Origin of the sequence: Arthrobacter sp. UNC362MFTsu5.1 (assembly GCF_000685965.1) — a bacterium.
Classification (GTDB): domain Bacteria; phylum Actinomycetota; class Actinomycetes; order Actinomycetales; family Micrococcaceae; genus Arthrobacter.
Window position 1 is genome coordinate 227,410 of sequence record NZ_JMLE01000001.1, and the last position, 114,706, is coordinate 342,115.

The following is a 114,706-nucleotide window of genomic DNA, read 5'->3' on the forward strand; positions in this document are numbered from 1 at the left end:
AAAGATCGCCGACGAAATCGGCTACCCGGTCCTGGTCCGCCCGTCCTACGTGCTGGGCGGACGCGGCATGGAGATCGTCTACGACGAGCCCAACCTCTCCCGCTACATCGCCAACGCCACCGAGATCACCACCGAACACCCGGTGCTGATCGACCGGTTCCTGGAAGACGCCGTCGAAATCGACGTCGACGCCCTCTACGACGGAACCGAAATGTACCTCGGCGGCATCATGGAGCACATCGAAGAGGCCGGCATCCACTCCGGCGACTCCGCCTGTGTGCTGCCTCCGATCACGCTCGGCAACAACGTGATCGAGCGCGTACGCACCGCCACCCTGGCCATCGCCGAGGGCGTGGGCGTCCGCGGCCTCATCAACATCCAGTTCGCCCTGGCCTCCGACGTCCTGTACGTCCTCGAAGCCAACCCGCGGGCCTCCCGCACGGTGCCCTTCGTCTCCAAGGCCACGGGCGTGCAGATGGCCAAGGCTGCCGCGCTGATCGGCACCGGCGTGACCATCAACCAGCTCCGCAGTGCCTACAAGATGCTGCCGGAAACCGGTGACGGCTCCACCCTGCCGTTCGACGCACCCGTCTCGGTCAAGGAAGCCGTGCTGCCCTTCAGCCGCTTCCGTACCCCGGAGGGCAAGGTTGTGGACTCCCTCCTCGGCCCGGAAATGCGCTCCACCGGCGAAGTCATGGGCATCGACAAGCACTTCGACACGGCTTTCGCCAAGAGCCAGGCAGCCGCCAACAACGCGCTGCCCACCGAAGGAAAGATCTTCGTCTCCGTGGCCAACCGGGACAAGCGCTCGGTGATCATGGGCGTCAAGCGCCTCTCCGACCTCGGCTTCGAGATCGTCTCCACCGGCGGCACCGCCGACGTCCTGCGCCGCAACGGCATCCAGGCCACCCCGGTCCGCAAGGTCGCCGAAGGAAGCAGCGCCGAAGGGGAAGGCACCATCGCCGACCTCATCATCGCCGGCGAGATCGACATGGTCTTCAACACGCCGTCCGGCGGAGAAGCCCGCATCGACGGCTACGAACTGCGCGCGGCGGCAACGTCCATCGGCATTCCGTGCATCACCACGGTGGCCGAGTTCAACGCGGCCGTCCAGGCGATCGAAGCATTGCGCACCTACGAATGGTCGGTGACCAGCCTGCAGGAGCACGCTGAGAACCTGAAGGCCCTGCAGAATGGCTGAGCAAGCGGCAGCAATGACGGCCGGCCGGGAGTCCTTCGGCTCCCGGCTCGGCCGGGCCATGGCGGACCGCGGTCCGCTGTGCGTGGGGATCGATCCGCACCCGGCGCTGCTGAAGGCCTGGGGACTGAACGACGACGCCGCCGGCCTGGAGCGCTTCTCGCTCACGGTCGTGGAGGCAGTGGGTTCGCTCGCTGCCGCCGTGAAGCCGCAGGTGGCCCTCTACGAACGCCACGGCTCGGCCGGCATGGCCGTGCTGGAACGCACCCTCGCAGCGTCTGCCGATGCGGGCGTGCTGACCATCGCCGACGCCAAGCGCGGGGACATCGGCTCCACCATGGCAGCCTACGCCGACGCCTGGCTCCGGGACGGCTCTTCGCTGGCCGCGGATTCGGTGACCCTGAGCCCCTACCTGGGCTTCGAGTCGCTGCGCCCGGCCCTGGACCTTGCGGCCGAATACGGCCGCGGCGTCTTTGTCCTGGCCCTGACGTCCAACCCGGAAGGCGCCTCCGTCCAGCACGTCGGCGGCGCGGATTCCGTGGCCCGCCGGATCACCGAGGCGGCGGCTGCTGAAAATCTCCGCTACACGGGCGCGCTGGGCTCTGTGGGCCTGGTGGTTGGCGCCACCGTGGGTGGAGCGCTGGCGGACCTGCAACTGGACCTGGCGGCGGTACGCGGAATCATCCTCGCGCCGGGGCTCGGAGCCCAAGGCGCCACGGCCGCGGATCTGCGGGCAACGTTCGGTGCCGCCTATTCGCAGGTCCTGGGCACCTCAAGCCGGGACATCCTCTCCGGAGGGCCCTCCGTTGGCGGACTCCGGGAGACCGCCCTGCGCACCTTGGAGCCCCTGCTGACCAGCTGATCCATCGATTTTCGCGTCCATTGATTTCTGCGCCAGGCAAAGGGTAGGTTCAGAGGACTCCCGGGACCTTTGCCTTGGATCCGACCGACGATATCGGGGTGACTTGAGTGAGCCTGCGGCCCCTGACAGACCAGGAACGCGCGGAAGCGCTGGGTAAGGCGGCGGCCGCCCGTGCGGCCCGGGCGGACGCCAAGGAACAGCTAAAGCTTGGAACGCTCACGGTGGCTGAACTCCTCGCCTCCGGGGACGGTGATTCCGCCATCGCGCGGATGAAGGTTTCCGAGATGCTGGAGGCGTTCCCCGGTGTGGGCCGTGTCACGGCCGCTGCCATCATGGACGAGCTGGGCATTGCCGTATCCCGCAGGCTGCGGGGGCTCGGCGTTCACCAGCGCCGGGCGCTGGTAGATTTTATGAACGAGAATCACGTCCATCCGAACAACGCCCAAAGGAATATGTGAGCAAGAAACCGGGACTGACAGTCCTCGCCGGCCCGACGGCTGTTGGTAAAGGCACCGTGTCCACCTACATCCGGGACAACTATCCCGAAGTCTGGCTTTCCGTCTCGGCCACCACCCGGGCTCCGCGCCCGGGGGAGCAGGACGGCGTTCACTACTTCTTCAAGTCGGCCGAGGAATTCGACGCCCTGGTGGCCGACGGCGAACTGCTCGAATGGGCCGTGGTCCACGGCCGCAACCGGTACGGCACGCTGCGCAGCACCGTGGACGCGGCCATCGCCGATGGCCGTTCGGTGCTGCTGGAGATTGACCTGCAGGGCGCGCGCCAGGTCAAGCAGGCCGTCCCGGAAGCCCAATTCGTGTTCCTCGCCCCGCCTACCTGGGAGGAAATGGTCCGCCGCCTGGTGGGCCGCGGCACGGAATCAGCCGAGGAACAGCAGCAGAGACTGGAAACCGCTAAACTAGAACTTGCCGCTGAGCCGGAGTTCGATCACACCGTCATCAATGATGACGTTCGACGCGCAGCGGACGAGCTTGTTTCACTCATGGGGCTGACCCCGCACCCGCACTAGCCGCAGGGTCGGATCGGCCCGTTAGAATTTGGAGAATTCGTGTCCACGAACCTTGAAGGCATCATCAACCCGCCGATCGACGAGCTGCTGAAGGCAGCTGATTCCAAGTACGGCCTGGTGATCTTCGGTGCCAAGCGTGCACGTCAGATCAACGCATACTACGCCCAGCTGCACGAGGGCCTGTTCGAATACGTTGGCCCGCTGGTCGACACCAAGCTGAACGAGAAGTCGCTGTCCATCGCCCTGCGCGAAATCAACGAAGGCAAGCTCGTTTCCACGCCGATCGAACCCGCAGAGTAGATCTCCTTACACAAAAAGACTGCCTGTTGACGGAGGTCACGTGCGCATAGTCCTCGGAGTCGGGGGAGGGATTGCCGCCTACAAGGTGGCATCGCTCCTCCGGCTTTTTACTGAAGCCGGACACAACGTCACGGTGATCCCCACGGAGGCGGCCAACCGCTTTGTTGGCGTGGCCACCTGGGAAGCCCTGTCCGGGAACCCGGTCAGCAACAGCGTCTTCGACGACGTTCCGTCGGTCAACCATGTACGCCTGGGTCATGAGGCGGACCTCATCGTGGTGGCCCCGGCCACGGCGGACCTCCTGGCGCGTGCCGCCGGCGGCCATGCCAACGACCTCCTCACCAACACTCTCCTGATGGCCAGCGGCCCGGTGCTGATGGCCCCTGCCATGCACACCGAAATGTGGCTGCACGCTGCCACCCAGGCCAATGTGGAAACGCTGCGCAGCCGGGGCGTAACGGTCCTTGAACCCGCCAGCGGCCGGCTCACCGGCTCCGACTCAGGCCCCGGCCGGCTGCCGGAGCCCGAGGCCATCTTTGCCGCCGCGCTGGCCCTGATGCAGGGCAACGCCGTTCCCGGGCAGCTGCCGCTTGCCGGGCGCACCGTCACCATCAGCGCGGGCGGCACACGGGAACCGCTGGACCCGGTACGGTTCCTCGGCAACCGCTCGTCCGGAAAACAGGGAGTGGCACTTGCCGTGGCAGCCCGCGACGCGGGCGCGAGCGTCCGGCTGCTGGCCGCCCACATGGACGTACCGGCTCCTGCCGGCGTCGAAGTGGTCCGGGTCGAAACTGCGCTGCAGCTCCGGGAAGCGGCGCTGCGCGCGGCAGCCGATTCCGACGTCGTCATCATGGCTGCCGCCGTGGCGGACTTCCGGCCCGCCGAGGTGTCGGACACCAAGATCAAGAAGCGGGATGACACCGCCGATCCAGTGATCAACCTGCTCCGCAACCCGGACATCCTGCACGAACTCGTGGAGGTCCGCGCGGCGGGCAGGCCCGGTCAGCTGATTGTGGGTTTTGCCGCGGAAACCGGCGACGCCGAGGGGGACGTGCTGGACCACGCCGAGGCCAAACTCCGAAAGAAGGGTTGCGACCTGCTGGTGGTCAACCACGTGGGCGAGGGCCTGGTGTTCGGCCAGGACAACAACTCCGTGGTCATCCTTTCCCGCACCGGCTCCGAACCACAATCGGCATCCGGCTCGAAGGACGAAGTTGCGGCGGCCGTCATTGACCGCATCAGCTCCGAGTTGAGCCGCGTATTCCCACGAGCTTGAAAGGCCGGCGTGTGCAAGGCCTCCTTAGCAGGGGGACACATGCCGAGGCCTGACCGATTCCCAACCAGTAAGGTAGTTGAGTGACTTTACCGCTGCACATTCCCGCATCCCATGGCGCGACGCCGCCATCCCTTCGTCTCTTCACGTCGGAGTCCGTGACTGAAGGCCATCCGGACAAGATTTGCGACCAGATCAGCGATGCGATCCTGGATGCCCTGCTGGCGAAGGACCCCGAGTCCCGCGTGGCAGTGGAGACGCTGGCCACCACCGGACTGGTGCACGTAGCGGGCGAAGTCACCACAGACGCCTACGTGGAGATCCCGCAGATCGTGCGGGAGACCATCCTGGGGATCGGCTACGACTCCTCGGCCAACGGGTTTGACGGTGCACGCTGCGGCGTCTCCGTCTCCATCGGCCAGCAGTCCAACGACATTGCCGGCGGCGTGTTCAACTCCCTGGAAGCCCGCGAAGGCCGCCAGGAAGACGACTACGACCTCCAAGGCGCCGGCGACCAGGGCCTCATGTTCGGCTACGCCAGCGACGAGACGCCGTCCTACATGCCCGTGCCGATCTGGATTGCGCACCGCCTCTCAGAGCGCCTCACCGAAGTGCGCAAGAACGGCGAGCTTCCCTACCTCCGCCCGGACGGCAAGACCCAGGCCACGATCGGCTACGACCGCGACCGGCCGGTCTCCGTCGAAACCATCGTGATCTCCAGCCAGCACGCGGAGGGCGCCAGCCTCGAGCAGCTGCGCGCCGACCTTGCCACGCATGTGATTGACCCGGTGCTGGCGGCAGCCAACCTGGACATCTCGCGTACCCGCAACATCCTCAACCCCGCCGGAGCGTTCGTGATCGGCGGCCCCGTGGGCGACGCCGGCCTGACCGGCCGCAAGATCATCGTGGACACCTACGGCGGCATGGCGCGCCACGGCGGCGGTGCCTTCTCCGGCAAGGATCCGTCCAAGGTTGACCGCTCCGCGGCCTACGCGATGCGCTGGGTGGCCAAGAACGTGGTCGCTGCCGGACTTGCCAAGCGGGCCGAGATCCAGATTGCCTACGCCATCGGCCAGGCACGGCCCGTGGGCACGTATGTCGAGACCTTCGGCACGGAAACGGTGGATCCCGAGCGCATCAGCGCGGCTATTTCGGAAATCTTCGACCTCCGTCCGCGTGCGATCATCGATGCGCTGGACCTCAAGCGGCCCATCTACGCAAAGACTGCTGCGCACGGACACTTCGGCCGCGACGATCCCGACTTCACCTGGGAACGCCTTGACCGCGTGGATGACCTCAAGGCTTTCTTCAACGCCTGAGGGCCGCCACCGGAGTCAATGTCGGTGCCGTGTGTTTGGCTGTAGCAGGGCCCCCGTTCGGGCGGCCCTGCTACTGTGCTTTCCGGCTGGTGGAGCATTGCTCCACCGCGCCGGACCCATGACCACCACAACTGGCAGATGCTGAACGGAGACTGGTCCCATCGCTTCCTTTCCCGGTGAGGCAGCCGCCGCCGAAGAACCCCTCCAGCTGTCGCTCCTCCAGGGGTTCCCGGCCGCCCGGACGCAGTCTTCCGGCGGTCCTCCGCTCGCGGCGTCGCTGCCCGTAGCCAGAGTGCTCATCGAATCCTCACTGCCGCATCTGGACCGGCCCTTCGACTACAGCGTGCCGGCCTCGGTCGACGACGCCGCGCAGCCGGGTGTGCGGGTCAAGGTCAAATTCAACGGCCAGGAGCTCAGCGGCTACATCCTTGACAGGGTGGCTGATTCCGACGCCGGGCACGTGCTCGTACCGCTCCATAAAGTCGTGTCTGCCGTGCAGGTCCTCACGCCGGAAATGGCCGCGCTGGCCGGCACTGTGGCAGCCCGCTACGCCGGAACCGTCAGCGACGTCCTGCGCGTGGCCATCCCGCCGCGGGTTGCCAAGCTTGAGAAGGAGCTGGCCACCGAGGGAAAGCTCTCCGCAAGCCCTCAAATGACGGAAGCCGCTGCGGACGCGGAGCCGGAGGCGTCCCGCATTCCACACCCACCCGGGAACTGGTCCCGCTACGTCAACGGGACGGCCTTCCTCCGGCACCTCGCTGCGGGCGAGTCGCCGCGCGCGGTGCTAAGCGCGCTCCAGGGTTTCGGCCCTGCCGGCTGGCCCGAGCTCATTGCCGAAGCCGTGGCGGCCGTCCGTGCCGCGGGCCGTGGCGCGGTGGTGGTGGTTCCGGACCAACGCGACCTGGACCGCGTCGAGGCCGCCCTGGCGCGGCTGCTTCCCCGGGAAGACATCGCCCGGCTCACTGCCGACGACGGGCCGACGCCCCGCTACCGCAGCTACCTGCGGGTGTTGACCGGGAACGCGGGCGTCGCGGTCGGCACCCGCTCTGCGGCCTATGCCCCCGTGCACAACCTTGGCCTGGTGGTGTGCTGGGACGACGGCGACGACCTCCACATCGAGCAGCGGTCGCCCTACGCCCACACCAGGGAGGTCCTGCTCCTGCGCGCGGAGCAGGAGGGCGCAGCGTGCCTGCTGGCGGCGCACACCCGCAGCACCGAACTGCAGCGCCTGGTGGACGCAGGCTGGGCCCGGACCGTGGAAGCCGCCCGCCCGGAGGTCCGGAGGACTGTACCGCGTGTCCTGAACACCGCGGACAGCTTTGAACAGGAACGCGACCCCCTCGCCCGGATCGCCAGGCTGCCGGGGGCGGCCTGGCGCGCCGCCAAGGAAGGCCTGGAACGCGGCCCCGTCCTGGTGCAGGTGGCCCGCGCCGGCTATGCGCCCTCGCTGGTCTGCGACTCCTGCCGGGAACCTGCCCGGTGCACGGCCTGCAGCGGGCCCCTGGCTATTGCCGGCGCCGCCGGATCGTCCGCCGTACCGCAGTGCCGCTGGTGTTCCGCGCCGGCGCCGGCCTGGCGCTGCAGCCACTGCACCAGCCCCAGGCTCCGCCGCTCCGCCACCGGTGTGCTGCGGACCGCGGAGGAGCTGGGCCGGGCGTTCCCGGGCAAACCCGTCATCACGTCGTCGGGCGACCACGTCAAAGCCACCGTCCCGGACACAAGAGCCCTCGTAGTGGCCACCGTGGGAGCGGAACCTGTGGCGGCTGGCGGCTATGCCGCCGCACTGCTGCTGGATGGGGACTCCTTGCTGCGCCGGGAAAACCTCCGCGCAGGGGAGGACGCCGTACGGCGCTGGTTCAACGCCGCGGCCCTCGTCAAGCCTGCCGCTGAGGGGGGCCTCGTGGTGATCACCGCGGACGACGCCGCCGGGGTGGGCGCGCTGCTTCGCTGGGACGCCAGCGGGTATGCGCAGCGCGAATTGTCATTGCGGCAGGAGCTCCAGCTGCCCCCGGCGGTGCGGGTTGCCTCGGTGACCGGCGGCCGGACCGCCGTCGGGCACTTCACCGAGGCCATTGAGCAGAGCCTGGCCCGGCAGGGCATTACCCTGCGCATGGCTGGTCCGGCGCCCGTGGTGCTGTCGAATGCACGGGCAGCCAGGCAGGAGGCCGGCGAGGACGTCCGGACGCTGCTGTTCATTCCCTATGCACAGGCGGCGGAAGCAACGCGTGCGATGCGGGCCGTCAAGGCCGCGGCGGCGGCACGACGCAGCGACGATCCCGTCCAGCTCCGGCTTGACGGCGTGGACGTGCTCTAGCTGATGTGCTCCAGCCGACGTGCCCTGGTTGTGTCCCGGCTGACGGCGAACTGCGGCTAAGGAGCTTCCGCCGGGGCCGGCCTCAGCGCCTGCTGATCCGGGCGGCCTCTTCGGCCAGGTCCACGAGTTGCCGGGCGGAGTGGTCCCAGCTGAATTCCGCAGCCCGTTCCACGGAACGGCGTGACAGCGCCTTCCACACCTCCGCCTGTTCCAGCCGCCGCACCGCTTCGGCGAACTCGGACGGGGAATCCGGGTGGACGTACGTCACGGCGTCCTGCCCCACTTCGCGGAAGATCGGGATGTCACTGGCGATGACGGGCGTGCCGTGGGACATGGCCTCCACGAGCGGCAGTCCGTAGCCTTCCGCGCGTGAGAGGCTGATCAGGGCAGTGGTCCGGGCCAGCAGGGCCTCGTACTCGGCATCCGTCACGCCGTTATGGAAGACGACTTCCGCTCCCGGCGGCACCAGGGCCTCGAGTTCCGCCCGGCGCTGCGGCGTGATGCGGCTGAGGAGATGGAGCGTCATGCCGGGCAGGTCGGCCATTCCCCGCACCATGGTGTCCACGTTTTTGTACGGCATGAACGAACCCATGTAGAGCAGGGTGGGGTCCGCGCCGGCACCGGGGTCGCGGGGCGTGTGGCCGTGCTGCGGAGCGTTGCCCACAATCCGGACCGGCCGCTTCGTCAGGCGGTATTTGGCAATCAGGGCTTCGGTGGTGCGGCTGATGGTGGCCACCACATCCGCCCGGTTCAGGAGCAGCCGCTGCGGCCAGAACGCCTTGTGGTAAAGGCGCCACAGCACTCGGACCGGGGCAGGCAGGAAGCCTGGCGGAGCGGGGTGCTCGTAGTAGATGAGGTCGTGAAGGGTCAGGACCAGGCCGTACTTCCGGCCCAACGTCCCCATCGTCTGCATCGGGCACACCACCACGTCGGCGCCAAGCTTGTTGACCTTGGCGGCCACGAAGAGCTCCGCGGGGGAGAGCGGGCTGTTGATCATCGTGTAGGGCACGTCCGGGAGCAGGGCCAGCTGCCGGGGATCGCTGACGAGCATCGAGACGTCGGCGATCTTGGCCGTGGCGGCGATCAGGCTGGCCCCGTACCTGCTGATTCCGTCGTGGTGGTCCAGGCGGGTGAAGCGGGCATCGATAATGATTTTCACGCGGGATGGTCCTTCAGGAAGCGTCTGATGTAGCCGGCGGCCGGTTCGGGTGTCTCATAGTGGATAAGGTGCCCCACACCCGGAATGACCTCGAGGGTGCCGTCCGGCAGGAGGGCCTTCAGCTTGTGCTGGTCCGGGAGCATCGCAATCTCGTCCTTTTCCCCGGCAACCAGCAGCACCGGAAGGGCCAGGTCCGCAGCAACTTCGGAGACGTTGCTGCCCACGGACGCCTTGAAGGACTCAAGCAGGCTGTCCCGGTTGGCAAAGGCCGAGAAGTACGCGCTGTGCTGGCCGTGGATAAAGCGACGGAGCTGCTTGTCCCTGGTCTTTGCCATGGCCACGCTCATGACCCTGACAATGAGCCTGCTGCGGAGCAGGTACAGGCCCAGGGCGCGGGGGAGCCTGGCAGAGGCCTCGTAGTAGAAGACTGCCAGTTTGGTCATGACGCCCTTGGGCCCCTCCAGTGCCGGCGCGGCAATGGGATTGATGAGGATGAGCGGGAACACGGCGCCGGGGTTGGCCGCCACGAAATGGCTGGCAATGATGGATCCGAAGGAGTGTCCCAGCAGCACCGTTTCCGGACCCAGGCCCATGGCGGTCATGAAGTCGCGGATGAACTGCCCGTACCGCGCGACGCTGTGCTCACCATCGGTGAACGCACCGGAGCTGCCGAAACCGGGCAGGTCGGGCATGATCAACCGCATGTCGGGGAGCTGGTCCGCAACCCGCAGCAGGCCGTGGTGGTCCCCGCGGAATCCGTGGATCACCAGGATCGTCCTGGTCTCAGCTGTGACGGTAACCGGCTCGTACACCCAGTAGTCCACAGTGCAGCCATCCAGGTCCACGCTGGCGGCCCGCGTCCTGTCGTCCAGTGCGCTGCTGAAAAGGTGCAGGGCCTGTGCCGGTCCTGTGTCCACTTGTTCCATGGTGTCGAATCCTAGTTGACGTTGTCCGGGTGGGAGCCTGTGCGCTGGTTGCGTTCCAGGGCGGCAAGGGCGGCCATGTCCGAGGCGTCCAGGGTAAAGCCGAAGACATCAAGGTTTTCCCGGATCCGGGTGTAGGAGCTGGCTTTAGGAATGACCACGTTGCCCAGCTGCACGTGCCACCGCAGGACGATCTGGGCCGCGGTCCGGCGGTGCGCCGCTGCCAGCTCCACAACCACTGGATCCTCGAGCACCTGCCCCCGGCCCAGCGGGCTCCAGGCCTCCGTGCGGATGCCAAGCCGGTCATGCAGGCCCCGGAGTTCGTCCTGCTGCAGCCAGGGATGAAGTTCCACCTGGTTCACGGCGGGGACCACTTCGGCCGTCTCGAGCAGGCGCTCCAGGTGGGCAGGCTGGAAGTTGGAAACTCCGATGGCCCGGATCCGCCCCTCGCGGTACAGGGTTTCCATGGCCCGGTAACTTTCGGTGAAGAGTCCGCGGCGGGCGCAAGGCCAATGGATGAGGTAGAGGTCGATGTATTCCAGGCCGAGGTTGGACATCGAGGTCTGGAAGGCCCGCATCGTTGCGTCGTAGCCGTGGTCGTCATTCCACACCTTCGTGGTGACGAAGAGGTCCTCCCGGGAGAGCGACGGCGCCGCCTCGCCGGAGCCGCCGCCGGCTCCGCTGCCGCCGAAGCCGGAGAGGGCGCCGATGGCCTTGCCCACCCCGGTTTCATTTCCGTACATGGACGCAGTGTCGAAGTGCCGGTAGCCGGCTTCGAGGGCCATGGTCACCAGGCCGGCAGCGTCCGCCGGGGGAACCTTGTAGAGCCCGAAGCCCAGCTGGTCGATCAGCACACCGTTGTTGAGGCTTAGCCGGGGCGAGGTTTTCATACCACTGACTCTACCGACTCCCCGCGGCAGGCTCCCCGGGACAGGCCGTGAAGCCTGCCGCTGCCGGCGTCACGACAACCCGTCGAAACTCACCAGGCGCCGCGCCATGGCTTCATCGAGGATCAGGTCGGTGGCGAGCCCGGCAGCGAGCGCGCCGCGCAGTCCGTTGATCTTCGAGGCTCCTGATACGACGCAGATCCGCCGCCGGACCTGCCGCAGCTGTGCCAGCGCCGGGCCGGTGGACCGTTCGTTGAGCGTGATGCCGTCGGAGGAACCGTCGCCGCGGAAGAACACGGTGGCAACGTCACCCACCACGTCCGAGCTGGCCAGAATGTTCAGGTCGTTCTCGTCGAGGTAGCCGCCGGCATAGACGTGGCTCGGGTAGTCGGCGTCCACTGATCCCACACCGAAAATGGCAATGCTCATGCGTGACTGCAAATCCAGGATGCGCTGGACGCTGCGCTCATTCCACATGGCGGTCTTCGTGGCGGCGTGGTCAAAAAACGCCGGAACGGGAAACTGTTCAACACGCGCCCCGTAGGCGCTGCCGAACCTGCGCATGATGTCGCTGGCGTAGGTAATGCCGGTGGTCTGCATGTTGCCCGCGCCGTTGAGCTGGACGATCACGCTGTCGTGGGTGATCTTGCGGGTCAGGTGGCGGCTGACCGCGCTGAGGGTGGATCCCCACGCGACGCCGATGATCGCGTTTGAGTCGACCAGCGGACCGATGGTCCGTGCAGCCTGCATGGCCACCCTGTCAAGTGTCTCCGCCTCATTCAGGGTGTCCACCACCGGAACGACGTGCACATCGACGCGGTATTGGGCGCGGATCATGTTCTCCAGTTCGGGTCCCGTGTCGAGCGGATTGCGGATCTGGATCTGCACCAGGCCGGTTTCCCGGGCAGTCGATAAAAGCCGGGAAACCGTGGATCTCGAGGTCCGGAGCTCCCTGGCTATGGCGTCCATCGTGAGGTCCTGGAGGTAATACAGTTGTGCAGCCCTGAGGGCTTCTGAGTGGCGTGAACGCGGCATTGGGCTTCCGTTCTGCACGTTTGTGCATAGTGCTTGACTCCATTTTCCATTAGTCCAAACAATAGTGGTGAACGGCGCCGCGCTGAGGCGTGCCGCACAGAACCAAACCCAAAGGAGCAGATTTGGGAACCAACGATTCATCCGGCCATCCGTCTTCCAGCCGCCAGCGGTCCTCAGTGCAGAGCCTGCGAAAGCGGCCCCGCGCGCAGGTCCTGATCATCGGCGGCGGAATCAACGGAGTGGGCACGTTCCGCGATCTGGCACTACAGGGCGTCGATGTTGCGCTCGTCGAACGCGGAGACTACTGCCAGGGGGCCAGCGGTGCATCGTCGCACATGATCCACGGCGGAATCCGGTACCTCGAAAACGGTGAGTTCCGCCTGGTCCAGGAGTCCGTCGTCGAACGCAACAGGCTGCTGCGCATTGCCCCCCACTACGTCAAGCCGCTCCAGACCACCATTCCTATCTTCAGCACCTTCTCCGGCGTGCTGTCCGCGCCGCTGCGGTTCCTGACCCACAAGCAGCAGGGCAAGCCGAAAGAACGCGGCGCCTTCCTGATCAAGCTCGGCCTGAGCATGTACGACTTCTTCTCACGCGACGGCGGCACAGTTCCGCGCCACCAGTTCCGCGGCCGGAAGCGCGCCCTGGCGGAACTGCCGCGGCTGCACCCCGGAATCAAGTACGCGGCCACCTATTTCGATGCCTCGGTCCACAACCCCGAGCGGCTCACCCTGGACGTGCTCCAGGACGGCGAAAAGGCCGGCGCCGCGGGTCCGAGTGACGCCCGGGCCAGCAACTACCTCTCGCTCGTGTCCATGGGCGGGGCGGCCGGAAATTCGTCCGGTTCCACGGGCGGCAGCACTGTCCAGCTCCGCGATGAGCTCACCGGCGAAGTCTTCGACTTCACGGCGGACGTGATCGTCAACACCACGGGGGCCTGGGTCGACCTGACCAACCAGGCCATGGGTGCTGCCTCCTCCTTCATGGGCGGAACAAAGGGTTCGCACATCGTGCTGGACCACCCCGGGCTGCTCGAGGCCTGCAACGGCCGCGAAATCTTCTTTGAACACACGGACGGCCGGATCGTGCTGATTTACCCGATGGGCGACCGCGTGCTGGTGGGCACCACCGACGTCGATGCGGACATGGCAGAGGACGCCGTCTGCACCGACGCCGAGATCGACTACTTCTTCGACCTGATCGGCCATGTCTTCCCGGACGTCCCGGTGAGCCGGGACCAGATCGTGTACACCTTCGCCGGTGTCCGCCCGCTGCCCCGGCACGACGCCACCCAGCCCGGCTTCGTCAGCCGGGACTACCGGATCGAGCGCGGCGGACAGCATACGTCGGCCGGCGGCGCCGTCGTGCTCAGCCTGGTGGGCGGCAAATGGACCACGTTCAGGGCCCTGGCAGAACACCTGACAAATGACGTGCTCAAGGAACTGGGACTGGAACGGAAAGTCTCGACGGCGAAACTCGCCATCGGCGGCGGCGCCGGCTTCCCGGACACTCCGGCCGGCATCGAACAGTGGATCAAGTCACACATGTCCGCCGGCCGCGACGCTGACCGGATCTCCGGATTGCTGACCCGCTACGGCACCCGCGCCGAAGAAGTCCTGCGATACCTCGACGCCGGCCCGGACCGGCTCCTGCACTCCACCCGCGAACTCAGTGTCCGCGAACTGGAGTTCATGGCCCGCAACGAACAGGTGGGGCACCTCATCGACGTGCTGATCCGGCGCACGTCGCTGGCCTTCCGCGGGCTGGTGACCGGCGAACTCCTCAACGAGGTCGCAGAGGTCCTTGCCGTTCCGCTGGGCTGGGACGCCGCCGCCCGGGCAGCCGAAATCCACTACGCCCAGGAGGTGCTTGAACGCTTCCACGGCGTCCAGGTCCACAGCCTGGTCGCCTAGATAGCTTGCGTGCCCGGGGAGGGAGTGCCCGGGCGCAAGGGCTGCGCGGTTCCGCTGGAGGAACAGCCGGCGCAGCAGCCGGCCGGCAACGCAACAACGTTGCCGGCCCAACAGCCCTTCAAACTCGCGAAGGGCTGACAACAGAAAATAGAGGAGTCAAAGATGTCTCTTGGAATTGTTTTCCTTTCCGAAGTATTCGGAACCGCAATGCTGACCCTGCTGGGTTGCGGCGTTGTGGCAAACGTCGCGCTCAAAGGCACCAAGGGCAACAACGGCGGATTCCTGATGGTCACATGGGGCTGGGGCATTGCAGTCTTCTGCGGTGTTTTCGTGGCTGCCAAGTCCGGCGCACACCTGAATCCCGCCGTCACTTTCGGCCTGCTGCTCAACGGCAAGGCGGAGTATGCTCCCGGCGTCAGCGTCGACTTCGCATCCACACTGACCTACTTCGGCGGTGAATTCCTGGGCGCGTTCCTGGGTGCAGTGGTCATGTGGCTGGCCCACAAGCAGCACTTCGACGCCGAACCGGAACCCGCCAGCAAGCTCGCCGTGTTCTCCACGGGCCCTGCCATCCGCTCCACCCCGTGGAACCTGATCACCGAGATCATCGGCACCTTTGTCCTCGTCTTCGTCATCCTGACCCTCGGCGGGACCCCTTCCGGCCTTGGCCCGCTGGCCGTGGCCCTGCTGGTTGTCGGTATCGGTGTGTCCCTCGGCGGTCCCACCGGCTACGCCATCAACCCCGCCCGCGACCTCGGTCCCCGCATCGCCCACGCACTGCTGCCCATCAAGGGCAAGGGCTCCAGCGACTGGAGCTACTCCTGGATCCCGGTAGTGGGCCCGCTGGTAGGCGGCGGACTCGCCGGCGCCGTCGCAGCAGTAGTGCCGATCATCGCCTCGGCAGCTTCCTGATCCCCGTCCCGCGTTCCAACACCCCCACCAAGCCCTTCAGACAACAGACAAGGACGTCAACATGAACCAGTACGTAATCGCCATCGACCAGGGCACCACCAGCACCCGCGCCATCGTCTTCGACCACAGCGGCAGCATCGTCTCCTCGGGCCAGATGGAACACGAGCAGATCTTCCCGCAGGCAGGCTGGGTGGAACACGACCCCGCCGAAATCTGGAACAACACCCGCGAGGTCATCGCCTCCGCCCTGTCCAAGGCGAACCTGACCCGGCACGATATCGCCGCCGTCGGCATTACCAACCAGCGCGAAACGGCCGTTGTCTGGGACAAGACGACGGGCGAGGCCGTATACAACGCGATCGTCTGGCAGGACACCCGGACCCAGGACATCGTGGACGAGCTGGCCAAGGATGGCGGCCCGGAGCGTTTCAAGCAGAAGGTGGGCCTGCCGCTGGCAACGTACTTCTCCGGCACCAAGATCAAGTGGATCCTGGACAACGTGGAGGGCGCCCGCGCCAAGGCCGAAGCCGGCGACCTGGTCTTCGGCAACACGGACTGCTGGGTCCTGTGGAACCTCACGGGCGGAGTGGACGGCGGCGTGCACGTCACCGACGTCACCAACGCCTCCCGGACCATGTTCATGGACCTTGACACGCTGTCCTGGGACCAGGAGATCCTGGATGCCTTCGGCGTTCCGGCCTCCATGATGCCTGCCATCAAGTCATCCTCCGAGGTCTACGGCACAGTCCACACTTCACAGCTCCTCCGTGAAACGCCGGTTGCCGGCATCCTTGGCGACCAGCAGGCGGCCACCTTCGGCCAGGCGGCGTTTGAGGCCGGCGAGGCCAAGAACACGTACGGCACCGGCTGCTTCCTGATCTTCAACACCGGGGAGGAAATCGTCCACTCCAAGAACGGCCTGCTGACCACTGTGGGCTACAAGCTGGGGGACGCTGCTCCGCACTATGCGCTGGAAGGCTCCATCGCCGTCACCGGATCCCTCATCCAGTGGCTGCGGGACAACCTCGGGTTGATCAGCAGTGCCCCGGAAGTGGAAACGCTCGCCGCCTCGGTCAAGGACAACGGCGGCGTGTACATCGTCCCGGCGTTCTCGGGACTGTTCGCACCGTACTGGCGGTCCGATGCCCGCGGCGCCATCGTGGGCCTGACCCGATTCGTCAACAGGAACCACATCGCCCGTGCGGCACTGGAGGCCACCGCCTTCCAGACCCGTGAGGTGCTCGACGCCGTCAACGCGGACTCCGGTGTTCCGCTGACGGAGTTGAAGGTCGACGGCGGCATGGTCGCCAATGACGCCCTGATGCAGTTCCAGGCGGACATCCTGGGTGTTCCGGTGATCCGGCCGAAGGTCGTGGAGACCACCGCCCTCGGCGCTGCCTATGCTGCCGGCCTGGCCGTCGGCTTCTGGAAGGACCTGGGGGAGTGCTCGGCCAACTGGTCCGAGGACAAGCGCTGGGAACCGCAGATGGACGCAGGGGAGCGGGACCGCCAGATGCGCCTCTGGAAGAAGGCCGTGACGAAGTCCATGGACTGGGTCGACGAGGACGTGAAGTAGACCCGGCAAGCCTATGCCTTCGCTGTTAAGGGGGCCCCGTCGGCTTCGCGGACGCCCGAAGCCGCTCCCGGGCCCCCTTAACAGCTCGGCATGTCCGAGCCGGTCGATTCAGCCGCTCTTGGCGACTTACGTTTAGGTGATGGTGGAGGTGCGCTAAAGTAGTTCTATGCGTGCGATCCTTCTGCTTAGCTAGCCGCGCGGTATCCCGACCAAGTACGGATTGCCGAGCGGCCGCCCCTCCATGTCGAGGGGCTTTTGTGTGTCTGGGGCTATCTCCCGGCCGCAAGCAGGGGATCAGGGGCCGGGGCGGACAGGACGCCAGGGCCGTACGAAAAGCGGTACAGAACAGAAGAGGGCAGCAGTGAGCGTTCAGCCGGAGACAGAGACCGGAACAGCAGCAGTCGCGACCGAAGGTCCCGAGGAGGGCACCTACAGCTTTGCCGCGATGGAGGCCAAATGGCCGCAGGTGTGGGAAGACCTCAAGGTGTTCACCCCCGTCGATGACGGTTCCCGGGAGCGCCGCTATGTCCTCGACATGTTCCCTTACCCGTCGGGTGACCTGCACATGGGCCACGCTGAAGCGTTTGCCATGGGCGACGTCGTGGCGCGGTACCTGCGCCAGAAGGGCTTTGACGTCCTGCACCCGATCGGCTGGGACTCCTTCGGCCTGCCCGCGGAAAACGCAGCCATCAAGCGCAACGCGCACCCCAGCGAGTGGACCTACGCCAACATCGACACCCAGGCGGCGTCTTTCAAGCGCTACGCGATCTCCGCTGACTGGTCGCGCCGCCTGCACACCTCGGACCCGGGGTACTACCGCTGGACCCAGTGGCTGTTCAAGCGCTTCTATGAGCGCGGCCTGGCCTACCGGAAGGACTCCCCGGTCAACTGGTGCCCCAAGGACCAGACCGTGCTGGCAAACGAACAGGTGGTCAACGGCGCCTGCGAACGCTGCGGCACTGCCGTGACCAAGAAGTCCCTGAACCAGTGGTACTTCAAGATCACCGACTATGCCGACCGCCTGCTGGACGACATGGACGAGCTGCGCGGCCACTGGCCCGAGCGCGTCCTGGCCATGCAGAAGAACTGGATCGGCCGCTCCGAAGGTGCACACGTCAACTTCGTGATCGAAGCCGACGGCGGCAAGCCGGCCAAGGACGTCACCGTCTTCACCACCCGCCCGGACACCCTGTACGGAGCCACGTTCTTCGTGGTCGCGGCAGATGCGCCGCTGGCAGTGGAACTGGTCACGGACGAGCACGCCGCAGCCCTGGACGCCTACCGCGAACAGGTCAAGGCACTGTCCGAAATCGAGCGGCAGTCCACCGAACGGGAAAAGACGGGCGTCTTCACCGGCCGTTACGCCGTCAACCCCCTGAACGGCGAAAAACTGCCGGTGTGGGCAGCGGACTATGTCCTGGCTGACTACGGCACCGGCGCCATCATGGCTGTCCCCGCCCATGACCAGCGCGACCTGGACTTCGCCAAGACCTTCGACCTGCCCGTCCGCGCCGTGCTGGACACGGGAGAAGACGACCCCGCAGTCACCGGGACGGCGACAGCGGGGGAGGGAACCCTGATCAACTCGGGTGTTCTCGACGGCCTGCCCAAGGCGGAGGCCATCCCCGCCGCGATCGACATCCTGGAGAAGCAGGGCACCGGCGAAAAGTTCGTCAACTTCCGGCTGCGCGACTGGCTGCTCAGCCGCCAGCGCTTCTGGGGCACGCCCATCCCGATCATCCACTGCCCGGCCTGCGGCGAGGTTCCTGTTCCCGACGAACAGCTGCCCGTCACCCTGCCGGCCGACCTGCGCGGCGAAGACCTGTCCCCGAAGGGCACGTCCCCGCTGGCGGCCGCCGAAGCCTGGGTCAACGTTGAGTGCCCCAACTGCCACGGCCCTGCCAAGCGCGACACCGACACCATGGACACGTTCGTCGACTCGTCCTGGTACTTCCTGCGGTTCGTTTCCCCGCAGTACACCGAGGGTCCCTTCGACCCGGAGAAGATCAACGACTGGATGCCGGTGGGGCAGTACGTGGGCGGCGTGGAGCACGCCATCCTGCACCTGCTGTACGCACGGTTCTTCACCAAGGTCATCCACGACCTCGGGATGATCGACGCCGACGAGCCGTTCAGCGCACTGCTCAACCAGGGCCAGGTCCTCAACGGGGGCAAGGCCATGAGCAAGTCCCTGGGCAACGGTGTTGACCTCGGTGAGCAGCTGGACAAGTACGGCGTGGACGCCGTGCGTCTCACCATGATCTTCGCCTCCCCGCCGGAGGACGACGTCGACTGGGCGGACGTGTCGCCGTCGGGCTCCGCGAAGTTCCTGGCCCGGGCCTGGCGCCTGGCGCAGGACGTCACCAGCGCGCCCGGAACGGATGCCGCCCAGGGAGACCGTGCGCTGCGCTCCGTCACGCACCGCACCATCGCCGACGCCGCCGCACTGCTGGACAGCAACAAGTTCAACGTTGTGGTGGCCAAGCTGATGGAGCTGGTCAACGCGACCCGCAAGACGATAGATGCAGCTGCCGGCGCGGGCGGCGCGGATCCTGCGGTCCGCGAAGCGGCGGAAGCCGTGGCGGTCATCCTGAGCCTCTTTGCGCCCTACACGGCCGAGGACATGTGGAACGTGCTGGGGCATCCCGCCTCGGTGGCGAACGCCGGCTGGCCATCGCACGACGAAGCCCTCCTGGTGCAGGACACTGTCACCGCGGTGGTCCAGGTCCAGGGCAAGGTCCGCGACCGCCTGGAGGTCTCCCCGGAGATCGGCGAGGACGAGCTGCGTGAACTGGCCCTCGCATCGGAAAATGTCCAGCGCGCCCTCGACGGGCGGGGTATCCGCACGGTCATCGTGCGAGCCCCTAAACTGGTCAACATCGTCCCGGCTTAGCCGGGGCACCGGCCGCCGGCAATGCCGGCGGCCGGTCATCCCGTTTGGCCGGAATAGCAGGGGGACACCGTGAACGACCGGGAACCGGCCGGCTGGCCGTGGCTGAAGGAACGGCTGGTCCGCCTGCGGCCGGCCCCCCGACCGGGAGCTACCCCGGACGTGGTGGCGGCCGCCGTCGTGCGCACTGCGGTGGTGACCGATTCCGCAGCGGCGCTTCCGGCCGACTGGGTCGGCGACTTCGCCGCCGACGGCCGGCTGACTGTGGTTCCCATGCCCGTCATGGTGGGGCCGGAGATTTACGGCGAAGGCGAAGACGACATCACCGAGACCATTGCGGTGGCGCTGGCCACGGGCACTCCGGTCAAGACGTCACGGCCGTCGCCCGGCCAGTTTGAGCAGGCCTATCTTGCGGCGCAGCGCCGCGGCTTCGAAGCGGTGGTCTCCGTTCATATCTCGGGAGCACTTTCCGGCACGGCGGACTCTGCCAGGCTCGCGGCATCGCGCGTGGGCATCCCCGTGGAAGTGCTCGACTCGAAGACGGTGGGCATGGCGCTGGGCATGGGTGTGCAGAGCGCGGTGGTCGCGGCGGCAGACGGCCGGGGGGCCGCTGACGTGCGTGCCTTTGCGGAAGAACGGCTGGCGCGTACCAGGGTGTATTTCTATGTACCCAGCCTGGAGCAGCTCCGCCGCGGCGGCCGGATCGGAGCGGCGGCATCCCTGTGGGGGACAATGCTTGCCATCAAACCGATCCTCGCCGTGGACGACGGGAAGATCGTTCCGCTGGAAAAGGTCAGGTCCGCCGCGCGGGCCGTGGCGCGCCTCGAGGAAATTGTGGTGGCGGATGCCGCCGCGCGTCCTGACGGCCAGGCGCGCCTGGCCGTCCACCACTTCGGCAATCCCGGGGAAGCCGCTGAGCTTGCGGAACGGCTGGCGGCCTCGCTCCCGGGCATACCCCCGGCGCAGATCAGTTCGCTGCCCGCCGTCCTCGCCGCCCACGCGGGGCTGGGTGTCCTCGCCGTGATCGTGGGGGAGAGCAGTACACCGCACAAGGAACCCGCTCTGGCCCAATAGCGGCGCCGGTAGTACAGTCTCCCCACCAAGCAGGCTCCCTACCGAGCAAGGAGGCTTCGATGACAATGCAGGTGCACCACGTGGCGCAGTTCGACAAGGACGTGTCCGAAGAAGTGACGAACTGGCTGAAGTACCTCAAGGGCCAGGTGACGAGCGTCCAGTTCCTCACCACGACGGTGCCTGATCCGAAGGCGCCTGACGCATGGCGGGTCCAGTACGAGGCCTACATCACGTACCAGAAATAGCCAGCCGGAGGGTCCGGGTCAGGGGCTGCAGGTCACCGTGTCACGGTTGTAGCGGCTTTTCTCGAGCACGCTGATGCTGTCCGACACCACGGTGCAGGAGGCGCCGTCGGGGAACGTGTAGACACTCGTCGCGCCGGTTTTGATGACGTTCGCGTCGAAAGACCACGGGCTTTCATAGTAGGCAAACACGCTGACGAACTTGTGGGTATTGTCCACTGTGATGGTTTCGCCGTCGGGGGAGATCTGGGTGGCACTCACCTCACCGCTTCCCTGGAAGACGGCGACTCCGCTCGGCGTATGAACCTCGATGTGCCGTTCAGTGCCCGTCTGGCAAAACGTCCAGCCGGAAAGTTCATCCGTGACACACGACGAGTATTCGGTGAACTGGGTCCCTTCACTCCCTGCCGCGCCGGCCGGTGCCGCGCCGCACGCCAGCAGTAACCCCAGGCCCACCCCGCATCCGGAAAAGAGCACAGACTTTTTTGACATCGTGACCGCCCCCAAAGTTCAGACCATTCCCCGGATTCGGGGCAGGGCAAAATCGTAAGGCTGCGGTGCCTCCCGGTCAATATGTAAATTCAATGGTGAAAAGACCGGGCGTTGTCCCGGTGACCTGCTGTGCGTCCGCTTTCCACATACCGCCCTTCCGCAGTGTCCGTTCCCGCCGTGTTCTCCTAGCGTGGCGGGTATGTCACGCCGGAACGCGGAAGCGGGAGCACCTGCCGCGGCCACCCGTGCGCGGCGGAGACTGACGGCCTCCCTTGGACCGGCCGCCGGCGATGCCAGGGGCGGGCCAGGAACAGCCGGGGGTATTGGACAAGGGCTGCTGGAGCACGGAGCTCCCGGCCAAGGAACTTTCACGTACGACGGCGGTGCGCGGCCGGATCCGGATGCTGCTGACGCTGCCGCCGGTGGCGGGGGCGCCGGACCCGCGAATTTCAGGTGGCGCACGGGCATCCGCGTTGCCGTGCTGCTGGGAATCGTGAGCCTCCTGCTGGGCGGCTGGTTCTGGTGGGACGTCGCCGGCAGCCGTGCACAGGTGGTCCCGCTGAGCGACATCAGCACCACGGACGCCGGCGGGCAGCCGGAAGGAGGGCCAAGGGCAGAGGACCCGGGAGCGACCGGCGGGACGTCAGAAGGAGGGCGGGCTACCCATCCTTCCTCTGGAAGGAAAATCGTGGTCCATATCGCGGGGGCTGTGAACAAGGCCGGCGTTGTGGAACTGCCGGACGGTAGCCGGATCCACGAAGCAATCGCTGCGGCGGGTGGGAGCACGGACACCGCTGACCTGGAACGGCTGAACCTGGCCGCCGTGCTGACCGATGGCCAGAAGATCCATGTTCCCCGGTTGGGGGATCCCGCGGACGTCACCGGAACGGCGGGCAGCGAACCGGGGTCCGATGGAACAGGCTCCGGTGGACAGGGAGCAGGCACTGCCAAAGTCGACCTGAATACGGCCTCCGTGGAGGAGCTGGGGGCACTGCCCCGGGTAGGGCCAGTCCTGGCCCAGCGCATCTTTGATTGGCGGAAGGAGCACGGTCGGTTCAGTGCCGTGGAGGAACTCGACGCCGTGGACGGCGTCGGCCCCAAGATGCTGGAAACGCTATTGCCTCTCGTGCGGGTGTCCTGAGATGGGCAGCCCCAGTCCATGGCAGCGCTTCGTCGACGCAGCCGTCCGGGGCCGGCAGGACGAGGCCTTCCGGCCGCGGCCGGACCCTCCCCGTGACCCGACCTCGGGGTTTCCACGTACGCCGGGCGTACGCTCCGCCGGCATCATCGGCATCGTGCCCCGGACGTCGGCCGGACTGCGGGACATGGTTGCCGCCCGCCTTCTTCCCCGGCCGGAGGACAGGGCGCGGGGAGCCGGGAAACCTGCTGCGTCCGGAACCGGCAGCAAACCACGGCGCAGGACTGACCTGCGCCTGGCACCTCCGGCCCTCCTCACCTGGGCGGCCGCCGTCGGGGGTGTCTGGTTGCCGTTGCCCGGACTCTGCGCGGTGATCGGGGGACTGCTCCTGGCTGCAATGGTGCTGCTGGTGGTGATCCGCCGGCGCCGGGGGATGACCCACGGGTCCGGGCTGGTGCCGCGCAGCTTCCTGACCACCCTTGCCGTTGCCCTGGTGCTGTCGGCAGCCGTCGCGTCCCACTCGGCGGTAGCAGCGTCGCAGAAGCATGACGGACCCGTCGCCGACGCGGTGACGGCCCGTTCCGCAGTAGTGGTTGAGGCGGAGATAGAAGGCTCGCCGCGCGAACTCAAGGTTCCCGGCCGCGCCGGGTCCGGCCGGTGGGCTGTGCAGGCGACAGTTTTCATGATCATCGCCAACGGCCGCCTCATCAGGGGTTATGCGCACGTGCTGATCGTCGGCGGTGACGATTGGCAGCACGTGGTCCCCGGGCAGCGGGTCCGGACCACAGGAAAACTGCAGCCGGCCGACGCCGGCCAGGCGCAGGCGGGCACGCTGTCCGCCACTACCGGCCCGGCCACCACTACCGGCCCGGCCACCACTGCTGCCCCCTCGGCATGGCGGGAAGAACCTGTCGCGCTCCGCAGCGGGTTTGCCGCCGCCGCGGAATGGATCGGCGGAGATGCCCGCGGCTTACTGCCCGGAATGGTCACGGGTGATACGGGCTTCCTCGATGAACAGCTGGAGAGTGCCATGAAGACTGTCGGCATGACGCACCTGACCGCCGTGAGCGGGGCCAACTGCAGCCTCATCCTGGGGGCGCTGTTGCTGGCCGCGCGGAGTGTTCGGCTGCCCCGGGCTCCCGCTGCGGGGGCAGCGCTCACCGGACTGGCTTTGTTCGTCCTGATGGTGGGTCCGGATGCCAGTGTCCTCCGGGCCGCACTGATGGGGGCGATCGGGATCGTCTCCCTGTCCGGAGGCCGGGCCGGCCGCGGGCTCAGTTTCCTTTGCCTGGCCGTGATCGGACTCCTCATGGCAGACCCGGCACTCGGGACCAGTTTCAGCTTCCTGCTATCGGTGCTGGCCACGCTCGGCATCGTGCTTGCCGGGCCGCGGATCATGGAATGGCTGCCGCCGGCTGTCCCGCGCTGGCTCGCCGCCGGCCTGGCGGTACCGCTTTCCGCCCAGCTCTTCTGCGGGCCGGTCATCGTCCTGCTGCAGCCCCAGTTTTCCTCCTACGCCCTAGTGGCAAACATGGTGGCCGCGCCGCTCGTGGCTCCGGTCACCATCCTCGGTACCGCGGCCGTCCCGCTGGTGCCCCTCGCGCCATGGGCGGCCAATGTTCCCATGGGGGTTGCGGGCGGCTGTGCGGCCGGAGTCGCCGCCGTCGCCCGGTTCTTCGCTGCCCTGCCCGGCGCTGCCCTGCCATGGCCGGAGGGGCCGTTCGGCGCGGCCACCATGGTGTCCCTGTCCGCCTGCACCGTGCTGTTCCTCTGGCTCATTCTGCACCCGCAGGCCGTGGGCACACTGGTCCTGGCGGCGCACCGAAGGACCATCGACCTGCTGGAGCTGGTGCCGGCGTTCACCGGCTTGGATGAGCGACGCAGCCGTGGGAGCCTTAGAGGTATTAATCGGAATTCCGGGAGGAACCAAGAGTGGCCGCTGCGCAAAAAGCACGATCCAAACCGGCGACGTCAGCGACGGCCACCTGGCGCGATGTAACTCCGGCAAGTGTCGTCCTGATCGGCGGACCCGAGGAATACCTCGGCATCCGTGCCATGGACCGGGTCAGGTCGCAGGTCCGCGCAGCCCAGCCGGATGTCGAAATCACCAGGCTCAACGCAGGCAGCTACGAACCCGGGGCCCTCGCCATGAACGTCAGCCCTTCGCTGTTCGGGGAATCCAAGCTCATTGAGGTGGAGTCCGCTGAAGCCATGAATGACGCCTTCCTCGCGGATGCCCTCAAGTACCTGGCGGACCCGGAACCTGACGCCGTACTGGTCGTCCGCCACGGCGGTGGAGTCAGGGGCAAGAAGCTCCTGGACGCCATCAAGTCTGCCGGCTGGCCCGTGGTCGATTGCCAGCCCCTGAAAAAGGACGCGGACAAGTCGGCGTTCGTGCAGTCCGAATTCAAGGCGGCCGGGCGCCGCATTGAGCCGGAAGCCGTTCACGCCCTCGTCAACGCGGTGGGCGCCAACCTGTCGGAACTCGCCGCCGCCTGCAGCCAGCTCATCGCGGACGCGGCCACGGCTGTTGATACAGACATGGTGGACCGTTACTACGGCGGCCGGATCGAGGCGACGGCCTTCAAAGTTGCTGACGCCGCGCTGGCCGGCAACGCTCCGCTGGCCCTCTCCACGCTTCGCCACGCCCTGGCAACAGGTGCGGACCCTGTTCCACTGGTGGCTGCGCTGGCGGCCAAACTCCGCACGGTAGCCAAGGTTGCGGGCGCACACGGTTCCTCGGCCCAGATTGCGCGGCAGCTCGGCATGCAGCCGTGGCTGGTGGAGCAGGCGCAGCGGGACGTCCGGCGCTGGACGCCGGAGGGCCTGGTCCGCTCCATCCAGGTGACAGCCGAAGCGGATGCGCAGGTCAAAGGCCTTTCCCGGGACCCGGTGTACGCAGTGGAACACGCGGTCACCGTCATTGCGACGTCGGTGCGCCGCTAGGCCTGGGGGACCCCTCGCCGCCGAGGTGCATGGGCGTGAGCTGGAGCGGGTTCGCGAGCTACGGAAGGTTAAATGGATGTGGCCGGCACCCGCGAGGGGTGCCGGCCACGATCATCAGTTCAGTTGAACTGGAAAACCTTAGAGTGCGTTGACCTTCTTGGAGATCGCCGACTTGCGGTTTGCAGCGTTGTTCTTGTGAAGAACGCCCTTGCTGACAGCCTTATCCAGCTTTCGGCTTGCAGCAACCAGCGCAGCAGCAGCGGCATCCTTGTCGGTGGACTCAACGGCGGTGTTGACGGCGCGGATGGCCGTCTTCAGCTCGGACTTGACTGCGTTGTTGCGCAGGCGAGCCTTCTCGTTGGTGAGGATGCGCTTCTTCTGGGACTTGATATTAGCCACGTGTGAACTCTCTTTTTAATGCGGAAATGGTCTAGAGGGCTTTCAGATTGGCCATTGACTGAGCGGCGTGGGGATACCTATGGCGGCCAACCATCAGTGGCCGTCGACCTGCACGGACACACAGCTGTCAATAGTAGCAGATGCCCTGCAATGCTGCTGCCCCCTGCTGATGCCTGCAATGCTGCTGCCTCCGCGACGCCTCGGGGCTTTCATCAGCTCCAGCCGTGAAACTCGCGGAGTGCAGACGCGACGCCGTCGAAACGCTTCCTGTCCAGGACCGCGCCCTCCCTGCGGATGTCCGCTGCGCTGATCTGGATGATGCGGTCCAGTTTGGCTTCACTGGGCCGGCGCTGCCGGTCCCAGCTGCCTGTGCCGATGTCCACGTAGCTTTCGTCGTTAATGCGGTCCTGGTCGTGGTCCTTGCTGGTGAGCATGAGCCCCAGCAGGTAGCGTCCTCGGCTTCCGATCAGGAGCACCGGCCGGTCCTTGCCCTGGGAATGGTCCTCTTCGTAAGGGACCCACGTCCACACCACTTCACCCGGTTCCGGCTTGCCGTTGGGGGAGGGGGCGTACCTGACAGTGGCGGTGCCCGTGAAATCACCCGGGTAGGTTCCTGTGAGGCCGGGGGCGGTCCCGCGCTGCGCTGGCGGCTTCGTGGTGCGGGCCGGCGCCGGGCGGACCGGTCCGGCAGGACGCTTGCGCCGGCGATCCGTGCCGTCGTCGGCCGGCCGCCCCTCCAGGAGGCGGAACACGGTGCGGACGGCGTTGCCAAGGGAGCGGAGGTTGAATGCCATCCTGCAACGATACTGTGCCCCGGAATGGCACTTTTCGTCGTTCCGCACCCCGATCACGCAAACAATGCGCCGAGCGGCGGCAGGACGTGGGACACTATAAGTTCACGTGCGGCAGGTCCTGCGACGGCTTCGGCTGTCCTGAGCACAGCCGCGGAAATGCCAACAGTAAGGACCCTGCGTGTCTCCCATGGCCCGCACCGCCCCGGTGCCCGCCGCAACAGATCCGGCCATCATCCGGAACTTCTGCATCATTGCGCACATTGACCACGGTAAATCCACTCTGGCTGACCGCATGTTGCAGTACACCGGCGTCGTTCAGTCCCGCGACATGAAGGCCCAGTATCTGGACCGCATGGATATCGAACGTGAACGCGGCATCACCATCAAGTCCCAGGCAGTCCGCATGCCGTGGGAAGTTGAGGGCACCAGCTACGCCCTGAACATGATCGACACCCCCGGCCACGTCGACTTCACCTACGAGGTGTCCCGCTCCCTGGCTGCCTGTGAAGGTGCAGTTCTGCTCGTGGACGCGGCCCAGGGCATCGAGGCCCAGACCCTCGCCAACCTGTACCTGGCGATGGAGAACAACCTCACCATCATTCCGGTCCTCAACAAGATCGACCTTCCCGCGGCCCAGCCCGAGAAGTACGCGGAGGAACTTGCCAACCTGATCGGCGGCGACCCCGACGACGTGCTGCGTGTCTCGGGCAAGACCGGCATGGGCGTCGAAGTGCTGCTCGACAAGATCGTCCGTGACCTGCCGGCCCCCGTGGGTGACCCGAACGCCCCTGCCCGCGCCATGATCTTCGACTCGGTCTATGACACCTACCGCGGTGTTGTCACCTACGTCCGGGTGGTCGACGGCATGCTGCACCCGCGCGAACGCATCCAGATGATGTCCACCCGCGCCACCCATGAACTCCTTGAGATCGGTGTTAGCTCTCCGGAGCCCACGCCGTCCAAGGGCCTCGGCGTCGGCGAAGTGGGGTACCTCATCACCGGCGTGAAGGACGTCCGCCTGTCCAAGGTGGGCGACACCGTCACCAACCTGGCCAAGCCTGCTTCCCAGTCCCTCCCGGGCTATGCAGACGCCAAGCCCATGGTTTTCTCCGGCCTGTACCCGCTGGACGGCACCGACTACCCGGTGCTCCGCGACGCGTTGGAGAAGCTCATGCTCAACGACGCCGCTCTGGTGTACCAGCCGGAAACGTCGGCTGCGCTGGGCTTCGGCTTCCGCGTCGGCTTCCTGGGCCTGCTGCACCTGGAAATTACCCGTGAACGCCTCGAACGCGAGTACAAGCTGGACCTGATTTCCACTGCTCCCAACGTGGAGTACGAGGTGACGCTGGAGGACAAGAAGGTTGTCCACGTGACCAACCCCAGCGAATACCCCACCGGCAAGGTTGCGGAGGTCCGTGAGCCGATGGTGTCCGCCACCATCCTGGCGCCGAACGAGTTCGTCGGGGCCATCATGGAGCTGTGCCAGAGCCGGCGCGGCGTGATGGGCGGCATGGACTACCTCTCCGAGGACCGGGTGGAAATCCGCTACCGACTGCCGCTGGCCGAAATCGTCTTCGATTTCTTCGACATCCTCAAGTCCAAGACCCGCGGCTACGGCTCGCTGGACTGGAAGGCCGACGGCGACCAGGCGGCCGACCTTGTGAAGGTCGACATCATGCTCCAGGGCGAACAGGTGGACGCCTTCAGTGCGATCACCCACCGGGAGAAGGCCTACGCCTACGGTGTGATGATGACCGACAAGCTGCGTGAGCTCATTCCCCGCCAGCAGTTCGAGGTGCCGATCCAGGCTGCCATTGGTTCCCGGATCATCGCCCGTGAAAGCATCCGTGCCATCCGCAAGGACGTCCTGGCCAAGTGCTACGGCGGCGATATTTCCCGTAAGCGCAAGCTGTTGGAGAAGCAAAAAGAGGGCAAGAAGCGCATGAAGATGGTGGGCACGGTGGAGGTGCCGCAGGAAGCGTTCATCGCCGCCCTCACCACCGACGAATCTAAGGACAAGGCCAAGAAGAAGTGAGCCACGCGCAGCGGGGGACCCGCTGATGCCCAGCGTCCTACCCCTGGGTGACCCCGCGCCGTCGGACGGCCTGCTGCCAGCGCAGGCCGCCGACGGCGCTGCACAGCGGGGATTTGGACTGTACGTCCACATCCCCTTCTGTGCCGTGCGTTGCGGGTACTGCGACTTCAACACCTATACGGCCACCGAACTCGGCGGCGGGGCGTCCCAGGACGCCTATGCGTCCACGGCCATTGCCGAGGTTGAATTTGCCGCCCATGCCCTGACGGCGAGCGGACTGCCGGACCGCCGGATGGGCACCGTCTTTTTCGGCGGCGGCACGCCCACTCTGCTGCCCGCCGAGGACCTGGCCCGAATCCTAACCGCAGCAGTCAACGAATGGGGGCTGGCGCCCGGCGCTGAAGTTACCACCGAAGCCAACCCGGATTCCGTCACCCCGGAGTCCCTCACGTTACTGGCTGATGCCGGTTTCACCCGCGTGTCCTTCGGGATGCAGTCGGCCGTGCCGCATGTCCTGAAGGTCCTGGACCGCACGCACACGCCAAGCAGGGTGCCGCAGGTGGTGCAGTGGGCCCGGGACGCCGGACTGTCCGTCAGCCTTGACCTGATCTACGGCACTCCGGGGGAGTCGCTGGCGGACTGGCGCTATTCCCTTGAGACCGCCCTGTCCTACGAACCGGACCATATCAGCGCCTACGCGCTGATCGTGGAGGACGGCACTAAATTGGCCGCCCAGATCCGCCGCGGCGAAGTCCCAGGAATCGACGACGACGACCATGCCGACAAGTACGAAATCGCCGAGGAACTCATCAGTGCCGCCGGCCTTGGCTGGTACGAGGTCAGCAACTGGGCGCGCACGCCGGAGCAGGCGTGCAGGCACAACCTGGCGTACTGGCGTGGTGACGACTGGTGGGGAATCGGCCCCGGTGCGCATTCACACGTCGGCGGAGTCCGCTGGTGGAACGTCAAGCACCCTACGGCCTATGCGGGGCGGCTTTCCGGCGGTGTATCGCCGGCGGCGGGCCGCGAAACGCTCGACGCCGAAACCCGGAACGTCGAGCGGGTCATGCTCGAAGCCAGGCTCAGTTCCGGACTCGATGTGTCCCTGCTGGCAAAGTCCGGACAGCACGCGGTGGCCGGGCTGATCGCGGATGGCCTGGTGGATCCCGCGTCGGCCTTCCGCGGCCGGCTGGTGCTCACCTTGAAAGGACGGCTGCTTGCCGACGCCGTGGTGCGAAGGATCCTGCCCGACTAAGTTACCGGCCGGGTTTGTCCCGGCCGGATGCGACGCCGGTGCTCGGCGCTGCCAATCGCGTTGCGCCCGCTACTTGATCCAGCGCAGGTTGAAGTCGTAGCGGTGCGGCTGGCCCCGGTTCACATGGATTCCGGCCGCAACGGAGAAGCACGTCACGGCGATCCAAATCAGAGTGGCCAGCACCGCGAAGATGTTGCCCACCACCGGCAGCAGCACCAGGATGTTGCAGATGACCGCAGCGATTGTGGGAGGCAGGGTGAAGTTCAGCGCTTCCTTCGATTCCTGCGCCGTGAACGGTCCGCGGTCCTTGAAGATCAGGTAGATCAACAGCGACGGGACGCACCCAAGGATGCCGCCGAAGTGCGCGAGGGTAGCCCACTGCCGGTCCTCGTTGGCCGTCAGCGGCAGGGCGTTGGCGGGGACACCATGATACTGGGGCTGGCCATGGCCGGCCTGGTTGTCCCGTTGTTCACGTGCGTCTTCTGCCAAGGTGTCGTCCTTCGGATTGCAGTGGTGCGGTGGTTCCCGGAAAAGCGGACGCTGCCACAGGAGCAACAACCGCCGTATCAAGAATACTGGTTCACGGGTGCATTCGGAGAGTTCGACTTCCGCCCGGGGCGCTGGTAACTTCCGCCTAGGGCACGGTGAGGAAGTCGATGACCTCTTCCACACGGCCCAGCAGGGACGGTTCCAGGTCGGCGTAAGTGCGTACCGCCCCCAGCAGCTTCTGCCAGCCCAGGCCGATGTCTTCCTTGGTCTCGTGCGGCCAGCCGAAGGCAGTCAGGATCCCGGTCTTCCAGTCCACGCCCCGCGGAATGACCGGCCAGGCGTCAATGCCGAGCACTGCCGGCCGGATTGCCTGCCACACGTCCACGTAGGGATGGCCCACGATCAGGACGTTGCCCGCGGCGCCGGGCGACGCCATCACGGCATCGGCGATCCGTGATTCCTTCGAATTCGCAACCAGGTGGTCCACCAGCACTCCCAACCGGCGGCCCGGACCCGGCCGGAATGCTGCAACCGCCGCCGTGAGATCGTCAATGCCGTGCAAGGGCTCGACGACGATGCCCTCCACCCTGAGGTCGTCACCCCAGACTTTTTCCACAAGTTCGGCGTCGTGCTTGCCTTCCACCCAGATGCGGCTGGCCTTGGCCACCTGGGCGCGCTGGCCCGCCACCCGCACGGATCCGGAGGCGGTCCTGCCGGATGCGGCGGAGGCGGCCTGGGCGCGCGGGGCCGGGGGCATCAGCCGGATCGGCAGGCCGTCCAGGAGGAATCCGTAGCCGAGGCGGAACGTGCGGGACTTGCCGCGCCGGTCCTCCAATGCCACAACGTGCATCCCGCCGGACTTTTCCACCCTGGTGACAGCGCCCACCCAGCCGGACTGCACGTCTTCCAGCACCATGCCGCGTTCAACCGGCACTTCGGGAAGCTCGGCTTTCCGGGGAGCCGTGATGTCCTGCGGGCCCCAGTTCTGGTACGACATCGGGTAGACACAACCTTGCGCTAGAAAATGTGAAACAGGAGAAGTGAAACAGGGGCGCCGTGGCTTCACGGACGTGCCTGTCCTGTCCCGCTCCGGAGTTTCGCCCGGAGCGGTACCAATGCTAACAACGCGGCGACTCATATTAGACTGGTTAGCACTTAGACATGACGAGTGCTAACGGTAGACGGGATCTGGCAGGCGAAAAAGCCGGTCCGCGGCCCGGGTTAAGCCGATCGGAGGTGGAGAATGAGCGAACCACGCAAGCTAGAAGTACTGCGCGCCATCGTGGAGGACTACGTCCATTCCCGCGAACCTGTGGGCTCCAAGGCCCTGGTGGAGAGACACCATCTGGGAGTCTCCAGCGCCACCATCCGCAATGACATGGCGGCCCTGGAAGATGAGGGCCTGATCACGGCGCCGCACACCAGCGCGGGGAGGATCCCCACCGACAAGGGCTATCGGCTCTTTGTCGACCAGATTTCCGCCGTCAAGCCGCTGTCGCAGGCCGAACGCCGGGCCATCCAGACGCTGCTCGAAGGTTCGGACGACCTGGACGACGTCCTGGAGCGTACCGTGCGGCTGCTGTCGCAGCTGACCAACCAGGTGGCCGTGGTGCAGTATCCGCACCTCAGCCGTGCCATGGTGCGGCACATCGAGTTTGTGCTGCTGGCGCCGCGCCAGGTCCTCGCTGTCCTGATTGCGGACACCGGTAAGGTCGAACAACGGGTCATCGACGTCGGCCAGGAGCTCAGCGACGAGGCCGTCGCCGGCCTCCGCACACGGTTCCTGAAGAGCCTGGCGGGGACACCGCTGAGCCTGCTCCCGCAAGCGCTGCCCGCCGTCGTCGCAAGCTGTGAACCGGCACGCCGGCACGCCGCCCAGGCGCTGGCCCGCGGCCTGGATGCCCTGGCCAGCAGTACCCGCGAAGAGCGGATGGTCATGGCCGGCACCGCCAACCTCGCGCGGTCCAACGTTGACTTCCCGCTGAGCATCGGCCCGGTCCTCGAGGCGCTTGAGGAACAGGTGGTCATGCTCCGCCTGCTCAGCGAGATGGCGCAGGACCCCCGCGGCGTGACCGTCAGCATCGGCCGGGAGAATCCCTACGACGGCCTCGCGGAAGCCTCGGTGGTGGCCACGGGCTACGGGCCCGGTTCCAGTGCCAAGGTGGGCGTACTTGGGCCCACCCGGATGGACTATCCCACCACCATGGCCGCGGTCCGTGCCGTGGCACGCTACCTTTCCAGGATCCTCGGGCCTTGACCGGCCCTTCATCAGCCAACCAGGCCTCCGTGTCCCGGCTTCCGGGGGCGGCAGCAGCATCATAGGCACCACCCAAGGCATTACAGGCAGTACAACCAGGAAGAGATACGAACTTTGAGCAGCCACTACGACGTTCTTGGAGTCTCACCCGAAGCGACGGGCGAAGAGATCAAGAAGGCCTACCGAAAGCTTGCGCGCACGTTGCACCCGGACGTGAACCCCGGTGAGGATGCCTCGGACCGCTTCAAGGCTGTCACGCACGCCTATGAAGTGCTGTCCGATCCGCAGAAGCGCCGCGTCTACGACACCACCGGCAACGAGAACGGCACCGACAACGGTTTCGGCGGCGCCGGCTACTCGGGGCAGGGTTTCGCCTTCCAGGACATTTTCGACACCTTCTTCGGTGCGGGCGGCTCGTCCGGACCTGCCTCGCGCGTCCGCCGGGGGCAGGACGCCCTCATCAGCGTCCGCATCGACCTCCGCGACGCCGTCTTCGGCGTCAACAAGAAGCTCGAAGTGGACACGGCCGTAACGTGCCCCACCTGCGAAGGCTCCTGCTGCCAGCCCGGGACCCACCCCGTCCGCTGTGACATCTGCGGCGGCAGCGGCCAGGTCCAGCGGGCCGTCCGTTCCATCCTGGGCCAGGTCATGACCGCGGCGCCCTGCGGCTCCTGCGAGGGCTTCGGAACCGTCATCAAGGATCCCTGCAACGAGTGCAACGGGCAGGGCCGCATCCGCAGCCGGCGTTCGCTGACCGTCAAGGTCCCTGCCGGCGTGGCCACCGGAACCCGGATCCAGCTGGGCGGCCAGGGCGAAGCCGGGCCCGCCGGCGGACCTTCCGGCGACCTCTACGTGGAGATCCGGGTCAACAACGACGCCACCTACGTACGCGACGGCGATGACCTCCACGCGACCCTGCACATCCCGATGACTGCAGCAGCCCTTGGCACCGAACTGAGCCTGGACACCTTCGACGGCCAGCAGGAGATCGACGTCAAGGCGGGTACCCAGTCCGGCGAAGTCATCACCCTTCGCGGCCTCGGCGTGACCCACCTCCGGGGCTACGGCCGCGGCGACCTGAAAGTCCACCTCCAGGTCGAGACTCCGGCCAAGCTTGATGCCGCGCAGGAAGACCTGCTGCGCCAGCTCGCGAAACTCCGTGGCGAGCAGTACACCGAAGGGAAACTCTCCGCCAGCGGCGGCGTCTTCGCCAAGCTGCGGGACCGGCTCGGTAACCTGTAGCGGTGAGCAACCCGGTCTTTTTCGCAACCCCCGGAGCCCTGGACCACCAGGTTCCCGGTTCGCACTTTGTCCTCGAAGGCGCAGAAGCGAGGCATGCGGTCACCGTCAAGCGGATTGCCGTGGGGGAGTCCGTTGACATCGCCGACGGCGCCGGCAAAAGGCTGACCGGCACGGTCGCCGCCGTTGGCCAGGGTGAACTGACAGTGGAGTGTTCCGTCCTCGACACCGAGGAGCGCCCGGACGTCCGCCTGGTCCTGGTCCAGGCATTGGCCAAAGGCGACCGGGACGAACTCGCCGCAGAAACAGCCACCGAACTGGGGATCGACGCCATCATCCCGTGGCAGTCCGAACGGTCCATCGTCCGGTGGAAAGGCGAACGGGCCGCGAAGGCCCATGCCAAATGGCAGTCCGTGGTGACTGCAGCTGCCAAACAGGCGCGGCGGGCCTGGATTCCCGAAGTCCGGGCCGCCGTCGACGGTGCCGGACTTCAGGCGGCAGTCTCCGCCGCGGACCTGGCCATCATCCTCCATGAGGATGCCGTGCGCCCGCTACGGAGCGTGCTCGAGGCGTGGCGCGGGGACAACGCCGATGCACCGGTGCCGGGGCCGCGCGAAATCCTGCTGATTGTGGGGCCCGAAGGCGGCATCAGTCCGCGGGAGGTCACCCGGCTGTGCGGGGCCGGCGCCGTGACGGCGCTTCTGGGCCACCACGTGCTGAGGTCGTCCACGGCAGGACCGGCCGCCACCGTCCTCGCCAGCGACATCCTGGGCCGCTGGTAGCCACCGCACGCCGGCAGCGGTTGTCCACGGGCGCCACGTGGCGTTGCCCCTCCAGGGGGAAGCGCTCAGGCGCTAGGCAACCTTGAAACCGCGGGAGTCCACATTCAGTTCCCGGTCGGGTTTCCCGGGGTCGGCCTGGAATACCCGGATCTCATAGTTTCCAGGTGCCAGGTTGACATTCAGCGAGAAGAGCCCGGACTGTGCCTGGTCTGCCGAGGCGGTGACATCGCCGCCCAAATAGGCCGTCTTATCGCTGCTGCCGTCGACTTTCAGGATTTTCCACTTGAGTTTGCCCCCGGGCAGCGTGCTTCGTCCGCTGATCTTGACACTGCCGTCAGGGACGCCCACACCCTCCTGGGGATCGATGATCCATACCGGAGCCACCATGCCCGCCCCGCGGGGAGTGGGACTGCCGAGCCGAACGTGGTTGAAGGCCAGGTAATCCGTGTGCCCGTCAACCAGGATGACCACCTGGATCTGCTGGCCCGAGTCCACCAGCCCTGAGCTCGCTCCCGCGGCCGTTGCCGTGTAGACCAGCTGCTGGATGGCGCGCTTGGCCATGTCCTCGTCGAGGTTGCTGTTGAAGGCATCCGGTGAGACGTCCACCGTGATGACGTTCTTGCCGGAAATCGACGTTGCCAGCTTCTTCGGGTTCTGCCACGGCGTGAAGTAGTCGGGATCCAGCGGCTTATCCGACATCATGGAGCGCAGGGCCCTGGTCACCGGGTTTTCCTGCTCCGGGACATCGCGGAATTCGCGGTACAGGAAGACGTTCTCGTTGCTGCGCCCGATCCAGTACACCGGTGCCTTGTTGGAAGCCTGCGTGGTTTCCAGTGGAGCACTCGTGCTGGGAACGCCCGCGGTGGCGGACCCGGTGACGGTCTGGGGCGTGCTGGCAGCGGTGTTTGTGGACGGCTGGGGAGTGGCGACGCAGGAGGACAGCACCATGGCGGCGAGCAGCACAAACAGGAGCACGGCGGAACGTTTCCGCCTGCCTCCTGCTGCCTGCCGGCGTCGTGGGTTCCTGCTCTCCATGGTGATCCCGGTACCTGCCCTGTCCTATAAACGTTGCCGATGAAGTGGTCCGTGGCGGGCGAAAGCCCGCGATGGATTCCAGCATTACATAGAGTTCCAGGCGCCCTGCGGCGTTTGCGGACGGATTGCCGAACTGCAACGGGAACGATACGAGGCCGATACGAAGTTGATACCTAATGACGGGAATCTGCAACGAAGCGGTCGCGGCCAAACGCCTGGCGGGCACGCCCCGCGGCCCCCGGACGGCTTACTGGCGTAAGATATAAGGACTCGGCCGCGCACGGAGTCCGACGCTGAAGCAGCGGGGGCGAAGTGATCGGCCAGAGAAACAATTTTCCTAACTGGAGGGGACCAGAGGCCCGCAGGCCGGCACCATGACTGAAGCAACAAACGGAAGGCCCCGGTTCAGCGCCGGTGAGCGCACCACAGGTGAATTTCCCCACAGTCTTCCCGGTGTCCGGACGGAGGTGGTCATCTTCGACAACTCCGAACAGATGGTTCAGTCCCTCGGCAGTCACGACGAGGCCCTCCGTTTTATCGAGGAACAGTTTCCTGCCGTGGATTTCCATGTCCGCGGCAATGAACTGGCCATCAGCGGCCCCGCGGCCGACGTTCCCAGGATCATGCGCCTGCTCCATGAAGTAAGGGGCCTCGTTGACCGGGGCACAGTCATCACACCGGCGGTGCTGCAGCAGCTCGCTGCCCTGCTCCGGAGCCAGTCGCTCCAGAACCCCGTTGAGGTGCTGACCTACAACATCCTCTCGAGCCGTGGCAAGACGATCCGGCCGAAGACCCTGAACCAGAAGAATTATGTGGACGCCATCGACGCGAACACGGTGATCTTTGGAATCGGACCGGCCGGCACCGGCAAGACCTTCCTCGCCATGGCAAAGGCCGTCCAGGCCCTGCAGCAGAAGGAAGTCAGCCGCATCATCCTCACCAGGCCGGCGGTGGAGGCCGGCGAACGGCTGGGCTTCCTGCCCGGGACGCTCAGCGACAAGATCGATCCGTACCTGCGGCCGCTCTACGATGCGCTCCACGACATGATGGACCCGGAGTCCATCCCGCGGCTGATGGCGGCGGGCACCATTGAAGTGGCCCCGCTGGCCTACATGCGCGGCCGAACGCTCAACGACGCGTTCATCATCCTCGACGAAGCCCAGAACACCACGCCGGAGCAGATGAAGATGTTCCTGACCCGCCTCGGGTTCGGCTCCAAAATGGTGGTCACCGGGGACGTCACGCAGGTGGACCTGCCGTTCGGCACCCGTTCCGGCCTCCGGATCGTGGAGGAGATCCTCCAGGGCATTGACGACGTCAACTTCAGCGTGCTGGACGCCTCAGACGTAGTGCGCCACCGCCTCGTCGGCGACATTGTCAACGCCTACGGCATTTGGGATGAGGCACAAAGGAACCGGGTGAAGCATTCCGTGCCCCGGGAGAAGCGGGGAGAACACGCATGAGCATCGAAGTAAACAACGAATCAGGCGTCCGGGTGGACGAAGCCCAGCTGGTTGCACTGGCCCGGTATGTGTTCGAACGCCTGTACATCCACCCCCAGGCCGAGCTTTCCATCCTCCTCGTGGACGAACCCGCCATGGAAAAACTCCATATCGAGCTGATGGATGAGCCCGGCGCCACCGACGTACTGTCCGTTCCCATGGACGAACTGACTCCGGGTACGCCGGACAAGCCGACGCCGCAGGGCATGCTCGGCGATATTGCGGTGTGCCCGCAGGTGGCGGAAGTCCAGGCACGCAACGCCGGACATTCCACCCAGGACGAGATGCTGCTGCTGACCACCCACGGGATCCTGCACCTCCTGGGCTACGACCACGCCGACCCGGAAGAAAAAGAAGAGATGTTCGGCCTGCAGCGGGAACTGCTTGAGGGCTTCACCGGCAAAGAAGCCCCGTCAGAGACGATGCAGTGACCCCACTGATCCTCGTTGGCATGGCGGTGGTCTTCCTCAGTTTCGCCGCCCTGCTGACAGCGGCGGAGTCCGCCTTTAATTTCCTGCCCCGCCACGACGCCGAAGAAGCTGTTCTCCGCAGCGACGGGCAGGCCCTCAAACGCATCCTGGACCAGCCGATGGCGCACATGCGCTCCCTGAGGTTCTGGCGCATCTGGTTCGAAATGGCCTCGGCCGTGGCAGTCGCGGTCCTCCTGCACAGCCTGTGGGACAGCGTGTGGCTCGCCGGACTGGCTGCCACCGGCATCATGGCCGTCGTGGGCTTCGTGATTGTGGGCGTTTCGCCTCGACAACTGGGCCGCGCCCACGCTGCCGCTGTCGCACGGACAACTGCGCCGGTCATCCGCTTCCTGTGCTGGGTCCTGGGTCCCATCCCCGGCTGGCTGGTCGCCCTGGGCAGCGCCGTGGCACCGGGCGGGCGCGGCGTTGATGAGGCTTCGTTCAGTGAAGAGGAATTCCGCGAGCTCGTGGACCGGGCCACTGAATCGGACATGATCGAGGACAACGAGGCCGAACTGATCCAGTCCGTCTTCGACTTCGGTGACACCCTGGTGCGTGCCGTGATGGTGCCCCGGACGGACATCCTGAGCATCGACGCCGGCTCGAGCCTGCACCGGGCCATGTCCCTGTTCCTGCGGTCGGGCTACTCGCGGATCCCCGTCATCCGGGACAACACCGACCAGATCCTGGGGATCGTCTACCTCAAGGATGTCGCCGCGGCGCTGCACAGCCTCCGCCCGGGGGAGGAACCCCCCATCGTGGATGAACTTGCCCGCGAAGTCCGCTACGTGCCGGAGTCCAAACAGGTCAGCGACCTGCTCCGCGAACTGCAGAAGGAATCCACGCATGTCGCGATCGTGATCGACGAGTACGGCGGAACGGCCGGCCTGGTCACCCTCGAGGACCTGATCGAGGAGATCGTCGGCGAGATCGTGGACGAGTACGACACCGAGAGCGCCGAGGCCGTCGCGCTGGGTGACGGCAGCTACCGGGTGAGTGCCCGGATGGGCATCGACGACCTCGGTGAGCTTTTTGATGTGGAGCTCGACGACGACGAAGTGGACACCGTCGGCGGCCTGCTGGCCAAGGCCCTCGGCAGGGTTCCCATCGTCGGAAGCACCGTCGAAGTGGACGGGATCTCGCTGCGGGCCGACCGGCTGGAAGGCCGCCGCAACCGGGTCAGCCACATCATCGCGGCGCCCGTTGCAAAGGGCGCTGTTCCAGAACAAACTGACCTTGAAGACCTACTCGACGAGGCCGAAACAACGCAACAGGGAGTTCCACGTGAGCAAGCAGAATAAAGCGGACGGCGAGGCCTTTGGCGGCTTCCGTGCCGGATTTTCGATCCTTGTGGGCAGGCCGAACGCCGGTAAGTCCACACTGACGAACGCCCTGGTGGGCAAGAAGGTGGCCATCACCTCGGCCAAGCCGCAGACCACGCGCCACACCATCCGTGGAATCGTGCACCGGGACGACGCCCAGCTGATCCTCGTCGACACTCCCGGCCTGCACCGGCCGCGGACGCTGCTTGGCAAGCGCCTCAACGACCTCGTGGCGGACACCCTTTCCGAAGTGGACGCCATCGGCTTCTGCCTTCCGGCCAACGAGAAGATCGGCCCCGGCGACCGCTTCATCGCCGCGCAGCTGGCCGCGGTAGGCAAGAAGCCCATCATCGCAATTGTGACCAAGGCCGACCTCGTGGACCGGCAGGCGCTGACCGAACAGCTGCTTGCCGTCGCCGCACTGGGACGCGAGGTCCTCGGCGAGGACGGCTGGAAGGACATCGTTCCGGTGTCGGCCACCGACGGCTTCCAGGTGAGCACGGTGGCGGACGTCCTGATCAGCCACATGCCGCCGTCCCAGCCGCTGTATCCGGACGGCCACCTTACTGACGAGCCCGAAGCCGTCATGGTGGCCGAACTGATCCGTGAAGCCGCCCTGGAGGGCGTCCGCGACGAACTTCCGCACTCCCTCGCCGTCGTGGTCGAGGAGATTGTTCCCCGCGAGGGCCGGCCCGAGGACAGCCCCTTCCTCGACGTCCGGGTCAACCTTTACGTGGAGCGGCCGTCCCAGAAAGCCATCATTATCGGCAAGGGCGGCGCCCGGCTGCGGGAAGTCGGCACCACTGCACGCAAGGGCATCGAAGCGCTGCTCGGAACGCGCATCTACCTTGACCTGCACGTCAAGGTGGCCAAGGACTGGCAACGGGATCCGAAGCAGCTGGTCAAGCTCGGTTTCTAACCCGCATCACGGTTTGCGGCAGCCACCGGGTCCACCGGACAGTGGCTGCTACCCGGCTGCTGCCCGGGCACTACCCGGCTGCTGCCAGGCATGCCCGGCCGGGCCCGCACGACGGCGGCCTCCGGGCATCGGGCATTTTCCCAGTCTCGGCCACTAAAATGGACCGAACCCGTTTTATAGAGGAAGGTAACACCACGTGGTGCGACGCCGAGACACTCCCGGACAAGGCATTGGTTCGCCAGCGTCCGACGCCGCCGCCCGGCACTCTGACAACAAGGCCATGGGCCCGGCCCGGCACCTCGGCGCCATGCGGGGCAAACCCGCCTGGTTCAAAGTGGCCAGCGCCATTGTGGCCCTGCTCCTCGTTGGAGGACTGGCATTCGCCGCCTTCTGGGTCATCAGGCTGCAGCTGAACATCAACAAAGCGCCCCTGGGTGCCGGCAGCAGCCGCACCGAGGATCCCGTCAACGACTCCAAGGACCGGATGCAGATCCTGATCCTGGGCTCAGACACCCGGGACGGCAAGAACTCGGAATACGGCACCGCCGAGGATTCAACCGGCTACGGCCAGTCGGACGTCATGATGATGATGGACATCTCTGCGGACAACAAGCGGGTCAGCGTCATCAGCTTCCCCCGCGACCTGCTGGTGGACATCCCGGAGTGCACGGACCAGAAGACCAAGCAGTCGTACCCCGCCCAGAGCGGAGTGATGATCAACGAAGCCATGAAGCAGGCCGGAATCGGCTGTGCGGTGGATACGGTGAACAAGATCACCGGCCTGGAAATCGACCACTTCATGATGGCGGATTTCAACGCCGTGAAGGAACTTTCCAACGCCGTGGGCGGCGTGGAAGTCTGCATCAGCGACGCCGTGTATGACCCCGACTCCCGCCTGCGGCTCCCCGCCGGAACCTCGCAGGTGCAGGGCGAGCAGGCACTGGCCTACCTGCGGACCAGGCATGCGTTCGCGGACGGCGGCGACCTTGGCCGCATCAAGGCACAGCAGGGCTTCCTGTCCTCCCTCACCCGCAAGATCAAGGATGACGGCACGCTGTCCGACCCCCAGAAGATGCTCAAGATCGCCGACGTCGTCACCCAGAACCTCACAGTGGACGATGGTTTGGCGTCCGTCCCGTCACTGCTCACCATCGGCAACCGCCTCAAGAACATTGACATCAGCAAGGTGGCGTTCGTGGCCGTTCCCACCACGGCGGCGCCCAGCGATCCCAACCGGCTCACGGTTGCCGAGCCGGCCGCCTCGCAGCTTTTCGCCGCATTGCGCAAGGACGTTGACCTGACGGACCCGACGGCGTCGCCGAGCCCCACCGCGGCACCCGCCGAGTCAGCACCCGCACCGTCCCCGTCGACGCCAACTGCAACCCCGCCGCCGCCCTACGACAAGGCGCTGCAGCCGGTGACCGTCGCGAACGGTACAGGAGTTCCGGCGCGGACCCAGGAGATCACCCAGGCAATTATCGCCGGTGGCTTCACCCAGGTGGCTCCGCTGGTGGCGCAGTCCGTCGAGAAGACGGCGGTGTATTACGGACCCGGCTTCGAGGACGTGGCCGCTGACGTCGCGGCACTGCTTGAGATTCCCGCCACGCAGGTCCTCCCCGCCACCGGGGTCAGCGGCGTGCAGGTCTATCTTGGCACCGACTTCATGTCCGGAACAAAGCTGGGCGCCGTGGCGCTCCCCAACGACATCGTCAATCAGACTGCCGGGGACACGGTCTGCCAGCAGGCCAACCCGGAATTGATCACTCGGTAGAGGCACAGAGGCACAGAGGCACCGCGGCTCAGCGGCACAGGGGACGGCGTCGGTTTGCCGACGTGCCCCATGCAAAGAGCTGCGGGGCCGGCCACAAACAGTGGCCGGCCCCGCAGGTCTCGTCGTTATTGCCCGGTCACCAAATGCTGACCCGGTCCTCCACGGACAACCACATGCCGTCCTGCTCCGATACACCGAAGGCTTCATGGAAGGCGTCAAGGTTCTTGGCGATGGCATTGGTGCGGAACTCGTTGGGGGAGTGCGGGTCCGTGGCGAGCCTGCGGATGGCTTCCTCATTCCGGATGACCTGCCGCCAGCCCGCAGCCCACGAGGCAAAGAACCGCTGCTGTCCGGTCAGGCCGTCCAGCACCGGAGGCTCGGCGCCGTCGAGGCTGATCAGGTAGGCCTTGTAGGCGATGGTGAGCCCGCCCAGGTCGCCGATGTTTTCCCCGAGGGTGAGCTTGCCGTTGACGTGGTGGCCAGGGGCTGCGGTGGGCGACAACGCGTCGAACTGGGCCACCAGCTTGGACGTCAGGGCCTCGAACGCCGTGCGGTCATCCTCGGTCCACCAGTTGCGGAGGGCGCCGCCGCCGTCGAACTGCGAGCCCTGGTCGTCGAAGCCGTGTCCGATCTCGTGTCCGATCACAGCGCCGATGCCGCCGTAGTTGACGGCGTCGTCGGCGTCGGCCGTGAAGAACGGGGCCTGCAGGATCGCTGCCGGGAACACGATCTCATTCAGGAGCGGGTGGTAGTACGCATTGACTGTCTGCGGCGTCATCAGCCATTTGTTCTTGTCAACGGGCTTGCCCACCTCGTCCAGGTGCCTGTCGACGTCGGCGTTGTGTGCGCGCTCAACGTTGCCAAGAAGGTCGCTGGGGTCAATCTCCACGGCGGAGTAGTCAATCCACTCATCGGGGTAGCCGATCTTGGCACGGAATGCCTCGAGCTTTTTGAGGGCTTCGAGTTTGGTGTCCTCACCCATCCAGGCGAGCCCGGTGATGCTCTCGCGGTAGGCCTCGATGAGGTTGCCCACGAGGGTCTGCATGCGGGCTTTGTGGGTCTCGGGAAAGTGCCGGGCAACGTAGATCTGGCCGACCGCCTCGCCCAGGGAGGCTTCGACGACGGCGACGCCGCGCTTCCAGCGGTCCTTGTTACGCGGCGTGCCGCTGATGGTGGTGCCATAGAACGCGAAGTTCGCGTCCACGAATTCGGCCGCGAGATACGGTGCGGCAGAACTGACAACGCGCATGGCCAGCCAATCCTGCCACGCCTCCAGGGGTTCGGTTTCGAGCAGGCCGGCCGCCCCGGCGAAGAAGTCAGGGGTGCTGACCACGACCTCCGCGCGCTTTTCGGCAGCGATTCCGGCGGCTTCGAACCACGCGTCCAGGAGCGGGAACAGCTCACCGGCCTCTTCGGCGGATTTCAGGTTGTACGTTTTTTGCGGATCGCGCAGGGTCACGTTGTCCCAGTGATGCGAGGCAAGGGCTGTTTCCAGCCGGACCACCCGGTCCGCGGCACCTTCCGGGTCCGCGGTTCCCGCGAGGCCAAGCATGGTCCGGACGTGCTCCCGGTAGGCCGACACCATCGGGGCGAACTTCTCTTCGCGGTAGTACGATTCATCCGGCAAACCGAGGCCGCCCTGGCCGGTGTACAGCAGGATCCGGTCCGGGTTGCCGGCATCGGGGGCCGGATAAATGTAGAAAAGCCCGGAAACATCGGAACGGAAGAGCCTTCCGGCCAGTTCGATGACGTCCCTGGCTGACTGTGTGGCGAAGACGGCTGCAAGCCGTTCCCGGATGGGGTCCATGCCTTTGGCCTCCACTGTGGCTTCGTCCATGAAGCTGTTGTAGAGGTCCCCGACCTTACGTTCGATGCCGCTGCCATCTTCGCCGCGTGCGGCGGCTTCTTCGATGATTTCCCTGACCGCCAGTTCGGAGCCGTCCCGCAAGGCCGTGAAGGTTCCTTCGAGGGGGCGGTCGTCCGGGATGGTGGTGCTCTTCAGCCACGCGCCGTTGATGTGCCGGTACAGGTCATCCTGCGGCCGGACGGTGTGGTCGATGTTGGACAGGTCGATCCCCGAGTTTGGCACAAGTGCTCCTTCAGGTGAAGGCTGCCTCCGGCGCTGGCACCGGGGGCAGCGTCTGCATGGTGGACGTTGCTGGAGGTGTTGCTCCTTCATCTTACGCACCCGTGTTAGTGTGAAATGGTGCGCGCAGAACTCCTTCTTCTTAGCTGCCGCGGCGAGGCCTCAGACGCGATCTAGCGCAAGGCCAATCCTCGTCGCGGAGTTTGTGTTGCCCGGCCACCTTTCACATAGGAACCACAGAAAAGGCCCAGATAGTAATGCGAAACGCACAAAAGCCCTCAGGAATGCCCGTCCACCGCTACATCCCGTTCCAGGACCAGATCAGTGTTGAACTGCCGGACCGGACCTGGCCGGACAAGGTCATCACCAAGGCCCCGCGCTGGTGCGCCGTGGACCTCAGGGACGGTAACCAGGCCCTGATCGATCCCATGAGCCCGGCCCGCAAGATGAAGATGTTCGATCTGCTGGTCCGCATGGGCTACAAGGAGATCGAGGTCGGCTTCCCGTCAGCCTCGCAGACTGACTTCGACTTCGTCCGCCAGCTGATCGAAGGCAACCACATTCCGGATGACGTCACCATCCAGGTGCTGACCCAGGCCCGCGAGCACCTGATCGAGCGGACCTACGAATCCCTGGTCGGCGCCAAGCAGGCCATCGTCCACCTGTACAACTCCACCTCGGTCCTGCAGCGCCGCGTGGTGTTCAACCAGGACGAGGACGGCATCCTGGACATCGCGCTCCAGGGCGCCCGCCTGTGCAAGAAGTACGAGGAAACGCTGGCGGACACGCACATCACCTACGAGTACTCTCCCGAATCCTTTACCGGCACGGAACTCGAATACGCCGTCCGCGTCTGCAACGCTGTGGCCGATGTCTTCGAAGCCTCGGCTGACAGCCAGGTCATCATCAACCTGCCGGCAACCGTGGAAATGGCCACCCCCAACGTCTACGCCGATTCCATCGAGTGGATGAGCCGCAACCTGCACCCCCGCGAGGGCATCATTCTCTCCCTGCACCCGCACAACGACCGCGGTACCGGTGTTGCCGCCGCCGAACTGGGCTACCTGGCCGGCGCCGACCGGATCGAAGGATGCCTGTTCGGCAACGGCGAGCGGACCGGCAACGTGGACCTCGTCACGCTGGGCCTGAACATGTTCGTCCAGGGCATCGACCCCATGATCGATTTCTCGGACATCGACGACATCCGCCGGACCGTGGAGTACTGCAACCAGCTGCCGGTCGCGGAGCGCTCCCCGTACGGCGGGGACCTGGTCTTCACCGCGTTCTCCGGTTCGCACCAGGATGCCATCAAGAAGGGCTTTGAAGCGCTCGAAAAGGACGCCGCGGCGGCCGGCAAGGATGTGGCCGACTACACCTGGCAGGTTCCGTACCTGCCGGTTGATCCCAAGGACCTCGGACGCAGCTACGAAGCCGTCATCCGCGTCAACTCGCAGTCCGGCAAGGGCGGCGTGGCCTACCTGCTGAAGAACGAGCACAGCCTGGACCTGCCGCGCCGCGCCCAGATCGAATTTTCCGGCGTCATCCAGAAGCGGACGGACACTGTTGGCGGCGAAGTCAGCGGATCCCAGCTGTGGCAGATCTTCCAGGACGAGTACCTGCCCTCCAGCAAGGGCGACGGCCAGTGGGGCCGCTACTCGCTGGGTTCGTTCAGCACGGAAACGGACGACGACGGCACCATGACGCTGCATGCGACCGTCACGGTGGACGGTGTCCAGGTTCGCCGCACCGGCACAGGCAACGGCCCGATCGCGGCGTTGCTGGGGATCCTGGGCCAGGACGGCGTGGACGTGCGCGTGCTGGACTACAGTGAGCACGCACTCTCCGAAGGCGGCAATGCCCGTGCGGCCGCGTACGTTGAATGCACGGTGGGCGACCGGGTGCTGTGGGGTGTCGGCATTGACTCCAACACCACCACGTCCTCGCTGAAGGCAGTTGTCTCCGCCGTCAACCGTGCGATCCGGGACGCACAGGCCTAGACTGACTGTTCGATCCGCTGAGCTGCTGCGCCCCCGAGCAATCCGGTGGCGCAGCAGCCGCGTTAACCAGAGAGTCAGTGCAAAGATTAACCGTGGCCCAACAATCCTCCTTCTCTGCGCGCGCATACCGCGATGATGCCGTGGTGCTGCGTACCCACAAGCTGGGCGAAGCGGACCGGATCATCACGCTCCTGACGAAGCACCACGGCCAGGTCCGCGCGGTGGCGAAGGGCGTGCGGCGCACCAGCAGCCGCTTCGGCGCCCGGCTGGAACCGTTCATGGTGGCCGACCTGCAGCTGATTTCCGGCCGGACGTTGGACATCGTCACGCAGGCTGTGGCCAAGGGCGCCTACGGCGGCAACATCGCGGCGGACTATGGCCGCTATACGGTGGCGGCGGCCATGACCGAGACCGCCGAAAAGCTGACAGACGTGGACGGCGAAGCCGGAACCGCGCAATACAACCTGCTGGTCGGGGCGCTGGCCTCGCTGAGCCGCGGCGAGCACACCCCCGAACTCATCCTCGACTCGTATCTCCTGCGCGCCCTGGCAACGGGGGGATGGGCGCCCAGCTTCACGGTGTGCGCCCGCTGCGGTGCGCCGGGGCCGCACACCGCCTTTTCAGCCCCGCTGGGCGGCATGGTGTGCGCCAACTGCCGTCCGCCCGGATCACCGGCGCCTGCAGCCGAGACGGTCTTCCTGCTCGGGGCACTGCTGACCGGGGATTGGACGACGGCGGATGCTTCCCTTGCTGTCCACCGGCGGGAGGCTGCCGGTTTGGTGGCCAGCTATCTGCAATGGCATCTTGAACGTGTGCTGAAATCACTTAAACATGTGGAGCGTAGCTGACTGTGGCCCTTGGAAAGAAGAAAACTCCCGTCCGGCAGCGGACCGCACCGGTGACAGCACCGTATCCGCACAGCTCCGGGGCCGTGCCGCCGTCGATTCCCGAGGAATTCATCCCGCAGCACGTGGCGATCGTGATGGACGGCAACGGCCGCTGGGCCAACCAGCGCGGGCTGCCGCGGATCGAAGGGCACAAGGCCGGCGAACCGGCACTGCTGGACGTTGTGGCGGGTGCCATTGAACTGGGCATCAAGTACGTCACGGTGTATGCGTTCTCAACGGAGAACTGGCGGCGTTCCCCGGAGGAAGTCCGCTTCCTGATGGGTTTTAACAAGGATGTGCTACGGCGCCAGCGGAACCAGCTGGATGAATGGGGCGTCCGCATCCGCTGGTCGGGTCGCCGGCCCCGGCTTTGGGGCTCGGTGATCCGCGAGCTGGAAGAGGCGGAGGACTACACGCGGGGCAACAGCACGTGTACGTTGACCATGTGTGTTAATTACGGCGGCCGCGCCGAGATCGCCGATGCGGTGACGGCCATCGCCGAAGACGTGGCGGCCGGCAGGCTCAAACCGGGCGCCATCACCGAGCGGACCATCCAGAAGTACCTGGACGAGCCGGACCTGCCGGACGTCGACCTCTTCCTCCGAAGCTCCGGCGAGCAGCGTCTCTCCAACTTCATGCTGTGGCAGTCCGCCTATGCCGAGTTCGTCTTCATGGACACGCTCTGGCCCGACGTCGACCGCCGCACGCTTTGGGACGCCGTCGAAGTCTACGCCCGGCGGGACCGCCGGTACGGCGGCGCCGTGGATGCGGCCCCGGCCGGCGCTTAGCCGGAATGGGAATGCAGCCAGGCCACCAGGTCCCGGTACGCCTCCTGGCGCAGTTCACGGCGTGAGAGGAAGACGTCGTGGATGGCTCCCGGGTACCGGAATACAGCAGTCCGGCGTCCCAGGCCGAGGGCGCGGCGGGCTGTCTGTTCCACATCAATCACGGCGTCTGCGGACATGAGCTCCTCAGACCATTCGGCCTGGATTTTGGTGCGGTCAGAAAGCATCACCAGGACCGGCGCCGCAATGTCCAGGCGCCGTTCGACGGCGGCATGACCGGCCAGGACCGCCCGGGTCCAGCCCGCGCGAATGGGGAACGACGCCGTCGGGCGCCACTGCGGATCCAGGAACCACTCGCCGTGGGCCTGGTCGCTGACGCTCTCCCAGTAGCCGGGCATCTCCGGAAAACGGAAGGGCCGCTGCGGATCCGTCCGCGCGATCGGCTCCACCAGGTGCATGGCGATGTTTCGGATCAGGCTGCTGCCCTGGAGCTCCAGCCACGGCGCATTCAGGACAAGGCTCCCCAGCGCGCCCGGATTGCGGTCGGCCCACAGCGCACCAATCAGCCCGCCAAGTGAATGCGCCAGCATGTGGATGGAAGGGTCCCCGGCCTGGCCGGTGCGCTCCGCCACATCCGTCCGGATCGCATCCATGGCGGCGGCGATGTCTTCGTCATACACGGCCAGGTCCGTGGTGTAGCCCGGCGTCTGCCAGTTCCGCAGGCTGCGCCCGAATTTCCGCAGGTCCAGCGCATAGAAGTACAGTCCGTGGGCACCGACGTATTCAGCCAGTTCGGACTGCAGGAAGTAGTCCGCCCAGCCGTGCAGGTAGATGACGGCCGCGGGATGCCCGGGAGTGTTGCGTGCCGCCGAGTCCGGGACCGGCCAGGCCAACGTTCGGAAGCCCTTGTTCCGCAGCGCCGCAAGAAAGCCGGGCGGACCCGCCGGCGCGGCCGGCACATGGCGCACCAGCGTGGCACAAACCTCGCCTTCGTCGTCGTCGGGCAGCGGCAGTGCCAGGGACTCGAAAGCTGAACCGAGCTGGTCGGGCAGCCAGCGCGGCGCCACCGGGGCAGCAGCCTTCACTCCGGGCCGCCGTCGTCCAGCACGTAGCCCCGGATCCAGCGGCCCAGCCGGGCATACGCGTCGGCCCGGACGTGCGGCGGAGACAGGAAGACATCGTGGAGGGCGCCGTCAATCCGTTCCAGGGTGACTGTCCGGCCCAGGGCCATGGCCCTGATCGCGATTGTGTTCACGTCCAGCACCGCGTCCGCCCTTCGCATGGCTTCGGTCCAGAACATCCCGTTCTCGCTGGTTTCGGAAAGAAGCACCAGGATGGGAATGTCGATCCGCAGTCCACGGGCCACCCGGGAATGCCCGGCCAGGACAGCACTGAGCCAGCCCGCCCGGACGGGAAAAGCCAGGGGCGGCCTGTACTTGTTGTCCAGTGTCCACTCACCCTCGGCCTCGCTGCTGATGCTGCGCCAATAGAAACCGCGCTCCGGGAGCCGCAGGACAGCCTCCGGCCGGTATCGGGCCAGCGGCCCCACCATGGACCGGGTGGCGCGCCGAACCAGGGAATTGCCGTGCATTTCCAGCCAAGGGCTGTTCAGCACCAGCTGGGCAACAACCCCCGGATGCCGGCTGACCCACAGGGCGGCGATGAGGCCGCCGGTCGAATGGCCCATCAGGGTCACCGGCAGCCCGCCGGCCTGTTCCGGCCAGAGGGAACCCATGATCCCGATTGCCTTGCTGATTTCGGCGTCGTAGTCGTCGAGGTTGGCCACATAGCCGCCGTGGGTATCCGGCTGCAGGCTCCGCCCGTGGTTGTGCATGTCGAGGGCAAAAAACTCAAAGCCCTTGCCTGTCCAGAACCGGGCTAGCTCCACGTTGAAGAAATAATCGCTCCAGCCGTGCAGGAACAGGACTGCCCGGCGGGGGAGCGGCCGGCCTCCGGGGCGGACGCCCCCTGGTCCTTCGCCCTTGGGCGCGTGCCGGACCAGGGTAGCGGTGCGCTCCACCCCGTCGTCGCCCGTGGCCTGGTAGGAACAGGCTTCGAAATCGTCCCCCAGGATATCTGTGTGCCACCTCATTTCATTAGCCTAAACAACGCAGGCCACAGCAGCGAGCGGGCCGGGGTGCCTGCAGAATCCGTCACACCGCACGCCGCACGAGCGCGCCGGTTTGGTCTGCGGAGCCTGAACCGGAAAACTGGTGTCATGCGCGTATATCCCACCTTCTTTCGCCTGGCCTTTTCATGGATGGACGCCGAACGCGCCCACAAGATCGGCTTCCGTGCCATCCGGCTGGCCCACAGCTCCGGGGCGGGCAAGGTGCTCGCCAAGTTCACGGCCCCCGCGCCGTCGCTCCAGACCGAGGCCTTCGGCATCACCTTCCCGTCGCCGTTCGGCCTCGCTGCCGGCTTTGATAAGGAGGGCCACGGCATAGAAGCGCTGACCGAACTCGGGTTCGGCCACGTGGAAGTCGGAACCATCACCGGGCAGGCCCAGCCCGGCAACGAAAAGCCCCGGCTCTTCCGGCTCATCGAGGACAGAGCCGTCATCAATCGGATGGGATTCAACAACGACGGCGCCGCAGCCGTCGCCCCCCGGCTCAAGTCCGCCAGGGCTGCCTTGCAGCGCAGCCACCCCGGGGTGCGTCCGGTGATCGGCGTCAACATCGGCAAGAGCAAGGTGGTGGAGCTCGACGACGCAGTCAGTGACTACCTCACCAGCGCCCGGAGCCTTGCGCCCGCCGCTGATTACCTCGTGGTCAACGTCAGTTCCCCCAACACGCCTGGGCTCCGGCTACTCCAGAACGTGGAAACCCTCCGCCCGCTGCTCAAAGCCGTCGGCGAAGAAGCGGACAGTGCCGCCGGCAGGCACGTCCCGCTACTGGTGAAGATCGCCCCCGACCTGACGGATGAGGACATCGACGACGTCGCGAGGCTGGCCCTCGACCTCAAGCTGGACGGGATCATCGCCACCAACACCACCATCAGCCGGGACGGGCTCACCTCCGACCCTGCAAAAATTCAGGACTGCGGGCCCGGCGGCCTCTCCGGCGCGCCCCTGAAGGCCAGGTCCCTTGAAGTTCTCAGACGCCTCAAGGAAGCAACCGGCGGTGCGCTCACCCTTGTGTCGGTCGGCGGCGTGGAGACCGCGAAGGACGTCCAGGAACGGCTCGACGCCGGCGCCACCCTGGTCCAGGGCTACACGGCCTTCCTGTATGAGGGGCCGTTCTGGGCCGCCGGCATCAACCGGCAGCTCGCCAAGCACCCCGCCCGCCGCCAGACCCGCGCGTAGCAGCCGCCCGGGCTGCAAGCCCCCGGAAACGACGAAACCCCCGGCAGCCCAGGCTGCCGGGGGTTTCTTTTGTGGCCTGAATCAGGCGGGGAATTCTCCGCGCTTGACGAGCGGCTTGGGAAGGCGGAGCTTGCGGAACTGGAGCGAGCGCATGGAGCCATACCAGACAGTGCCGCGTTCCACCTCGCCAAACTTTTCGGTGAGGCGCTTGCGCAGCTTGCGGGACAGGATGAAGACGTCAACGAAAACAGCCAGGAACATGACCCAGAAACCGCCCAGGACATAAATCATCGCCTCGCTGGTGGACGGCACCAGCAGGGAAACAATGACGAACACCAGTGCGCCGAACATCAGGTACTCGCCCAGGCTGAAGCGGGCATCCACATAATCACGCGCGTAGCGCTTCTGCGGGCCCTTGTCCCGAAGGGGCAGGAACTTTTCGTCGCCCGTATCCAGCGCCTGGCGCATCTTGATCCGCTGCTCCTGCACGGCCGCCCGTTCTGCGGCCTTTGAGGCCTTTCGGTCCTCCGGCACCAGGGGACGCTTCCGCGCCGCTTCCTGTGCCTTGCGCTTGGGCGTGGGCGCGCCCTTGCCGAGGGCAGTATCCCGGGCCAAGGCCTCGGCTGCCTGCTGGTCAACTACGTCCTGCGCCGTCGGCGCTTCCTTTTTACGTCCAAACACCCCTACAGAATACCTTGCACGCGCAGGCGAAAAGTCATATGTCACACCGTCCCGGCACCGGCGGAAGGGGGCGGACCGGTGGCCGGTCCGGGAGTGTTTCCTGTGGTCACGGACACAGGTAGGGTTTTGGCCATGACTTCATCACCGGCGGGGACCCCGCAAAAAATCAGCGCAGGATTCGACGGGATCGACGTCGATGCCCTGCGCCGGACCGTACACGAGTCTTTCGATACCACTGTTGAACAGCTGAAGGACCTTGTGAGGCTCCCGGGTATCGCCTGGCCGAGCTTCGATCCCGCCCCGCTGGACCGCAGTGCGGAGGCTGTTGCGGAGCTGGTGCGCGCCGCGGGGATCGAGGACGTCCGGATCCTGCGCTGCAATAAAGAGGACGGCACTCCGGGCGGACCGGCTGTAGTAGCCCGGCGGGCTGCTGCCGAAGGTAAGCCGACGATCCTGCTCTACGCCCACCACGACGTTCAGCCGACCGGGGACCTGGCATTGTGGGAGACCGAACCGTTTACCGCCGTCGAGCGCGACGGACGCCTGTACGGCCGGGGTGCCGCCGATGACAAGGCCGGCATCATGGCCCATATTGCCGCCTACGCCGCTGTCACCGAAGTGCTGGCCGACGAACTGGGCCTTGGCGTGACGTTCTTCTTCGAGGGCGAGGAAGAAGCCGGCTCGCCCACCTTCCGCACGTTCCTGGAAACCCACCGCGAACTGCTGCGCGCCGACGTCATCGTAGTGGCGGACTCCAGCAACTGGAAGGTAGGCATTCCCGCGCTCACCACCAGCCTGCGCGGCCTGGTCGACGGGACCATCGAGGTGCAGGTGCTGGAGCACGCCGTCCATTCCGGAATGTTCGGCGGTGCGGTCCTGGATGCGCCGACGCTGCTCTCCCGGCTGATCGCCACACTGCACGACGACGAAGGTAACGTTGCCGTGAAGGGCCTGGTCAGCAGGGACGACGTTTCCGTCGACCTCACGGAAGCGGAATACCGGGCCGACGCGTCCGTGCTGGACGGCGTCCGCCTCGCCGGCAGCGGAACCATCGCCTCCCGGCTGTGGACCAAGCCTGCCCTGTCCATCATTGGCTTCGACGCTCCCGCCGTGGATGTGGCGTCCAACACGCTCCTCCCGCGGGCGCGCGCTAAGTTCAGCATGCGGCTGGCGCCGGGCCAGGATCCGGCCGATGCCATGGAGGCCGTGCGCAACCATGTTGAAGCCAATGCGCCGTTCGGCGCAAAGGTGGTGTTCACGCCGGGGGAGAGCGGCAACTCCTTCCTGACCGACACGGATTCCGCCGCCGCAGGAATGGCGATGTGGGCCCTCGGTGAAGCCTGGGGCGTTCCGGCAGTGGAGATGGGCATCGGGGGTTCGATTCCCTTTATTGCCGACCTGACGGAGGTGTACCCGGACGTTCAGATCCTGGTTACCGGCGTCGAGGATCCCGATTCCAGGGCGCACAGTGCCAACGAGTCGCTGCACCTGGAGGACTTCCGCAATGCCGTTGTGGCCGAAGCGCTCCTGCTGGCACGTCTCAACCGTGAGGGTCTTGCCTGACGCCGGCCGCTGCGCAGCGCTGATGTTCCCTGGCGGTTACGGAGCCGTCAGGGAACATTCAGGGTATGGCCACGGTTACGTCAGGAGTTAGAGCTACACGCAGGATCGACGTAGCATGTAGCTATAGCCCATACCGTTTCCGTAGGGGCGGGCAACGCGCAAGCCGAGTCGCCACCACCGTCGTAAGAAGGTAGGCCAATGAGCACTACAACCAATGAAAACAGCGCCGCAGCCACAGGCACCGCAAGCGAAGAGTTGCCCACGCACGAGGTCAAGCTGACCGACGTCGCTGCCGGCAAGGTCCGCAGCCTCCTGGAGCAGGAAGGCCGCACCGACCTGCGCCTGCGGGTTGCAGTCCAGCCGGGCGGTTGCTCCGGCCTGATTTACCAGCTCTACTTTGACGAGCGGCTGCTGGACGGAGACGCTGTGCGCGACTACGACGGCGTCGAAGTCGTTGTGGACAAGATGAGCGTCCCGTACCTGAGCGGCGCCAGCATCGACTTCGAGGACACCATCTCGAAGCAGGGCTTCACCATCGATAACCCCAATGCCGGCGGCTCCTGCGCCTGCGGTGATTCTTTCCACTAACCCGGCTCTTTTGCCCCATGACAGCTTGCTCTCGGCACCGGTGGAAACCGGTGCCGACGCACGGTGCCGACATGTGAGCGAAAACCCCCGGGGAGCGGTAAGCTCTACATCGAGTAGTAAAACTTTTAGTGTGCCCGGGGAGCCATCTACGGCCCGGGCAACAGCAACAAGTAGGAAGGGCCGTCTGTGAGTTCGCAGAACCGAACCGGCAGCCGACGCAAACAGATCACTACGATCACTGGCTTGGCACTAGCCGGCGCGTTGGCATTGACTGGATGTTCACCAGAGGTACAGAGAGGCTGGTTGCCCACCGAGCGTGGCACCACCAATCACACTGACCGCATCATGGACCTCTGGGTCAACTCATGGATTGCCGCCTTGGTCGTCGGCATCATTACCTGGGGACTCATGGTCTGGTGCATCGTCGCCTACCGGCGCCGCAAGGGCACCGTCGGTTTCCCGCGGCAGACCAGCTTCAACCTCCCCCTTGAGGTCTTCTACCTGACCATCCCGCTCTTCATGGTGCTGGTGTTCTTCTACTTCACCGACCGCGACCAGCAGGCGATTGATGACCGCTCAAAGCCCGCCGACGTCGTTGTGGACGTCCGCGGCAAGCAGTGGGCCTGGGACTTCAACTACAAGCAGGGCGACGTCGTCACCGAAGACGTGCACGAAGCCGGCGTCCAGGCGCACCTGACCGGCGCTGAAGTGGACAAGGAAAAGCTGCCCACCCTGTACCTCCCCGTCAACAAGTCTGTTGACCTGGAGCTGAACTCCCGCGATGTTATCCACTCTTTCTGGGTGCCCGCCTTCCTGCAGAAGCGCGACATGATCCCCGGCAAGACCAACTACATCAGGTTTACCCCCACCAAAGAGGGGACCTATGACGGCAAGTGTGCCGAACTCTGCGGCGAATACCACTCCGAAATGCTGTTCCGCGTGAAGGTTGTCTCCGAATCGGAGTTCCAGGCCCACATGGACCAGTTGCGCCAGGACGGCAACACCGGCCTGCTCGGCGAAGAGTACGACCGCAACCCGAACCTGAACGAAATTAAGTAAGGGGAGCGACGTGGCTACTTACACTCAATCCGCACCTGTCGGGAGCCTTGGGGCGCCCGTTGTTCCGAAGTCCAAGGGACGCATCGTCGTCAACTGGATCACTTCGACCGACCACAAGACCATCGGGTACATGTACCTGATCGCGTCCTTCGTGTTCTTCTGCTTCGGCGGCGTTATGGCCCTGCTGATCCGTGCCGAGCTGTTCGAGCCCGGCATGCAGATCCTGCAGACCAAAGAGCAGTACAACCAGCTGTTCACCATGCACGGAACGGTCATGCTGCTGATGTTCGCGACTCCGCTGTTCGCGGGCTTCGCCAACGTGATCATGCCGCTCCAGATCGGTGCACCCGACGTCGCCTTCCCGCGGCTGAACGCACTGGCCTTCTGGTTCTTCCTCTTCGGCTCCACGATCGCCGTTTCCGGCTTCATCACGCCGCAGGGTGCCGCGTCGTTCGGCTGGTTCGCCTACGCGCCGCTGTCCAACACGACCTTCAGCCCCGGCGTCGGCGGTGACCTCTGGGTCTTCGGCCTCGCGCTCTCCGGCTTCGGCACCATCCTGGGTGCGGTCAACTTCATCACCACCATCATCTGCATGCGTGCCCCCGGCATGACCATGTGGCGCATGCCGATCTTCACCTGGAACACCCTGGTGACGGCCATCCTGGTGCTGATGGCGTTCCCGCCGCTGGCAGCTGCCCTGTTCGCACTCGGTGCCGACCGCCGCTTCGGAGCACACATCTTCGACCCCGAAAACGGCGGTGCCGTCCTCTGGCAGCACCTGTTCTGGTTCTTCGGCCACCCCGAGGTGTACATCATCGCGCTGCCGTTCTTCGGCATCGTCTCCGAGATCTTCCCGGTCTTCAGCCGCAAGCCGATCTTCGGCTACAAGGGCCTTGTCTACGCAACGATTGCCATCGCGGCGCTGTCCGTCACCGTGTGGGCCCACCACATGTACGTGACCGGCTCGGTGCTCCTGCCGTTCTTCTCCTTCATGACCATGCTGATCGCAGTGCCCACCGGCGTGAAATTCTTCAACTGGATCGGCACCATGTGGCGGGGGTCGATCACGTTCGAAACCCCCATGCTCTGGAGCATCGGCTTCCTGGCCACCTTCCTGTTCGGTGGCCTGACCGGCATCATCCTGGCTTCACCGCCGCTTGACTTCCACGTCTCGGATTCCTACTTCGTGGTGGCGCACTTCCACTACGTCGTGTTCGGCACCGTGGTGTTCGCCATGTTCGCCGGCTTCTACTTCTGGTGGCCGAAATGGACCGGCAAGATGCTCAACGAGCGCCTGGGCAAGATCCACTTCTGGCTCCTGTTCCTCGGCTTCCACGGCACCTTCCTGATCCAGCACTGGCTGGGCGTTGAAGGCATGCCGCGCCGTTACGCGGACTACATGCCGCAGGACAACTTCACCTGGATGAACCAGTTCTCCACCATTTCCTCGTTCGTGCTGGGCGCCTCGCTGATCCCGTTCTTCTGGAACGTGTACATCACCTGGCGCAGCAACGAACGGGTAGAGGTGGATGACCCCTGGGGCTTCGGTGCTTCCCTCGAGTGGGCCACCTCGTGCCCGCCGCCGCGGCACAACTTCACCTCGCTGCCCCGCATCCGCTCGGAGCGTCCGGCCTTGGACCTCCATCACCCGGAGCTCGCACAGTCGCACACCGTTGAGTCACCGGCACCGGCAGCAGCCGTGCTCGGCAACGCAGATCAGAAGGACACCGCCAAGTGAAGATCGAATCATGGATTTTTGGAGCCGGAGTCTTCTTCTTCGTGCCGGTCTCCGTGGTGTACGGATTCCTGACCAACTGGACTGAATGGGTCGGCATCCTCGGCGTCCTGCTTGTGGGCGGCCTGGCCGGCATGATCGGTGCGTACCTCGGGTTCACCGGCAGGCGCGTGGGAATGCGTCCGGAAGACCGTAACGACGCAGAGATCCACGAAGGTGCCGGCGAGCAGGGCCACTTCAGCCCCTGGAGCTGGTGGCCGCTGGTCCTGGGCCTCTCCTGCGCGGGCGGTTTCCTCGGCCTGGCGATCGGTTTCTGGGTCACCTTCATTGCCGGTGGCCTGGCAGTCGTCGCCCTCGTTGGCTGGGTTTACGAATACAGCCGCGGAGACCACGCGCACTAGGTCCTACAGCCTGTACTGACAACGACGGCGGCCCCACCATTTGGTGGGGCCGTCGTCGTTTTGTCGTCTTGCCGGGCAGCGGTCTCGGGATAGCCGTCCGCGGACTGCCCGGTCGAGAGGTCCTGTAAAGCCCTTAGGCGGCCGCGTCAGCCTCCAGCAGGAGTGTCAGGCCTTCCAGTGCAGCCTCGGCGGATTCGACGCTGTAGCGGGCGGGGAGCGCATCAGGGTCAACCGACAGTTCCACTTCACAGCCGCAGTAGAAGTCGGCTGTCATCACCTCGAGCAGGGACCGGGCGTCCACGGGCACGATGCCCTTTTTTCCGATGCGGACCGGCAGCCCGGAATCGGTGACGGCCCGGACGAAGACGGCGGCCGGCCGTGCGTGCAGGCCTATTGGTGATTGAACGATCGCCTTGCGCACTGGCAACAGGACTCCTTTGTTCCGACGGGCTTCGTCCGTCATGATTTCATTCCTGGACAAGCGTAGCCGCGGCGGACGGAGTCACTGAAACCGTTGAAGCGGTGGTCTAGACCTGCCCTGCCGGTGCCCTACCCTTAAAGCATGAATGTTGATGTGAAACGCTGCCATGCCGGCCTCTGATGCGAGCAGGATGGTGGGGGAGATCGACCGCACCAGCGGGACACCCATCTACGTCCAGCTGCGGGAGCTCCTGAGGGCCCACATCGCGGCGTCGTGCCCGCCCGGGTCCTCGCTGCCTTCGGAACGCGACCTTGCCGAACGCTTCGGCTTGGCCCGGATGACGGTTCGCCAGGCCATTGACGCCCTTGTCGGCGAGGAAGTCATCGAACGGGTCGTGGGTCTCGGGACGTTCGTCCGGAAACCAAAGCTGGACCTCCAGGTCAAGCTCACGTCCTACAGTGAGGAAATGCAGCGCCGCGGCATGGTGCCCGCAGCGAAGGTGCTGAGCTTCGAACAGATCAGCGCGAGTGCCTTCCTTGCCCGTGAACTCCAGCTGGATGAGGGAACACCCCTGGTGCGGTTCCGGCGCCTCCTCCTGGCCGACAGTGAGCCCATGAGCGTGGATGAGAACTTCATTCCCGCGCATCGCGTGCCGGGGCTGCTTGACGGTGAACCGCCGACGTCGCTGTACAACGTGCTGAGCGAACGCTTCGGGCTGGTCATGGAGTGGGGCGAGGACATGATTGAGGCCACGGCAGCGTCACCGTCCACGGCAAGGCTGCTTAATGTCGAGGTGGGATCCCCGCTGCTCAAAATACAGCGGCACGCCTTTGTTGCCCGTTCGATGGTGGACTACTCCGTGTCGTACTACCGGGCAGACCGCTACAAGCTGTGGGTCCCGCTGCAGCGTCCGGGCGTGCGGCCTACCCGCAACTACGCCTCCGGCTACCGGAACCCCTAGGGAACACACCCCCCAGGGAACACACCCCTAGGGAACACAGCCCCAGGGAACAAAGGAGAGGCCCGGGAACACAGAAGAGGCCCGGTCCTTGCGGACCGGGCCTCTTCTGTTGCAATTTCGCCCTAGTGGCTCAGAGTCTTCTGTGCCTCGGCCGATTCGACTTCGTGCTGGCCGTGGTGGCCATGGGCCGCCTCGAGCTCAGCCGGGGAGGCCGGAGCAACCCTGTCTTCGAAGAAGAAGCGGGAGAGCGCTGCGCGGCGTTTTTCCTTGCGGGTTACTACGCCGTGTTCGTTCGGAACCGCGGGCAGCGGTACCGGTGACTCGAAGCCAACCAGCTTGTAGCGCTTGTAGTCGTCCAGCGGTGCGTGGACCTCAATGAACTCACCGTGCGGCAGGCGCACGATACGTCCGGTTTCACGGCCGTGCAGGGCGATTTCGCGGTCCTTGCGCTGGAGGGCGAGTGCCACACGCTTGGTCACAATGAAAGCGATGACCGGGCCGATGAAGAACAGCGCCCGCAGCCAGTACGTGACGTCGTTCAGTGCCACATGGAAGTGCGTGGCGATGAGGTCGGAGCTGGCTGCGGCCCACATCACGCAGTAGAACGTGAAGCCGGCCATGCCGATGGCGGTGCGGGTGGGAGCGTTGCGCGGGCGGTCCAGGACGTGGTGCTCGCGGTCGTCCTTGGTGATCCAGCGTTCGATCCACGGGTACATGAACAGTGCCGTGAAGACCAGACCGGCGGGAACCAGTGCCGGGAGCAGTACGTTCAAGGTCAGGACCTGGCCGAAGATGACGTACTCGAAGTGGAAGTCTCCAATGACGCCCGGCATGAGGCGGAGCGCACCGTCCACCCAGCCGATGTACCAGTCAGGCTGCGTGCCTGCCGAAACCGGTGAGGGGTCGTACGGGCCGTAGTTCCAGATCGGGTTGATGGTGAAGAACGCTGCCATGAGCGCGACGACACCGAACACGATGAAGAAGAAGCCGCCGGCCTTGGCCGCGTAAACGGGGCCGAGGGGGTAGCCGACGACGTTGCCGTCGTTGCGGCCCGGGCCGGGGTACTGGGTGTGCTTGTGAACAACCACCATGAACAGGTGGATGACGATCATCAGCAGGATCAGGGCCGGAACCAGGAGGATGTGCAGCATGTAGAGCCGGCTGATGATGACAGTACCGGGGAACTCGCCGCCAAAGAGGAAGAACGAGATGTAGGTACCGATGACGGGGATCGACTTGATGACGCCGTCGATAATCCGCAGGCCGTTGCCGGAGAGCAGGTCATCGGGGAGTGAGTAGCCGGTGAAGCCTGCTGCCATGGAGAGGATGAGCAGGACACCGCCCACCACCCAGTTCAGTTCGCGGGGCTTCCGGAACGCTCCGGTGAAGAAGACGCGCAGCATGTGCACGGATACGGAGGCCACGAACAGCAGTGCTGCCCAGTGGTGCACCTGGCGCATGAACAGACCGCCGCGAACATCAAAGGAGATATCCAGCGAAGAGCTGTAGGCAACGGACATTTCGACGTTCTTCAGCGGAGTGTACGAACCGTCGTAGTGCGTCTCCGCCATGGACGGATCGAAGAAAAATGTCAGGAAGGTGCCGGAGAGCAGCAGGATGACGAAGGAGTACAGGGCAACTTCGCCAAACATGAACGACCAGTGGTCCGGAAAGACCTTGCGGCCGAACTCACGGAGAATTCCCGAACCGCCAACGCGCTGGTCAACGAAGTCGGTAATGCGGCCGCCTTTGGTTTTGGCGACGAAGGCGGGGGCATTAGCTGTTGATGTTGCGCTCATGCTCATCACGCTCCCAGTAACTCGGTCCTACGGGTTCTTTGAAGTCGCTCGTAGCGACCAGGTAGCCCTCGGCGTCAACTGCGATGGGCAGCTGGGGGAGAGGCCGGCTTGCCGGGCCAAAGATAACCTTGCATTCCTGAGTCAGGTCGAAGGTTGACTGGTGGCACGGGCACAGCAGGTGGTGGGTCTGCTGCTCGTAAAGGGCAACAGGGCAACCAACATGGGTGCAGATCTTCGAGTAGGCAACGATGCCGTTGTAGCTCCAGTCCTCGCGGCCCGCGGAGGGCTTGAGGGACTCGGGGTTCAGGCGCATGAGCAGGACGACGGCCTTGGCCTTTTCGTTCAGCTTGCCCTCGTGGAGTTCGTTCAGGCCTTCCGGAATCACGTGGAAAGCAGAGCCGATCGTGACGTCAGAGGCCTTGATGGGCGTGCCGTCCGGGTCGCGGGTGAGGCGCTTGAGCTTGCCTTCCTGCGGGGCCCACATGGTGTGTGCAAGCTTGTCGTCAGGGCGGGGACCGAGGTCGCCGAAGATGGCCAGTGCGGGCAGCGGAGCCAGCGCCACGGCGCCGAGGAGTGTGTTGCGGATCAGCGGCCGGCGCTTGATTCCGGTTTCTTCGACGATGTCATCAACGATGCGGACAGCCGCCTGGCGGTCGTCCTCGGTGCGGATGGCATGGCGCTCTTCGGATACTTCATGGTCCGGCATAAGGGCCTTGGCCCAGTGGACGATGCCGGTGCCGATGCCAAGCATGGCAAAGGCGGTGCCAATGCCCAGCAGGGCATTCTGCAGCCGGATGGTGGCGATCGTGGAGTCGGGTCCAAGATCGATGGCGAAGTACGCCACCAGGAAGATCACGGTGCCCACGACTGAGCTGCCGAAGAGGACGGCAACCTGCCGTTCTGCACGCTTTGCGGCCTTCGGGTCCGTGTCAGCCAGGCGCAAACGATGCGGGGGAATTCCAGGATCCTGGAACTTCTCCACCTCATTCTGACCAGCCGTAGCTACGGTGCCCGAGTGGTTCGGACTGCCGTCACTATGGTTGCCCATAATTCGCCTCATCCTTCTCTCGTCCCGGCAGGTGCCGGGTTAGTTTTCAATTCCATACTGCTGACTCGTCAGCAGGAGTTCTTACAGTTGCGGACGTTGCTAGGACGTCCGGGAGGTCAGCCAGATGGTGAAGGCGATAATGACGCCCAGGCCGGCGATCCAGACAAACAGGCCTTCAGAAACCGGGCCCAGGGCGCCGAGATCGGCTCCGCCGGGTGAACCGTTGGCTTCGATCTGCTTCAGGAAGGTAATGATGTCGCGCTTGCCTTCAGGGGTGACGTTTGCGTCGTTGAAGACCGGCATGTTCTGCGGACCGGTAACCATGGCCTCGTAGATGTGCTTTTCGGATACATCTGCGAGGGCAGGAGCGAACTTGCCCCGCGTGAGCGCGCCGCCGGCGGCCGCTGCGTTGTGGCACATCGCGCAGTTCACCCGGAACAGCTCGCCACCTTCGGCAGCGTTGCCCTGGGCATCGAGAAGGCCCTCTTCGGGGATGGACGGACCGGGTCCGAGCGAAGCGACGTAAGCGGACAGCTGGTGGGTCTGTTCGTCGTTGAACTGTGCGGGCTTCTTGTAAGCCTGCGGGCCATTCATCTGCATGGGCATGCGCCCGGTGCCTACCTGGAAGTCAACGGCGGCAGCACCGACGCCTACAAGTGAGGGTCCGTCCTTGGTTCCGCTCGCACCCATGCCGTGGCAGGTGGCGCAGTTAGCGGCAAAAAGCTTCCCGCCTTCTTCAGTGTCATTGGCACTGAAGCTGGTGGTGGAAGCCTTGGCCTCGTTGACGGTGGTGGCAACGGCGTACAGCCCACCAGTGAGGAGGAGGCCCATCAGCAGCAGCGCAATGGCTGCCAGTGGGTGACGTCGCTTCTGCGAGAGTGCCTTCACGTGGTGGTTCCTTTTTTCGATCGTGCGTCGGCTCCGGGAGCCGCTTCTTGAAATTCTGCCTCTTGTAGAAAAAGAGTCAAGTCGGGGCTACCTGAGGACGTAGATGACCAGGAAGAGGCCGATCCACACGACGTCGACAAAGTGCCAATAGTACGAGGTGACGATCGCGGACGTGGCTTCGAAGTGACCAAACTTCTTGGCGGCGAACGAACGGCCAATGATAAAGAGGAAGGCGATGAGGCCGCCGATGACGTGCAGGCCGTGGAAGCCGGTGGTCATGTAGAAGGCCGAGCCGTATGCATTCGACGAGAGCGACACATGCTCCGAGACGAGCATGGCGTATTCGGTCGCCTGGCCGGCAACGAAGAAGGCACCCATGATGAACGTGAGGGTGAACCATTCGTTCATCCCCCAACGCGTGAATGCAAGGGGGCCGCCGGCGCGGCGCGGCTGGAGCCGCTCAGCGGCGAAGACGCCCATCTGGCAAGTGAAAGAACTTGCCACGAGGACGATCGTGTTTACGAGCGCAAAGGGGAAGTTGAGCTTGGCTGTCTCTTCAGCCCACATCTGTCCGGACGTCGAACGGAGTGTGAAGTACATGGCGAAGAGACCGGCGAAGAACATCAACTCACTGGACAGCCAGACAACGGTTCCTACGGAAACCATATTCGGGCGGTTCAGCGTCGGGTGCGCCGGGGTACTGGGGGCATGGGTCGCAGATGTCACATAGACATTATGTCTGTAAAAGTTCCTCCTGCCCAACGCAAACCGCCTTTTGCGCGGACTTTTTCTACAAAGACGCGAATTCGCGCGGAAAAGTTCCCGGACCGGTTCACATTGGTCATCGGGGCAGGTGCCTCGATAGCATCAGGAGGTGACTTCACAGGCATCTGCACAGGCGGCCGGCAACACCTGGCCCCGGCTCATTTCGGCACTGATCAACGGTACGGACCTGACGGCCGGGAACACGGAATGGGCCATGGACACCATCATGTCCGGTGAGGCCAGCCCGGCGCAGATCGCCGGATTCCTGGTGGCGCTGCGGGCTAAAGGCGAGACGGTGGATGAGATCGCCGGACTGGTCGAAGCCATGCTGGACCACGCAAACCCCATCGATATCGGGGGCGAGAAGCTCGACATTGTGGGCACCGGCGGTGACCAGCTGAACACAGTGAACATATCCACCATGGCCGCCCTCGTCTGCGCGGGAGCCGGCGCGAAGGTGGTCAAACACGGCAACCGTGCGTCGTCGTCGTCATCGGGTTCAGCGGATGTGCTGGAGGCGCTCGGCGTCCGATTGGACCTTCCCATTGATCGCGTGGCCCGAAACGCCGAAGAGGCGGGCATCACTTTCTGCTTCGCCCAGGTGTTCCATCCGTCGTTTCGGCACACAGCGGTACCCCGGCGCGAACTTGCCATCCCCACGGCGTTCAACTTCCTGGGCCCGCTGACCAACCCGGCAAGGGTTCAGGCCTCGGCGGTTGGCGTGGCCAACGCCCGGATGGCGCCGCTGGTTGCCGGCGTGCTGGCCAAGCGCGGCAGCCGCGGACTGGTCTTCCGGGGAAGCGACGGCCTGGATGAGATGACAACGACCGGGCCGTCGACTGTCTGGGAGATCAGGCACGGTGAAGTGATCGAGCAGACGTTCGATCCGCAGGTTCTGGGAATCCGTCCCGCAACGGTGGAGGAGCTTCGTGGCGGCGACGCCACGGCAAATGCCGCCGTCGTCCGTGCTGTTTTGCGCGGGGAGGCAGGTCCGGCACGTGACGCCGTCCTGCTGAATGCCGCGGCCGGGCTGGTGGCGTTCGACGTCCATGCCGAAGGTCCGCTGGCCGACCGGATGGCGGCTGCACTGAAGCGTGCGGAAGAGTCGATTGACTCAGGTGCCGCAGCAGCCGTGCTGGAAAAGTGGGTTGCCCTTACCCAGGGCTAGGAAGGCGCCGGGCCTACTGCTCGAAGCCCAGCGCGAAGGCGGCGTCCAGGTCGTGCTGGGAGTAGGCGCGGAATGCGATGTGCGTTGTGGTGTGCACCACCGCGGGAACCTTCGAGAGCTTGTCCGCGATAACGTCCGCCAGTTCGTCGTGCTTCGCCACCCGGGCGACGGCGATCAGGTCCCATTCCCCGGTTACCGAGTAGACCTCGCTAATGCCCGGAATCGCCGAAATTTCCTCTGCCGTCTCCGGAATGCGGGAGGCGTCTGTCTTGATCAGGACGAATGCGGTGATCACTCTTGACCTTTCGGATGGGTGCGCCGTTGCGGTAACGGCAGGCGTTGCTGTTGGTGCCAGCCTAGTACATCCGGGGTGCTTCAGCTGTGCTGCCGGCGCCCCGCCAGCCGCCGGAATCCGGCCACGATCAGGCGGTAGCCAACAAGGAATGTGCCCAGGCTCAGCAGTGCAACGACGATGAATGGCAGGACCACTGTTTGCCCGGTCACTGCCCGCAGCGCCATGCCCAGAACGACGGCGCCGAGCCACACTGTTACGCCCGCGGGCCAGATGCGCAGCGGCGCACGCCACAGGCGCATCGCAAGCCAGGCGATGGCCGCGCCTGCCAGGAACGGCCAGGCGGTCAGGAAGACCCCGATGATCACGTCTCCGCGCTGGTGGGCGTCCCTGCCAATGGCGGCAAAGGCCAGGATGAGGACGGCATCGGCAAGGGCGGCGAGGAGCACGGCATTTCTTGCGGCAGGGCGGACGGGGCGTGGATTGGTGCGGGAAGGCATGTCTCCAACAGTAGTTCCGGTTTCCGGCCGGTTCGACCTGACGGGCTCCCGGGCCGGCCGTACACTGTGACCGGGGATCCGTTCCCTTCACCGTATTTCGTCACCGCCAGCTAACCCCGGACGGCAGCATGAGACTTGTCCAGATCGCGCAACATGCCAGCGACCTCCACCGGGCCGCGGAATTCTATGCCGCGCTGCTCGGCGCGGAGGCTCGTGCCGTATTCGACCCGCCCGGTCTGCTGTTCTTTGACCTTGACGGCGTCCGGCTACTGCTCGAGTCCGGAGCGCCGTCGGCTTTGGTGTACCTGGCGGTGCCCGATGTCAGGGACTCGGTGGCGCGGCTCCGGAGCAGGGGAGTGGAAATCGTTTCTGAACCCGGTGTGATCTTCAGCCACACGGATGACCGGCTGGGCCCCGCCGGGACCGACGAGTGGATGGCCTTCATCCGCGACAGTGAGGGCAATACCGTCGGACTGGTCAGCCAGCTGCCGCACTAGCGTTTGGTTTCCATGGAAGAATCAGGCCTTGCTGGCCGCGATTTTCGCCGCAAATGCCACAAGTACGACGCCGGCGATGCGGTCAGTGGCTTTGCCCGCCGTAGGGGACTGCAGCCAGCGCCGGGCATACTGCGTGGCAACAATGATGCCCGCGAACCAAAGCATGCCCTCGACGTTATGGACGAGGGGGAGGAGCACCCCCATGAGCAGGGGCGGCACGTCCTGGGGCAGGAACTGCGGGATCATGGCCATGTAGAAGACGCCGACTTTGGGATTCAGCAGGCTGGTGGTGACGCCCGCCAGCCAGGCGCTCCTGGCGCCCGGGCCGCCCTGCGACGATGCCGATGGCAGTGCCGGGCCGCCCCTGAAAGTCCTGATGAACATTGAAACCCCCAGCCACGCCATGTAGCAGGCGCCGGCAACCTTCAGCATCGTGAAGGCCGCCTCCGAAGCCGCCAGCAACGCGGACGCCCCGAATGCCGCGGCCACTCCCCAGGCGATGGTGCCGGTGCAGATCCCCGCCGCCGTAGCAAATGCAGGAGCGCGGCCGTTGCTGATTGCCGTGCGCAGCACCAGGACGGTGTCCAGCCCGGGAATTATGGTCAGCAGGGCAGCCACGAGGGCGAACTGGAGGAGGGCGTCAGCGACGGACATACTCGATGATAACCGGGCACGGCCAGGCGCTGACGGGCCATTGTGCCGGGCATCACGCACGGCTAGGCTCACAACGCGACTGACGCGTCGCCGTCGGGAATCCGTTCCGGCGCTGCCACCGAAATGAGGGAACACCGTGACCCAGAAGATCACCACCTGCCTGTGGTTTGATGCCCGGGCCGAGGAGGCCGCCGACTTTTACGTCTCGGTCTTCGACGGCTCCAAAATCCTCAATGTGGCGCGTTACGGCGAGGGCGGACCCGGACCCGCGGGCCAGGCCATGACCGTTGAGTTCGAAATCGAGGGCCGGAAATTCCTGGCGCTCAACGGGGGACCGGCCTTCACGTTCAACGAAGCTGTTTCCTTCGTGATCGACTGCTCCTCGCAGGAAGAAGTGGACCGCTACTGGTCCGCGCTGACGGCGGGCGGCACCGAAAGCCAGTGCGGCTGGCTGAAGGACAAATTCGGAGTGTCCTGGCAGGTGGTGCCGTCCGTCCTGGGCCAGCTGCTGGGCGGCCCTGATCCTGACGGTTCGCAGCGGGCCATGCAGGCGATGCTGGGCATGCGGAAGCTTGAGATCGCCGAACTCCAGGCCGCTTACGACGGAACCTGAGCGGGCCCGGCACAGGGGAGCGGGCAGGGGAGTGGGCCACGTGCCATCCGGCCCTACCCGGCCCGGGACTGCCGGACGATAATCGGGAATACCTACCCTGACCTGAATGGAGGCATTCGCGATGTCTGTTTACACTCTCGGAATCTGGCTGGTGAAGCCCGGCAGGGAAAATGACTTTGTGCAGGCCTGGCGGGATCTTGCCAGGAAGACACAGGAGGATTTCCCGGGGGCAAAAGCCGTCCTGATGCACGACCGCGACGTTCCGAACAGGTTCATCAGCACGGGCCCGTGGGAATCGCTGGAGCAGGTTGAAATATGGCGCGCCTCGGATGCCTTCACGCAAGGATATGAAGCCATGCGCGGGTTGCTGGAACACTTTCAACCACACACCCTGGACGAGGCCGCAAGCATCGGTTGAGCGCAGGAGGGATTCCTGCCCAACATCAACGGAGGGGGACCGCGATGACGGAAACGAAGGGCGATGCTGCAAAGCCTGCGACGCTGGCCGAGGGCGGGGCGACTGAAACGCGCCGCGCTCCGGCCTGGAAGGTCAAGTACGACTGGAGCGAGGATCCCGACGAAGTGGTCCACATTGTCTGCTGCCGGGATCTGGACTGGCGGCGGGCAATGTGCGGCTATGAGGAACCGGAGATGACGATTGCCCGTGATCCGCAGATCCTGTGCTCGATGTGCATGGAAGTCTTTGGGCGGCCACTGGGACCGGGGCCATGTCCCATCGATGATCAGCCGTGCCCTGACGACGACGAAATAGACCGGATCGTCGACGAACGCACAGTCTGAGGGGTCCGGCGATTTTCTCTTACTGGTAACCGTGCATATTCGTTCTAGTACTGATCCCGGCGCTGACAGAACCGTGTCGTGACTCCGCTGGGCTGGGGCGCGAGGCTCTTGCCGCGCAGAGGTATAGGCACAAAGGCGCCCCGCGCCGGAGAGGTACGGGGCGCCCGATTTAGCTAGGGTCAGCTGCGGTATTTGCAGACGGCTGTGTGCTTGGTTCCGTCCGTCAGGACCAGCTGGAACATCCGGCAGGAGTCGGCCCACGCCTTATCTGTTTTCCAGACGTAGCTGTACGTCCCGCTGGCAGCGTCGTAGGAGAGGCTGCTCGAACCGGCAGTTGTTATCGTCTCAACCTCCGCAACGGGTGCGCCCGTGTCACAGGTGACCGGAACGGAGGTTGGCGAGCCTGCCTGAAGGATGTTCAGCCCGAAATCTCCGCCCAGGCTGAACTTCATCGGCACCGACCGCCCTGCCGTTATGACGTTCACTGCCGGTGCTGGATCGACCGGCGCCAGGAACCCGCTGATGGCAAAGCCGCTCCTGGCGGGAAGAATCACCCTTGTCGGCAGCCCCATTCCGCCGCCCTCGGTGAAACCGATCACTCCGATCTCAACATCTTCGGTCCGGCGCACGTCGGTGATTGTTGCCGTCCGCACGCTGGCGTCCACCAGTCTGCCAGGGATGCCGTCGACGGTGAGGACCCTCCGGTTCACCAGCGGGTCGGAGGATTCCCACGTCACTTGGACGCTGCTGACATCGCCGGCGTCAGCGACCGGTGTGGCAGTGACGTTCAGCGGAGCTGTGGGATAGCCGTCAAGCGGGGGACTTGCCGATGTGAAGAAGCGCCGAGGCGTTGGCGACCAGCCTCGCCCACGACCTGGGCACCTTGGGAGCAACCGCCGAGCACGAAAAGGGCGTCCGGGCAGGCGGCTGCGCGCTTGCCAAGATAGGCATTCAACTCGTCAACACCTTCGGTGACGCTGTCGCCGTAGGTGGACCCGCCACCGCCGGTAATCCCTGCCCCGACAGTGTTCCACAGGGATTCCAGGCCCTTGTCCATGCCGACGGGAACAGCAGGGTAGGAGTACCCGTCGATGCCTCCATCGCCGAGTTCGTACTGGTGGATAGTCGCTGTAGGGGTAAGTCGCTCCTTGATCTCTAACTGGAAGTTGTTGGCTTCAGGGTCGCCTGGATCCTGTCCTGATCCCCTAGCGAACACTGTTTCGACCGTTGCGCAGGCATCAGCGACAGGATCCGCGGCGGAAGCTGGCGGAACCGTCAGCGTGACTGCGGCGATCGCAGCAGCCAGACCTGGAACGGTCAGGTGGAAAGGAGTTTTTGAGCGCACAGTATTACCCCCACGGTTACTGAACGGAATTGCCGCCTTGTTCGGCGGCTCAAGGCAACCGACGCGGCCTGAATGGTCTCAGAGTGCCGGCTAGTTTATCCAGTGACTAGATAAAGAATCCTAAAGATTTCCCAAGCTTCAGGGCGCTTGCTCAGCGGCCAGGGCTACACGCTGAGGTGCCCCTGGGGCAGGGCTAAAGACGTTGAAGGAGTACTCGAACTCGCCATCGCTTCCACTCAAAATGCAGATAGGGCTGCTGCCGATGACGTTGGACTGTCGCCTGCACGGTCCTTCCGACTTCATCTCGAAACCAAGCCCGGAGAACACTGCCTTGATGTCGTCATCGGTGAGCTCTTTCCCGGTATCCCAGCGACGGGAGAGGCTGGGGCATGGGTTCGTACTGATGCACATGAACCGCTCCGGGCGGACAGTCTCGTCGGTCAGCTTCCAGTCCGACGGGATGGCGAAGCGTCCGGCGCGGGAAAGCATATCGTCGGTGACCTTGTCCTCTGCGGACCGGATTACGAAGAACGCAACAGGCCCCACGACCAGTACCGCCGCCAGGACAATTGCGACAATCCGCTTCACTGTGTTCCCCAAGCCATCAGTGCATGCACTGATCCCTGATCAACTGCCGTCAGTGCTGAACGCATCGTACCTGCATCCGCCCGCCGTGTCAGCGACACAAAGGGGGGTACATTCTTCCGCATCGGGATACAGGAGGACGCTCAGATAGTGATAGGGGATGTCTCTCGAAGGGCCGCCCGGAAGGAGCAGGTCTTGAAAGTTTGGGCACGTTAGGAGATGAAGGCCTCGGAGTCCGCGCATTTGGCGAGGCCCCATTGGATGCATCAGATGCAACATCGGCTTTCTCATACGCGGGAACTGCACTTATCGGTTGGATGGGGAGGGGCGAATCACGGGGTCCTAATCTGCATATTCTGCAATCGGGTTCGGTGATTATTCGTTTTCGAACTAATCAGACTCAATCCTCAGCTCTCTCCAGAAAAGCAAGAGCTTCCAGGACGGCGTCAGGGGATACGTCAAACCCGGTGGCACGGGTGCCAGACCAATTCAATCCAACCAAAATGCCATCGCCCTGGAGGCCCGGGAGCCAGTTCGACCTCCATTGCTGTAGCGGCAGTGATACTACGTCGAAGTCGCGGTAGTCAGGAACCGAAGCCACGATTCGCTCGACACGGCTAGGACGGGACCAAAAAGGCATGCTTCTCTGACCGTCGGGTCCAGCGGGTGCCGGGAAGCCATTTGCGTCACGAACAGTCCACACTTCTTGATGGTGGAGAATCTCGCTATAGAACGCGCTTGCGTGCGCGGCGCTGGTGCTCACGAAGACATCTTTCCAGAATCTGGCGCTGGCCGTTCCGGCGCATAGTTCGCCCACGGACTCGCCGCTGCTGCGGCGTGCTTCTGAGTGACTTGGTAGCTGTAGCCGAGCATTTCGGCCACGAGCGGGGCGGGCACTTCCTTCACGAGCGCGCGAAGGGATGCGTTGCGTGCACCCAGGAGATCGATGCCGACTTCTCTGAGACGAATCATGAGCGTGTTGGGGTGGATGTGCTGCCCGGGCCGGTATCCGGGGAACAGCCATTCGCTGCCTGAGCTGATGCCTGTGCGCATGTTGGGGCGTGCTGCCAGGTGTTCTGCGAGCAGTGAGGCGAAAGGTTCGGGCACGGGCGCTGGATCTCCGTCGCCGAGTGACAGACGCAGGCCATCTGACGTGAGGATCACGTCGGTGCTTTTCATGGCGGCGATCTTCACGACTGGCTGGGCGTAGAGCAGTAGGAGAGTGGCGGCGACCCTATAGGGCAGGGTGTCGACGTCCTCTGTGAGGCAGGCTTTGAGCATGGCGAGCCGCTGACCCTGGGTGAGAACTGGCACGGTCTTGGCCTGTCGGAATCCGATGGTGATGTTGGTGCACTGGTGGGGCCGTCGGCCAGCGGCAGTACCTCCGGCTGGCCATTCGCACGGCGTTTCCGCAGGTCACGGGCTTATTTCTACTACAAGAGATGCGGTACAGGGTGGCAATGGGCGGAGGAGGGGTGATCGTGCATCAGATGCAATAATCATTGCTTTACTTTACATAATGTAGATTATCGGCGTTTACCTAAGGCTGGAAGTGGCTGGCTCATGGTGGGGTTTTCCGGACATTTGCCGGGCGCATCTTGGAGGCGAGTTCCCGGATTTTCCTTGTGATTGCGGACCTGTAGGGATCGTGTGCGGAGCTGAGCGCGGCAGCCGGGTCTGACCAGTTGCTGCCCGGGTATAGCCACACCGGTTTGGTCCGCAATTGAGGTGGTTCCCATTGGTACCGCGGCCAGATATGCGCGTGCAGGAATGGATCGGTGTTCCCGAGGATCTCGATATTGACGCGAAGGAACGCCGAGTCCAATTTCGCGCACGCGATCTCAACGGCTTCGGCCAAAATGTCGACGCTGCTCAAATATGCTGTGCGTTCGGCACGAGGCAGATCAGTGAGGCGGTCTACGCAGACCCGGTCTGTGATCAGCACCGAGTAACCAGGGAGCCACTGGACGTCACCTATTACCGCAAAGCCGCCACTAAGGTGTGCCATAACGGTGGGATTCTCCCCTGCGATCGCCGACCCCACCCGGTCGTTCTTCCATGACTCCATGGCTGACCCTGGGGATGAATTCAGAGCCAGCCCATGCGGGCCGCTCACCTTCCCACGTAGGCCGCGAGGTGCTCACCGGTCAGCGTCGAACGGCCCGCGACGAGTTCCGCCGGCGTTCCCTCGAAAACGATCCTGCCGCCGTCGTGCCCGGCGCCCGGGCCGATGTCGATAATCCAGTCAGCGTGCGCCATGACTGCCTGATGGTGTTCGATCACGATGACCGACTTGCCGGAGTCGACAAGCCTGTCCAGCAAACCCAGCAGCTGCTGGACATCGGCCAGGTGGAGGCCGGTGGTCGGTTCGTCGAGGACGTACACGTCGCCCTGCTCGGCCATCTGGACGGCCAGCTTCAGCCGCTGCCGCTCGCCGCCGGACAGCGTGGTGAGCGGCTGTCCCAGGCTGAGGTAACCGAGCCCGACGTCGGAAAGCCGCGCGAGGATCTTATGGGCAGCCGGGACCTTCGCGTCGTCGGAATCGAAGAACGCCGTCGCCTCGGTCACCGGCATCTCCAGCACCTCCGCGATGTTCCGGCCGCCCAGGGTGTATTCCAGGACGGATGCCTGGAACCGCCGGCCTTCGCAGTCCTCGCAGGGCGACTCGACCGTGGCCATGACGCCGAGTTCGGTGAAGATGACACCCGCGCCGTTGCAGGCGGGACAGGCCCCCTCAGAATTCGAGCTAAACAGGGCCGGCTTGACGCCGTTGGCCTTGGCGAACGCCTTCCGGACCGGCTCGAGCAGGCCTGTGTAGGTAGCGGGGTTGCTGCGGCGCGAGCCCTTGATGGCTGCCTGGTCTATGACCACCACGCCGTCGCGGCCGGCAACAGAGCCGTGGATCAGTGAGCTCTTCCCGGAGCCGGCAACGCCCGTGACGACACAGAGCACGCCAAGCGGGACATCGACGTCCACGTCCTGGAGGTTGTGCTTCGATGCGCCGCGGACCTCGAGTTTGCCGGCAGACGCACGCAGGGTGTCCTTCAGGACCGCCCGGTCGTCCAAGTGGCGTCCGGTGATCGTGTCGCTCCCCCGCAGCCCCTCGACGGTTCCTTCGAAACAAAGCGTTCCGCCGGCCGTGCCTGCGCCCGGCCCCAGGTCGACGACGTGGTCCGCGATGGCGATCGTCTCCGGCTTGTGCTCGACTACCAGCACGGTGTTGCCCTTGTCGCGCAGCTGCAGCAGGAGCCGGTTCATGCGCTGGATGTCGTGCGGATGCAGGCCGATCGTCGGTTCGTCGAAGACATAGGTGACGTCGGTCAGCGACGAGCCCAGGTGGCGGATCATCTTGGTCCGCTGGGCCTCTCCCCCGGACAGCGTTCCGGCCGGCCGGTTGAGTGAGAGGTAGCCGAGGCCGATTTCAGCGAAGGAATCGAGCAGGTGCTGCAGCCCCTTGAGCAGGGGTGCCACCGAGGGCTCGTTGAGGTCACGGATCCAGTCGGCAAGGTCGGTGATCTGCATCTCGCAGAGTTCGGCGATGTTCTTGCCCTGGATCTTCGAGGTCAGGACGTCCCTGGTCAGCCGCGTGCCGTTGCAGTCGGGGCACGTCTGGAACGTCACCGCCCGCTCGACGAACCGGCGCACATGCGGCTGCATCGCCTCGGGGTCCTTGGACAGCATCGACTTCTGCATCTTGGGGATGATCCCCTCGTAGGTGAGGTTGATGCCCTCGACCTTGATCTTGGTGGGCTCGGCGTACAGCATCGTGTCGAGCTGCTTCTTGGTGAACTTGGAGATCGGCTTGTCCATGGGCAGGCCGACTCCCTCGAACAGCCGGCCGTACCAGCCGTCCATCGAGTAGCCGGGAACCGTGAGGGCGCCGTCGCTGAGGGTCTTGTTTTCGTCGTACAAAGCAGTGAGGTCGATGTCGCTGACGTTGCCCATGCCTTCGCAACGCGGGCACATGCCGCCCAGGTACACGGCCTGGCTGACGACGCTCTTCTCGACGCGGCCGCCCCGGTCGGTGGACATAACGCCGCTTGCCTTGCGGGTGGGCACGTTGAAGGAGTAAGCCGTGGGCGGGCCAACGTACGGGCTGCCCAGGCGGCTGAAGAGGATCCGCAGCATTGCGTTGGCGTCGGTGGCCGTTCCGACTGTGGACCTCGGGTTCGCGCCCATCCGCTCCTGGTCCACGATGATGGCGGTGGTCAGGCCCTCGAGGAAGTCGACGTCGGGCCGCGCCAGGTTGGGCATGAAGCCCTGCACGAACGCGCTGTAGGTTTCATTGATCATCCGCTGCGACTCGGCGGCGATTGTGGCGAAGACCAGTGAGCTCTTGCCCGATCCTGAGACGCCCGTGAAAACCGTCAGGCGGCGCTTCGGGAGCTCCAGGCTGATGTCCTTGAGGTTGTTCTCCCGTGCGCCCTGCACACGGATCAGGTCATGGGTGTCGGCTACATGCAGCGCGGACAACTGCGGGTCCGACGTGGTGGCCATGGTCATCGTGTCTCCATCTGCTCATCGGGGCCGCCTGCGGGGCATTCGCCGGGCGGTCACCTGGCTCAATCTAACCAGCTCCGAGGAGCCCGCCGGGCTTCCTACCGTATGGTAACCACCATTGTCTTAAGGCGAAAGCTCACTGAGAATGAACCATGACGGTCTACCTGAGATCCCTGGAAACTGCTGTCCCGCCCACCGTACTCATTCAGTCCGAGGCCCGTGATGTGTTTGCCGCCCAGCCGGGGCTGACCAGGCTGGGGTCGCGGCTCGTGAACACCTGTTTTGATTCCGCCGCCATCGACACCCGCCATACCGCCGTCACGGAGCTGACCAAGGACAGCCGTGCCGACGATCCGCAGTTTTTTGACCCCGATACCGGCCTGGTCCTGAGCCCCAGTACGAAGGTCAGGAACGACATCTTCGGCCGCGAAGCCACCAAGCTCTTCGTGGAGGCTGCCAAAGCAGCACTTGCTGCCTGCGCCGGCGTCGAGGCAGCCGACATCACCCATCTGGTGACGGTCTCGTGCACCGGTTTCTTCAACCCCGGTCCCGACTACAAAATCGTCCGTGCGCTGGGCCTGAACCCGGCCGTGCAGCGCTACCACCTCGGCTTCATGGGCTGTTATGCGGCTTTTCCGGCCTTGCGTGCAGCTAAATCCTTCTGCGAGGCAGACCCCGACGCCGTTGTCCTGGTGGTCTGCGCCGAGCTCTGTTCGCTCCACGTCCGCACGTCCAACGACCCCGACACCATCATGGGCTCGGCGCTGTTTGCGGACGGGGCCGCCGCCGCGGTCGTCTCGGCCAGGGACATCACCGACGGAGAGCCCCTGTTGCAGCTGGACCACTTCGAAACCGTGCTCACGCCGGTGGGCGAGGAATCCATGGCATGGAACATCGGCGACGAAGGGTTCGAGATGGTGCTGGGCAACTACGTCCCCCACATCATCGACGACCACATCATCGGGGCACTGGAGCCACTGCTTGCGCGCGATGAATCCCTGCGGGGACTCCCCTACCGGGACATCACCCACTGGGCCATCCACCCCGGCGGCAGGAGCATCCTGGACAAGGTGCAGTCCCGGCTTGAGCTCACGGACGAGCAGCTGGTTCCTGCGCGGGAAACCCTCCGCAAATTCGGCAATATGAGCAGTGCCACGGTGCTTTTTGTCCTCAAACACATTGCCGGACTCCCGCCGCAGGACGGCGACGAACGCATCTGTTCAATGGCGTTCGGGCCGGGCCTCACTGTGGAAACGGCGATGTTCACCAAGGTGCGTGCACCGCTGGCAGGATCTTCACCCGGGGCAGCCGAGGAGTCCACGGCAACGCAGCAGGCTGCAGCACGGACTGAGCCGTCGCTCCTCTGATGGCGGCCCGCCTGATGACCGGCCCGGGATGGCTGCGCGAGCGGGACGTCCACGCTGTGGAGCAAATGGACCGTCCCGGCTGTGATCCGGCGCGGCTGGACCGCACGTACGCGCAGTTTCCCGTAGTGAACCGGGCCATTGCCGGGTGGCGCGGAATCTACCGGACCCATCTCCGGCCCGTCCTGTCACCCACCGGTGTGACCACCCTGCTGGACATCGGCTGCGGCGGCGGGGACGTGCCCCTGATGTTGGCGGCGTGGGCGGCCCGGGACCGGCGAAGAGTGGAGATCACTGCCATTGATCCGGACCGGCGGGCCTTCGAGTTCGCCCTGCGCCGCAGGCGCGTCGACGGCGTGACGTTCCGGCAGGCGTCAACTGCCGAACTGGTAGCCGAGGGGCGGCGCTACGATGCCGTGGTGTCCAATCACGTCCTGCACCACCTGGACACGGCTGAACTTCCGCAGTTCCTCGCCGAATCGGCCATGTTGTCCCGCGGCCCGGTCCTCCACAACGACATCCGCCGCAGCACCGCCGCGTACGCGCTGTTCTACGCCGTGTCATGGCCGTTTCCCGGTTCCTTCATCAGGGACGACGGTTTGACGTCCATCCGCCGCAGCTACACGGCGGCGGAACTGAAGGCGTCCGCTCCCCCGGGCTGGGCCGTTGCGCCCCGTTTCCCCTTCCGCAATCTGCTCACCCTGGACCGGACCGATAGCGGTGCTTGACGTCGTCGTGGTGGGCGGCGGCCCGGTGGGGATGTTCCTGGCAGCCCTTCTGCTGCAGCACGGGATGTCGGTCCGGATCCTGGAACAGCGCTCGGAGCCCAACACCCACTCCCGCGCCATCGGCATCCATCCCCCGTCGCTGGAGGCCCTCGATGGCGTCGGCGTAGCATCCGGCCTAATAGCCGAGGGCGTCCGGATCCGCCGCGGTGTTGCCATCGGGGGCGGCGTGGAGCTGGCGGGAATGTCCTTCGACTCCGTGTCCCGGCGCTACCCGTTCGTGTTATCCGTGCCGCAGGCCAGAACGGAAGCCGCCCTGGAGCGGCGCGTCCGGGAGCTGGACGGCGGGGCGCTTCTCCGCGGCGCAACCGTGACGGGAATGCACGACGACGGTTCGTCCGTTGCGGTGGACGTCCTCACCGCAGGCGGGGAATCCAGGATTCATGCGTCCTTGGCGGTGGCCGCGGACGGGGTCCGTTCCACTGTCCGCCAGCTGCTGGAGGCCCCCGCCCGGCTGAAGGTGTACCGCGACAGGTACCTGATGGGAGACTTCGCCGACAGCACGGCGTTCGGCCCGGACGCAGCCCTGTTCCTGGAAGCCGCCGGCATCGTGGAGTCCTTTCCGTTGCCGGGCGGAGTGCGGCGTTGGGTGGCCAGGTTGCCGGGCGCACCGGCCGTTGCTGGAGCTGATCCGGAGGCGTCGACTACCGGCGGCCTGGCGCGGATCGTGCTGGAGCGGACCGGCGTCGCGGTCGACGCCGGCACGAATTCGATGCTGAGCAGCTTCGGCGCCCGTACCCGGATGGTGGAGCGCATGGTCCACGGCAGGGTCACGCTCATCGGAGACGCCGCCCACGAAATCAGCCCTATCGGCGGCCAGGGCATGAACCTGGGCTGGCTGGATGCTGCTGACCTGGTGCCGTTCATCCTCCGCCGGCTGGCCGGGACCGGACGGGAGCGGGATTTCCGGTCGTTTGAAGGTCACAGGCTGCGAGCGGCCGCGACGGCCGCCCGCCAGGCCGAAATCAACATGGCGCTTGGCAGGCCGCTGCAGCGTCCGTGGTGGACAGTCCGGAACCGGCTCATCGGCTGTGCCGCGGGCGTGCCGGCGGTCAATGCACGCGTGGCCGCCCGTTTCACCATGCACTAGCGCAGTTCAGCGGTGTAATAGCAGTCGTAACTGTCCTGACTGGTGATTCGTCCGTCGCGGACCTCGAACACCGATGTGGTCCGGGCCCGGATAGTATCGCCGGCGTCCCAGTATCGAAGGTTCATCAGCAGCGTGGCCGACCAGTCCGCCTCGAGCACCACGCGGCTTCCTTCGCACGTGGTCCGCCAGACGTCGAACCGCTGACCGGACACCACCTGACGGCTCTGGTCCGCCCCCGCCAGCACCTGCGCACGGCTGCGCATGGACCCTTCCGGCGCGAGCACATGCGGCGCTTCAACAAGCGTGAAGTCCTCGGCCAGGAAGCTGTCCACTTCAGCGGCACCGCCGCCGGCCTCAATGGCGCGGACAAATCCAAGGACACAGTCGAGCGGGGTCTGTTCGTTCATGGAACGAGGCTAGCCCATAGCCCGCCGCCCGGATTCAACGGGGCCTTTAGACTGCTGGCATGGACGGCGCAGCGCAAGCGAGGCGACGGTGGCCGGCATCAGCCGCCGTCGTACTGGCTGCTGCGGTGGCAGTTACGGCACTGCAGGGCTGCAGCCCGGACGCGGAGGGGGCCGCTCCGCTGACTGCGGAACTCAACCAGTTCAGGGACAACTACGGCAGCCAGATCATCGAGATCCAGGTCAGCAACACCTCGTCCGTGTCCCTGACGGTCTTCAGCGCTGACATGTCCAGTTCCCTGTTCCCGGCGGGCACATCCTGGCGGGCAAAGCCGGAGGGCACGGAGGTGCCGCCGGGTCAGACAAAGAGCCTGCCGGCCACCCTGCCGGCGCCCTCCTGCGGCAGCCCCGGGGCGGATGCTGACGCAGCCCCCTCGGCCGGCGCGGCACCGGCGCAGGTGAAGGTCTCCTACCGCCAGGGCTCCACAACCAGTGACGTGCAAATGCCGGCAGCGGACCCTTTCGGAGTCCTGGCACGGAACCGCTCTGAACTCTGCCTCGCGCAGGACGCCGGGCGCATCGCCCGGATAAATCTCGCCCCGGAACTGGAGGTCGCGGCGGACGGCCGGACCGCCGTCGTACGCCTTCAGGTGACGCCCCGCGCGGCCGAAGCCGGAACACCGCGTTCCCTGGTCATCGAAAGCATCGAGGGCACCACCCTTCTGGCCGAAGCCCCGGACGCTCCGTGGCCGCGCGGAATCACGGTTGTTGCCGGCGGGAGCCCCGGTGAGTTCCGTCTCCGGTTCCGCCCCGCCCGCTGCGATCCGCATGCCGTCGCTGAAGACAAGGTGGGAACCCTGCTGCCACTGCGCCTCGATGTGGGCGGACGGCGCGGTGTGTTCAAGGTTCCCGCCGGTGCCGACCTGACGGGCCGGATCCACGCGTTCGTCACGGCGGCCTGCCCGGCGCACTAGGCTTTTCCCATGCTTCATGTCGCAAACCCCACCCCGTTCAGCAACGCCCGGATCAGGGAAACAGTCCAGGAGATCCTCGCAGCCGGGGTGCTTCCGTCCATTGTGCAGGCCGGCCATCCGGTTCTCCGGCAGCAAGCTGCACCGTACGACGGCCAGCTGGACAGCGCCGAACTCGCGGCGCTCGTCGCGCTGATGCGCGAGGTGATGCATGACGCGCCCGGTGTCGGACTGGCGGCGTCCCAGCTGGGCATTCCCCTGCAGCTCGCTGTCCTCGAGGACGAATACGACGTCGACGCCGATATTGCCGCCGTCAGAAACCGGACACCGCTGGAGTTCTTTGCGGTCATCAACCCGAGCTATGCACCGGTGGGGACCGGCGCAGCGGCTTTCTACGAAGGTTGCCTGTCGCTGCAGGGCCTGCAGGCCGTGGTGTCGCGGCACGAATCAGTGCGCCTCGACTTCACCGACGCAACCGGCACCACGCTGCAGCGGGTTTTCTCCGGCTGGCAGGCGCGTATCGTCCAGCACGAGACTGACCACCTGCAGGGAGTGCTCTACATCGACAAGGCTGAGCTGCGCTCCCTCAGCAACAACGCTGAATACGGTGCGCGGTGGGCCCACCCGGACATTGACCGTGCCCGGCAGGAGTTGGGTTTCCTGCCGGACGAAGCCGCGGACTAGGGGTTGGCCTTGGTGGGCAGGTAGCGGGCCCACCAGCGAAGGATTTCCTCGAAGCGCTGCTTCCGGTGGTGCGGGGTACCTGACCGGGAAAGCTCGTGGTTTTCGCCCGGGAAGACGAGGAACGCAGCGTCCACGCCCTGCTGCTTCAGCGCCGTGAAGTACCGCTGGCCCTGTTCCACCGGGCAGCGGAGGTCGTCTTCGCTGTGGATGACCAGCGACGGCGTGCGGACGGTGCGGATGGTGGCCATGGGGCTTTGGGCGGCCATCTGTTCAGCTGAGGTGCCGGTGTACTCGCCACCGAAGAACCAGCCGATATCCGAGGAGCCCACAAAGCTCACCGGATCGAGGAATCCGCGCTCCACGATGGCTGCTTTGAAGCGGTGGTCCTGGCTGATGGTCCACGCCGTGAGGTAGCCACCGTAGGAACCTCCCATGATCCCGAGCGCACCGCCGTCGAGCTCCTGGAACTTTGCCAGGGCGCCGTCGAGGAAGGACAGGACGTCCTGCATGTCCACGGTTCCCATCTTTTCCTTGATGGCACGCCCGTGTGACTGGCCGTAACCGGCAGAGCCGCGGGGGTTGCACATGAGCACCGCGTAGCCGGCGGCGGCGTAGACCTGGGCTTCGTCGAACAGTGCCACGGTGTACTGCGAGAACGGGCCGCCATGGATGTTCAGCAGGACGGGGTGCGGACCCTTTCCGGGCGGCAGCACCAGCCAGCCGTGGACCGGGTAGCCGTCCGCCGCATCGAAGGTCAGCTCCCGGGGCTCAATAATCTCGGCCCGAAGCCGCAGTTCGGCTGAAAAATCCGTCAACAGCCTCAACTGGCCGTCCTCCAGCGCCGCGACGTCGCCTGCTGTGGCGGCGTCGCAAAAACTGACGAACAGCGAGCCGCCAGCGGACGCAGCGCCGGTGACGACCCGGTCTCCGTGGACCAGCAGCGAGTGGTTGCCTGTTGCTCCGAACTCCAGCAGCTCCACGGTTCCCTGCGCGTTGTTCAGGAGGAGTACCGAATCCGGGCCGCGGAGCTCCAATCCCCCGGCGCCTTCGGTGAGGTCCATCGTTTCCACGTCGCTGAGGACGGTGGCTTCGCCGCCTTCGGCCGGCATGACGTAGAGGGCCGTATTCCGTGCCACGAAGTCCTGCCCGGACTCGCCGAGTTCCTGGGCGGTGTAGAACAGCCACTTCCCGTTTTTGGACTGGCGCGCGGCACCGACCGTCTGGCGCCCGCTGTTGGCGGCCTTGACGGATTCCGGCTCACCGCCCGAGGCTGCCACCCGGTACACGCCGGCTTCCAGGTCCCGGTCACTGCCTTCGTGAAGGGCAGCAATGAAGTACACGGATTGTCCGTCGGCGCTGAACGATTCACCGCAGTGGTCTGCCGCGGTGAAGGTCAGTTGCCGCGGGGCCGGGAGCAGGTCGCCCGCCGCCGCATCGGCGGCTTCGTGGGCTTCGGCGTCTGCTGCCGGACCGGAGCCCGCCGGATCTTTCGCTGCCGGTTTGCGGTTCTTCAGGGCCCGCCCAACGGGCGGCACCCGGGGCTCGTCGTCCAGTTCCGGGACGTCCACGATGAAGAGCTGAAGGGGCTTGTCCGCCGTATACCCGACGCCGTTCATCCTGTATTGGTAGTCCGTGATCAGCCTTGCATCCTCAGCACCTGCGGATACGCCGTCCAGGGTGCCGTACCGGCCGTCGTCGGGCGTTCTGGCACCGAAGACGATGCTGTGCGAATCGGGAGACCAGGCAAAGGATGAGACGCCGAGCTTGGCGTTGGTGAGGACCTGCGGTTCGCCGCCGGCCGCCTCCACGACATAAAGCTGCGGACTCCCGCCCGCCGTTGCGCGCAGGAAGGCCAGTACCAGCCCGTCCGGAGAAAAGGCCGGGGAGGTGTCGCGGAAACCGCGGGTCAGCCGGCGGGGCAGCTTCTCCGGATCCAGCGGCACAGTCCAGAGCTGGCCCACGTAGGTGTCGGCGTCGAAATCAGGGCGGACCACCGAAACCACGGCCCGGCTGCCGTCAGGGTGGACGGCGGGGGCGGAAACGGACTTCAGCAGGGGCAGATGTTCAGGCTTCACCCCTGTGAGCCTAACGGCTCACGCATGACCTGTGAAATACCTCACGCCGCCGGCGATGCCGCACCGGGATGCTGTGCCGGGGATGCTGCACCGGGTCGGGGAGTTTCCGGCAGCTGGGCGCCGGGAAGGGTGCTGCCGCCGCGGCCCTAGGATGGGGTGCATGCTTCCCGACGCCGCCCGTTTGCTCCTGTGCCCCGTCTGCCGAAGCAGCCTGGGCCTCCGGGGCAACCGGCTGGCGTGCCCGGAAGGCCACAGTTTTGACGCTGCCAGGCAGGGCTACTTCAACTTGCTGGTGGGCAAGGGCACTGTTTTCGAAGCCGATACGGCGGCCATGGTGGCCGCCCGCTTCGACTTCCTGTCCAACGGGCATTACCGGCCACTGGCCGACGCGGTCGCGGAACTAGCCGCCCCCGCGCTGGGCGGGGCGGACGCTGCGGTGCTGGATGCCGGAACAGGAACCGGACATTACCTGAATGCCCTGCTGGCGGCGGCCCCTGCGTCCGCCATCGGCCTCGATATTTCCAAATTCGCGCTGCGGCGTGCGGCCCGGATGAATCCCGACGCCGTCAACCTTGTCAGCGACGTCTGGCAGCCGCTTCCCGTCGCGGACGCCGCCGTCGACGTCGTCACGGTGGTTTTCGCGCCGAGGAACGCCGCGGAATTCGCCCGCGTGCTCCGCCCCGGCGGGCGGCTGATTGTGGTGACCCCGCGGTCCGGCCACCTTGCCGAAATAGCGGGTCAGACCGGCATGCTCGGGATCGAGCCGGCCAAGGAGGAGCGGCTTGCCGCCTCCCTCGGCGGACATTTTGCCCAGCGCTCCACCCGGGAGCTGGACCTGGATCTGGGGCTTGAACCGGCCGACGTCGGCAACCTGGCCCTGATGGGGCCGGCCGGCCACCATCTGGACCCCGCAGCGCTGGACGCCATCATCGCCGGGCTGCCGCCCCTCACTAAGGTCTCGGCCCGGTTCCGAATCAGCGTGTTTGAACCCCTGAAGCAGGCGGCCTCATAACGAGTTGACTACTTTCCGACCGTGCCTGACGGTCCCCTCCTGCGCCCCGCGGCTTCGGTCTAGGATGGAAGCACAGTTACTGAGGGCCTGCGTCCGCAGCCCCGGGGACGAAGGGGGAACGCATGTTTGAATGGCTTGGCGAGAACTGGTGGGCACTGTGGCTCACCGTCTTCCTGGCGTTTGCCGTGGTGGAAATGCTCACCCTGGACTTGTTCTTCATCATGCTTGGAGGCGGAGCGCTGGCCGGCCTGCTGGCTGATTTCGCCGGTGCCGACTTCTGGCTGCAGATCGTGGTCTTCTGCGTTGTTTCCCTGTTGATGGTGGTCTTCGTTCGTCCGGTTGCATTGAAGCACCTGAAGAAGGGGCCCGCGGATCAGCGGACCAACATCGACCGGCTGATCGGCGAGTCCGCCCTCGTTATGGAAACCGTCAGCACCTCCTCCGGGCTGGTCAAGATCGGCGGCGACGTCTGGAGCGCACGCTCGGAGAACGGTGTCCTGAACGCCGGGCAGCGGGTGGTGGTTTCGGCCATTGAAGGAGCCACCGCGGTGGTGGCGCCACAGCCGGAGACGGCCGTCCAGTAGGACCAGCAGCACCAGCAGGCAGGAACATTTTTCCGGCAGCCGCCACCGGCGCCGGGCACGCGGCGGACCGCCGCCGCGAACATAGCAAGGCACATAACTGGGGAATAGGTGATGTATGGATATCGCAGTCGCAATCGTGCTGCTGGTTCTCGTTGCGTTCGTAATAATAGTGCTGGTCCGGTCGGTGCGGATCGTCCCGCAGGCCCGCGCCGGCGTCGTGGAACGGCTCGGTAAGTACCAGCGCACCCTGCTCCCGGGCCTCACCATCCTGATTCCCTTCGTGGACAGGCTCCTGCCGCTCCTGGACCTTCGCGAGCAGGTTGTGTCATTCCCCCCGCAGCCGGTGATCACCGAGGACAACCTCGTGGTCTCCATTGACACCGTGGTCTATTTCCAGGTCACTGACGCGAGGGCGGCCACGTACGAGATTGCGAACTACATCCAGGCGGTGGAACAGCTGACCACCACCACGCTCCGAAATGTTGTTGGCGGCCTGAACCTCGAAGAGGCGCTGACCTCACGCGACCAGATCAACGGCCAGCTCCGCGGTGTCCTGGATGAAGCTACCGGACGCTGGGGCATCCGGGTTTCCCGTGTGGAGCTGAAGGCCATTGATCCGCCCCACTCCATCCAGGACTCGATGGAAAAGCAGATGCGTGCCGAGCGCGACCGCCGCGCAGCCATCCTGACGGCTGAGGGCACCAAGCAGTCGGCCATCCTCACGGCGGAAGGGCAGCGCCAGTCTTCCATCCTGAAAGCCGAAGGTGATGCCAAGGCTGCCATCCTCCGTGCCGACGGCGAAGCCCAGGCCATCCAGAAAGTATTCGACGCAATCCACAAGGGCAACCCGGACAACAAGCTCCTGGCGTATCAGTACCTGCAGACACTGCCCAAGCTGGCCGAAGGTTCCTCCAATAAGCTCTGGATCATCCCCAGTGAAGTCGGAGAAGCCCTGAAGGGCATCGGCAATGTCCTCGGAGGCAACAATGCTGACTCCCGCACCGGCGGTCTCTTCGACGGCGGAAGTGGCACCAACGCGGACGACGGCACTGGTGCCGGAACCGCCGCCAAGCACGGGGGCGCGCAGCCCGGGGACCCGCGGCAGCCTCTGTAGGCAGCCGCGTCCGGCATTAGCCAGGGAGGCGTCCGCGTTGCGGGCGCCTCCCCCGCTTTTGCCTGCGGCAGGGTCCGGCTTTACGCGCCGGGAAATAAGCCCGTATAATAGGATATTTGTCCGGCTGGTTCAGACCTGCTGGAACAATCAAGCTTGGCAAAGCGTTGTGTCTATTGATGCAGGGCAGTGCAAACAGTAGTCCGAGGCGTGAGCTGCCCCGGCTAGCGCGGAGCCTCGCTCCGCGAACCGACCAAAGGGAGAAATCATGAGCGATCGCAGCCTTCGGGGCATGCGTCTTGGCGCACAGAGCATGGAGACCGAATCCGGTGTTGAGCCGGCTCCGCGCCAGCGGGTTGAGTATCGTTGCGAGGACGGCGAGCAGGTCTTCGTTACCTTCTCTTCCGAAGCCGAGATTCCCCCGGTGTGGGTTTCGAAGACGGGCAAGGAAGCCTTGCTCGTTGACGGCGAACGCCCCGTCAACAGCAACGAGAAGGCCGTGCGCACGCACTGGGACATGCTCCTGGAACGCCGCTCACTGCCTGAGCTCGAGCAGATCCTCGAGGACCGTCTGACGATCCTTCGCGAACGCCGCGGCGAACGCCGCTCGGCCTAGCCAAGCGCCCCGCGAAGTCGAGAACGCAAAGGGCCGGGCCCGTACCTCATCAGAGAGGTTACGGGCCCGGCCCTTTTCTTGTGTCCGGCTAGTGCCGGACGTTCAGCACCGGTGGCCTAGGACGCAGCCGAACCGCGGCCTGTGAGCTTCCGCCAACGGGCGGTGAGTCCCCACTTGGTGACGTTGATCATGGCTTCCACCACGATATTGCTGCTCATCTTGGAAGCTCCGAGTTCCCGCTCCACGAACGTGATGGGGCGTTCCACGATCTTCAGGCCCATTTTGGCCACCCGCCAGGCCAGGTCCACCTGGAATCCGTAGCCCACGGAGTCCACCTGGTCGAGGTTGAGCTTCTCAAGCGTCGTCCGCCGGAAGGCGCGGAAGCCGCCTGTGACGTCCTTGATTTTGATGCCCAGCATAAGCCGGGCGTAGGTGCTGCCGATCCGTGAGATGGCTTGGCGGTACAGCGGCCAGTTGACCACGCTGCCGCCCGGCACCCAGCGGGAGCCCATGGCGAGGTCTGCGCCCTCTTCCACGGCGTCCAGGAGCTGCTGCAGCTGCTCGGGCTGGTGGGATCCGTCGGCGTCCATTTCCACCAGGATGTCGTACCCGGCTTCCAGCCCCCACTTGAAGCCGGCAATGTAGGCCGCCCCCAGGCCGGCCTTGCCTTGGCGGTGGAGAACGTGGACCTGGTTATCCTCCGCGGCGATGCCGTCCGCAAGCTGTCCGGTGCCGTCCGGGCTGTTGTCGTCCACCACCAGCACATCGGAAGCCGGGACGGCTGCACGCAGGCGTGCGAGTGTCTTGGGCAACGATTCCAGCTCGTTATAGGTGGGGATGATGGTGAGGACACGCACAGCGAGGCCCTTTCCTTGATGGGAGCGGTCACGCGCCAGGAAGCCAGATAGAAGTGAGGGCTTTAAGGCGCAAGTCACCATTATAGGGAGTTTGCGCTGATGGGGCGCGTCACGCGGGCGGGCCGCGGGCAGGTCCACATGCCTCGGGCCAGTTGCGTCCGGATGCGATGTGCCTCGGCGGAACTGTTTTCTGCTGCGAAGTGGACCTGCCCCCGGGACTGCCACGGTCTGGCCCGACGGCAGGTCCGGCTGGGCATCCTGCTGGCGGGTCACGCGGCCAGACGGAGCCCCTTGACTATTGGTTCCGTCCGTTGCGACTCAATGCTACGGACAGCCCCGGCAGTGTCAACCCGGGTTTGACCTGCAGGTTTAGGCATACCTGCAGGTCAGGAGCATACGGCGCGCCGGTAAGCTTTACGGTCTATGACCGCAGGGAGCCGTTTGTGAACAACTCCCGTCCGTCCCGGACGGTCTGCAGGCACACAGGATCGGTACCGGTGTCCAGTGCCGGGAGCAACGGTGTGCGCGCCCGGGGGTCCGTACTCCAGGACTGAACCCGGCCGTCCGCAACCTGCACCATGAGTTCCTCCACTTCCCAGACGGCGAAGCTGGCCGGCGCGCCCGGTACCAGCTGGCCGGCCATCGGGTTGCGGTACTTGGCTGCCCGCCAGCCGGCCCTGGTGTGGCCAAGGAACGCGGCCCGCGCTGAGATGCGCTGCTCCGGATTGCTGTGTTCGAGGCAGGCGCGGACGCTGGCCCAAGGGTTGAGCGGAGTGACGGGACTGTCGCTGCCAAAGCTGATGGGAACTCCTGCGGCATAGAACGATGCGAAGGCGTTCATCCCGCGTTCCCGATGCCCCAGCCGTTCCTGATAGAGACGGCCGGCCCCGCCCCATGCGGCGTCGAATCCGGGCTGCACGCTGACCGTGACTGAGTATTTGGCCAGCCGCTCGATTGCGTCGGCGTCGGCCATTTCCACATGTTCGAACCGGTGGCCGGCGGCCCTGACCCGCTGCTCCCCCACTTCCGCGGCCGCCCGGTCCAGAGCGTCCAGGGCGGCGTCGAGTCCTGCGTCGCCGATGACGTGGAAGCCCCCTTGGATGCCCAGCAGGGAGCAGGCGGCCAAGTGCGCGGCTGCCTGGTCAACGGACAGGTAGAGGCTGCCGCGCTCTCCCGAAGCATCGCTGTAGTCTTCCCTGAGTGCGGCAGTCCGGGACCCGATGGAACCGTCAATGTTCAGGTCCCCGGCGAGCCCGCGCACGGCGGCGCCGAGGCCGTCCAGGATAGCGCGGGCGTCCTCCTCGGACCCGGCCAGCTGGCCCCAGTACGGGAGGACCTCAGGCGTCGGCTTCCCGAGGGCATCCGGGCCGTTCCAACCGGCTGCAATCCGCAGGTCTGCGGCGCTGCCGATATGCGGCGCGGCCATTTCCGCCACTGCCACGTAGCCGTTTGCGGCGGCTTCGGCCAAGGCGCGGGACTGGTAGTTCCGCAGATCCCCGTCCGGCAGCTGCCGCGCTGCAAGCCTGGCCGACGTGTGGGCATGCCGCTTCACCTGGCTGCCGGCCGAGTATCCGTCCAGCCCGGCGAGGCCTGCTGCTTCGGCCAAGGCGGAAGAGACCAGTGCGGAATGGGCGTCGACGCGCGAAAGATAGACCCGCCGGCCCCCCGCCGCGCGTTCCAGTTCCTCGCGGCTGGGCAGGGCCGGGTCGGACCAATTGCTCTCGTCCCACCCATGGCCCAGGACGGTGGCGCCGGCATCGGCTGACGACCCCGCAACGGAGGCAGCCACAGCGTCCAGGAGTTCGGCGGCCGAGCGCACTCCGCCCAGCTGCAGTGAGTCCAGGGCAATGCCCGTTTCAGTCAGGTGGACGTGTGAGTCAACAAATCCGGGCGCCAGGAGCGCGCCGTGGAGGTCGACGATGTCCATCGACGAATCGGCGATGGACGTGGCTGCCTGCTCTGAACCGACCCACGCCACGGTGTCGCCGTCCACCATCATGGCGGTGGCAAACGGGTCTGCAGCGGTATAGACGGAACCATTGCGGTACAGCGTCACTTTGCGTTCTCCGGCCGGCTGGTCCGCCCGTGCGTCAGTCATGTTGTGTGGTGCTCCTAAGCAGCCTTGAAGTAGTGGAAAATCTGCGGACGGGTCCGGTGGGGTCACACCACGGTGGAGTAGGCCACCACGCCGCGGCGCACCAGGATGATGGCCTCCGAACAGAGCCGTGAGAGCCTCGGATCCAGGCCGGGGATCTTTGCCAGCTGGTCCAGGAGGTCGATGACCTGCTTGACCCACCGGACAAAGTCGCCGGCTGCCAGGTCCGTGCCGCTGAGGACTTCCTGGAGGTGCCTGCCCTTGGCCCACTTGAAGATGGGCCACACGAGGCCCAGCTCCGGTTCACCGGTCAACGGAAGCTTGTTCTCCTCCTCGGCGTCCTCCAGCATGGACCATTCCCGGACGACGATGTCGACGGCGGTCTCCAGCGACACGCTGGGCATCCGGGGCCGCAGTCCGCGTTCTTCCCGCTTTGCCTGGAAAACTAGCACGCTCGCCAGGGCCGCCACTTCGGTGGCGTCGAGGTCGCTGAACGCACCTTGCCGCAGGGACTGGGAAATAAGGAGGTCCTTTTCGCCGTAGATCCGGCGCAGCTTCTGGCCGTCGGCGTTGATGGACACCCTTCCCGAATCGGACGTTTCGAGGTAGCCGTAGCTGGAGAGAAGGTCGCAGACGCGGTCAAACGTCTTGGCGATGGTGTTGGTCCGGCCCTGGATTTCGCGGACCAGTCCGTCCGTTTCGCGGCGAAGCTTCAACCAGCGCTCCGACCAGCGCGCGTGATCCTCGCGTTCACTGCACCCGTGGCAGGGATGGGACCGCAGGGCCAGCCGCAGTTCGGTAATCCGCTTCTCCTGGTCCGGCAGGGCCGCCGCCCTGCCGAAATCAGTGTTGCGGGTGTTGCCGGGCGCAGGGGGACGGTTTTCCCGGATGGCGTTGCGCACCGACGACGCCAGGTCCTTGCGCGACTTGGGCACCTTCGCGTTGAACGACTTGGGGATGCGGACCCGGGTCACCGGGGTGATGGGTCCTTCAAGGTCGTGGATGCCAATCCTGCGTAACTGGTTGTCCAGCGTCAGCACGGCGGGGCGCGGCTCGCGGGAGTTGTGGTCTGAGCCGAGCACCACGGCCAGGCCGGGTGCCCTGCCTGTCGGCACGTCCACCACGTCGCCGGGGAGGAGCCTGCTCAGGGAGTCCTCGGTAATGGACTTGCGGGCCTTCGAGGTGCTGCGGGAGGCGGCGTTTTCGGTGTCCGAAAGTTCCCGCCGAAGCCGGGAGTACTCGGTGAAGTCCCCGAGATGGCAGGTCATGGATTTCTGGAAGCCGGCCAGGGATTCCTCCCTGCTTCGGACCTGCTTGGCCAGGCCAACCACGGAACGGTCCGCCTGGAACTGGGCAAACGAGGATTCCAGGATTTCCCGCGCGCGTGGCCGGCCGAACTGCGCCAGGAGGTTGATGCTCATGTTGTACGTGGGGCGGAAGCTCGAGTTCAGGGGGTAGGTTCGGCGGGATGCGAGGCCTGCCACTGCCGTGGGATCCGTCCCGGGCTGCCAGAGCACCACGGCGTGGCCTTCGACATCGATGCCGCGGCGTCCGGCGCGGCCGGTGAGCTGGGTGTACTCGCCGGCGGTGATGCCAACGTGGGCTTCTCCGTTGAACTTGTCCAGCTTTTCGAGCACCACCGAACGTGCCGGCATGTTGACACCCAGCGCAAGGGTTTCGGTGGCGAAGACCGCCTTGACCAGGCCTTCGACGAAGAGTTTCTCCACGACTTCCTTGAACGTCGGGAGCATTCCTGCATGGTGGGCTGCCAGGCCACGCAGGAGTCCATCCCGCCAACTCCAGAATCCGAGGACGTCCAGATCGTCAGAGGGGATGTCCTGTGCCGCTTCGTCAACGCGGCTGGCGATGATCTGTTGTTCCCGCTCGGTGGTCAGCCACAAACCTGCCGCGACGCATTGGGCCACTGCAGCGTCGCAGCCGGCGCGGGAGAAGATGAAAGTGATGGAGGGCAGCAGGTCCTGCCGGTCCAGGCTGGCGATGACCTGGGGGCGGCTGGCCTTGCGGACGGCACTCTGCTGGCCCGCCTGGGAGCGGTTGCCGCGCTGGTTCTGCTGGCGACGCTGGCTGCGGCCGCCATGGCCGAAGCGGGCCCGTGAATTCATCTGGCTCTCGGTGCGTGCCATTGCCAGCAGGTCCGGGTTCACTTCAAATCCCCGTTCGAGGGCGACGTTGGCCGTCATGGCCGTTGCGCCGGGGTTCGATTCGCCTTCAGGGGCAATTTCATCGAAGGTGGTTTCGCCCGCGAAGAGGTCCACGATCTCGCGTCCCACCATGACGTGCTGCCAGAGCGGCACCGGCCGGTGCTCGGTAACAATGACGTCGGTGTGTCCGCGGACAGTGTCAAGCCATGCACCGAATTCCTCGGCGTTGGAGACTGTGGCGCTCAGCGAAGCCACCTGGACTTCGCTCGGCAGGTGGATGATGACTTCTTCCCAGACGGCGCCGCGGAACCGGTCAGCGAGGTAGTGGACCTCGTCCATGACAACGAAGCCGAGGTCGTCCAGGGTGTCTGAATCCGCGTAGAGCATGTTCCGCAGGACTTCGGTTGTCATCACAACAACCGGGGCGTCGCCATTGATGCTGGTATCGCCCGTCAGGAGTCCAACGTTCTCCGCGCCGTATTTGTCCGCCAGCTCCGAGTACTTCTGGTTGCTCAGCGCCTTGATCGGGGTGGTGTAGAAGGCCTTGAGGCCGCGCTGGAGTGCCAGATAGATGGCGAACTCCCCCACGATGGTCTTGCCGGCACCGGTGGGGGCCGCGACTAGCACTCCCCTCCCCAGTTGCAGGGATTTGCAGGCCTGGCGCTGGAAATCGTCGAGTTCGAAATCCAGCGTGCGGACAAACGCGCCGAGGTACGTGTTGGCTTCTGCGGTCCGTTCGGCACTGGCCCGATAGAGTTCGGATGGCGACTGTGGCCCGGTTGTGGAGGACATACTTCCAGCCTAGTGGGCGAGGGGCTACAGTTTCCCCAGTTCCGAGCCGGGCGTCGCGACGTCGGCCGTCGCGTCAGTTTCGGCGGCGATCTTCGCAGCCTTACGGTCCCGGCGCCGGTCGTTGAAGATACAGAGTCCGATGGCGGCGAAAAACAGTGCAAGCAACGGGCCTGCGAGCAGGAACATGGACAGTGCGTCCGCTCCCGGCGCCGCGACGGCGGCCAGCACGAACACCAGGAAGACTGTGATGCGCCATGCTTTCAGGATGGTCTCGCCCCTGATGATGCCGGCCATGTTGACGCCGACCAGGACCACGGGGACCAGGAACGCGAGCCCAAGGAACAGGACCATGCGGGTGACGAAGTCGACATAGTCGCGGGCATCGATGAGGTTGGAGAACCCGGCAGGCGTGAACTGGGTCAGCGCGCGTACCACCTGCGGCGTCACCATCCAGCCAACCCAGACGCCGGCAAGGAAGAGCGGCACGGCTGCGGCCATATAGCCGAGCGTGTAGTGCCGTTCCTTCTTGGTGAGGCCGGGTGTGATGAAGGCCCACAGCTGGTAGATCCAGATGGGGCTCGAGATGACGGCGCCGATCAGCAGCGAAAGCTGCAGTTTGAAGTCAAACGGCGACGCAATGCTCGAGAAGTTCACCGAAGAGGTGCCGCCGGTTGTCTCGGCAATCCGATCGACGGGTTCCTTCAGGGCGCTCAAAACCGGGTCGTAAAGGATCCAGCCCCCGATGCCGCCGATGACGAGTCCAATGGCCGACTTAATGAGCCGGTTCTTGAGCTCCTTAAGGTGGTCCATCAGGGCCATGCGGCCCTCAGGGTTGGATTTACGGCCCTTCGTCAGTGCCACTTCAGGTCAAACGCGGTTCGACGGCGGAACGTCGGTTCCGTCGGCGCTGCCGGACTCACCGTTTTGCGGCCGGGACTGCGGGTGGTTGACGATTTTGCCTTCAACCGGGTCCGTGCCGTCCTTGGCCTCGGGCTTGCCGTCGTTCTTCATTTCCTTGACCTCGGACTTGATGATCCGCATTGACTGGCCGAGGCTGCGGGCCATGGCCGGAAGCTTGGGTGCAGCAAAGAGAAGCAGAGCCACGATGATAATAATGACGATGGGCCAAGGGCCATCAAAGAGTCGTCCCACTGGAAGTCCTTTCCTCGAAATACATCCTACGTCTAACCGAAATCGATGTCGCGCAGCGCCTGGAGCTGGCCACGGTCCGCTTTGCGCTGAACGCGCCGGCGGCGGCGTTCATCCCTGCGGGAGGATTTGGACGTGAGGTAATCATGTCTCATCTGCATCGGCGAGGCAAAAACCGCTGAACCGGCCACCGGGTGGCGTCCCGGGCCGTGCTCCGCCTCGGGCGCCTGGCCCGGCAACGATGCAGGGTCGGTGAGGTTGGCGAGCGGTGCGCCGAAGCGTTCACCGGCAGCGCCCAGGTCCCTGGCCGTGGCCATGAATTGCCTGAACAGCCTTATTCCCAACAGCACATAGAAAAGAAGGGAAACGGCTACGAGCGCTATCCAGATCAGGATCCAAGACCACCAAGGCATGCTGAGTAGTCTAGCCGCCGTAGCGGGCCAGAGCCGCGCCGATCCAGTCACTGGCAGCCTCAGCCAGGCTGGCCGGCGCAAGGATACGGACGGCTCCGCCGTGCTGGGCGACGAACGTCGGTAGCCACCCGGTGCTGCCGAACCTGATTTCGGCCAGGACACCGCCGGTGGGGAGCGGAGCCGTCCGCTCCGAGTAGTAGTCGTCGGCGAGTCCTATGCCTTGTGGCGCCAGTTCCACGGTGACCAGAGTGTCGTCGTCGTTCGGGGTGAAGAGTTTCACCGGGAAGCCCTCTGCGGGCTTCGCCGCTTCGGTCACGGGCCGGCCGTTCGGTTCCAGGCTCTCGATGCGGTCCAGGCGGAAGTTCCGGAGCCCGTGTGCGCTGTGGCAGTAGGCCTCGAAATACCAGGTGTTGTCCAGCGAATAGAGCCGCAGCGGGTCGACGTCCCGCTCGGACATGGAGTCGCGTTGCGCGGAGAAGTAGGTGAGGTGCAACTGCCGGCCGTCCGCAATGGCCTGCCGGATCGTGGCAAGGTCCGCGGAATTCGCCGGACCCACCTGCGGTCCGGCGATGGATGCTGCCTTCAGGCCCTCCTCCCCCGCGGCCGCCATCAGTTTCACCGTGACGGACTCCAGGGCGCTCCCCTCTGCGAGCTCAGGCAGGCCGTTGAGGGTCTCCAGGCCGGTCAGGAGTGCGCATGCCTCGTCCACCGTGAACCGGACCGGACGATTGAGGTCAAGGTCCTGGGTGATGTAGACGTGGTCGTCCTCCCACTGAATGTCCAGGAGATCGTCCGGGTACCCCTCGGGCAGGCCGGAGCAGATCAGGATCCGCAGGTCGTCTTCCAGTTCCCTCCTGGTCACGCCGAAACTGGAAGCAACCTCAGTGATGTGCAGGCCCTGGTTGTGGACCAGGAACGGGACCAGCTGAAGCATCCGCTTGAGCTGGTCCTCGGACGTTCGCTTCCGCGGGCGCTTCGCCGGGGCAGCTTCCGAGAAGGCGACCGCGGGCACCGGAGACGCCGCGAAGTCCGCTGCCGCCTGCAGCCTCCTCCGGACTGCCGATACCAGTTCGTTCGGCGCACGAACCACCACGTTGGGCCCGTAGGAGGCGAGTTCCTCGCCCAGCACCTCAGCATCCCGGAAAGGGACGCTGAGCCGGTCCCACCCGGCGTCGGGCGCGTCCAGCGGCACGTCCGGCGGGGTGTGTGCGGCGGCTGCGGTGACGCGCTTGCGCAGGCCGAGCACCCTGCCTTCGGCCACGTCCACGACCGCGGACTGCACCGGCAGTTCGGGGAGGGAGTCCAGTTCCAGCCGGACGTTGAAGCCTTGGGGCCGCATGTAGTGGTCCTTGTCCAGGACGGCTACGGCGGACGTAAAACGGGAGAGCCGGAAGAAACGCTTCGCGTGACGGGCCCGGTCAAAGCCCACCAGGTACCACTGCCCGAAGCGGCTGCCCAGGCCCCAGGGCTCAACGGTCCGGGCCTCTTCACGGCCTGTGCTGCCGGCCAGGTAGGTGAAGCTGACGGGATGCTGGGCGTGCATCGCCCTGATCAGGTCCTCAAAGGCCTGGCCGGCTGGTTTGATCCGTGGCTGAACGCCGGCCGGGAGTTCGGCCTCCGTGAGGCCGCCGGCCGCCTGCAGCTTGCGCATGGCGTCTTGCGCCGCCGATCCGAGTGCGGCCTGCTCCCAGAGCTGGGCCGCCAGGATGAGCACCGTGCATTCGGCGGAGGTGAGGCTGACGTCGGGGAGCCGGTTGGACTCCTTGCCGATGCGGTAGCGCGTCGTGGCGGGATCGTCGGAGCCCCAGCCCTGGTCCATCACTGTTTCGACGTCGAAGCCGAACTGGCGGAGGTCGCTCTTGTCCCGCTCGAACATGCGGCCGAAGGCAACCTCGCTGCTGCTCGTGTCGTGGTACACCTTGTCGCGCAGTTCACTGCGCCGCAGGCCGTAGCGGGTGTTGAGGAGCGCGATGAGCAGGTTCAGGAGGCGTTCTGTACGTGAGGCGGACACCTTGGCTACGTTACTAAAGCCGTTGCGCCTTAACGCCGAAAGCGCGGCAACAAACGGAAATTTCCTTCCGATTGTTACCGCGCTTCCTAGGCGTGTCCGGCTGGTGCCGGGCCGTCGTCCGTTTAGCGGACTCCGACGAGGTCCACAACGAAGATCAGTGCTTCGTTGGGTCCGATCGCTCCGCCGGCACCGCGGGAACCGTAGGCGAGCTCGGAGGGGATTTCCAGGCGGCGGCGGCCGCCGACCTTCATGCCCAGCAGGCCCTGGTCCCAGCCCTGGATGACCTGGCCAACGCCAACGCGGAAGTCCAGTGGTGCACCGCGGCCCCACGACGCGTCGAATTCTTCGCCGGTGGACCAGGCGACTCCGACATAGTGGGTGGAGACGGTGTCGCCCGGCTTGGCCTCGGCTCCGTCGCCCTCAATGAGGTCGGTGATCACCAGTTCGGTGGGGACATCCCCCTCGGGGAAGTCAATTTCCGGCTTCTGGCGGTCGAAATTGCGCTGTCCAAATGACATGTTTGCTCCTTCTTGGTTTGGGTTGGCTTGGAAGTTGGGTGGCTTACTTGACGCCGAGGATATCGACGACGAACACCAGATCGCCCTTGGCTTCGCCCTGTCCGGCGTCACCGTAGGCGAGGTCCTTCGGGATGACCAGGAGGACACGGGAGCCCACGGTCTTGCCGGCGAGGCCCTGGGTCCAGCCCTTGATAACGCCGGTCAGCGGGAAGCTGGCTTTTTCGCCGCGGTCGAAGCTGGAATCAAACTTGGTTCCGCCGTTGAGGGTGACGCCCACGTAGTTGACGGTCAGCGTGTCGGTTTCCTTGACGGCCGGACCGGTGCCCTTGATCAGGTCCTGCGAGACGAGGGCTGTCGGTGCCTTGACACCGTCGACCGAGATCTCCGGGATTCCCTTGTCGTTTTCCTTGACGGTCGGCAGTCCGGCGGGCGGCGTGACCGTCTCACCCTCCGGCTTGTCCAGCACCTTCGGGGCGTCCTTGGCGGCGAGCACCTTCACAACAAGCAGCTGCGTGGGGCCGGCCTCGGTGCCTCCCTGGGCGGCCTGGCCCGGCACGGCAAGGGCAAGCTGCGAACCGATTTTGGCGCCAACAAAGGCGTTGTAGATCACGGCGTTGCCGGTCTTGAGGGCGTCGTTCAGCTCAAGCGGCTCGGGGTCCTTGGCAAAGGTGTCCTCGAGCGTGCTGCCGTCCTTGCCGCTGACGGCGAGGATGGAGATGTCGGCGATCTGGTTGGCCTTCAGGCGCTCTCCGGTACCCTCGGTGACCACCTTCACGGTGGGTTCCTTCACGTCCAGGGGCTTGTCGAATTCGACGCCAGGTGCCTTCTTGTCCCCGTTGTCCGTAAGCTTCAGGGAGTCGAGCTTGGCGGTCTCGCCAGCAGACTGGCTGGTGGGTTCCGGGGCTGCAGGCGATCCGCCGCAGGCGGTGATCAGCAGCAGTCCGGGAATGAGAATTGCTAGTAGTCGGCGCACGTAAGAACTTTCGTCGGGGCAAGATGGATGCGTTGCCGCGAGTGGTGCGCGCGGCAACGCAGTCGGGGCCGGATAAACGGCCCCATCCAGAATAGCCCCTGAAGCTGGGTATCAGCCCATAGAGTCCAGCAGGGCGTCCACCCGCTCGTCCACGTTGCGGAACGGATCCTTGCACAGGATGGTCTGGTGGGCCCGGTCGTTCAGCTTCAGATGCACCCAGTCAACGGTGTAGTCGCGGCCCAGTTCCTGGGCGCGGCGGACAAAGTCGCCCCGGAGCTTGGCGCGGGTGGTCTGCGGCGGCGCATCGACGGCGTCCTTGACGGCTGTGTCGTCCACCACCCGGCGGACGGCTCCCCTGGACTGCAGCAGGTAGTAGAGCCCGCGCGTGCGCGAAATGTCGTGGTAGGTGAGGTCCAGCTGGGCGATCCTCGGCGCGTCCAGGCCGAGTCCGTGCCGGTTGCGGTAGCTGTCCATCAGCTTCTTCTTGATGGCCCAGTCGATCTCGGTGTCGATCGTGCTGGTGTCCCCGCTCTCGATGGCAGTGAGCGTCCGTTCCCACAGGTCCAGGATGAGGGGCACGTGCTGGTTGTGTGCGCCGTTTTCGGCGACGAACGACGTCACTTTGTTCAGGTACTCGCGCTGGATCTCCAGCGCCGTCAACTGCCGTCCGTTGGCAAGCCGGATGAGCGCCCTGCCGCTGAGGTCGTGGGAGATCTCGCGGATGCTGCGGATCGGATTCTCCATCCGCATGTCCCGCATGATCACGCCCGCCTCGATCATCCGAAGGATCAGGTCCACGGTGCCGACTTTCATCAGGGCCGTGGTTTCGGACATGTTGGAGTCACCCACGATCACGTGGAGGCGGCGGTAAAATTCCGCGTCTGCGTGCGGCTCGTCCCGGGTGTTGATGATGGGACGCGACCGGGTGGTGGCCGACGAAACGCCTTCCCAGATGTGGTCCGCGCGCTGCGAAAAAGCGAAGGTGGCGCCGTGCGGGGTCTTGAGGATCTTTCCGGCACCGGCGATCAGCTGGCGTGTCACCAGGAAGGGAATCAGGATCTCCGCCAGCCTCGAGAATTCTCCGCGGCGGGGTATGAGGTAGTTCTCATGGCTGCCGTAGGAATTGCCTGCGGAGTCGGTGTTGTTCTTGAAGAGGTAGACCGTGCCGTTGAACCCTTCGGCGGCAAGTCGTTCCTGTGCCTCGTCCACGAGGTCGTCCAGGATGAGTTCGCCTGCGCGGTCATGGGCGATCAACTGCGCCAGGTCATCACATTCGGCGGTTGCGTACTCGGGGTGGGACCCCACATCGAGGTACAGCCGGGAACCGTTGGTCAAGAAGACATTGGATGATCGTCCCCAGCTGACCACCTTGCGGAAGAGGTAGCGTGCCACCTCCTCAGGTGCGAGCGGACGCGAGTCGGGGCTCGAGTATGAGATCCCGAACTCGGTTTCAATGCCGAAAATTCGCTTGTCCATTTCAGTTCTCCTCAGACAACAGGGCGGCGATTTCGTCGTCGTCGAGGCGCCGGAAAGCCCGCCGGGATCCCCGGGTGCTCTCTGAGGCGCGGTCCAGTACCGCCACTTCCAAGGCTGACGCCGGCAATTCGCCGGCCTCCTTGTCGGTGACGAGGCCCTTCATAGCGAGCCTGATGGCACCGGCGAAGTTCAATTCCCGCTGCCACCCGCCCTCGACGGTTTCGGCGACTTTGTCGGCCTGGCCGCCCATCACAATAAAGCGCTTTTCGTCGGCGATCGACCCGTCGAACGTCAGCCGGTACAGGTGGTCGTCCGCCGAGTTGCCGCCGACTTCCACCACAGCGAGCTCAACTTCGAACGGCTTCTGCTCGGCCGTAAACACGGCGCCGAGGCTTTGCGCGTAGACGCTGGCCAGTCCCCTGGCGGTGACGTCTTCCCGGTCATAGGAGTAGCCGCGGACGTCCGCGTACCGGACACCCGCCTGGCGCAGGCTCTCGAACTCGTTGTACTTGCCGACGGCGGCGAAAGCGATTTTGTCGTAGATCTCCCCGATTTTGTGCAGCGACGGCGACGGATTCTCCGCAACGAGTGCAATCCCCTCTTCGCAGCTGATCACCACGACGGAGCGGCCCCGGGCAATTCCCTTCCGTGCGAAATCCGCACGGTCCTTCATCAGCTGTTCGGGCGACACATAAAACTGTTGAGTCATATCAGGCCTCCCGCCGTGCAGCAGTTCTGGCCTCGATGATGGTGCCCGCAACGGCCGCCAGATCATGTTCGGGGATGCGCCTGGCGCCTGTCCGGCCCACGGTGTAGACAACCGGCCACAATTGCCGGACGGGGTCCGGCCCGCCGGTTGCCGAGTCGTCATCGGCCGCGTCGTACAGCGCTTCAACGGCCACGGCGACCGCCTCGGCTTCGGTAAGTCCTGGCCGCCAGAGTTTCTTCAGGGCTCCGCGGGCAAACATGGAACCGGAACCCACGGCGTGGTGTTCCTGCTCCTCATATCGTCCGCCGGTGACGTCGTAGGAAAACAGGCGGCCGGTGCCCGCCGGCAGGTCGAAGCCGGCGAAGAGCGGCACCACGGCCAGGCCCTGCATGGCCATGGGCAGGTTTCCGCGGATCATCGCGCCGAGCCGGTTGGCTTTGCCCTCCAGGCTCAGCAGCGTTCCTTCGATCTTTTCGTAGTGTTCCAGCTCCACCTGGAACAACCGCGTCAGGTCGATGGCGATGCCTGCGGTGCCGGCAATTCCCAGCACCGAGTACCGGTCGGCCGGGAAGACCTTTTCAATGTGCCTGCTCGCGATGATGTTCCCCATCGTGGCGCGGCGGTCGCCGGCCATCAGGACGCCGCCGCCGTATGTCAGCGAGACGATGGTGGTGGCGTGCGGCACCTGCAGCGGCTGTGAAGCGGCGCCGGCCGAAACGGCAGGCAACGGCTGATTGAAGGGCAGTAAGCCGGGCCTGTTGCGTTGGAGGTGTTCAGTGAATGATGACGTCGCGTTGGCAGCTACCTGGTTGGCTGTGGTGTCCTGCACTGATGCACTCCTTCAACGTGGTGGGTCAACGTCTCTTCGGCCGTCCGGGCTGCCGTCCCTCCGGTTCAGGCGAGGGCAGCCTGGGCCCTACTGGCCGCCTTTTTGGACGAAGGCCCGGACGAATTCTTCGGCATTGGATTCGAGTACGCCGTCGATTTCATCCAGAAGATCGTCCACACCCTGGGTGGCTGCCGATGCCTGGGCATCCCCGGATGCGGGCGGCGTGGCGGGGGCGTCGTCTTCGAATTCGTCATCGCGTGACTGCGGCTGCTGCTGCTCCTGGCCTGCCATTTCCTTCTCCTTCTATCCGTCCCCGATGAGAGGGGACATCCTGTAAGCCCCATATTGCCACGCCTTTTGCCGTGGTGGGGTGCTTTATGCCGGTGGCGGAGGCGGAGTTTGTCCGAGCAATTCGGCCAGGAACGATCCGGCGTCCCTGTGCCTCGCGAACAGGCCTCCGGTGAGGGCCTCCGTTCCCCTCAACGGCTCGCGGGTGGGCACGCGCTGGAGGCGTCCGTGGCCGGGGACATCGAAGATCACCGAGTCCCAGCTGGCGCCCACAACGTCTTTGCTGAAGCTGCTGACGCAGCGCCCCCGGAAGAACGCGCGCGTGTCCGACGGCGGTTCCGTCACCGCACGCGCGATCGTTTCGTCGTCGACGATCCTGTCCATGCGGCCCCTGGCAAGCATCCGGTGGTAGAGCCCCTTTTCCGGCCGGACGTCTGCCCACTGCAGGTCCACCAGCCCCAGCCGGGCGTCGTTCCACTCCAGTCCGTCCCGCTGCCGGTATCCGTCCAGCAGGGAAAGCTTGGCCAGCCACTCCACGGAGGAGGCGGCGGCCGGCCGGTTGCTGTCGAGATCGGTCAGTGTTGCCGCCCAGCGTTCCAGGAGGGCGTGGGTATGTCCGTCTCCGTCCACGGCATCGCCCACTCCCGTGTCCTGGGCGAGCTTCGCGGCGGCTTCGTAGTAGATCCACTGCAGGTCCAGGGCCGTGACCCGTCGTCCATCCAGAAGCCGGAGGGTGGCCGTCAGTGAAGTGTCGTGGCTGACGGCCTGGAGGGCAGCCACCGGTTCGTGGACTTCGACGCGCGGAGCGAGCCCGGCCTCGATCAGGCTGAGCACCATTGCGGTGGTGCCGAACTTCAGGTAATTGGCCACCTGGCTGAGGTTCGCATCGCCGATGATCACATGCAGCCGGCGGTACTTGTCCGCCGTGGCGTGCGGTTCGTCCCGGGTGTTGATGATGGGCCGGCGGATGGTGGTCTCCAGGCCCACCTCCGCCTCGAAGAAATCGGCCCGCTGGCTGATCTGGTACCCCGGGCGGGAGCTGTCCTGGCCTATGCCCACGCGGCCGGCGCCGCACATGATCTGGCGCGTGATGAAGAACGGCGTCAACCCGCGGACAATGTCGCCAAAGGGGACCACGCGCGGCATGAGGTAGTTCTCGTGCGAGCCGTAGGACACCGACTTGTTGTCGGTGTTGTTCTTGTAGAGGTTCACCGGCGGCAGTTGCGGGTCGGCTGCCATCCTGCGCACCGCGGAGAGTGCCACAACGTCCCCGGCAGCGTCCCATGTGACCGCGTCCGCGGGACTCGTGACCTCGGGGCTGGAATATTCGGGATGCGCGTGGTCCACGTACAGGCGCGCGCCGTTGCCCAGCACCATATTCATCAGGAGCGAGCCGGTTTCGTCCTCGCCGTCCTGCTCCAGTTCTTCCCGTCCGTAGGCCAGTGCCACCGCCTCGGCATCCAGAACCGGCGGCTGGTCCGTCAGCTGGCTGGGGTCTGCCTGGTTCCTTTCCAGGGTCCAGCCGCGGGCATCATGCAGCGGTTCCTCGTCGGTGTAGTCCCACCGGGTTTCCGCGCCGCCGGCGGCCCGCTGGCGGGTCAGCTGGGCGTAGGCCTGGATCACCCGGGCGGACATCATCGTGGCGTTGGCGCCGGGCGCCGACGGTGCGTGGATGCCGTATTCGGTTTCTGATCCCATCACCCGCATTGCCCCGCCTGCAGGGAGCGGGCTGCCCGGTGCTCCTCCGCTGCGGGCCGTCACAGGTACTGGCCCGTGTTGGGCATTGTCTCGATGGACTTACCGGGCTCCTGTCCTGCCTTGCCCTGGACGATGGTGCGGATGTAGGTGATGCGCTCACCCTTCTTGCCTGAGATGCGTGCCCAGTCATCCGGGTTGGTGGTGTTGGGCATGTCCTCATGTTCACGGAATTCGTCGACGACGGCGCGCAGCAGGTGGTCGATGCGAAGGCCCTTTTGCTGTGTGGTCAGGAGGTCCTTGATGGCGTACTTCTTGGCACGGTCCACGACGTTCTGCACCACTGCGCCGGAGTTGAAGTCCTTGAAGTAGAGCATCTCGGTGTCCCCGTTGGCGTACGTCACCTCAAGGTACTCGTTGGACTTCTCGGTGGAGTACATCGCTTCAACGGTGCGCTGGATCATGGCATCGACGGTTTCCTGCACGTCGCCGCCGTGTTCGGCGAGGTCGGACTCGTGGAACGGCAGGTCCGTGGTGATGTACTTGTAGAAGATGTCGGCTGCGGCTTCCGCATCCGGACGCTGGATCTTGACCTTGACGTCCAGCCGGCCGGGGCGCAGGATGGCCGGGTCGATCATGTCCTCGCGGTTGGACGCACCGATGACAATGACGTTGTCCAGGCGTTCAACACCGTCGATCTCGCTCAGGAGCTGGGGCACGATGGTGGTTTCGACGTCGGAGGAAATGCCGGTGCCGCGGGTGCGGAACAGCGAGTCCATCTCGTCAAAGAACACGACGACGGGGCTGCCGTCCGATGCCTTCTCCCGTGCACGGGAGAAGATCAGGCGGATGTGCCGCTCCGTTTCGCCCACGTATTTGTCCAGCAGTTCCGGGCCCTTGATGTTGAGGAAGTAGCTCTTGAGGTCCACGTTCCCGGTCCGCTCCGCTGCCCGCGCGGCCAGTGAATTGGCCACCGCCTTGGCGATCAGCGTCTTGCCGCATCCCGGCGGACCGTAGAGGAGGATTCCCTTGGGAGCCTTCAGGCCGTGTTCGCGGTAGAGGTCCGGGTGCAGGAACGGAAGCTCGACGGCATCCCGGATCTGCTCAATCTGCGGGCCCAGGCCGCCGATGTCCTCGTAGGTGATGTCCGGGACCTCTTCGAGTACCAGGTTTTCCACCTCGGAGCGCGGAACCTTCTCCAGGGCATACCCCGTCCGGGAATCGATGGACAGGGCGTCGCCGACGCGGAGCTTCTCCGACATCAGTGCCCCCGAGAGGCGGATGACGCGTTCCTCGTCAGCGCGGCCCACCACCAGGGCACGGTCCGTGCCCAGCATTTCCTTGAGCGTGACCAGTTCTCCGGCGCGTTCGTAGCCGAGGCCGGCCACCACCAGCAAGGCTTCGTTGAGGAGGACTTCCTGCCCCACGGCTAGCTGGTTCATGTTCACGAGCGGGCTCACCCCCACGCGCATTTTGCGGCCGGCGTTGAAGATGTCCACCGATTCTTCCGTCGCGGCCTGCCCGCTGTTGCCGGCAGTGGGCTGCCGTTTAGGGTTCAGCTGCAGAATGGTGCCAAAGCTGTAGGGCGGCTGGCCCTCCTGGTCCAGGGCGTTCTTAAGACGCAGGATTTCCGCCTTCGCGGTTTCCAGCATGCCCACCAGTTTTGAATTGTTCTGCGTCGCGGCAGCAAGCTGGCGGTCTATGTGCCGCAGTTTGTCCCGGAGGATGTTCACTTGCCGGTCTGCAACTGAGAGTTCGTTGGCCACATAGCGGGCATTCTCAGGTTCCACAGCCCCTGCGGCCTCGTCCGGTGTCCATGAGGAGTCGTTGTTCGGAGTTTCCATCATGCATCAGCCCCTTCCTGCGCTTCTATTAAGACCATAGCCCCAAGAAGCCGGGTACTGCGGGAGACATCCGAAATACGGACTAGTTCGTGACCTCCGGATCGTCCTTCACGTTGGTTCCGGCAATGGCATCGCGGGCGGCGCGGCGGAGTTTCTTGTCCGAAACGAGCCGCTCCCCCACGGCGCCCGGAGTCCAGGCATTGACGTCTTCTTCGTTGAAGTCCGTCTTGGACGGCCGCCGCTTCACCGAGATGCCGGTGACACCGTCCGCGAGCCTGCGCGTGACCAGCAGGAAGCCCGTGTGGGCAACCATGCGGTGGTCCGGCCTCACCGCCAGGCCTTCCAGGTGCCAGCCGCGGACCATGGATTCCCAGGCATCGGGCTCGGTGAAACGGCCGTCGGCACGGATGGCCTCCGCCGTCCTGGACAGCTGCGTCACGGTTGCCACGTAGTTGATCCACACACCGCCGGGGGCCAGGACCGTGGCCACCGCGTCCAGGCATTCCCACGGCGCCAGCATGTCCAGCACCACGCGGTCCACGGAACCGGGAGCTTCGCTGCGAACCACTTCCTCCTGGAAGTCGCCGAGGGAAATCTTCCAGGCGGGGTGCGGGCCGCCGAAGATCGTTTCCACATTGCCGCGGGCGATGTCCGCGAATTCCTCACGCCGTTCGAAGGAGTGCAGGTAGCCGTTGTCTCCGACAGCGCGCAGCAGCGATATCGACAACGCGCCTGAACCGACGCCCGCCTCCACCACGCGGGCGCCGGGGAAGATGTCCGCCATGGTGACGATCTGGCCTGCGTCCTTGGGGTACACCACGGCAGCGCCGCGGGGCATGGACAGGACGAAGTCCGAGAGCAGCGGCCGAAGGGTCTGGTACTGCTGGCCCACGTTGTTCGTGACCACGGACCCGTCCACCTTGCCGATGATTTCATCATGGTTGAGGAAGCCACGGTGGGTGTGGAATGCTCCGCCGGCCTCCAGAGTGATGGTGTTCATCCGGCCGCGCTCGTCAGTCAGCTGCACACGTTCGCCCTCGCGGAACGGTCCGCGACGCCGGGCAGCACCCACCGGCATTGCCCCGGTGGTGCCGGCGGCGTCTGCGGTGTCGACCGGCGTGATGTTGTTGGCGGCAGTTTCGCTGCTCATGGAATATTCCTCGCTTTTGTAAACCTGTGTGGCCGTGCATCAGGATGGCCCGGCATCAGTCGCCGGGCCCGGGGCGCCGGTATTTCACGACCGGCAGGTAACTCTACCGGTTCTGCGCCTTGGCGCGCCCGCTGCGGCGCATTTCCTTGCCTGTAATGGCGGTCACTACGGCGGATTGGCGGAGCAGGCCGGTCACTCTGCCGTGGTGATCGACCACTGCGTACTCCTGGCCTTCAAGCTGGGCAAGGAACTGCACGAGTTCCTGCCCCTGGGACCACTCGGGCACGTAGGCGCCTGCGCCAAGGGCGTGCGAAACCGCGGTGGCCGGCGTCACGGCTGCCGACGCCGCAGGGACGGACGCGACGGCGACATCGGAGACGACTCCGGCGGGCCGCCCGTCCGGTCCGCACAGGACAATTACCGGAGTTCCCTGGGGGGACAGCCGGAGGATGTCGGCCACCGTGGATGATTCCGGGATTCCAACGGCCGGGTCGGCGAGGGCGGCGGCGTTCACCAGGTGCAGCCGGCTGCGGAGCCGTCCGTGCTGGATGGAAGCCGAGGCCCCCATCCAGAGGAAGCTGCCCACCAGCACCGTGATGAGCATCAGCGACACGTCTGGGCGGTCACCGCGCGCCAGCGGGAGCAGGACGAACCAGACCGCGAGGCCAATGACGATGATCCTGCCCGCCCAGCCCGCGGCGACGGTGCCCTTTTCCTGGCTGCCGGTGGCTTTCCAGACGGCGGACTCCACGAGGCGGCCGCCGTCCAGTGGCAGCCCCGGCAGGACGTTGAAGATGCCGATGAGCATGTTCGCCCAGACAAAGATGTTGGACAAGATGCCGACCACGCCGGAGGGGTCCGCGGCGAGGATATACAGCCAGCCGGCGCCGGCCAGTGCCAGGTTCGCAGCGGGCCCCGCCATGGCCACCAGCACCGAGCGTCCGGGCGTGGCGGTAAAGCCCTCGAACTGGGTGTGGCCGCCCCAGAGGTTGAGTACGATTTTTTCCGTGGGCCAGTGGAAGATCTTGGCCGTCAGGGCGTGCGCAAGCTCATGGACCAGGACTGAGATAAGCAGGAGCAGCGCATACGCGAAGGCCACGTAATAGGCGGCGATGCCCATGTCCGGGTATTGGCCTTCGAGTACCGGCCCGTAGACGATCACCGTGAACGCGGCGATGATGAACCACGAGTATGCCAGGACCACCCGGATCCCCGCGATGCGGCCCAGTGAGATGCCTTCCCTGCGGCCGTTGGGTGCCTTCGGGTCCGCGCCGCGTGTAGGTTCAGTCAAGGCCGTGGCTCCGGACGGTTGCATCCTCCAGGCCGATGTTCCCGGCCGGGAAGTCGGCCGGGAAGTCGGCCCGGCGGGCCACCAGTTGCTGCAGGTCGCTCACGGTGCGTCCTTCCAGGGAATGCCATGTTGCCCTGGCGGGGTCGGCGGGCAGCGGAACGATGTGCGGGATGGCCACAGTGGCCACTCCGGAGGCCATGGCGGCCGCGACCCCCGGTGCCGAGTCTTCCAGCGCCACGCAGTGGTGGACGGTGAGCGCCGGGTCTTCCTGCTGGAGCAGTTCAACTGCTTTGAGGTATGCCTCCGGGTGGGGCTTTCCGTGCGTGACGGTGTCCCCGGTGACCAGGAATTCGAAGTAGGGCTTCGGCAGTGCCGCGACCACCTCGCGCGCCAGGGGGCCCTCGGACATCGTCACCAGAGCGCACCGGACGCCTTCCGCGTGAAGCTGGTCCAGCAGTTCGCGGGCCCCGGGCCGCCACGGAACGGACTTGCGGACTTTGCTGACCACCTGGGCCGTCAGTGAATCGATAATCTCACGGGCCTCGAGCTTCACTCCGGCCTTCTGGAGGACACCGGCGGAGAAAACCAGGGACTGTCCCACGAGCTGCATCGCCTGGGCATGGGACCACTGCCCGCCATGGGCTGCGACCAGCGCATGCTCGGCTTCGATCCAGTACGGTTCGGTGTCGACGATGGTGCCATCCATGTCCCATAAAGCGGCTTTGAGAAGGGGCTGGGAGGCTGAGGATCGCATGGCTCCAAGTCTACGGTGCTGACATCCGCAGCAGGCCGGCACTACGCCCTTGGCGAATATCCTGCAGGACACCCCGGCGCTGCCGCGGTCCGGATGCGGCCCGCCGAAGATTTGTGGCGCTTCATTCCATGCACCCGGCGGGGTCTTGGACGTAGGGTGAAGAAATGAATAGCTTCGACGGAGACACCAGCGAACCGGGTGCCACGCCCGAGCCGGAACGGCTGCTGCAGCCCGTGCCAGAAGGCCAGCGCATCACTGTAATGCTCGCCGCCTTCGAGGGGTGGAACGATGCCGGTGAAGCCGCGAGCGACGCCCTGCGCTACCTGAACAAACTGTGGGGCGGCAAGAAGGTGGCCTCGATAGACGCCGACGAATATTACGATTTCCAGTTCACAAGGCCCACCATCCGCCGGACCTCATCCGGGGAACGCAAAATCAAATGGCCGTCCACGCGGATCTACAAGGCCAGTGCCCCGGACGCGAACGTCGATGTGATTTTTGTCCAGGGCACCGAGCCGTCCTACAAGTGGCGGGCCTACACGGCTGAGCTGCTGGTGCATGCCGAGGCGCTGCACGTGGACTACGTCATCCTGGTGGGCGCCCTGCTCGCCGACGTGCCCCACAGCCGTCCGATCCCGGTGAGCACGTCCACGGACGACAGCGCCCTGCGGGAGCGGATGAACCTGGAGGCGTCCCAGTACGAGGGCCCGGTGGGCATTGTCGGCGTGCTCTCGGAAGTGGCACTGCTGGCCGGGCTGCCCACCGTGTCCCTCTGGGCTGCAGTGCCGCACTACGTCGCCCAGGCACCTTCGCCCAAGGCGCAGCTCGCCCTCCTTCACCGGATTGAGGAGTTGCTCCAGGTGCCGCTCGACACGCACGAACTTGCGGAAGAGGCGGACGCCTGGGAGCGCGGGGTGGACGAGCTCGCCACCGAAGACCCGGAGATTGCCGCTTACGTGCGGCAACTCGAAGAGGCCAAGGACACCGCGGACCTTCCCGAAGCGAGCGGGGAGTCGATCGCCCGCGAATTCGAGCGGTACCTCAAGCGACGCGGCAAGGACAAGCAGTAGGGCCTGGCGGGGTCTGAAATCAGACGCGGGGTCTAGAGTTCGACGCCGAGCAGTGCGTTGACGGCGTCACTCACCAGCGCCTGGTCCATCGGCGAGCCGGCAAGCTGCTGCTTCCGCGCGTCGGCGGCCCAGCGGTCCACGGCCGAGAGCGCGCCGGGGGCATTGAGGTCGTCCGCGAGCTGGGCCCGCATTTCGGCGATAAGGGCGGCGGCTGATCCTTCCGGGGCCGTGGCCAGCGCACTGCGCCACTCCTCCAGCCTGGCCTTCGCTTCGGCGAAGCCGGCGTCGGTCCAGGACCAGTCAGTGCGGTAATGGTGGGCCAGGATTGCGAGGCGGATGGCCGCGGGTTCCTCGCCGGCAGCCCGGAGCTTGGACACGAGCACCAGGTTTCCCTTGGACTTGCTCATCTTTTCGCCGTCGAGTCCCACCATCCCGGCGTGGGCGAAGTGCTGCGCCAGGGGAACCCCGGCCAGTGAATAGGCGTGGCCCGCGCCCATTTCGTGATGCGGGAAGATCAGGTCTGAGCCGCCGCCCTGGACGGTGAACGGCGCAGGCAGGTATTTCTGCGCGATGACCGTGCATTCAATGTGCCAGCCGGGCCGGCCCTCCCCCAGTTCGCCGCCGGGCCAGCTGGGTTCGCCGTCGCGGGCCACGCGCCAAAGCAGCGGGTCCAGGGCCTGCCGCTTGCCTCCGCGGCCGGGGTCCCCGCCGCGTTCGGCGAAGAGTTCAAGCATCTCGGTTTCGGAGAGTCCCGACACCGATCCCAGTGTCCAGGCACCGGCCTCTGCTGACTGCTTGCCGGCGGCCTCGACGTCGTAATAGACGTCGCCGTCCGGCTCGCCGGCGGTGCCGGCGACGCGGTAGGCCAGGCCCAGGTGCAGGAGGCGTTCGATCGCGGGAACGATTTCCGGGATGGACTCGACTGCCCCCACGTAGTGGTCCGGCGCCAGGACGTTGAGGGCCGCCATGTCGGTCTGGAAGAGATCGATCTGGCTCGCGGCCAGGTCGCGCCAGTCCACGCCCGTGGCGGTTGCCCGCTCGAGCAGGGGGTCGTCGACGTCGGTCACGTTCTGGACATAGGCGACGCGCTGGCCGCCGTCCCGCCACGCACGGTTCAGCAGGTCGAAGGCGACATAGCTGGCCGCGTGCCCCATGTGGGTGGCGTCATACGGGGTGATTCCGCAGACATAAAGTGATTGCTCACCGGTCGCCGCAAGGGTGCTGTATGCCCCCTCGGCGGTGTCGAAAATCCGAACAGCGGGCATTCGGCCCGGGAGCTGAGGGACAGGGCGGGAGATCCAGGATTTCACAGACCAAGCCTAGTGCTAGGCGCTGATGACATTGAAACCGAGCAGCAAGTACAACGCCAGGCCCAGGAAAATGCGGTACCAGACGAAGAGCCGGTAGCTGCGGGTGGAGACGAACTTCAGGAACCAGCCGATGATGACGTAGCCGACCACAAGGGCGATCACGGTGGCCAAAGCTGTTTCCGGCAGGCCGTAGGGCCCCGTGATCCCTTCCTTGGAGACGACCTTGTACAGCTGGTAGAGGCCGCTGCCGAACACTGCCGGAATGGCCAGGAGGAACGAATACCGGGCCGCTGCTTCGCGGGTGTATCCCATCAGCAGGCCGGCCGTAATGGTTCCGCCGGACCGCGACACGCCGGGGATGAGCGCCATGGCCTGCGCGAACCCGTAGAGGATGCCGTGCTTGTACGTCAGGTTCGTCAGGTCGCGTTCCTGGCGGCCTACAGCATCCGCCACGGCGAGGATCAGGCCGAAAACGATGAGCATGGTGGCCACGATCCAGAGGCTGCGGAGAACTGACTCAATCTGGTCCTGGAAGATCAGGCCGAGGACGATGATGGGAAGGCTGCCCAGGATCACCAGCCAGCCCATGCGGGCATCCGGGTCGTTCGACGGTACGCGCCGCGTCAGGGAGCCGAACCAGGCCTTGACGATCCGGACGATGTCCCGCCAGAAGTAGATGATCACGGCGGTCTCGGTTCCGAGCTGCGTGATGGCCGTAAACGCCGCTCCCGGGTCCGCCGCATTGGGAAGGAAAGAACCGACGATGCGCAGGTGGGCGCTTGAGGAAATCGGGAGGAATTCGGTCAGCCCTTGGACAAGACCCAGCAGGGCCGCTTCAAACCAGTTCACGTTTATAGACCCTACGTCATGGAGCAGGGTGAATCCCCGTAAGCTAACTGCTATGCAGCAGCGTTATGTCGGCAACAGTGGGTTGCGCGTGTCCTCACTCTCCCTTGGAACCATGTCGTGGGCACGGGAGACGGATGAGCAGGACGCCTCCGAGCTGCTGCGTTCGTTCGTTGACGCCGGCGGAACCCTGATCGACACTGCAGCGTCCTACGCAGACGGCCAGGCGGAGGCCCTCCTGGGGTCCATGCTGGGCGACGTCGTCTCCCGTTCGGAAGTCGTGATTTCCACCAAGGCGGGAATTTCGACGTCGGACGGCCGGCGGAGCGTAGACACCTCCCGTAACGGGATGCTGTCCGGGCTCGATGCCAGCCTCGCCCGGCTCGGCACCGATTATGTCGACATCTGGTTTGCGCAGGCATGGGATGCCAACGTCCCCCTGGAGGAGACGCTGTCGGCCCTGGAATTTGCCGTGCGCACGGGCCGCGCCCGGTATGCCGGTGTGTCGAACTTCACAGGCTGGCAGACGGCCAAGGCTGCCGCGGTGGCCGGCTTCCCGCTGGTGGCCAGCCAGTCGGAGTACTCGTTGCTGCAACGGAAGCCTGAATCCGAGCTGATTCCGGCCATCGAGGACGCAGGCCTGGGCTTGTTTGCCTGGGCACCCCTGGGCCGCGGAGTGCTGAGCGGCAAGTACCGCGGACACATTCCGGCGGATTCGCGGGCTTCACAGAAGCGGCTGGCCAGCTACGTGGAGCCGTATCTGGGTCAGCCTGCGTCCAGGATTGTTGAGGCCGTGGCGATGGCCGCGCGGGGACTCGGCCGGTCACCGGTCGATGTTGCCCTGAGCTGGCTGCTGTCGCAGCACGGCGTGGCCACCGCAATCGTGGGTGCCAGGTCCCCCGTGCAGCTCAAGGAGATCCTGGACGCACAACTGACCCACGTTCCTGCGGAAATCGCCCGGGCGCTGGAAGACGTTTCCGCGCCGGAGTAGGCAGTCCGGCCTGTGAGCATGGAGTCCGGCCGGAGCCGGGCTACTGGTCAGTCCTGGACGATTTCCAGGTCCTCGTCGTCCTCGGCATCCTGCTCATCGTCGTCGTCATCCACATCGTCGATAACCTCCAGCGGAGTCACTTCGCCATAGGCCTCGTAGAGTGAATCGTCATAGACTTCGAAGGCATCAGCAACGGCAAAGAACGCCGCTTCGACCGTTGGGTCTCCCTCGCCCCGCCGTGCGGAGGCTGCGATCAGGTGTTCTTCAAGGGCTGTGGTCAGGGACTGAAGCGCGACACGCGGATCGATGCTCATGACTTCACGTTAGTCGGAAATGGACGAAAATGGAGAGCAATGAAAGAACATTTTCTGAGCAGTTCAGTCCAGCGGGAGCGGGACTACGCGAGGCAGTACGAGTACCTCGTACTGACGGTCAGCCCTGAGGATTCGCTGCCGGAAGCCCGGCGGCGCCTGGTTGAACACTCCGAATACGGCAAGTGGGAACTGGAGCGCAGCGTCCTCTATCTGGGTGGCGGGCGGCGCTTCTGGCTCCGCCGGAAAGTCATCCAGGTCCAGCGGACGGTATAGCGTCCAGCGCCCCGATTAGCAGGTGCCGGTTATCGGTGCCCGCGCTTTAGAGTGCGGGCGGTGCTACGGGGTCTCCAATGGCCCGAGCCAGGCATTGGCCACGGTGTTGTGCGCCGACTCGTCGTCCGAAGGGTGGAAAATCCCGGCCAGTACGTCGCGGTAGAGCCGTTCGAGTTCACTCCCCCGGAAGTAGCTGGAGCCTCCCGAGACCCGGATTGCCAGGTCCACCACCGTGCGCGCAGTTTCCGTGGCCTGGACCTTGAGGCCAACGAGCCGGGGAAACCACTGGCCGCCGTGATCGGCCAGGCCATCAACATCGCGGGAGAGTTCGGCCAGCTGCGGATAGAGGGCGTCCATCGCCATGGCGGCCTCCGCCACCTTCCACCGGATGTCTGGATCCTGCGCGTAGCTCCGCCCGTCGTTCTTGAAGGACGTCCGGCGTTTGACGGCGTCGACGCCCAACTCCAGTGCACGCTCTCCCAGGCCGGTGTAGACAGCGGCCAGCAGGGTCTCGAAACAGGCGAAGATCGCGAATATCAAGGGGTCCGCGTTCGGTCCCACGGGAAGTTTCCGGAAGATCCTGCCCGCGGGCACCACCGCGCCGTCCAGCACCGTGGTGTTCGACTGGCTGGCCCTCATGCCCAGGGTGTCCCAGTCGCTAAGGATCTCGTAGCCGGCGGTGTCCCTGGCGATGAATCCGTGGACCAGTTCGCCTTCGCCTGCCCGGGCCGAAATGTCCTTGCCGAAGATCCCGAGCCTGGTCCACGCAGGAGAGAGGCTGGTAAAGATCTTCCGCCCGGTGAAGCTGTAGCTGCCGTCGGCATGCGGGGTGGCCGCCGTCCGTGAATCGAACAGCACCGAATCGTTGCCGGCCTCCGAATTTCCGAACGCGAAGATCTCCCCCTGCGCGGCCTCGTGGAGGACAAAGTCCAGCGACGAATCGCCGCGGGCTGCCAGCACATGGGCGACGCCGGTCCACACCAGGTGCATGTTGACCGCCAGCGCGGTGGCGGGGGCCGCCGTCGCAAGCCTCCGCTGCAGCTGAGCTGCATCTGCCAGCCCAAGGCCCAGACCGCCGTCGGACGCTGGAACAAACATCTTGAGGTATCCCGCTGCGGCGAGTTCCTCCAGATCCTCGGTGAAGAAGGCGTTCTCCCGGTCGTAGCGTGCGGCACGCGCCCGGATGCGTTCCAGCAGGGGCTCGGTGAGGATCTGGTCCGGTGTCATGGCGTGGCTTACTTCAGCTTTCTGTGGCTTTGGGAACAGGGCGGGCTCAGTAGGTGGTCAACAGCCTGTCCAGCACCCGGGCGCCGAATTTGAGTGAGTCTGCGGGGACCCGTTCGTCCACGCCGTGGAACATGCCGGTGAAATCGAGCTCGTCCGGGAGCTGGAGCGGGGCAAAGCCGTACCCGGTGATACCCAGCCTGCTCAGGGACTTGTTGTCCGTACCACCGGACAGCGTGTAGGGAAGGACCTTGGCGCCGGGGTCCTCGGCGTGCAGGGCGTCGATCATGGAGTCCACCAGGTTTCCGGCAAAGGGCACCTCGAGCGAAACGTCGTTGTGGACGTAAGAAACCTCGACGCCCTTGCCGGCCAGCTCCCTGACGATCTCCAGCACCTGCTGTTCCTGGCCCGGCAGTGTCCGGCAATCCACCAGTGCCTCGGCCGACTCGGGAATGACGTTGTGCTTGTACCCGCCCTTGAGGAGCGTCGGGTTGGTGGTGTTCTGCAGCGTGGCGCCCACGAAGCGCGCCACGGTTCCGAGCTCCTTGAGGAGCTTGTCCGGATCGTCCGGATCGAATTCCACGCCCGTGAGTTCCGTCACGCCGTCAAGGAACTGCCGGGTGGTGGGCGTCAACTCCACCGGCCACTTGTACTCGCCGATACGTGACACTGCGCTGGCGAGGCGTGTCACCGCATTGTCGGTGTTGATCTGCGAACCGTGGCCCGCACGGCCGTGGGCCACCAGCCGCAGCCAGGAGAGACCCTTTTCCGCGGTTTGCAGGAGGTACGTCCGTTGGCCGCCAATGGTGGCGGAGAAGCCGCCGACTTCAGAGATCGCCTCGGTGGCGCCGTCGAAAAGTTCGGGGCGCTTATCGACGGCGTAGCGGGCGCCGTAGGTTCCGCCGGCCTCCTCGTCGGCGAAGAATGCGAAGATCAGGTCGCGCTTGGGTTTGCGCCCGGTCCGGGCAAAATTCCGCATGACGGAGAGGATCATGGCGTCCATGTCCTTCATATCCACGGCTCCGCGGCCCCAGATCAAGCCGTCCTTGAGTTCCGCGCCGAAGGGATCCACTGACCACTGTTCCCGGAGTGCCGGTACAACGTCCAGGTGCCCGTGAACCACCAGGGCGCTGGCCGACGGGTCCTCGCCCGCAATCCGGGTGACAACATTCGCGCGGCCGGGTGCCGATTCGAAGATCTCCGCGTCCAGCCCCACTTCGGTGATGAGGCCGGCGGTGTATTCCGCGGCCGCGCGCTCCCCCGGTCCTGTTCCGTCGCCGTAGTTCGAAGTGTCGATCCGGATCAGTTCCTGGCAGATCCTGACGACTTCATCCTCGGGGCGTACTTCAGTCATGTTTCACTCCTCGTGGGGGCGGCCTGATTGCTGGTTTCAGCCTACCCACAAGCCCCCTCCAACCCTCGATTATTTGTTTCCCGAAAAGTCGTGCTAGAGTCTTTCTCGCTGCTTCGGAGAAATCCAAAACGCTGAAAGGCGGAAACAATCTCCGAATTACCACCTGCGCGGGTGGCGGAATGGCAGACGCGCTAGCTTGAGGTGCTAGTCCTCGAAAGGGGGTGGGGGTTCAAGTCCCCCTCCGCGCACAAGGGAAAACCCCCGGAATCCAAGGATTCCGGGGGTTTTTTTCTGTCTCCAACCACGCGAACCCCGTAGCCAACCACGTTGTGATGGATGAGCGACAGGTGCGAGGGGTTTCGCCGCGACGCTGACCGCCAGCGCCTCGACGCAGCCCCAGCTGCCTTTGACAGCGCACTAATATGTCAGAAACATGTGGGCCCCGGGCACTGACAGTGTCAGCGACGCCGGCCGCGACAGATCCAGCGAGGCAGAGGAAGCCAACGACCTGGCAAGCAGTTGCCGGGCGGCAAAACCGGGGCTACTCCTGGCCGCCGAACTGACGGTGCGGGAGGAGGAGAAAGGGCCGGCTGTCACGGTCGAAGAGGGGACCGCCTACGCCTACAGGTTCCAGGCCCGGTACGCCGGCACTGCCCTGCCCGGTGAGCCCTCATATAATCTTTGCATGCCGATCACGCGCCTCGACCGAGGCCTCCATGCCCAGCAGCCCAACCTCAAGCCGTCCGGGAGCCCCCAGTGAGCGGCGGCCTTGTCGCCCTGCTGGACGACATCGCAGCCATTGCCCGCATAGCGGCCGCCTCCGTGGACGACGTCGCTGCCGGCGCCGCCAAGGCCGGGGCAAAGGCCGCCGGCGTAGTGATTGACGACGCCGCCGTCACCCCGCAGTACGTATCCGGTGCGGACCCTTCCCGTGAACTGCCGATGATCAAGAAGATCTTCTGGGGATCGCTCCGGAACAAGCTGCTGATCATTCTGCCGGCATTGCTGGCCGTCAGTGCCTTCCTTCCGGGAGCCATCCCGTTCATCCTCATGCTGGGTGGCACCTACCTCTGCTATGAGGGTGCCGAGAAGGTCTGGCACAAACTCCGCGGCCACCACTCCGCCGAAGAAGATACCCCGGCGGTCGAACGGGGACCTGCGGCGGAGGCCACTGTCATCAAGGGCGCCATCACCACCGACTTCATCCTGTCCTGCGAGATCATGGTCATCTCCATGAACGAGGTGGCCGCCGAGTCCCTGTGGGTCCGGGCGCTCATCCTCGTCGTCGTGGCTCTGCTGATCACGGTGGCGGTGTACGGTGCCGTCGCACTCATCGTCAAAATGGACGACGTCGGCCTGCACCTGGCGGCCAGGGACTCCGCAGGATCCCGGCGCGTCGGCGAGCTGCTCGTCAAGGGCATGCCCTCGGTGCTGGGAGCGATAACCGTGGTCGGGACGGTCGCCATGCTGTGGGTCGGCGGGCACATCATGCTGCAGGGAGCATACGACCTCGGCTGGCACGCGCCCTACGACCTGGTCCATGTCCTCGAGCACCCCTTCGCCGGGATCGCTGTGGCAGGCGGCTTTCTGGCCTGGCTCGTGAACACTCTGTGCTCGGCCGTCCTCGGTATCGCCTGGGGCCTCGTCGTCATGGCAGTTGTGGGCCCCCTGGTGAAGGCGCTGCCGTTCGGCAAAAAGAAGAACGGACCCGAAGGGGACGGCGGTGCGGGCGAGCGTCCAGTGAAACGCAGCGCCGACTCCGCCTCGTAGCGCGCGCCGAACGGGACGGTGTCGCCGGGTTCTTTAGCGGAACTCCTCGCACAGGTCAGCGACGGAAGCCAGCCCGCACGGAGGCATCCCGATGCGGCTTACCGCGTCGAACCCATCGGCGGAGCGGAGGGGACGCTGAGTGCCGTGCCGTTGCCCCAGCCGGCGTCCACTGCTGCCTGC

Annotated in this window: 111 protein-coding genes and 1 tRNA gene (2 of these 112 running past the window's edge); 57 read left to right on the top strand and 55 right to left on the bottom strand. The window is 65.4% G+C overall.

Features of this window, described 5'->3' with window-relative positions:
* The 8 genes from carB to BS38_RS0101155 all read left to right on the top strand — a co-directional run.
* Positions 1–1,201, top strand: partial view of a carbamoyl-phosphate synthase large subunit gene (gene carB / locus BS38_RS0101120; protein ID WP_028269126.1) — the final stretch only. Its footprint begins 2,099 nt before the window's first position; only the last 1,201 of its 3,300 coding nucleotides appear in the window; the start codon falls outside the window, past its left edge; the stop codon is at positions 1,199–1,201.
* On the top strand, positions 1,194–2,060 hold the full coding sequence (pyrF, locus tag BS38_RS0101125; RefSeq protein WP_028269127.1) for an orotidine-5'-phosphate decarboxylase: 867 nt from the start codon (positions 1,194–1,196) through the stop codon (positions 2,058–2,060). The genes carB and pyrF overlap by 8 nt, the downstream gene beginning before the upstream one ends.
* Before the next feature lie 107 nt (positions 2,061–2,167).
* Positions 2,168–2,518, top strand: a complete 351-nt coding sequence (gene mihF, locus BS38_RS0101130; protein WP_028269128.1) for an integration host factor, actinobacterial type — start codon at positions 2,168–2,170, stop codon at positions 2,516–2,518.
* Positions 2,515–3,087, top strand: a complete 573-nt coding sequence (gene gmk / locus BS38_RS0101135; RefSeq protein ID WP_028269129.1) for a guanylate kinase — start codon at positions 2,515–2,517, stop codon at positions 3,085–3,087. Before mihF ends, gmk begins: the two co-directional genes overlap by 4 nt.
* Before the next feature lie 39 nt (positions 3,088–3,126).
* On the top strand, positions 3,127–3,387 hold the full coding sequence (gene rpoZ / locus BS38_RS0101140; protein WP_011692102.1) for a DNA-directed RNA polymerase subunit omega: 261 nt from the start codon (positions 3,127–3,129) through the stop codon (positions 3,385–3,387).
* Positions 3,388–3,427: 40 nt separating this feature from the next.
* Complete coding sequence (coaBC, locus tag BS38_RS0101145) at positions 3,428–4,663, top strand: bifunctional phosphopantothenoylcysteine decarboxylase/phosphopantothenate--cysteine ligase CoaBC (RefSeq protein ID WP_028269130.1); 1,236 nt, start codon at positions 3,428–3,430, stop codon at positions 4,661–4,663.
* Positions 4,664–4,743: 80 nt separating this feature from the next.
* Complete coding sequence (gene metK, locus BS38_RS0101150; RefSeq protein ID WP_028269131.1) at positions 4,744–5,979, top strand: methionine adenosyltransferase; 1,236 nt, start codon at positions 4,744–4,746, stop codon at positions 5,977–5,979.
* Positions 5,980–6,139: 160 nt separating this feature from the next.
* On the top strand, positions 6,140–8,293 hold the full coding sequence (locus BS38_RS0101155; protein ID WP_051628658.1) for a hypothetical protein: 2,154 nt from the start codon (positions 6,140–6,142) through the stop codon (positions 8,291–8,293).
* Between the two features lie 82 nt (positions 8,294–8,375).
* On the opposite strand, the gene BS38_RS0101160 is transcribed toward BS38_RS0101155, so the two are convergent.
* The 4 genes from BS38_RS0101160 to BS38_RS0101175 all read right to left on the bottom strand — a co-directional run bounded on the left by BS38_RS0101160 (position 8,376) and on the right by BS38_RS0101175 (position 12,297).
* Positions 8,376–9,452 (bottom strand): glycosyltransferase family 4 protein, encoded by a 1,077-nt coding sequence (locus tag BS38_RS0101160; protein ID WP_028269133.1) that lies wholly within the window; start codon positions 9,450–9,452, stop codon positions 8,376–8,378.
* On the bottom strand, positions 9,449–10,378 hold the full coding sequence (locus BS38_RS0101165; RefSeq protein ID WP_028269134.1) for an alpha/beta fold hydrolase: 930 nt from the start codon (positions 10,376–10,378) through the stop codon (positions 9,449–9,451). Before BS38_RS0101165 ends, BS38_RS0101160 begins: the two co-directional genes overlap by 4 nt.
* 11 nt (positions 10,379–10,389) lie before the next feature.
* Positions 10,390–11,265 carry an aldo/keto reductase gene (locus BS38_RS0101170; protein WP_028269135.1) on the bottom strand — a complete coding sequence of 292 codons (876 nt, stop codon included), beginning with the start codon at positions 11,263–11,265 and terminating at the stop codon, positions 10,390–10,392.
* Between the two features lie 69 nt (positions 11,266–11,334).
* Entirely contained in the window at positions 11,335–12,297 is a 963-nt protein-coding gene (locus BS38_RS0101175; protein ID WP_028269136.1) for a sugar-binding transcriptional regulator, read from the bottom strand.
* Positions 12,298–12,419: 122 nt separating this feature from the next.
* Between BS38_RS0101175 and BS38_RS0101180 the strand changes: the two genes are divergently transcribed.
* The 6 genes from BS38_RS0101180 to BS38_RS0101205 all read left to right on the top strand — a co-directional run bounded on the left by BS38_RS0101180 (position 12,420) and on the right by BS38_RS0101205 (position 20,907).
* A complete protein-coding gene (locus tag BS38_RS0101180; RefSeq protein WP_028269137.1) occupies positions 12,420–14,210 on the top strand; it encodes a glycerol-3-phosphate dehydrogenase/oxidase in 1,791 nt (596 codons plus the stop codon).
* A 162-nt stretch (positions 14,211–14,372) separates the two neighbouring features.
* Entirely contained in the window at positions 14,373–15,122 is a 750-nt protein-coding gene (locus BS38_RS0101185) for an MIP/aquaporin family protein (protein WP_028269138.1), read from the top strand.
* A 61-nt stretch (positions 15,123–15,183) separates the two neighbouring features.
* Positions 15,184–16,698, top strand: coding sequence for a glycerol kinase GlpK (gene glpK / locus BS38_RS0101190; protein ID WP_028269139.1), 1,515 nt, complete (start codon positions 15,184–15,186; stop codon positions 16,696–16,698).
* A 361-nt stretch (positions 16,699–17,059) separates the two neighbouring features.
* Complete coding sequence (gene leuS, locus BS38_RS0101195; RefSeq protein WP_028269140.1) at positions 17,060–19,591, top strand: leucine--tRNA ligase; 2,532 nt, start codon at positions 17,060–17,062, stop codon at positions 19,589–19,591.
* Positions 19,592–19,660: 69 nt separating this feature from the next.
* On the top strand, positions 19,661–20,662 hold the full coding sequence (locus tag BS38_RS0101200) for a DegV family protein (protein ID WP_028269141.1): 1,002 nt from the start codon (positions 19,661–19,663) through the stop codon (positions 20,660–20,662).
* A gap of 59 nt (positions 20,663–20,721) precedes the next feature.
* On the top strand, positions 20,722–20,907 hold the full coding sequence (locus tag BS38_RS0101205) for a hypothetical protein (RefSeq protein WP_028269142.1): 186 nt from the start codon (positions 20,722–20,724) through the stop codon (positions 20,905–20,907).
* Between the two features lie 18 nt (positions 20,908–20,925).
* Here the strand turns inward: BS38_RS0101205 and BS38_RS0101210 are convergent, their stop codons facing one another.
* Complete coding sequence (locus BS38_RS0101210; protein ID WP_156037034.1) at positions 20,926–21,396, bottom strand: hypothetical protein; 471 nt, start codon at positions 21,394–21,396, stop codon at positions 20,926–20,928.
* A 199-nt stretch (positions 21,397–21,595) separates the two neighbouring features.
* Between BS38_RS0101210 and BS38_RS0101215 the strand changes: the two genes are divergently transcribed.
* Genes BS38_RS0101215 through holA form a run of 3 tightly spaced genes read left to right on the top strand, consistent with a single transcriptional unit; the run spans position 21,596 to position 25,480 of the window.
* Positions 21,596–22,537, top strand: a complete 942-nt coding sequence (locus tag BS38_RS0101215; protein WP_028269144.1) for a helix-hairpin-helix domain-containing protein — start codon at positions 21,596–21,598, stop codon at positions 22,535–22,537.
* Between the two features lies 1 nt (position 22,538).
* Positions 22,539–24,533 carry a ComEC/Rec2 family competence protein gene (locus BS38_RS0101220; RefSeq protein WP_028269145.1) on the top strand — a complete coding sequence of 665 codons (1,995 nt, stop codon included), beginning with the start codon at positions 22,539–22,541 and terminating at the stop codon, positions 24,531–24,533.
* Complete coding sequence (gene holA, locus BS38_RS0101225) at positions 24,467–25,480, top strand: DNA polymerase III subunit delta (RefSeq protein ID WP_028269146.1); 1,014 nt, start codon at positions 24,467–24,469, stop codon at positions 25,478–25,480. The genes BS38_RS0101220 and holA overlap by 67 nt, the downstream gene beginning before the upstream one ends.
* 138 nt (positions 25,481–25,618) lie before the next feature.
* Here the strand turns inward: holA and rpsT are convergent, their stop codons facing one another.
* Positions 25,619–25,879: a 30S ribosomal protein S20 gene (rpsT, locus tag BS38_RS0101230; protein ID WP_011692086.1), complete on the bottom strand. Its 261-nt coding sequence runs from the start codon at positions 25,877–25,879 to the stop codon at positions 25,619–25,621.
* A gap of 212 nt (positions 25,880–26,091) precedes the next feature.
* Positions 26,092–26,673 carry a type II toxin-antitoxin system PemK/MazF family toxin gene (locus BS38_RS0101235; RefSeq protein WP_028269147.1) on the bottom strand — a complete coding sequence of 194 codons (582 nt, stop codon included), beginning with the start codon at positions 26,671–26,673 and terminating at the stop codon, positions 26,092–26,094.
* A gap of 178 nt (positions 26,674–26,851) precedes the next feature.
* Between BS38_RS0101235 and lepA the strand changes: the two genes are divergently transcribed.
* Together lepA and hemW are read left to right on the top strand one after the other, a co-directional pair.
* Positions 26,852–28,708, top strand: a complete 1,857-nt coding sequence (gene lepA / locus BS38_RS0101240) for a translation elongation factor 4 (protein WP_028269148.1) — start codon at positions 26,852–26,854, stop codon at positions 28,706–28,708.
* 25 nt (positions 28,709–28,733) lie between these two features.
* Positions 28,734–29,963, top strand: a complete 1,230-nt coding sequence (gene hemW, locus BS38_RS0101245) for a radical SAM family heme chaperone HemW (RefSeq protein ID WP_028269149.1) — start codon at positions 28,734–28,736, stop codon at positions 29,961–29,963.
* Positions 29,964–30,032: 69 nt separating this feature from the next.
* On the opposite strand, the gene BS38_RS0101250 is transcribed toward hemW, so the two are convergent.
* Together BS38_RS0101250 and BS38_RS0101255 are read right to left on the bottom strand one after the other, a co-directional pair.
* Positions 30,033–30,452 carry a DUF4870 domain-containing protein gene (locus BS38_RS0101250; protein WP_028269150.1) on the bottom strand — a complete coding sequence of 140 codons (420 nt, stop codon included), beginning with the start codon at positions 30,450–30,452 and terminating at the stop codon, positions 30,033–30,035.
* Between the two features lie 145 nt (positions 30,453–30,597).
* On the bottom strand, positions 30,598–31,449 hold the full coding sequence (locus tag BS38_RS0101255; protein ID WP_028269151.1) for a DUF3097 domain-containing protein: 852 nt from the start codon (positions 31,447–31,449) through the stop codon (positions 30,598–30,600).
* 246 nt (positions 31,450–31,695) lie between these two features.
* Here BS38_RS0101255 and hrcA point away from each other — a divergent pair, with 246 nt between their 5' ends.
* The 3 genes from hrcA (at position 31,696) to BS38_RS0101270 (ending at position 34,730) form a co-directional block, all read left to right on the top strand.
* Entirely contained in the window at positions 31,696–32,709 is a 1,014-nt protein-coding gene (hrcA, locus tag BS38_RS0101260) for a heat-inducible transcriptional repressor HrcA (RefSeq protein ID WP_028269152.1), read from the top strand.
* A 114-nt stretch (positions 32,710–32,823) separates the two neighbouring features.
* Positions 32,824–33,951 (top strand): molecular chaperone DnaJ, encoded by a 1,128-nt coding sequence (gene dnaJ, locus BS38_RS0101265; RefSeq protein ID WP_028269153.1) that lies wholly within the window; start codon positions 32,824–32,826, stop codon positions 33,949–33,951.
* Positions 33,952–33,953: 2 nt separating this feature from the next.
* Positions 33,954–34,730, top strand: a complete 777-nt coding sequence (locus tag BS38_RS0101270) for a 16S rRNA (uracil(1498)-N(3))-methyltransferase (RefSeq protein WP_028269154.1) — start codon at positions 33,954–33,956, stop codon at positions 34,728–34,730.
* Between the two features lie 72 nt (positions 34,731–34,802).
* Here BS38_RS0101270 and BS38_RS0101275 read toward each other — a convergent pair whose 3' ends face one another.
* The gene (locus BS38_RS0101275; protein WP_028269155.1) at positions 34,803–35,765 is read right to left on the bottom strand and encodes a GerMN domain-containing protein; all 963 of its coding nucleotides are present in this window, start codon (positions 35,763–35,765) and stop codon (positions 34,803–34,805) included.
* A 374-nt stretch (positions 35,766–36,139) separates the two neighbouring features.
* On the opposite strand from BS38_RS0101275, the gene BS38_RS0101280 reads away from it, so the two are divergent.
* From BS38_RS0101280 to BS38_RS0101300, 5 genes are all read left to right on the top strand, one after another.
* The gene (locus BS38_RS0101280) at positions 36,140–37,228 is read left to right on the top strand and encodes a PhoH family protein (RefSeq protein WP_043437338.1); all 1,089 of its coding nucleotides are present in this window, start codon (positions 36,140–36,142) and stop codon (positions 37,226–37,228) included.
* Positions 37,225–37,698, top strand: coding sequence for an rRNA maturation RNase YbeY (ybeY, locus tag BS38_RS0101285; RefSeq protein WP_028269157.1), 474 nt, complete (start codon positions 37,225–37,227; stop codon positions 37,696–37,698). Before BS38_RS0101280 ends, ybeY begins: the two co-directional genes overlap by 4 nt.
* Positions 37,695–39,038, top strand: coding sequence for a hemolysin family protein (locus BS38_RS0101290; protein ID WP_028269158.1), 1,344 nt, complete (start codon positions 37,695–37,697; stop codon positions 39,036–39,038). Before ybeY ends, BS38_RS0101290 begins: the two co-directional genes overlap by 4 nt.
* Positions 39,022–39,978: a GTPase Era gene (era, locus tag BS38_RS0101295; protein WP_028269159.1), complete on the top strand. Its 957-nt coding sequence runs from the start codon at positions 39,022–39,024 to the stop codon at positions 39,976–39,978. Before BS38_RS0101290 ends, era begins: the two co-directional genes overlap by 17 nt.
* A gap of 196 nt (positions 39,979–40,174) precedes the next feature.
* Positions 40,175–41,749 carry an LCP family protein gene (locus tag BS38_RS0101300; RefSeq protein WP_028269160.1) on the top strand — a complete coding sequence of 525 codons (1,575 nt, stop codon included), beginning with the start codon at positions 40,175–40,177 and terminating at the stop codon, positions 41,747–41,749.
* Positions 41,750–41,885: 136 nt separating this feature from the next.
* Here the strand turns inward: BS38_RS0101300 and BS38_RS0101305 are convergent, their stop codons facing one another.
* On the bottom strand, positions 41,886–43,838 hold the full coding sequence (locus BS38_RS0101305; RefSeq protein ID WP_028269161.1) for a M13 family metallopeptidase: 1,953 nt from the start codon (positions 43,836–43,838) through the stop codon (positions 41,886–41,888).
* Positions 43,839–44,092: 254 nt separating this feature from the next.
* Between BS38_RS0101305 and leuA the strand changes: the two genes are divergently transcribed.
* The 3 genes from leuA to BS38_RS0101320 all read left to right on the top strand — a co-directional run bounded on the left by leuA (position 44,093) and on the right by BS38_RS0101320 (position 47,507).
* On the top strand, positions 44,093–45,832 hold the full coding sequence (gene leuA / locus BS38_RS0101310) for a 2-isopropylmalate synthase (RefSeq protein WP_028269162.1): 1,740 nt from the start codon (positions 44,093–44,095) through the stop codon (positions 45,830–45,832).
* Between the two features lie 92 nt (positions 45,833–45,924).
* A complete protein-coding gene (recO, locus tag BS38_RS0101315; protein ID WP_043437341.1) occupies positions 45,925–46,680 on the top strand; it encodes a DNA repair protein RecO in 756 nt (251 codons plus the stop codon).
* A gap of 2 nt (positions 46,681–46,682) precedes the next feature.
* Positions 46,683–47,507, top strand: a complete 825-nt coding sequence (locus BS38_RS0101320; protein WP_028269164.1) for an isoprenyl transferase — start codon at positions 46,683–46,685, stop codon at positions 47,505–47,507.
* Here the strand turns inward: BS38_RS0101320 and BS38_RS0101325 are convergent.
* Both BS38_RS0101325 and BS38_RS0101330 read right to left on the bottom strand, forming a co-directional pair.
* The gene (locus tag BS38_RS0101325; protein ID WP_028269165.1) at positions 47,504–48,589 is read right to left on the bottom strand and encodes an alpha/beta hydrolase; all 1,086 of its coding nucleotides are present in this window, start codon (positions 48,587–48,589) and stop codon (positions 47,504–47,506) included. The two genes, BS38_RS0101320 and BS38_RS0101325, sit on opposite strands and share 4 nt — an antisense overlap.
* The gene (locus BS38_RS0101330) at positions 48,586–49,596 is read right to left on the bottom strand and encodes an alpha/beta hydrolase (protein ID WP_028269166.1); all 1,011 of its coding nucleotides are present in this window, start codon (positions 49,594–49,596) and stop codon (positions 48,586–48,588) included. The genes BS38_RS0101325 and BS38_RS0101330 overlap by 4 nt, the downstream gene beginning before the upstream one ends.
* A gap of 126 nt (positions 49,597–49,722) precedes the next feature.
* Between BS38_RS0101330 and BS38_RS0101335 the strand changes: the two genes are divergently transcribed.
* Complete coding sequence (locus tag BS38_RS0101335) at positions 49,723–50,808, top strand: quinone-dependent dihydroorotate dehydrogenase (protein WP_028269167.1); 1,086 nt, start codon at positions 49,723–49,725, stop codon at positions 50,806–50,808.
* Between the two features lie 81 nt (positions 50,809–50,889).
* On the opposite strand, the gene BS38_RS0101340 is transcribed toward BS38_RS0101335, so the two are convergent.
* Positions 50,890–51,489 (bottom strand): DUF3043 domain-containing protein, encoded by a 600-nt coding sequence (locus BS38_RS0101340; protein WP_028269168.1) that lies wholly within the window; start codon positions 51,487–51,489, stop codon positions 50,890–50,892.
* A 132-nt stretch (positions 51,490–51,621) separates the two neighbouring features.
* On the opposite strand from BS38_RS0101340, the gene BS38_RS0101345 reads away from it, so the two are divergent.
* The 5 genes from BS38_RS0101345 to BS38_RS0101365 all read left to right on the top strand — a co-directional run bounded on the left by BS38_RS0101345 (position 51,622) and on the right by BS38_RS0101365 (position 56,835).
* Complete coding sequence (locus tag BS38_RS0101345) at positions 51,622–53,052, top strand: dipeptidase (RefSeq protein WP_028269169.1); 1,431 nt, start codon at positions 51,622–51,624, stop codon at positions 53,050–53,052.
* A 198-nt stretch (positions 53,053–53,250) separates the two neighbouring features.
* Positions 53,251–53,640, top strand: a complete 390-nt coding sequence (locus BS38_RS0101350; protein WP_011692062.1) for a HesB/IscA family protein — start codon at positions 53,251–53,253, stop codon at positions 53,638–53,640.
* A gap of 186 nt (positions 53,641–53,826) precedes the next feature.
* Complete coding sequence (gene ctaC / locus BS38_RS0101355; RefSeq protein WP_028269170.1) at positions 53,827–54,699, top strand: aa3-type cytochrome oxidase subunit II; 873 nt, start codon at positions 53,827–53,829, stop codon at positions 54,697–54,699.
* Between the two features lie 10 nt (positions 54,700–54,709).
* Positions 54,710–56,437 carry an aa3-type cytochrome oxidase subunit I gene (gene ctaD / locus BS38_RS0101360; RefSeq protein WP_028269171.1) on the top strand — a complete coding sequence of 576 codons (1,728 nt, stop codon included), beginning with the start codon at positions 54,710–54,712 and terminating at the stop codon, positions 56,435–56,437.
* Positions 56,434–56,835: a cytochrome c oxidase subunit 4 gene (locus tag BS38_RS0101365; protein ID WP_028269172.1), complete on the top strand. Its 402-nt coding sequence runs from the start codon at positions 56,434–56,436 to the stop codon at positions 56,833–56,835. The genes ctaD and BS38_RS0101365 overlap by 4 nt, the downstream gene beginning before the upstream one ends.
* A gap of 133 nt (positions 56,836–56,968) precedes the next feature.
* Here BS38_RS0101365 and BS38_RS0101370 read toward each other — a convergent pair whose 3' ends face one another.
* Positions 56,969–57,298 (bottom strand): HPr family phosphocarrier protein, encoded by a 330-nt coding sequence (locus tag BS38_RS0101370; RefSeq protein WP_231510978.1) that lies wholly within the window; start codon positions 57,296–57,298, stop codon positions 56,969–56,971.
* 124 nt (positions 57,299–57,422) lie between these two features.
* On the opposite strand from BS38_RS0101370, the gene BS38_RS0101375 reads away from it, so the two are divergent.
* Positions 57,423–58,217 (top strand): GntR family transcriptional regulator, encoded by a 795-nt coding sequence (locus tag BS38_RS0101375; protein WP_028269174.1) that lies wholly within the window; start codon positions 57,423–57,425, stop codon positions 58,215–58,217.
* Positions 58,218–58,339: 122 nt separating this feature from the next.
* Here the strand turns inward: BS38_RS0101375 and qcrB are convergent, their stop codons facing one another.
* The 4 genes from qcrB to ctaE all read right to left on the bottom strand — a co-directional run bounded on the left by qcrB (position 58,340) and on the right by ctaE (position 62,678).
* The gene (gene qcrB, locus BS38_RS0101380) at positions 58,340–60,016 is read right to left on the bottom strand and encodes a cytochrome bc1 complex cytochrome b subunit (RefSeq protein ID WP_028269175.1); all 1,677 of its coding nucleotides are present in this window, start codon (positions 60,014–60,016) and stop codon (positions 58,340–58,342) included.
* Positions 59,994–61,064 carry a cytochrome bc1 complex Rieske iron-sulfur subunit gene (gene qcrA, locus BS38_RS0101385; RefSeq protein WP_028269176.1) on the bottom strand — a complete coding sequence of 357 codons (1,071 nt, stop codon included), beginning with the start codon at positions 61,062–61,064 and terminating at the stop codon, positions 59,994–59,996. The genes qcrB and qcrA overlap by 23 nt, the downstream gene beginning before the upstream one ends.
* A 99-nt stretch (positions 61,065–61,163) precedes the next feature.
* A complete protein-coding gene (gene qcrC / locus BS38_RS0101390; protein ID WP_028269177.1) occupies positions 61,164–61,952 on the bottom strand; it encodes a cytochrome bc1 complex diheme cytochrome c subunit in 789 nt (262 codons plus the stop codon).
* Between the two features lie 87 nt (positions 61,953–62,039).
* Entirely contained in the window at positions 62,040–62,678 is a 639-nt protein-coding gene (gene ctaE / locus BS38_RS0101395) for an aa3-type cytochrome oxidase subunit III (protein ID WP_011692053.1), read from the bottom strand.
* A gap of 148 nt (positions 62,679–62,826) precedes the next feature.
* Between ctaE and trpD the strand changes: the two genes are divergently transcribed.
* On the top strand, positions 62,827–63,885 hold the full coding sequence (gene trpD / locus BS38_RS0101400) for an anthranilate phosphoribosyltransferase (RefSeq protein WP_028269179.1): 1,059 nt from the start codon (positions 62,827–62,829) through the stop codon (positions 63,883–63,885).
* A 13-nt stretch (positions 63,886–63,898) separates the two neighbouring features.
* Here the strand turns inward: trpD and BS38_RS0101405 are convergent, their stop codons facing one another.
* Positions 63,899–64,180 carry an Lrp/AsnC family transcriptional regulator gene (locus BS38_RS0101405; RefSeq protein WP_028269180.1) on the bottom strand — a complete coding sequence of 94 codons (282 nt, stop codon included), beginning with the start codon at positions 64,178–64,180 and terminating at the stop codon, positions 63,899–63,901.
* A gap of 80 nt (positions 64,181–64,260) precedes the next feature.
* Positions 64,261–64,677 (bottom strand): DUF3054 domain-containing protein, encoded by a 417-nt coding sequence (locus tag BS38_RS0101410; RefSeq protein WP_028269181.1) that lies wholly within the window; start codon positions 64,675–64,677, stop codon positions 64,261–64,263.
* A 128-nt stretch (positions 64,678–64,805) separates the two neighbouring features.
* Here BS38_RS0101410 and BS38_RS0101415 point away from each other — a divergent pair, with 128 nt between their 5' ends.
* The gene (locus BS38_RS0101415) at positions 64,806–65,174 is read left to right on the top strand and encodes a VOC family protein (protein ID WP_028269182.1); all 369 of its coding nucleotides are present in this window, start codon (positions 64,806–64,808) and stop codon (positions 65,172–65,174) included.
* 21 nt (positions 65,175–65,195) lie between these two features.
* Here BS38_RS0101415 and BS38_RS0101420 read toward each other — a convergent pair whose 3' ends face one another.
* A complete protein-coding gene (locus BS38_RS0101420; protein WP_028269183.1) occupies positions 65,196–65,828 on the bottom strand; it encodes a LysE family translocator in 633 nt (210 codons plus the stop codon).
* Between the two features lie 136 nt (positions 65,829–65,964).
* On the opposite strand from BS38_RS0101420, the gene BS38_RS0101425 reads away from it, so the two are divergent.
* The 3 genes from BS38_RS0101425 to BS38_RS0101435 all read left to right on the top strand — a co-directional run bounded on the left by BS38_RS0101425 (position 65,965) and on the right by BS38_RS0101435 (position 67,242).
* Complete coding sequence (locus BS38_RS0101425; RefSeq protein WP_028269184.1) at positions 65,965–66,441, top strand: VOC family protein; 477 nt, start codon at positions 65,965–65,967, stop codon at positions 66,439–66,441.
* A gap of 106 nt (positions 66,442–66,547) precedes the next feature.
* A complete protein-coding gene (locus BS38_RS0101430; protein ID WP_231510980.1) occupies positions 66,548–66,859 on the top strand; it encodes an antibiotic biosynthesis monooxygenase family protein in 312 nt (103 codons plus the stop codon).
* 44 nt (positions 66,860–66,903) lie between these two features.
* The gene (locus BS38_RS0101435) at positions 66,904–67,242 is read left to right on the top strand and encodes a hypothetical protein (protein WP_028269186.1); all 339 of its coding nucleotides are present in this window, start codon (positions 66,904–66,906) and stop codon (positions 67,240–67,242) included.
* Positions 67,243–67,421: 179 nt separating this feature from the next.
* On the opposite strand, the gene BS38_RS0101440 is transcribed toward BS38_RS0101435, so the two are convergent.
* The 7 genes from BS38_RS0101440 to BS38_RS0101465 all read right to left on the bottom strand — a co-directional run bounded on the left by BS38_RS0101440 (position 67,422) and on the right by BS38_RS0101465 (position 73,675).
* Positions 67,422–67,979 (bottom strand): PxKF domain-containing protein, encoded by a 558-nt coding sequence (locus BS38_RS0101440; RefSeq protein WP_028269187.1) that lies wholly within the window; start codon positions 67,977–67,979, stop codon positions 67,422–67,424.
* Positions 67,980–68,029: 50 nt separating this feature from the next.
* Positions 68,030–68,587: a cutinase family protein gene (locus BS38_RS0101445; RefSeq protein WP_197024870.1), complete on the bottom strand. Its 558-nt coding sequence runs from the start codon at positions 68,585–68,587 to the stop codon at positions 68,030–68,032.
* A 138-nt stretch (positions 68,588–68,725) separates the two neighbouring features.
* Positions 68,726–69,187: a hypothetical protein gene (locus BS38_RS0101450; RefSeq protein WP_156037035.1), complete on the bottom strand. Its 462-nt coding sequence runs from the start codon at positions 69,185–69,187 to the stop codon at positions 68,726–68,728.
* 385 nt (positions 69,188–69,572) lie between these two features.
* On the bottom strand, positions 69,573–69,989 hold the full coding sequence (locus BS38_RS26620) for a DUF2750 domain-containing protein (RefSeq protein WP_231510981.1): 417 nt from the start codon (positions 69,987–69,989) through the stop codon (positions 69,573–69,575).
* Positions 69,932–70,486: a hypothetical protein gene (locus BS38_RS24110; RefSeq protein WP_231510982.1), complete on the bottom strand. Its 555-nt coding sequence runs from the start codon at positions 70,484–70,486 to the stop codon at positions 69,932–69,934. The genes BS38_RS26620 and BS38_RS24110 overlap by 58 nt, the downstream gene beginning before the upstream one ends.
* A 247-nt stretch (positions 70,487–70,733) precedes the next feature.
* On the bottom strand, positions 70,734–71,240 hold the full coding sequence (locus BS38_RS27870; RefSeq protein ID WP_028269190.1) for an HIT family protein: 507 nt from the start codon (positions 71,238–71,240) through the stop codon (positions 70,734–70,736).
* A 44-nt stretch (positions 71,241–71,284) separates the two neighbouring features.
* Positions 71,285–73,675 carry an ATP-binding cassette domain-containing protein gene (locus BS38_RS0101465; RefSeq protein WP_028269191.1) on the bottom strand — a complete coding sequence of 797 codons (2,391 nt, stop codon included), beginning with the start codon at positions 73,673–73,675 and terminating at the stop codon, positions 71,285–71,287.
* A 149-nt stretch (positions 73,676–73,824) separates the two neighbouring features.
* Between BS38_RS0101465 and BS38_RS0101470 the strand changes: the two genes are divergently transcribed.
* From BS38_RS0101470 to BS38_RS0101480, 3 genes are read left to right on the top strand one after another with little or no spacing between them, the layout of a single operon-like run.
* The gene (locus BS38_RS0101470) at positions 73,825–75,039 is read left to right on the top strand and encodes a type III polyketide synthase (protein ID WP_028269192.1); all 1,215 of its coding nucleotides are present in this window, start codon (positions 73,825–73,827) and stop codon (positions 75,037–75,039) included.
* 14 nt (positions 75,040–75,053) lie between these two features.
* Positions 75,054–75,764, top strand: a complete 711-nt coding sequence (locus BS38_RS0101475) for a class I SAM-dependent methyltransferase (RefSeq protein ID WP_028269193.1) — start codon at positions 75,054–75,056, stop codon at positions 75,762–75,764.
* Positions 75,757–76,911: an FAD-dependent oxidoreductase gene (locus BS38_RS0101480; protein WP_028269194.1), complete on the top strand. Its 1,155-nt coding sequence runs from the start codon at positions 75,757–75,759 to the stop codon at positions 76,909–76,911. Before BS38_RS0101475 ends, BS38_RS0101480 begins: the two co-directional genes overlap by 8 nt.
* Here the strand turns inward: BS38_RS0101480 and BS38_RS0101485 are convergent.
* Complete coding sequence (locus BS38_RS0101485) at positions 76,908–77,318, bottom strand: nuclear transport factor 2 family protein (protein ID WP_028269195.1); 411 nt, start codon at positions 77,316–77,318, stop codon at positions 76,908–76,910. The two genes, BS38_RS0101480 and BS38_RS0101485, sit on opposite strands and share 4 nt — an antisense overlap.
* Before the next feature lie 59 nt (positions 77,319–77,377).
* Between BS38_RS0101485 and BS38_RS0101490 the strand changes: the two genes are divergently transcribed.
* Together BS38_RS0101490 and BS38_RS0101495 are read left to right on the top strand one after the other, a co-directional pair.
* On the top strand, positions 77,378–78,289 hold the full coding sequence (locus BS38_RS0101490; RefSeq protein ID WP_231510983.1) for a hypothetical protein: 912 nt from the start codon (positions 77,378–77,380) through the stop codon (positions 78,287–78,289).
* A gap of 9 nt (positions 78,290–78,298) precedes the next feature.
* On the top strand, positions 78,299–78,970 hold the full coding sequence (locus tag BS38_RS0101495; protein WP_028269197.1) for a peptide deformylase: 672 nt from the start codon (positions 78,299–78,301) through the stop codon (positions 78,968–78,970).
* Here BS38_RS0101495 and BS38_RS0101500 read toward each other — a convergent pair.
* A complete protein-coding gene (locus tag BS38_RS0101500; protein ID WP_028269198.1) occupies positions 78,967–81,045 on the bottom strand; it encodes a S9 family peptidase in 2,079 nt (692 codons plus the stop codon). The two genes, BS38_RS0101495 and BS38_RS0101500, sit on opposite strands and share 4 nt — an antisense overlap.
* Positions 81,046–81,205: 160 nt before the next feature.
* Here BS38_RS0101500 and BS38_RS0101505 point away from each other — a divergent pair, with 160 nt between their 5' ends.
* The 4 genes from BS38_RS0101505 to BS38_RS0101520 all read left to right on the top strand — a co-directional run bounded on the left by BS38_RS0101505 (position 81,206) and on the right by BS38_RS0101520 (position 84,368).
* Positions 81,206–82,057 (top strand): putative RNA methyltransferase, encoded by an 852-nt coding sequence (locus BS38_RS0101505; protein ID WP_028269199.1) that lies wholly within the window; start codon positions 81,206–81,208, stop codon positions 82,055–82,057.
* A gap of 122 nt (positions 82,058–82,179) precedes the next feature.
* Positions 82,180–82,641: an NfeD family protein gene (locus BS38_RS0101510; protein WP_028269200.1), complete on the top strand. Its 462-nt coding sequence runs from the start codon at positions 82,180–82,182 to the stop codon at positions 82,639–82,641.
* 115 nt (positions 82,642–82,756) lie between these two features.
* Positions 82,757–83,755 (top strand): SPFH domain-containing protein, encoded by a 999-nt coding sequence (locus BS38_RS0101515; RefSeq protein WP_028269201.1) that lies wholly within the window; start codon positions 82,757–82,759, stop codon positions 83,753–83,755.
* Positions 83,756–84,020: 265 nt separating this feature from the next.
* Positions 84,021–84,368: an RNA polymerase-binding protein RbpA gene (locus tag BS38_RS0101520; protein WP_026266329.1), complete on the top strand. Its 348-nt coding sequence runs from the start codon at positions 84,021–84,023 to the stop codon at positions 84,366–84,368.
* A gap of 116 nt (positions 84,369–84,484) precedes the next feature.
* Here BS38_RS0101520 and BS38_RS0101525 read toward each other — a convergent pair whose 3' ends face one another.
* The 18 genes from BS38_RS0101525 to BS38_RS0101610 all read right to left on the bottom strand — a co-directional run bounded on the left by BS38_RS0101525 (position 84,485) and on the right by BS38_RS0101610 (position 105,374).
* Positions 84,485–85,225: a polyprenol monophosphomannose synthase gene (locus BS38_RS0101525; protein WP_028269202.1), complete on the bottom strand. Its 741-nt coding sequence runs from the start codon at positions 85,223–85,225 to the stop codon at positions 84,485–84,487.
* Positions 85,226–85,646: 421 nt separating this feature from the next.
* Positions 85,647–87,323, bottom strand: coding sequence for an amidohydrolase (locus BS38_RS0101530; RefSeq protein ID WP_028269203.1), 1,677 nt, complete (start codon positions 87,321–87,323; stop codon positions 85,647–85,649).
* Positions 87,324–87,385: 62 nt separating this feature from the next.
* The gene (locus BS38_RS0101535; RefSeq protein ID WP_028269204.1) at positions 87,386–90,274 is read right to left on the bottom strand and encodes a DEAD/DEAH box helicase; all 2,889 of its coding nucleotides are present in this window, start codon (positions 90,272–90,274) and stop codon (positions 87,386–87,388) included.
* Positions 90,275–90,298: 24 nt separating this feature from the next.
* Positions 90,299–91,093 (bottom strand): twin-arginine translocase subunit TatC, encoded by a 795-nt coding sequence (tatC, locus tag BS38_RS0101540; protein ID WP_028269205.1) that lies wholly within the window; start codon positions 91,091–91,093, stop codon positions 90,299–90,301.
* A gap of 48 nt (positions 91,094–91,141) precedes the next feature.
* Positions 91,142–91,426: a Sec-independent protein translocase subunit TatA gene (tatA, locus tag BS38_RS0101545; protein ID WP_028269206.1), complete on the bottom strand. Its 285-nt coding sequence runs from the start codon at positions 91,424–91,426 to the stop codon at positions 91,142–91,144.
* 32 nt (positions 91,427–91,458) lie between these two features.
* A complete protein-coding gene (locus BS38_RS0101550; protein ID WP_028269207.1) occupies positions 91,459–91,836 on the bottom strand; it encodes a hypothetical protein in 378 nt (125 codons plus the stop codon).
* Positions 91,837–91,846: 10 nt separating this feature from the next.
* Positions 91,847–93,847, bottom strand: a complete 2,001-nt coding sequence (locus tag BS38_RS0101555; RefSeq protein ID WP_028269208.1) for a helix-turn-helix transcriptional regulator — start codon at positions 93,845–93,847, stop codon at positions 91,847–91,849.
* Positions 93,848–93,969: 122 nt separating this feature from the next.
* Positions 93,970–94,365 (bottom strand): FKBP-type peptidyl-prolyl cis-trans isomerase, encoded by a 396-nt coding sequence (locus tag BS38_RS0101560; RefSeq protein WP_028269209.1) that lies wholly within the window; start codon positions 94,363–94,365, stop codon positions 93,970–93,972.
* Between the two features lie 43 nt (positions 94,366–94,408).
* Positions 94,409–95,338 (bottom strand): FKBP-type peptidyl-prolyl cis-trans isomerase, encoded by a 930-nt coding sequence (locus BS38_RS0101565; RefSeq protein ID WP_028269210.1) that lies wholly within the window; start codon positions 95,336–95,338, stop codon positions 94,409–94,411.
* Positions 95,339–95,449: 111 nt separating this feature from the next.
* Positions 95,450–96,814: a Pup--protein ligase gene (gene pafA, locus BS38_RS0101570; protein WP_028269211.1), complete on the bottom strand. Its 1,365-nt coding sequence runs from the start codon at positions 96,812–96,814 to the stop codon at positions 95,450–95,452.
* 1 nt (position 96,815) lies between these two features.
* A complete protein-coding gene (prcA, locus tag BS38_RS0101575; RefSeq protein WP_028269212.1) occupies positions 96,816–97,523 on the bottom strand; it encodes a proteasome subunit alpha in 708 nt (235 codons plus the stop codon).
* 1 nt (position 97,524) lies between these two features.
* Positions 97,525–98,352, bottom strand: coding sequence for a proteasome subunit beta (gene prcB, locus BS38_RS0101580; protein WP_028269213.1), 828 nt, complete (start codon positions 98,350–98,352; stop codon positions 97,525–97,527).
* Positions 98,353–98,439: 87 nt separating this feature from the next.
* Complete coding sequence (locus BS38_RS0101585) at positions 98,440–98,643, bottom strand: ubiquitin-like protein Pup (protein WP_028269214.1); 204 nt, start codon at positions 98,641–98,643, stop codon at positions 98,440–98,442.
* Positions 98,644–98,727: 84 nt separating this feature from the next.
* Positions 98,728–100,401 carry a depupylase/deamidase Dop gene (gene dop, locus BS38_RS0101590; RefSeq protein ID WP_028269215.1) on the bottom strand — a complete coding sequence of 558 codons (1,674 nt, stop codon included), beginning with the start codon at positions 100,399–100,401 and terminating at the stop codon, positions 98,728–98,730.
* Positions 100,398–102,179 carry a proteasome ATPase gene (arc, locus tag BS38_RS0101595; RefSeq protein WP_028269216.1) on the bottom strand — a complete coding sequence of 594 codons (1,782 nt, stop codon included), beginning with the start codon at positions 102,177–102,179 and terminating at the stop codon, positions 100,398–100,400. Before arc ends, dop begins: the two co-directional genes overlap by 4 nt.
* 82 nt (positions 102,180–102,261) lie before the next feature.
* Entirely contained in the window at positions 102,262–103,329 is a 1,068-nt protein-coding gene (locus tag BS38_RS0101600) for a tRNA (adenine-N1)-methyltransferase (RefSeq protein WP_028269217.1), read from the bottom strand.
* Between the two features lie 103 nt (positions 103,330–103,432).
* Positions 103,433–104,644 (bottom strand): site-2 protease family protein, encoded by a 1,212-nt coding sequence (locus BS38_RS0101605; RefSeq protein ID WP_028269218.1) that lies wholly within the window; start codon positions 104,642–104,644, stop codon positions 103,433–103,435.
* On the bottom strand, positions 104,613–105,374 hold the full coding sequence (locus BS38_RS0101610; RefSeq protein ID WP_051628659.1) for an HAD family hydrolase: 762 nt from the start codon (positions 105,372–105,374) through the stop codon (positions 104,613–104,615). Before BS38_RS0101610 ends, BS38_RS0101605 begins: the two co-directional genes overlap by 32 nt.
* A 164-nt stretch (positions 105,375–105,538) precedes the next feature.
* Between BS38_RS0101610 and BS38_RS0101615 the strand changes: the two genes are divergently transcribed.
* Positions 105,539–106,444: a PAC2 family protein gene (locus BS38_RS0101615; protein ID WP_028269220.1), complete on the top strand. Its 906-nt coding sequence runs from the start codon at positions 105,539–105,541 to the stop codon at positions 106,442–106,444.
* Between the two features lie 32 nt (positions 106,445–106,476).
* Here the strand turns inward: BS38_RS0101615 and mshC are convergent, their stop codons facing one another.
* Positions 106,477–107,754 (bottom strand): cysteine--1-D-myo-inosityl 2-amino-2-deoxy-alpha-D-glucopyranoside ligase, encoded by a 1,278-nt coding sequence (gene mshC / locus BS38_RS0101620; protein ID WP_028269221.1) that lies wholly within the window; start codon positions 107,752–107,754, stop codon positions 106,477–106,479.
* Between the two features lie 15 nt (positions 107,755–107,769).
* Positions 107,770–108,603, bottom strand: coding sequence for an undecaprenyl-diphosphate phosphatase (locus BS38_RS0101625; RefSeq protein ID WP_028269222.1), 834 nt, complete (start codon positions 108,601–108,603; stop codon positions 107,770–107,772).
* A 52-nt stretch (positions 108,604–108,655) separates the two neighbouring features.
* Between BS38_RS0101625 and BS38_RS0101630 the strand changes: the two genes are divergently transcribed.
* The gene (locus BS38_RS0101630; protein ID WP_028269223.1) at positions 108,656–109,591 is read left to right on the top strand and encodes an aldo/keto reductase; all 936 of its coding nucleotides are present in this window, start codon (positions 108,656–108,658) and stop codon (positions 109,589–109,591) included.
* Between the two features lie 47 nt (positions 109,592–109,638).
* Here the strand turns inward: BS38_RS0101630 and BS38_RS0101635 are convergent, their stop codons facing one another.
* Positions 109,639–109,905 carry a hypothetical protein gene (locus BS38_RS0101635; protein ID WP_028269224.1) on the bottom strand — a complete coding sequence of 89 codons (267 nt, stop codon included), beginning with the start codon at positions 109,903–109,905 and terminating at the stop codon, positions 109,639–109,641.
* Between the two features lie 39 nt (positions 109,906–109,944).
* On the opposite strand from BS38_RS0101635, the gene BS38_RS0101640 reads away from it, so the two are divergent.
* Positions 109,945–110,178 (top strand): DUF5703 family protein, encoded by a 234-nt coding sequence (locus BS38_RS0101640; protein WP_028269225.1) that lies wholly within the window; start codon positions 109,945–109,947, stop codon positions 110,176–110,178.
* A 63-nt stretch (positions 110,179–110,241) separates the two neighbouring features.
* Here the strand turns inward: BS38_RS0101640 and BS38_RS0101645 are convergent, their stop codons facing one another.
* Together BS38_RS0101645 and BS38_RS0101650 are read right to left on the bottom strand one after the other, a co-directional pair.
* The gene (locus BS38_RS0101645; protein ID WP_028269226.1) at positions 110,242–111,405 is read right to left on the bottom strand and encodes an acyl-CoA dehydrogenase family protein; all 1,164 of its coding nucleotides are present in this window, start codon (positions 111,403–111,405) and stop codon (positions 110,242–110,244) included.
* 46 nt (positions 111,406–111,451) lie between these two features.
* Positions 111,452–112,756, bottom strand: coding sequence for a M20/M25/M40 family metallo-hydrolase (locus BS38_RS0101650; protein ID WP_028269227.1), 1,305 nt, complete (start codon positions 112,754–112,756; stop codon positions 111,452–111,454).
* 165 nt (positions 112,757–112,921) lie between these two features.
* Here BS38_RS0101650 and BS38_RS0101655 point away from each other — a divergent pair.
* From BS38_RS0101655 to BS38_RS0101665, 3 genes are all read left to right on the top strand, one after another.
* Positions 112,922–113,004 (top strand) — tRNA-Leu (locus tag BS38_RS0101655).
* Positions 113,005–113,189: 185 nt separating this feature from the next.
* Entirely contained in the window at positions 113,190–113,516 is a 327-nt protein-coding gene (locus BS38_RS0101660; RefSeq protein ID WP_028269228.1) for a hypothetical protein, read from the top strand.
* The gene (locus BS38_RS0101665) at positions 113,513–114,526 is read left to right on the top strand and encodes a DUF808 domain-containing protein (RefSeq protein WP_028269229.1); all 1,014 of its coding nucleotides are present in this window, start codon (positions 113,513–113,515) and stop codon (positions 114,524–114,526) included. Before BS38_RS0101660 ends, BS38_RS0101665 begins: the two co-directional genes overlap by 4 nt.
* A 98-nt stretch (positions 114,527–114,624) precedes the next feature.
* On the opposite strand, the gene BS38_RS24115 is transcribed toward BS38_RS0101665, so the two are convergent.
* Positions 114,625–114,706, bottom strand: partial view of a hypothetical protein gene (locus BS38_RS24115; protein WP_197024871.1) — the 3' end only. Its footprint extends 557 nt past the window's final position; 82 of the gene's 639 nt are visible here — the last part of the coding sequence; its start codon lies off the right edge, out of view — the gene reads right to left on this strand; the stop codon is at positions 114,625–114,627.

Coding starts and splice junctions, on each gene's coding strand:
- pyrF (WP_028269127.1), top strand. CDS start 1,194: ATGGCTGAGCAAGCGGCAGCAATGACGGCCGGCCGGGAGTCCTTCGGC.
- BS38_RS0101165 (WP_028269134.1), bottom strand. CDS start 10,378: ATGGAACAAGTGGACACAGGACCGGCACAGGCCCTGCACCTTTTCAGC.
- BS38_RS0101170 (WP_028269135.1), bottom strand. CDS start 11,265: ATGAAAACCTCGCCCCGGCTAAGCCTCAACAACGGTGTGCTGATCGAC.
- BS38_RS0101175 (WP_028269136.1), bottom strand. CDS start 12,297: ATGCCGCGTTCACGCCACTCAGAAGCCCTCAGGGCTGCACAACTGTAT.
- BS38_RS0101185 (WP_028269138.1), top strand. CDS start 14,373: ATGTCTCTTGGAATTGTTTTCCTTTCCGAAGTATTCGGAACCGCAATG.
- glpK (WP_028269139.1), top strand. CDS start 15,184: ATGAACCAGTACGTAATCGCCATCGACCAGGGCACCACCAGCACCCGC.
- BS38_RS0101205 (WP_028269142.1), top strand. CDS start 20,722: ATGACAATGCAGGTGCACCACGTGGCGCAGTTCGACAAGGACGTGTCC.
- BS38_RS0101210 (WP_156037034.1), bottom strand. CDS start 21,396: ATGTCAAAAAAGTCTGTGCTCTTTTCCGGATGCGGGGTGGGCCTGGGG.
- BS38_RS0101215 (WP_028269144.1), top strand. CDS start 21,596: ATGTCACGCCGGAACGCGGAAGCGGGAGCACCTGCCGCGGCCACCCGT.
- BS38_RS0101220 (WP_028269145.1), top strand. CDS start 22,539: ATGGGCAGCCCCAGTCCATGGCAGCGCTTCGTCGACGCAGCCGTCCGG.
- BS38_RS0101235 (WP_028269147.1), bottom strand. CDS start 26,673: ATGGCATTCAACCTCCGCTCCCTTGGCAACGCCGTCCGCACCGTGTTC.
- hemW (WP_028269149.1), top strand. CDS start 28,734: ATGCCCAGCGTCCTACCCCTGGGTGACCCCGCGCCGTCGGACGGCCTG.
- BS38_RS0101255 (WP_028269151.1), bottom strand. CDS start 31,449: ATGTCGTACCAGAACTGGGGCCCGCAGGACATCACGGCTCCCCGGAAA.
- hrcA (WP_028269152.1), top strand. CDS start 31,696: ATGAGCGAACCACGCAAGCTAGAAGTACTGCGCGCCATCGTGGAGGAC.
- BS38_RS0101275 (WP_028269155.1), bottom strand. CDS start 35,765: ATGGAGAGCAGGAACCCACGACGCCGGCAGGCAGCAGGAGGCAGGCGG.
- BS38_RS0101280 (WP_043437338.1), top strand. CDS start 36,140: ATGACTGAAGCAACAAACGGAAGGCCCCGGTTCAGCGCCGGTGAGCGC.
- ybeY (WP_028269157.1), top strand. CDS start 37,225: ATGAGCATCGAAGTAAACAACGAATCAGGCGTCCGGGTGGACGAAGCC.
- leuA (WP_028269162.1), top strand. CDS start 44,093: ATGCGAAACGCACAAAAGCCCTCAGGAATGCCCGTCCACCGCTACATC.
- BS38_RS0101330 (WP_028269166.1), bottom strand. CDS start 49,596: ATGAGGTGGCACACAGATATCCTGGGGGACGATTTCGAAGCCTGTTCC.
- BS38_RS0101335 (WP_028269167.1), top strand. CDS start 49,723: ATGCGCGTATATCCCACCTTCTTTCGCCTGGCCTTTTCATGGATGGAC.
- BS38_RS0101345 (WP_028269169.1), top strand. CDS start 51,622: ATGACTTCATCACCGGCGGGGACCCCGCAAAAAATCAGCGCAGGATTC.
- BS38_RS0101350 (WP_011692062.1), top strand. CDS start 53,251: ATGAGCACTACAACCAATGAAAACAGCGCCGCAGCCACAGGCACCGCA.
- BS38_RS0101370 (WP_231510978.1), bottom strand. CDS start 57,298: ATGACGGACGAAGCCCGTCGGAACAAAGGAGTCCTGTTGCCAGTGCGC.
- BS38_RS0101375 (WP_028269174.1), top strand. CDS start 57,423: ATGCCGGCCTCTGATGCGAGCAGGATGGTGGGGGAGATCGACCGCACC.
- qcrB (WP_028269175.1), bottom strand. CDS start 60,016: ATGAGCGCAACATCAACAGCTAATGCCCCCGCCTTCGTCGCCAAAACC.
- qcrA (WP_028269176.1), bottom strand. CDS start 61,064: ATGGGCAACCATAGTGACGGCAGTCCGAACCACTCGGGCACCGTAGCT.
- BS38_RS0101410 (WP_028269181.1), bottom strand. CDS start 64,677: ATGCCTTCCCGCACCAATCCACGCCCCGTCCGCCCTGCCGCAAGAAAT.
- BS38_RS0101415 (WP_028269182.1), top strand. CDS start 64,806: ATGAGACTTGTCCAGATCGCGCAACATGCCAGCGACCTCCACCGGGCC.
- BS38_RS0101420 (WP_028269183.1), bottom strand. CDS start 65,828: ATGTCCGTCGCTGACGCCCTCCTCCAGTTCGCCCTCGTGGCTGCCCTG.
- BS38_RS0101430 (WP_231510980.1), top strand. CDS start 66,548: ATGGAGGCATTCGCGATGTCTGTTTACACTCTCGGAATCTGGCTGGTG.
- BS38_RS0101435 (WP_028269186.1), top strand. CDS start 66,904: ATGACGGAAACGAAGGGCGATGCTGCAAAGCCTGCGACGCTGGCCGAG.
- BS38_RS27870 (WP_028269190.1), bottom strand. CDS start 71,240: ATGGAGTCATGGAAGAACGACCGGGTGGGGTCGGCGATCGCAGGGGAG.
- BS38_RS0101465 (WP_028269191.1), bottom strand. CDS start 73,675: ATGACCATGGCCACCACGTCGGACCCGCAGTTGTCCGCGCTGCATGTA.
- BS38_RS0101470 (WP_028269192.1), top strand. CDS start 73,825: ATGACGGTCTACCTGAGATCCCTGGAAACTGCTGTCCCGCCCACCGTA.
- BS38_RS0101475 (WP_028269193.1), top strand. CDS start 75,054: ATGACCGGCCCGGGATGGCTGCGCGAGCGGGACGTCCACGCTGTGGAG.
- BS38_RS0101485 (WP_028269195.1), bottom strand. CDS start 77,318: ATGAACGAACAGACCCCGCTCGACTGTGTCCTTGGATTTGTCCGCGCC.
- BS38_RS0101490 (WP_231510983.1), top strand. CDS start 77,378: ATGGACGGCGCAGCGCAAGCGAGGCGACGGTGGCCGGCATCAGCCGCC.
- BS38_RS0101495 (WP_028269197.1), top strand. CDS start 78,299: ATGCTTCATGTCGCAAACCCCACCCCGTTCAGCAACGCCCGGATCAGG.
- BS38_RS0101505 (WP_028269199.1), top strand. CDS start 81,206: ATGCTTCCCGACGCCGCCCGTTTGCTCCTGTGCCCCGTCTGCCGAAGC.
- BS38_RS0101510 (WP_028269200.1), top strand. CDS start 82,180: ATGTTTGAATGGCTTGGCGAGAACTGGTGGGCACTGTGGCTCACCGTC.
- BS38_RS0101515 (WP_028269201.1), top strand. CDS start 82,757: ATGGATATCGCAGTCGCAATCGTGCTGCTGGTTCTCGTTGCGTTCGTA.
- BS38_RS0101520 (WP_026266329.1), top strand. CDS start 84,021: ATGAGCGATCGCAGCCTTCGGGGCATGCGTCTTGGCGCACAGAGCATG.
- BS38_RS0101530 (WP_028269203.1), bottom strand. CDS start 87,323: ATGACTGACGCACGGGCGGACCAGCCGGCCGGAGAACGCAAAGTGACG.
- BS38_RS0101535 (WP_028269204.1), bottom strand. CDS start 90,274: ATGTCCTCCACAACCGGGCCACAGTCGCCATCCGAACTCTATCGGGCC.
- tatC (WP_028269205.1), bottom strand. CDS start 91,093: ATGGCCCTGATGGACCACCTTAAGGAGCTCAAGAACCGGCTCATTAAG.
- BS38_RS0101550 (WP_028269207.1), bottom strand. CDS start 91,836: ATGCCTTGGTGGTCTTGGATCCTGATCTGGATAGCGCTCGTAGCCGTT.
- BS38_RS0101560 (WP_028269209.1), bottom strand. CDS start 94,365: ATGTCATTTGGACAGCGCAATTTCGACCGCCAGAAGCCGGAAATTGAC.
- pafA (WP_028269211.1), bottom strand. CDS start 96,814: ATGGACAAGCGAATTTTCGGCATTGAAACCGAGTTCGGGATCTCATAC.
- prcA (WP_028269212.1), bottom strand. CDS start 97,523: ATGACTCAACAGTTTTATGTGTCGCCCGAACAGCTGATGAAGGACCGT.
- BS38_RS0101585 (WP_028269214.1), bottom strand. CDS start 98,643: ATGGCAGGCCAGGAGCAGCAGCAGCCGCAGTCACGCGATGACGAATTC.
- arc (WP_028269216.1), bottom strand. CDS start 102,179: ATGGAAACTCCGAACAACGACTCCTCATGGACACCGGACGAGGCCGCA.
- BS38_RS0101600 (WP_028269217.1), bottom strand. CDS start 103,329: ATGAGCAGCGAAACTGCCGCCAACAACATCACGCCGGTCGACACCGCA.
- BS38_RS0101605 (WP_028269218.1), bottom strand. CDS start 104,644: ATGCAACCGTCCGGAGCCACGGCCTTGACTGAACCTACACGCGGCGCG.
- BS38_RS0101610 (WP_051628659.1), bottom strand. CDS start 105,374: ATGCGATCCTCAGCCTCCCAGCCCCTTCTCAAAGCCGCTTTATGGGAC.
- BS38_RS0101615 (WP_028269220.1), top strand. CDS start 105,539: ATGAATAGCTTCGACGGAGACACCAGCGAACCGGGTGCCACGCCCGAG.
- BS38_RS0101630 (WP_028269223.1), top strand. CDS start 108,656: ATGCAGCAGCGTTATGTCGGCAACAGTGGGTTGCGCGTGTCCTCACTC.
- BS38_RS0101635 (WP_028269224.1), bottom strand. CDS start 109,905: ATGAGCATCGATCCGCGTGTCGCGCTTCAGTCCCTGACCACAGCCCTT.
- BS38_RS0101640 (WP_028269225.1), top strand. CDS start 109,945: ATGAAAGAACATTTTCTGAGCAGTTCAGTCCAGCGGGAGCGGGACTAC.
- BS38_RS0101645 (WP_028269226.1), bottom strand. CDS start 111,405: ATGACACCGGACCAGATCCTCACCGAGCCCCTGCTGGAACGCATCCGG.
- BS38_RS0101650 (WP_028269227.1), bottom strand. CDS start 112,756: ATGACTGAAGTACGCCCCGAGGATGAAGTCGTCAGGATCTGCCAGGAA.
- BS38_RS0101660 (WP_028269228.1), top strand. CDS start 113,190: ATGTGGGCCCCGGGCACTGACAGTGTCAGCGACGCCGGCCGCGACAGA.